At 36.0% G+C, this 115,343-nt stretch carries 120 protein-coding genes, 1 tRNA gene and 1 riboswitch (2 of these 122 cut by a window edge); of the genes, 92 read left to right on the top strand and 29 right to left on the bottom strand.

Features of this window, described 5'->3' with window-relative positions:
* The 3 genes in view from thiE to tenA are tightly spaced (each overlapping or abutting the next) and all read left to right on the top strand, a layout consistent with a single transcriptional unit that may run on beyond the window.
* Positions 1–253, top strand: partial view of a thiamine phosphate synthase gene (gene thiE / locus IW15_RS08170; protein WP_034710526.1) — the final stretch only. It extends 383 nt beyond the left edge of the window; the window shows 253 of its 636 coding nt (coding positions 384–636); its start codon lies beyond the left edge, outside the window; the stop codon is at positions 251–253.
* Entirely contained in the window at positions 250–1,083 is an 834-nt protein-coding gene (gene thiD / locus IW15_RS08165) for a bifunctional hydroxymethylpyrimidine kinase/phosphomethylpyrimidine kinase (protein WP_034710525.1), read from the top strand. Before thiE ends, thiD begins: the two co-directional genes overlap by 4 nt.
* A complete protein-coding gene (gene tenA, locus IW15_RS08160; RefSeq protein WP_034710524.1) occupies positions 1,070–1,720 on the top strand; it encodes a thiaminase II in 651 nt (216 codons plus the stop codon). The genes thiD and tenA overlap by 14 nt, the downstream gene beginning before the upstream one ends.
* 276 nt (positions 1,721–1,996) lie before the next feature.
* Here the strand turns inward: tenA and IW15_RS08155 are convergent, their stop codons facing one another.
* Positions 1,997–4,729 (bottom strand): TonB-dependent receptor plug domain-containing protein, encoded by a 2,733-nt coding sequence (locus IW15_RS08155; protein ID WP_034710523.1) that lies wholly within the window; start codon positions 4,727–4,729, stop codon positions 1,997–1,999.
* A 243-nt stretch (positions 4,730–4,972) separates the two neighbouring features.
* A complete protein-coding gene (locus tag IW15_RS08150; RefSeq protein WP_034710522.1) occupies positions 4,973–7,303 on the bottom strand; it encodes an ATP-dependent helicase in 2,331 nt (776 codons plus the stop codon).
* Positions 7,304–7,685: 382 nt separating this feature from the next.
* On the opposite strand from IW15_RS08150, the gene IW15_RS08145 reads away from it, so the two are divergent.
* The 3 genes from IW15_RS08145 (at position 7,686) to secG (ending at position 11,614) form a co-directional block, all read left to right on the top strand.
* A complete protein-coding gene (locus IW15_RS08145) occupies positions 7,686–8,999 on the top strand; it encodes a M16 family metallopeptidase (protein ID WP_034710521.1) in 1,314 nt (437 codons plus the stop codon).
* 106 nt (positions 9,000–9,105) lie between these two features.
* The gene (locus tag IW15_RS08140; protein ID WP_034710520.1) at positions 9,106–11,136 is read left to right on the top strand and encodes a M16 family metallopeptidase; all 2,031 of its coding nucleotides are present in this window, start codon (positions 9,106–9,108) and stop codon (positions 11,134–11,136) included.
* A 130-nt stretch (positions 11,137–11,266) separates the two neighbouring features.
* The gene (secG, locus tag IW15_RS08135; protein ID WP_034710519.1) at positions 11,267–11,614 is read left to right on the top strand and encodes a preprotein translocase subunit SecG; all 348 of its coding nucleotides are present in this window, start codon (positions 11,267–11,269) and stop codon (positions 11,612–11,614) included.
* Positions 11,615–11,673: 59 nt separating this feature from the next.
* Here the strand turns inward: secG and IW15_RS08130 are convergent, their stop codons facing one another.
* Positions 11,674–12,510, bottom strand: coding sequence for a glycosyltransferase family 2 protein (locus IW15_RS08130; RefSeq protein ID WP_117584553.1), 837 nt, complete (start codon positions 12,508–12,510; stop codon positions 11,674–11,676).
* An 11-nt stretch (positions 12,511–12,521) separates the two neighbouring features.
* On the bottom strand, positions 12,522–13,133 hold the full coding sequence (gene recR, locus IW15_RS08125; RefSeq protein WP_034710517.1) for a recombination mediator RecR: 612 nt from the start codon (positions 13,131–13,133) through the stop codon (positions 12,522–12,524).
* Positions 13,134–13,250: 117 nt separating this feature from the next.
* On the opposite strand from recR, the gene IW15_RS08120 reads away from it, so the two are divergent.
* The 9 genes from IW15_RS08120 (at position 13,251) to IW15_RS08080 (ending at position 20,625) form a co-directional block, all read left to right on the top strand.
* Positions 13,251–13,856 (top strand): LURP-one-related/scramblase family protein, encoded by a 606-nt coding sequence (locus tag IW15_RS08120; protein WP_034710516.1) that lies wholly within the window; start codon positions 13,251–13,253, stop codon positions 13,854–13,856.
* 13 nt (positions 13,857–13,869) lie between these two features.
* Positions 13,870–14,361 carry a hypothetical protein gene (locus IW15_RS08115; RefSeq protein ID WP_034710515.1) on the top strand — a complete coding sequence of 164 codons (492 nt, stop codon included), beginning with the start codon at positions 13,870–13,872 and terminating at the stop codon, positions 14,359–14,361.
* 111 nt (positions 14,362–14,472) lie between these two features.
* Complete coding sequence (locus IW15_RS08110) at positions 14,473–15,918, top strand: aminoacyl-histidine dipeptidase (protein WP_034710514.1); 1,446 nt, start codon at positions 14,473–14,475, stop codon at positions 15,916–15,918.
* A gap of 10 nt (positions 15,919–15,928) precedes the next feature.
* On the top strand, positions 15,929–16,351 hold the full coding sequence (locus tag IW15_RS08105; RefSeq protein ID WP_034710513.1) for a hypothetical protein: 423 nt from the start codon (positions 15,929–15,931) through the stop codon (positions 16,349–16,351).
* Between the two features lie 77 nt (positions 16,352–16,428).
* Positions 16,429–17,010 carry an LOG family protein gene (locus IW15_RS08100; protein WP_034710512.1) on the top strand — a complete coding sequence of 194 codons (582 nt, stop codon included), beginning with the start codon at positions 16,429–16,431 and terminating at the stop codon, positions 17,008–17,010.
* A gap of 459 nt (positions 17,011–17,469) precedes the next feature.
* Positions 17,470–18,822 (top strand): hypothetical protein, encoded by a 1,353-nt coding sequence (locus tag IW15_RS08095; RefSeq protein ID WP_131368525.1) that lies wholly within the window; start codon positions 17,470–17,472, stop codon positions 18,820–18,822.
* A 15-nt stretch (positions 18,823–18,837) separates the two neighbouring features.
* Positions 18,838–19,395 (top strand): DUF6705 family protein, encoded by a 558-nt coding sequence (locus IW15_RS08090; RefSeq protein WP_034710510.1) that lies wholly within the window; start codon positions 18,838–18,840, stop codon positions 19,393–19,395.
* Positions 19,396–19,494: 99 nt separating this feature from the next.
* Entirely contained in the window at positions 19,495–20,052 is a 558-nt protein-coding gene (locus IW15_RS08085) for a DUF6705 family protein (protein WP_131368524.1), read from the top strand.
* Between the two features lie 12 nt (positions 20,053–20,064).
* Positions 20,065–20,625: a DUF6705 family protein gene (locus tag IW15_RS08080; RefSeq protein ID WP_131368523.1), complete on the top strand. Its 561-nt coding sequence runs from the start codon at positions 20,065–20,067 to the stop codon at positions 20,623–20,625.
* A 71-nt stretch (positions 20,626–20,696) separates the two neighbouring features.
* Here the strand turns inward: IW15_RS08080 and IW15_RS08075 are convergent, their stop codons facing one another.
* Both IW15_RS08075 and IW15_RS08070 read right to left on the bottom strand, forming a co-directional pair.
* Positions 20,697–21,026: a 2Fe-2S iron-sulfur cluster-binding family protein gene (locus tag IW15_RS08075; protein WP_034710507.1), complete on the bottom strand. Its 330-nt coding sequence runs from the start codon at positions 21,024–21,026 to the stop codon at positions 20,697–20,699.
* 12 nt (positions 21,027–21,038) lie between these two features.
* Positions 21,039–22,094, bottom strand: coding sequence for an NAD(P)/FAD-dependent oxidoreductase (locus tag IW15_RS08070; RefSeq protein ID WP_034710506.1), 1,056 nt, complete (start codon positions 22,092–22,094; stop codon positions 21,039–21,041).
* A gap of 156 nt (positions 22,095–22,250) precedes the next feature.
* On the opposite strand from IW15_RS08070, the gene IW15_RS08065 reads away from it, so the two are divergent.
* On the top strand, positions 22,251–23,021 hold the full coding sequence (locus IW15_RS08065) for a DUF3108 domain-containing protein (RefSeq protein ID WP_034710505.1): 771 nt from the start codon (positions 22,251–22,253) through the stop codon (positions 23,019–23,021).
* A gap of 249 nt (positions 23,022–23,270) precedes the next feature.
* Here IW15_RS08065 and pheS read toward each other — a convergent pair whose 3' ends face one another.
* Entirely contained in the window at positions 23,271–24,281 is a 1,011-nt protein-coding gene (gene pheS, locus IW15_RS08060) for a phenylalanine--tRNA ligase subunit alpha (protein WP_034710504.1), read from the bottom strand.
* Positions 24,282–24,408: 127 nt separating this feature from the next.
* Positions 24,409–25,068, bottom strand: coding sequence for a YceI family protein (locus IW15_RS08055; protein WP_034710503.1), 660 nt, complete (start codon positions 25,066–25,068; stop codon positions 24,409–24,411).
* A gap of 75 nt (positions 25,069–25,143) precedes the next feature.
* Here IW15_RS08055 and IW15_RS08050 point away from each other — a divergent pair, with 75 nt between their 5' ends.
* Positions 25,144–26,079, top strand: a complete 936-nt coding sequence (locus tag IW15_RS08050) for a sulfate/molybdate ABC transporter ATP-binding protein (RefSeq protein WP_034710502.1) — start codon at positions 25,144–25,146, stop codon at positions 26,077–26,079.
* Positions 26,080–26,400: 321 nt separating this feature from the next.
* On the opposite strand, the gene IW15_RS08045 is transcribed toward IW15_RS08050, so the two are convergent.
* Positions 26,401–26,745, bottom strand: coding sequence for a zinc ribbon domain-containing protein YjdM (locus tag IW15_RS08045; RefSeq protein WP_034710501.1), 345 nt, complete (start codon positions 26,743–26,745; stop codon positions 26,401–26,403).
* A gap of 276 nt (positions 26,746–27,021) precedes the next feature.
* On the opposite strand from IW15_RS08045, the gene IW15_RS08040 reads away from it, so the two are divergent.
* The 19 genes from IW15_RS08040 to IW15_RS07950 all read left to right on the top strand — a co-directional run bounded on the left by IW15_RS08040 (position 27,022) and on the right by IW15_RS07950 (position 44,690).
* The gene (locus IW15_RS08040) at positions 27,022–28,227 is read left to right on the top strand and encodes an RsmB/NOP family class I SAM-dependent RNA methyltransferase (RefSeq protein ID WP_034710500.1); all 1,206 of its coding nucleotides are present in this window, start codon (positions 27,022–27,024) and stop codon (positions 28,225–28,227) included.
* 204 nt (positions 28,228–28,431) lie between these two features.
* Positions 28,432–30,099, top strand: a complete 1,668-nt coding sequence (locus IW15_RS08035; RefSeq protein ID WP_034710499.1) for a GLPGLI family protein — start codon at positions 28,432–28,434, stop codon at positions 30,097–30,099.
* A gap of 319 nt (positions 30,100–30,418) precedes the next feature.
* The gene (gene asnB / locus IW15_RS08030; RefSeq protein WP_034710498.1) at positions 30,419–32,089 is read left to right on the top strand and encodes an asparagine synthase B; all 1,671 of its coding nucleotides are present in this window, start codon (positions 30,419–30,421) and stop codon (positions 32,087–32,089) included.
* Between the two features lie 121 nt (positions 32,090–32,210).
* Positions 32,211–33,053 carry a hypothetical protein gene (locus IW15_RS08025; protein ID WP_034710497.1) on the top strand — a complete coding sequence of 281 codons (843 nt, stop codon included), beginning with the start codon at positions 32,211–32,213 and terminating at the stop codon, positions 33,051–33,053.
* 139 nt (positions 33,054–33,192) lie between these two features.
* Positions 33,193–34,599: an MFS transporter gene (locus IW15_RS08020; protein WP_034710496.1), complete on the top strand. Its 1,407-nt coding sequence runs from the start codon at positions 33,193–33,195 to the stop codon at positions 34,597–34,599.
* Between the two features lie 114 nt (positions 34,600–34,713).
* Entirely contained in the window at positions 34,714–35,589 is an 876-nt protein-coding gene (locus tag IW15_RS08015) for a pirin family protein (RefSeq protein WP_034710495.1), read from the top strand.
* Positions 35,590–35,745: 156 nt separating this feature from the next.
* Positions 35,746–36,060 carry a GNAT family N-acetyltransferase gene (locus IW15_RS08010; protein WP_034710494.1) on the top strand — a complete coding sequence of 105 codons (315 nt, stop codon included), beginning with the start codon at positions 35,746–35,748 and terminating at the stop codon, positions 36,058–36,060.
* A gap of 75 nt (positions 36,061–36,135) precedes the next feature.
* On the top strand, positions 36,136–37,035 hold the full coding sequence (locus IW15_RS08005; RefSeq protein ID WP_034710493.1) for a pirin family protein: 900 nt from the start codon (positions 36,136–36,138) through the stop codon (positions 37,033–37,035).
* Positions 37,036–37,064: 29 nt separating this feature from the next.
* The gene (locus IW15_RS08000) at positions 37,065–37,601 is read left to right on the top strand and encodes an NADPH-dependent FMN reductase (RefSeq protein ID WP_034710492.1); all 537 of its coding nucleotides are present in this window, start codon (positions 37,065–37,067) and stop codon (positions 37,599–37,601) included.
* Positions 37,598–38,176 (top strand): TMEM175 family protein, encoded by a 579-nt coding sequence (locus IW15_RS07995; RefSeq protein ID WP_034710491.1) that lies wholly within the window; start codon positions 37,598–37,600, stop codon positions 38,174–38,176. The genes IW15_RS08000 and IW15_RS07995 overlap by 4 nt, the downstream gene beginning before the upstream one ends.
* Position 38,177: 1 nt before the next feature.
* Positions 38,178–38,396 (top strand): (4Fe-4S)-binding protein, encoded by a 219-nt coding sequence (locus tag IW15_RS07990; protein WP_034710490.1) that lies wholly within the window; start codon positions 38,178–38,180, stop codon positions 38,394–38,396.
* Positions 38,396–38,791, top strand: coding sequence for an OsmC family protein (locus IW15_RS07985; RefSeq protein ID WP_034710489.1), 396 nt, complete (start codon positions 38,396–38,398; stop codon positions 38,789–38,791). The genes IW15_RS07990 and IW15_RS07985 overlap by 1 nt, the downstream gene beginning before the upstream one ends.
* A 2-nt stretch (positions 38,792–38,793) precedes the next feature.
* Entirely contained in the window at positions 38,794–39,081 is a 288-nt protein-coding gene (locus tag IW15_RS07980) for a GNAT family N-acetyltransferase (RefSeq protein ID WP_228384325.1), read from the top strand.
* Positions 39,082–39,256: 175 nt separating this feature from the next.
* Positions 39,257–39,619 carry a hypothetical protein gene (locus IW15_RS07975; protein ID WP_034710488.1) on the top strand — a complete coding sequence of 121 codons (363 nt, stop codon included), beginning with the start codon at positions 39,257–39,259 and terminating at the stop codon, positions 39,617–39,619.
* A gap of 99 nt (positions 39,620–39,718) precedes the next feature.
* A complete protein-coding gene (locus tag IW15_RS07970) occupies positions 39,719–41,215 on the top strand; it encodes a sodium:solute symporter (protein ID WP_034710487.1) in 1,497 nt (498 codons plus the stop codon).
* A 50-nt stretch (positions 41,216–41,265) separates the two neighbouring features.
* Entirely contained in the window at positions 41,266–41,790 is a 525-nt protein-coding gene (locus IW15_RS07965) for a hypothetical protein (protein ID WP_034710486.1), read from the top strand.
* Positions 41,791–41,880: 90 nt separating this feature from the next.
* Complete coding sequence (locus tag IW15_RS07960) at positions 41,881–42,735, top strand: transketolase (protein ID WP_394331242.1); 855 nt, start codon at positions 41,881–41,883, stop codon at positions 42,733–42,735.
* A gap of 47 nt (positions 42,736–42,782) precedes the next feature.
* Complete coding sequence (locus IW15_RS07955) at positions 42,783–43,730, top strand: transketolase family protein (protein WP_034710484.1); 948 nt, start codon at positions 42,783–42,785, stop codon at positions 43,728–43,730.
* A 111-nt stretch (positions 43,731–43,841) separates the two neighbouring features.
* Positions 43,842–44,690: a GLPGLI family protein gene (locus tag IW15_RS07950; protein ID WP_034710482.1), complete on the top strand. Its 849-nt coding sequence runs from the start codon at positions 43,842–43,844 to the stop codon at positions 44,688–44,690.
* A 59-nt stretch (positions 44,691–44,749) separates the two neighbouring features.
* Here IW15_RS07950 and IW15_RS07945 read toward each other — a convergent pair whose 3' ends face one another.
* The 4 genes from IW15_RS07945 to IW15_RS07930 form a co-directional block, all read right to left on the bottom strand.
* Entirely contained in the window at positions 44,750–46,948 is a 2,199-nt protein-coding gene (locus tag IW15_RS07945) for a prolyl oligopeptidase family serine peptidase (RefSeq protein WP_034710480.1), read from the bottom strand.
* 146 nt (positions 46,949–47,094) lie between these two features.
* Complete coding sequence (locus IW15_RS07940) at positions 47,095–47,472, bottom strand: hypothetical protein (protein WP_034710479.1); 378 nt, start codon at positions 47,470–47,472, stop codon at positions 47,095–47,097.
* Positions 47,473–47,540: 68 nt separating this feature from the next.
* Positions 47,541–48,011: an Lrp/AsnC family transcriptional regulator gene (locus IW15_RS07935; RefSeq protein ID WP_034710477.1), complete on the bottom strand. Its 471-nt coding sequence runs from the start codon at positions 48,009–48,011 to the stop codon at positions 47,541–47,543.
* 134 nt (positions 48,012–48,145) lie between these two features.
* Positions 48,146–52,936, bottom strand: coding sequence for a translocation/assembly module TamB domain-containing protein (locus tag IW15_RS07930; protein ID WP_034710475.1), 4,791 nt, complete (start codon positions 52,934–52,936; stop codon positions 48,146–48,148).
* Positions 52,937–52,940: 4 nt separating this feature from the next.
* Here IW15_RS07930 and tsaD point away from each other — a divergent pair, with 4 nt between their 5' ends.
* The 3 genes from tsaD to IW15_RS07915 are packed head-to-tail and all read left to right on the top strand — an operon-like array spanning position 52,941 to position 55,105.
* Positions 52,941–53,957 (top strand): tRNA (adenosine(37)-N6)-threonylcarbamoyltransferase complex transferase subunit TsaD, encoded by a 1,017-nt coding sequence (tsaD, locus tag IW15_RS07925; protein WP_034710473.1) that lies wholly within the window; start codon positions 52,941–52,943, stop codon positions 53,955–53,957.
* On the top strand, positions 53,954–54,364 hold the full coding sequence (locus IW15_RS07920) for a hypothetical protein (protein ID WP_034710471.1): 411 nt from the start codon (positions 53,954–53,956) through the stop codon (positions 54,362–54,364). The genes tsaD and IW15_RS07920 overlap by 4 nt, the downstream gene beginning before the upstream one ends.
* A gap of 45 nt (positions 54,365–54,409) precedes the next feature.
* The gene (locus IW15_RS07915) at positions 54,410–55,105 is read left to right on the top strand and encodes an RsmE family RNA methyltransferase (protein WP_034710468.1); all 696 of its coding nucleotides are present in this window, start codon (positions 54,410–54,412) and stop codon (positions 55,103–55,105) included.
* A 91-nt stretch (positions 55,106–55,196) separates the two neighbouring features.
* Here the strand turns inward: IW15_RS07915 and IW15_RS07910 are convergent, their stop codons facing one another.
* Positions 55,197–55,868, bottom strand: a complete 672-nt coding sequence (locus IW15_RS07910; protein ID WP_034710466.1) for a TrmH family RNA methyltransferase — start codon at positions 55,866–55,868, stop codon at positions 55,197–55,199.
* 80 nt (positions 55,869–55,948) lie between these two features.
* On the opposite strand from IW15_RS07910, the gene IW15_RS07905 reads away from it, so the two are divergent.
* The 9 genes from IW15_RS07905 to IW15_RS07865 all read left to right on the top strand — a co-directional run bounded on the left by IW15_RS07905 (position 55,949) and on the right by IW15_RS07865 (position 62,519).
* Positions 55,949–56,965, top strand: coding sequence for an asparaginase (locus tag IW15_RS07905; RefSeq protein WP_034710464.1), 1,017 nt, complete (start codon positions 55,949–55,951; stop codon positions 56,963–56,965).
* A gap of 54 nt (positions 56,966–57,019) precedes the next feature.
* Positions 57,020–57,106: transfer RNA gene (locus tag IW15_RS07900), tRNA-Ser, on the top strand.
* Between the two features lie 212 nt (positions 57,107–57,318).
* Entirely contained in the window at positions 57,319–57,681 is a 363-nt protein-coding gene (locus IW15_RS07895; RefSeq protein WP_034710462.1) for a hypothetical protein, read from the top strand.
* Between the two features lie 103 nt (positions 57,682–57,784).
* Positions 57,785–58,231, top strand: coding sequence for a thioredoxin family protein (locus IW15_RS07890; protein ID WP_034710460.1), 447 nt, complete (start codon positions 57,785–57,787; stop codon positions 58,229–58,231).
* 3 nt (positions 58,232–58,234) lie between these two features.
* Positions 58,235–59,161, top strand: coding sequence for an FAD:protein FMN transferase (locus IW15_RS07885; protein ID WP_034710458.1), 927 nt, complete (start codon positions 58,235–58,237; stop codon positions 59,159–59,161).
* Positions 59,158–59,385, top strand: coding sequence for a DUF4266 domain-containing protein (locus IW15_RS07880; protein ID WP_034710456.1), 228 nt, complete (start codon positions 59,158–59,160; stop codon positions 59,383–59,385). The genes IW15_RS07885 and IW15_RS07880 overlap by 4 nt, the downstream gene beginning before the upstream one ends.
* Positions 59,386–59,420: 35 nt before the next feature.
* Positions 59,421–60,611, top strand: a complete 1,191-nt coding sequence (locus IW15_RS07875) for a DUF3570 domain-containing protein (protein WP_034710454.1) — start codon at positions 59,421–59,423, stop codon at positions 60,609–60,611.
* 62 nt (positions 60,612–60,673) lie between these two features.
* Complete coding sequence (locus tag IW15_RS07870; RefSeq protein WP_034710453.1) at positions 60,674–61,375, top strand: VIT1/CCC1 transporter family protein; 702 nt, start codon at positions 60,674–60,676, stop codon at positions 61,373–61,375.
* A 370-nt stretch (positions 61,376–61,745) separates the two neighbouring features.
* Positions 61,746–62,519: a DUF2490 domain-containing protein gene (locus IW15_RS07865; RefSeq protein WP_051881853.1), complete on the top strand. Its 774-nt coding sequence runs from the start codon at positions 61,746–61,748 to the stop codon at positions 62,517–62,519.
* A gap of 108 nt (positions 62,520–62,627) precedes the next feature.
* On the opposite strand, the gene IW15_RS07860 is transcribed toward IW15_RS07865, so the two are convergent.
* From IW15_RS07860 to IW15_RS22735, 7 genes are all read right to left on the bottom strand, one after another.
* The gene (locus IW15_RS07860; RefSeq protein ID WP_034710451.1) at positions 62,628–63,326 is read right to left on the bottom strand and encodes a hypothetical protein; all 699 of its coding nucleotides are present in this window, start codon (positions 63,324–63,326) and stop codon (positions 62,628–62,630) included.
* Between the two features lie 264 nt (positions 63,327–63,590).
* Positions 63,591–65,123 carry a M20/M25/M40 family metallo-hydrolase gene (locus IW15_RS07855; protein ID WP_034710449.1) on the bottom strand — a complete coding sequence of 511 codons (1,533 nt, stop codon included), beginning with the start codon at positions 65,121–65,123 and terminating at the stop codon, positions 63,591–63,593.
* Positions 65,124–65,603: 480 nt separating this feature from the next.
* The gene (locus IW15_RS07850; protein WP_034710447.1) at positions 65,604–66,113 is read right to left on the bottom strand and encodes a hypothetical protein; all 510 of its coding nucleotides are present in this window, start codon (positions 66,111–66,113) and stop codon (positions 65,604–65,606) included.
* A 342-nt stretch (positions 66,114–66,455) separates the two neighbouring features.
* The gene (locus IW15_RS07845) at positions 66,456–66,746 is read right to left on the bottom strand and encodes a hypothetical protein (protein WP_034710445.1); all 291 of its coding nucleotides are present in this window, start codon (positions 66,744–66,746) and stop codon (positions 66,456–66,458) included.
* Positions 66,747–66,757: 11 nt separating this feature from the next.
* The gene (locus IW15_RS07840; RefSeq protein ID WP_034710443.1) at positions 66,758–67,033 is read right to left on the bottom strand and encodes a hypothetical protein; all 276 of its coding nucleotides are present in this window, start codon (positions 67,031–67,033) and stop codon (positions 66,758–66,760) included.
* The gene (locus tag IW15_RS07835) at positions 67,030–67,272 is read right to left on the bottom strand and encodes a hypothetical protein (protein ID WP_034710441.1); all 243 of its coding nucleotides are present in this window, start codon (positions 67,270–67,272) and stop codon (positions 67,030–67,032) included. The genes IW15_RS07840 and IW15_RS07835 overlap by 4 nt, the downstream gene beginning before the upstream one ends.
* Before the next feature lie 156 nt (positions 67,273–67,428).
* On the bottom strand, positions 67,429–67,596 hold the full coding sequence (locus IW15_RS22735; RefSeq protein WP_165585170.1) for a hypothetical protein: 168 nt from the start codon (positions 67,594–67,596) through the stop codon (positions 67,429–67,431).
* 455 nt (positions 67,597–68,051) lie between these two features.
* Between IW15_RS22735 and IW15_RS07830 the strand changes: the two genes are divergently transcribed.
* The 4 genes from IW15_RS07830 (at position 68,052) to IW15_RS07815 (ending at position 71,677) form a co-directional block, all read left to right on the top strand.
* Positions 68,052–69,056: an IS110 family RNA-guided transposase gene (locus tag IW15_RS07830; protein ID WP_051881851.1), complete on the top strand. Its 1,005-nt coding sequence runs from the start codon at positions 68,052–68,054 to the stop codon at positions 69,054–69,056.
* A 234-nt stretch (positions 69,057–69,290) separates the two neighbouring features.
* Positions 69,291–70,190, top strand: coding sequence for a DUF4747 family protein (locus tag IW15_RS07825; protein WP_034710439.1), 900 nt, complete (start codon positions 69,291–69,293; stop codon positions 70,188–70,190).
* Positions 70,178–70,828: a hypothetical protein gene (locus tag IW15_RS07820; RefSeq protein WP_034710437.1), complete on the top strand. Its 651-nt coding sequence runs from the start codon at positions 70,178–70,180 to the stop codon at positions 70,826–70,828. Before IW15_RS07825 ends, IW15_RS07820 begins: the two co-directional genes overlap by 13 nt.
* A gap of 450 nt (positions 70,829–71,278) precedes the next feature.
* Complete coding sequence (locus tag IW15_RS07815) at positions 71,279–71,677, top strand: hypothetical protein (protein WP_034710434.1); 399 nt, start codon at positions 71,279–71,281, stop codon at positions 71,675–71,677.
* A 125-nt stretch (positions 71,678–71,802) separates the two neighbouring features.
* On the opposite strand, the gene IW15_RS07810 is transcribed toward IW15_RS07815, so the two are convergent.
* Both IW15_RS07810 and IW15_RS22730 read right to left on the bottom strand, forming a co-directional pair.
* Positions 71,803–72,033 (bottom strand): helix-turn-helix domain-containing protein, encoded by a 231-nt coding sequence (locus tag IW15_RS07810; RefSeq protein ID WP_228384324.1) that lies wholly within the window; start codon positions 72,031–72,033, stop codon positions 71,803–71,805.
* 548 nt (positions 72,034–72,581) lie between these two features.
* Positions 72,582–72,719: a hypothetical protein gene (locus IW15_RS22730; RefSeq protein WP_165585169.1), complete on the bottom strand. Its 138-nt coding sequence runs from the start codon at positions 72,717–72,719 to the stop codon at positions 72,582–72,584.
* 199 nt (positions 72,720–72,918) lie between these two features.
* On the opposite strand from IW15_RS22730, the gene IW15_RS07805 reads away from it, so the two are divergent.
* The 29 genes from IW15_RS07805 (at position 72,919) to IW15_RS07660 (ending at position 97,898) form a co-directional block, all read left to right on the top strand.
* Entirely contained in the window at positions 72,919–73,443 is a 525-nt protein-coding gene (locus tag IW15_RS07805) for a hypothetical protein (RefSeq protein WP_034710432.1), read from the top strand.
* A gap of 249 nt (positions 73,444–73,692) precedes the next feature.
* A complete protein-coding gene (locus IW15_RS07800; RefSeq protein ID WP_084681384.1) occupies positions 73,693–74,868 on the top strand; it encodes a T9SS C-terminal target domain-containing protein in 1,176 nt (391 codons plus the stop codon).
* A 535-nt stretch (positions 74,869–75,403) separates the two neighbouring features.
* Positions 75,404–75,637 carry a hypothetical protein gene (locus IW15_RS07795; protein WP_034710428.1) on the top strand — a complete coding sequence of 78 codons (234 nt, stop codon included), beginning with the start codon at positions 75,404–75,406 and terminating at the stop codon, positions 75,635–75,637.
* A gap of 205 nt (positions 75,638–75,842) precedes the next feature.
* Positions 75,843–76,937, top strand: a complete 1,095-nt coding sequence (locus IW15_RS07790; protein ID WP_034710427.1) for a hypothetical protein — start codon at positions 75,843–75,845, stop codon at positions 76,935–76,937.
* A gap of 77 nt (positions 76,938–77,014) precedes the next feature.
* Positions 77,015–77,872, top strand: a complete 858-nt coding sequence (locus tag IW15_RS07785; protein WP_051881849.1) for a GLPGLI family protein — start codon at positions 77,015–77,017, stop codon at positions 77,870–77,872.
* Between the two features lie 285 nt (positions 77,873–78,157).
* The gene (locus tag IW15_RS07780; protein ID WP_131368522.1) at positions 78,158–78,682 is read left to right on the top strand and encodes a hypothetical protein; all 525 of its coding nucleotides are present in this window, start codon (positions 78,158–78,160) and stop codon (positions 78,680–78,682) included.
* A gap of 141 nt (positions 78,683–78,823) precedes the next feature.
* The gene (locus IW15_RS22940) at positions 78,824–79,456 is read left to right on the top strand and encodes a hypothetical protein (protein WP_185097417.1); all 633 of its coding nucleotides are present in this window, start codon (positions 78,824–78,826) and stop codon (positions 79,454–79,456) included.
* Between the two features lie 116 nt (positions 79,457–79,572).
* Complete coding sequence (locus IW15_RS07770; RefSeq protein ID WP_034710426.1) at positions 79,573–80,166, top strand: hypothetical protein; 594 nt, start codon at positions 79,573–79,575, stop codon at positions 80,164–80,166.
* 94 nt (positions 80,167–80,260) lie between these two features.
* A complete protein-coding gene (locus IW15_RS07765) occupies positions 80,261–81,133 on the top strand; it encodes an aldo/keto reductase (protein WP_034710425.1) in 873 nt (290 codons plus the stop codon).
* A 123-nt stretch (positions 81,134–81,256) separates the two neighbouring features.
* Positions 81,257–81,784: a hypothetical protein gene (locus tag IW15_RS07760; protein ID WP_034710424.1), complete on the top strand. Its 528-nt coding sequence runs from the start codon at positions 81,257–81,259 to the stop codon at positions 81,782–81,784.
* A 119-nt stretch (positions 81,785–81,903) separates the two neighbouring features.
* Complete coding sequence (locus IW15_RS07755) at positions 81,904–82,590, top strand: DKNYY domain-containing protein (RefSeq protein WP_034710423.1); 687 nt, start codon at positions 81,904–81,906, stop codon at positions 82,588–82,590.
* 96 nt (positions 82,591–82,686) lie between these two features.
* On the top strand, positions 82,687–84,699 hold the full coding sequence (locus tag IW15_RS23000; RefSeq protein WP_228384323.1) for a DUF4401 domain-containing protein: 2,013 nt from the start codon (positions 82,687–82,689) through the stop codon (positions 84,697–84,699).
* Positions 84,686–85,174 (top strand): GDYXXLXY domain-containing protein, encoded by a 489-nt coding sequence (locus IW15_RS07740; RefSeq protein WP_034710421.1) that lies wholly within the window; start codon positions 84,686–84,688, stop codon positions 85,172–85,174. Before IW15_RS23000 ends, IW15_RS07740 begins: the two co-directional genes overlap by 14 nt.
* Positions 85,175–85,266: 92 nt before the next feature.
* A complete protein-coding gene (locus IW15_RS07735) occupies positions 85,267–85,926 on the top strand; it encodes a DUF2461 domain-containing protein (protein WP_034710420.1) in 660 nt (219 codons plus the stop codon).
* Between the two features lie 51 nt (positions 85,927–85,977).
* A complete protein-coding gene (locus tag IW15_RS07730) occupies positions 85,978–86,361 on the top strand; it encodes a VOC family protein (protein WP_034710419.1) in 384 nt (127 codons plus the stop codon).
* 56 nt (positions 86,362–86,417) lie between these two features.
* Positions 86,418–87,185, top strand: coding sequence for a hypothetical protein (locus IW15_RS07725; RefSeq protein WP_034710417.1), 768 nt, complete (start codon positions 86,418–86,420; stop codon positions 87,183–87,185).
* 230 nt (positions 87,186–87,415) lie between these two features.
* Positions 87,416–88,027: a TetR/AcrR family transcriptional regulator gene (locus tag IW15_RS07720; RefSeq protein WP_034710416.1), complete on the top strand. Its 612-nt coding sequence runs from the start codon at positions 87,416–87,418 to the stop codon at positions 88,025–88,027.
* A gap of 25 nt (positions 88,028–88,052) precedes the next feature.
* Complete coding sequence (locus tag IW15_RS07715) at positions 88,053–88,898, top strand: sialate O-acetylesterase (RefSeq protein ID WP_034710415.1); 846 nt, start codon at positions 88,053–88,055, stop codon at positions 88,896–88,898.
* A gap of 88 nt (positions 88,899–88,986) precedes the next feature.
* On the top strand, positions 88,987–89,370 hold the full coding sequence (locus IW15_RS07710; protein ID WP_034710414.1) for a 5-carboxymethyl-2-hydroxymuconate Delta-isomerase: 384 nt from the start codon (positions 88,987–88,989) through the stop codon (positions 89,368–89,370).
* Positions 89,371–89,430: 60 nt separating this feature from the next.
* Entirely contained in the window at positions 89,431–89,844 is a 414-nt protein-coding gene (gene arr / locus IW15_RS07705) for an NAD(+)--rifampin ADP-ribosyltransferase (protein ID WP_034710413.1), read from the top strand.
* 134 nt (positions 89,845–89,978) lie between these two features.
* The gene (locus tag IW15_RS07700; protein WP_131368521.1) at positions 89,979–90,764 is read left to right on the top strand and encodes a hypothetical protein; all 786 of its coding nucleotides are present in this window, start codon (positions 89,979–89,981) and stop codon (positions 90,762–90,764) included.
* A gap of 22 nt (positions 90,765–90,786) precedes the next feature.
* Entirely contained in the window at positions 90,787–91,395 is a 609-nt protein-coding gene (locus tag IW15_RS07695) for a hypothetical protein (protein ID WP_131368520.1), read from the top strand.
* A gap of 101 nt (positions 91,396–91,496) precedes the next feature.
* Positions 91,497–92,255, top strand: a complete 759-nt coding sequence (locus tag IW15_RS07690; protein WP_034710410.1) for a hypothetical protein — start codon at positions 91,497–91,499, stop codon at positions 92,253–92,255.
* A 129-nt stretch (positions 92,256–92,384) separates the two neighbouring features.
* Positions 92,385–93,134, top strand: a complete 750-nt coding sequence (locus IW15_RS07685) for a hypothetical protein (protein ID WP_034710409.1) — start codon at positions 92,385–92,387, stop codon at positions 93,132–93,134.
* A 64-nt stretch (positions 93,135–93,198) separates the two neighbouring features.
* Positions 93,199–94,233, top strand: a complete 1,035-nt coding sequence (locus IW15_RS07680; protein ID WP_034710408.1) for a sensor histidine kinase — start codon at positions 93,199–93,201, stop codon at positions 94,231–94,233.
* Complete coding sequence (locus tag IW15_RS07675; protein ID WP_034710407.1) at positions 94,226–94,993, top strand: LytR/AlgR family response regulator transcription factor; 768 nt, start codon at positions 94,226–94,228, stop codon at positions 94,991–94,993. The genes IW15_RS07680 and IW15_RS07675 overlap by 8 nt, the downstream gene beginning before the upstream one ends.
* A 66-nt stretch (positions 94,994–95,059) precedes the next feature.
* On the top strand, positions 95,060–95,728 hold the full coding sequence (locus IW15_RS07670; protein ID WP_051881845.1) for a DUF4272 domain-containing protein: 669 nt from the start codon (positions 95,060–95,062) through the stop codon (positions 95,726–95,728).
* Positions 95,729–95,901: 173 nt separating this feature from the next.
* Positions 95,902–96,027: riboswitch (FMN riboswitch) on the top strand.
* A 91-nt stretch (positions 96,028–96,118) separates the two neighbouring features.
* Positions 96,119–96,766 carry a 3,4-dihydroxy-2-butanone-4-phosphate synthase gene (gene ribB / locus IW15_RS07665; RefSeq protein WP_034710406.1) on the top strand — a complete coding sequence of 216 codons (648 nt, stop codon included), beginning with the start codon at positions 96,119–96,121 and terminating at the stop codon, positions 96,764–96,766.
* Between the two features lie 133 nt (positions 96,767–96,899).
* Complete coding sequence (locus tag IW15_RS07660; protein WP_034710404.1) at positions 96,900–97,898, top strand: T9SS type A sorting domain-containing protein; 999 nt, start codon at positions 96,900–96,902, stop codon at positions 97,896–97,898.
* A 125-nt stretch (positions 97,899–98,023) separates the two neighbouring features.
* Here the strand turns inward: IW15_RS07660 and IW15_RS07655 are convergent, their stop codons facing one another.
* Positions 98,024–100,111 (bottom strand): TonB-dependent receptor domain-containing protein, encoded by a 2,088-nt coding sequence (locus tag IW15_RS07655; RefSeq protein ID WP_034710403.1) that lies wholly within the window; start codon positions 100,109–100,111, stop codon positions 98,024–98,026.
* 189 nt (positions 100,112–100,300) lie between these two features.
* On the opposite strand from IW15_RS07655, the gene IW15_RS07650 reads away from it, so the two are divergent.
* The 3 genes from IW15_RS07650 (at position 100,301) to IW15_RS07640 (ending at position 103,417) form a co-directional block, all read left to right on the top strand.
* Positions 100,301–101,053, top strand: a complete 753-nt coding sequence (locus tag IW15_RS07650; protein WP_034710401.1) for a DUF3575 domain-containing protein — start codon at positions 100,301–100,303, stop codon at positions 101,051–101,053.
* 87 nt (positions 101,054–101,140) lie between these two features.
* A complete protein-coding gene (locus IW15_RS07645; protein ID WP_034710400.1) occupies positions 101,141–102,103 on the top strand; it encodes a hypothetical protein in 963 nt (320 codons plus the stop codon).
* A 21-nt stretch (positions 102,104–102,124) separates the two neighbouring features.
* Positions 102,125–103,417, top strand: a complete 1,293-nt coding sequence (locus IW15_RS07640) for an MFS transporter (protein WP_034710398.1) — start codon at positions 102,125–102,127, stop codon at positions 103,415–103,417.
* A gap of 51 nt (positions 103,418–103,468) precedes the next feature.
* Here the strand turns inward: IW15_RS07640 and IW15_RS07635 are convergent, their stop codons facing one another.
* Positions 103,469–103,681 carry a hypothetical protein gene (locus tag IW15_RS07635; protein WP_034710397.1) on the bottom strand — a complete coding sequence of 71 codons (213 nt, stop codon included), beginning with the start codon at positions 103,679–103,681 and terminating at the stop codon, positions 103,469–103,471.
* Positions 103,682–104,060: 379 nt separating this feature from the next.
* On the opposite strand from IW15_RS07635, the gene IW15_RS07630 reads away from it, so the two are divergent.
* Both IW15_RS07630 and IW15_RS21945 read left to right on the top strand, forming a co-directional pair.
* Entirely contained in the window at positions 104,061–104,771 is a 711-nt protein-coding gene (locus tag IW15_RS07630) for an aspartate/glutamate racemase family protein (protein WP_034711043.1), read from the top strand.
* A gap of 48 nt (positions 104,772–104,819) precedes the next feature.
* A complete protein-coding gene (locus IW15_RS21945; protein WP_051881843.1) occupies positions 104,820–105,170 on the top strand; it encodes an FEKKY domain-containing protein in 351 nt (116 codons plus the stop codon).
* Positions 105,171–105,257: 87 nt separating this feature from the next.
* Here the strand turns inward: IW15_RS21945 and IW15_RS07620 are convergent, their stop codons facing one another.
* The 3 genes from IW15_RS07620 to truA all read right to left on the bottom strand — a co-directional run bounded on the left by IW15_RS07620 (position 105,258) and on the right by truA (position 108,344).
* A complete protein-coding gene (locus IW15_RS07620; protein ID WP_034710395.1) occupies positions 105,258–107,012 on the bottom strand; it encodes an ABC transporter ATP-binding protein in 1,755 nt (584 codons plus the stop codon).
* A 231-nt stretch (positions 107,013–107,243) separates the two neighbouring features.
* Entirely contained in the window at positions 107,244–107,588 is a 345-nt protein-coding gene (locus IW15_RS07615) for a hypothetical protein (protein ID WP_034710393.1), read from the bottom strand.
* A gap of 24 nt (positions 107,589–107,612) precedes the next feature.
* Complete coding sequence (truA, locus tag IW15_RS07610; protein ID WP_034710392.1) at positions 107,613–108,344, bottom strand: tRNA pseudouridine(38-40) synthase TruA; 732 nt, start codon at positions 108,342–108,344, stop codon at positions 107,613–107,615.
* A gap of 108 nt (positions 108,345–108,452) precedes the next feature.
* Here truA and lpxK point away from each other — a divergent pair, with 108 nt between their 5' ends.
* The 6 genes from lpxK (at position 108,453) to IW15_RS07580 (ending at position 114,018) form a co-directional block, all read left to right on the top strand.
* Positions 108,453–109,478: a tetraacyldisaccharide 4'-kinase gene (gene lpxK, locus IW15_RS07605; protein WP_034710391.1), complete on the top strand. Its 1,026-nt coding sequence runs from the start codon at positions 108,453–108,455 to the stop codon at positions 109,476–109,478.
* Positions 109,462–110,277, top strand: coding sequence for a purine-nucleoside phosphorylase (locus IW15_RS07600; protein ID WP_034710390.1), 816 nt, complete (start codon positions 109,462–109,464; stop codon positions 110,275–110,277). Before lpxK ends, IW15_RS07600 begins: the two co-directional genes overlap by 17 nt.
* A gap of 103 nt (positions 110,278–110,380) precedes the next feature.
* Positions 110,381–110,896, top strand: a complete 516-nt coding sequence (locus IW15_RS07595; protein ID WP_034710389.1) for a TlpA family protein disulfide reductase — start codon at positions 110,381–110,383, stop codon at positions 110,894–110,896.
* 9 nt (positions 110,897–110,905) lie between these two features.
* Positions 110,906–111,358, top strand: coding sequence for a GNAT family N-acetyltransferase (locus IW15_RS07590; RefSeq protein ID WP_034710387.1), 453 nt, complete (start codon positions 110,906–110,908; stop codon positions 111,356–111,358).
* A 45-nt stretch (positions 111,359–111,403) separates the two neighbouring features.
* Positions 111,404–112,498 carry a DNA polymerase IV gene (dinB, locus tag IW15_RS07585; RefSeq protein ID WP_034710386.1) on the top strand — a complete coding sequence of 365 codons (1,095 nt, stop codon included), beginning with the start codon at positions 111,404–111,406 and terminating at the stop codon, positions 112,496–112,498.
* A 47-nt stretch (positions 112,499–112,545) separates the two neighbouring features.
* Complete coding sequence (locus tag IW15_RS07580; protein ID WP_034710385.1) at positions 112,546–114,018, top strand: alpha-amylase; 1,473 nt, start codon at positions 112,546–112,548, stop codon at positions 114,016–114,018.
* Between the two features lie 61 nt (positions 114,019–114,079).
* Here IW15_RS07580 and IW15_RS07575 read toward each other — a convergent pair whose 3' ends face one another.
* Positions 114,080–115,343, bottom strand: partial view of a carboxylesterase family protein gene (locus IW15_RS07575; RefSeq protein ID WP_034710384.1) — the 3' portion only. Its footprint extends 80 nt past the window's final position; 1,264 of the gene's 1,344 nt are visible here — the last part of the coding sequence; its start codon lies off the right edge, out of view — the gene reads right to left on this strand; the stop codon is at positions 114,080–114,082.

Genomic DNA, 115,343 nt, shown 5'->3' with positions numbered 1-115,343 from the left:
CTATCTGGGAATAAGTCCTGTTTTTAAAACCGACACAAAGAAAGATACGGTCACAGAATGGGGTCTTGAAGGCATCAGAACCATCAAAAAACTTACAGATAAACCATTGGTGGCCATCGGTAATATTCATTTGAAAAATGCCAGGGAGATCATCAAAGCCGGAGCTAACTGTATCGCAGTCGTATCTGCGATTTGTGGGGCTAAAGATCCTCAAAAAGCAGCCTATGAACTAAAAAATGAAATAGTACAATGAAACAATACAAATATCCATCGGTATTAACTATTGCGGGATTCGACGGAAGCGGAGGCGCAGGAATTCAGGCAGATATTAAAACAGCTTCCGCTTTAGGATGCTTTTCTACATCGGTATTAACTACTTTACCGGTACAAAATACACAGGGAGTACGGAAAATATATCCTATCCCGGTAGAAGCAGTTGCAGATCAGATTGAAGCGATTCTGGATGACATTGTTCCTGATGCCATCAAAATCGGAATGGTCCATACTCCGCAACTTGTTGAAACGATTGTTGAGACATTAGGTAAATATAAAAAGATCCCTCTGGTATTTGATCCCGTGATGGTAGCAACCAGCGGACATCGCCTGATCGAAGAGGAAACCATTGCCGCTATTACAGAAAAACTCTTTCCTATTGCAGATATTATTACTCCCAATATGGATGAAGCGGCTATTTTATCCAATATGCCCGTAAAAACCCTGGAAGATATGTACACGGCCGGAAAGCATATTAAAAAACTCGGCTGCAAAAGTATTCTTCTCAAGGGCGGACATCAGGAAACTTCAACCATCACTTCATTATTTTATGATGAAGAGGGCAATTACCATTCTTTTGAAACCGTGAAATTCAGCACCAACAATACCCACGGTTCAGGATGTACTTTATCCTCCGCAATCGCCTCCTATCTCGCTCAGGGAAAAACGTTATATGAATCCGTATCTCTTGGACAGCAGTATGTTTTTCAAGCAATAGAAAGCGGAAAAGATGTACAAACCGGACTTGGAAACGGTCCGTTAAATCACTTTTTTAATCCTCAAAAACTTATTAAAAATGAAATGGTCTGAATACACATGGCAAGTTATAGAAGAACGGTATCAGTCGATCCTGGAAATGCCGTTTATCAAAGAATTATCAGCAGGAACTCTTCCTCAGGAAAAATTCCGTTTTTACATGATGCAGGATTCCTTATATCTGGAACATTTTGGAAGAACGCTTTCCGTGATTGCAGCAAAAATTCATGATATCAGGGATGTCCTTGCTTTTATGAGGTTTGCCGAAAATGCTATTGTAGTAGAAAACGCCCTGCATGAATTTTATTTCCAGGATTTCGGAGTTACGGATAAAGGAGTATTAGAGCCGGCATGCCATCATTATATTCATTTCTTAAGAAGCACAGCAGCCCTAGAATCTGTTGAAATTGCAGCCGCTGCAGTCCTACCCTGCTTTTGGATTTATAAAAAAGTCGGTGATTACATTTACAGCCATCAAAATACGGTTAATAATCCTTATCAAAAATGGATTGACACGTATGGCGGTGATGAATTTGCCGTTGCCGTTGAACAGGCCATTGCCATCTGTGATACTCTCGCTGAAAACAGTACTCCGGAAACACAAAAAAGAATGACGGAAGCATTTGTTATGGCTTCACGAATGGAATATGATTTCTGGGAAGCAGCGTATGAGTTGAAAACATGGAAATAGTTGCTGCCCCACAAAAAGCCGGCATTTTTGATAGGAATGGAATTCTTGTTGACAGTGCAAAATTCTGGAAACAGGCCAAACATGAGGCTTTAAGCTCATTAGAAACTTAATAACCACTTCTGAAGTACCCTGCTTCTGGCATAAAAAATACCCCTGGGAAAACACTGTGTTGCAGAACAGCAGGTTATCTCAAGGGTTATTGAATCGATACAGACAGAAGACTGTGCTGTAGAAGGTATAAAGTTAGCTACATTTAGACCTGACTTTATTTAACCTTTAAAAATTGAAATTAAGTCTTGAAAACACATATCTTCCGTTCTGCCCGAACTGAGACGTTGAACGGGAATAGATGAACTGGTCATTATTCGTAGATGCCGTAAGGTTTTTGGTAGGATAAATATCAAAAAGGTTATTTACTCCAACCGTCAAGCCTACATTTTTGGTAAACTGATACGCAAAAGATACATCTGTAATGATCTTAGCTGCAATTTGCTGATGTTCGTTAAAGCCAATAATACCGTCGCCATTGGCATCAATGACATCTGCACCGGTTACTTTTCCGAAGTATGTATTTCTAAGATAGAAGCTTGCACTCTTCCAGGAAAGCGTATGGGATAAACTTGCTTTTACTCTTGGCACGGCCTCTTCCAGATATACTCTTGATTTTTCAGAAAAATAAATTTTCTCCAGATTCGGAGACTGCAGCAGCCCTGAAGAATGGATATTTCCTACTTTTCTGGTCTCGTTAAGATTAACAGCAAAATTATTATCCAGTTTAAAGCCGGAGAATCTTGTATTGTGCGAAATAACGATATCCAATCCTTTGGTTTCCGTATCGATGGCATTGGTGAAGAATTGAGCTGCATTCACTTGTGCTTTATCATAAGCTATCTGTGCAGCAACAGGGACATCTGCTCTCAAAAACTGGTCGGTAAGGATGATTCTGTTTTTAATTTTAGTAAAATATCCATCTGCTGTAAAGGTTAGATTGACAGAAGGAATTTTATAGGTAAATCCTACACTTGCCGATTGCGAAGTTTCCTGTTTTAATTTTGGCATTTGCAAAAGTCCTGCGATCTCGGAATCATTACTGAAAGTTCCCACGTCCAACAGCTGACCATTGGTAAATAAAGTGGACGTCACATTATAGTAAATCTGATGGATGGAAGGCGCTCTAAACCCTGTAGAACCTGCCAGTCTGAAATTCAGATTCTTATCAACTTTAATTCTTGAAGCCAGCTTATAATTAAATGTAGACCCGAAATCTGAATAATTTTCATATCTCGCTGCCGCATCCACCAACAACCAATCGGTAAAATTAAATTCAAAATCTGCATATCCCGCTACTGACTGTCTGTTTCTATCCACTGCATTTGCCGGTGTAAATCCACTGAATACCTGCGAGCCACCCGGAAGTGCATTTCCAAAGAAATCTGTTGGACGCTGAGAATTTCCTGTCCATACATTTCCTGAAACATCGTAGGTTGCATACGAAGCTTCATCTCCTGCTGTTATTTTAAAATTTTCATAGCGGTGCTCTGCCCCGAAAGCGATATTAATCCCGCTCCATACATCATATTTTTTAGCCAGATCCAAATTGATGGTATTCTGAGAGAACCTCAATCCTCCGGCATTAAATTCACTCGGTGAAGCAAATCTTAAAGAAGTATTTCCGGTATTCTGAATAGTATAGGTAAAAGAATTCTGTCCGAACGTATTACTTAAATCCACATTCCAGCCATTCCAATTTCCTTTAATTCCCGCTGAAAGCGAAAGATCCTGGATATCCGTTCCGATCTGTGGCAGATAACCATCGGCATACAATCCTGTAAATGTTCGGCTTTGGTTAGGCCTTCTGTAAAAACCTCCCGAAGTTCCGTGTCTGAAGCTATAGCCACCAAAAGTATAAACCTTCCAGTCGTCATTCAGAGGAACTTCAATATTGGCAAAAAGCTGGTGATTATTCAGTTTAGACTGTCCCACCTGCATGTTAAAATCTTTTCTGTTCAAACCTCTGTATGCCAGTTCCTGGTCCGTTACATTTGCTCCTAAAATTCCCTGAAGCGCGCTAATGGTGTTCGCTCCCTGAATCTGACCTTGTAACGTAGGAGAAAAATAATTTACATTTTGGGCATACTGATGAATATAGTTAACGATCTGCTGGGAATTGGGTGTATTTCCGATATTGTTAAACAGTGATGAAAGATTCACTCCATCATTTAACGCTCTCTTCTCAATCGCGTTATAGGCATTGTAAATGGCTCCGCTTTCTGTTCCTGCTCTGTAAGTAGGATTTCTGAATTGTGAAGACCAGGTGATATTATAAAAACCGCCTTTCTTTCCTATTTTATTTCCGTAATTAAGGTCAACCTGAATATTTTGTCCATCAAAATCTCCGGTATGGTCATTGGCTGTAGGCGTTAGATTTCCACCGTAGCTCAACTGTCCGGTCAGTTTTCCGGTATCTCTTTTTAATTCAAGGTTAATCACTCCGGCAATGGCGTCTGAACCGTACTGGGCCGAAGCACCATCACGAAGTACTTCAATCCGGGTTAAAGCAAAAGAAGGAATCGAGTTAAGATCTGTTCCTACCGTTCCTCTTCCGGGTGTTCCGTTTACATTCACTAATGCTGAGGTATGTCTTCTTTTTCCATTCACCAACACCAATACCTGATCCGGACCAAGACCTCTTAACTGAGCAGGATCCAGGTGGTCTGTTCCATCCGAATTAGTCTGAATGGTAGAAGTAAAAGACGGCGCAATGGCATTCAGAATCTGCCCGATCGTAGATTGCGGCAAAACAACGGAAGATTCTTTGATATTGAACACATCTACAGGAACCGGACTGTCTACTTTTGATCTCGCTCCGCTTCTTGATCCTAAAATCACCACTTCCTCCACATTAGTAGATTTCACCGTATCCTTTTTCTCTTGTTTCTCTTGTCCGTAGGCATAAGATCCCAGAAAAAATAAAACAGATGCGGAAAAAAAAGTCTTTCTATTTATCATAGCTTTCTAATAATTTATTATAATTTATGTTTTTTTTGAAGGAGCAAATGTAAAACATATTTATAAGTCTACAAAACAGATAGACTAATATGTGATAGAAAATCCCTATCATCTATTTCATATCTTTTATAATAGATCCTAAAACGGACCCTGATCTGTTAATATACATCACAAAAAAAAACGGATTCGTGTGAATCCGTTTCTAATTATTTGATCTGTATTAAAGTTAAAATTTCACTTTAATTAAATTTTTGTCAGCTTAGCATATTTCAGGATGAGATTCTTTTCGCCTTCATGCATGAATATCACTTTTGCTTTTATATTCTGTGGATCCGTACCGTCTAAGAAAGTAACCTGTCCAACCCCGAAACGATCGTGTCTTACTTTATCTCCCACTTCAATATCCTGAGAAGAAGATCCGCTTGGGTTAATAATTTTCGCAGTACTTACCGGTTTCAGTTTTCTCGGTTCGGCAATAGGTTTTGAGCTTTCGGTCTTTTCAATGGTTTTCTTTTCCACTTTTCTGAAACTTCTGGCCTCGGTAGGATATTCATCAAAAATATTGGATTTAACGCCTGAATTATTGATAAATCTTTTTTCCATCACCGGATTAACGAATTCTATATATTGCTCATCAACTTCACTAAGGAATCTTGAAGGTTCGGCATCGGTAATTTTACCCCATTGAAAACGGGAAACAGCATAGGAAAAGAACGCTTGTTTTTCAGCTCTTGTTAAAGCAACATAAAACAGACGTCTTTCTTCTTCAAGATCTTCTCTGGTGGCAGAACTCATAAAGCTCGGGAACAGATTTTCCTCAAGACCTACCAGGTGAACCACCGGGAACTCCAGTCCTTTGGAAAGGTGAATGGTCATCAGAGAAACCATATCTTCTTCATCATCTTTATTCTGGGTATCTGCAGAAAGGGCTATATTTTCAAGGAAATTGGATAGACTTGGATCTCCATCTTCCTGCTGAATCTGTTCTTCAATGAATCCCTGCATCGAGTTCATTAATTCCTGAATGTTTTCCACACGGGAAATCCCTTCGGGAGTCTGATCATCTTTCAGAAACTTAATCAAACCGCTTCGTTTAGCCACTTCCATAGCCACATCATAAGCGGTTTCAGTTTTTAATAAGACCTGAAATGCTTTGATCATGGACCAGAAATCATTCAGTTTATTAAGAACTCCATTATTGAACCCTAACTGAGGGGCATACATCGGAAGATTATCCAAAACTTTGGAAACAGAAACGTTTTGGGCATCTGCAAAAACAATCAGTTTATTCTGGGTAGTCTCCCCAATTCCTCTTGTAGGATAATTGATGATTCTCATCAGCGCTTCCGAGTCATTTTCATTGATCAGAAGACGCAGATAGCCGACAAGATCTTTTACTTCTTTCCTTTGGTAGAAAGAAAGTCCGCCGTATACTTTGTAAGGAATATTTTTACGTCTTAAAGCCTCTTCAAAGGCACGCGTTTGAGAGTTGGTTCTGTATAAAATAGCGAAATCGCTGTATTTTCTCTGGTCGCGGTTTCTGAGTTCCCAGATATTTCCGGCAACGAAGTTGGCTTCATCAGCATCGGAAAGTGATCGGTATACTTTAATTTTATCGCCTTCTTCATTATCACTGAATACATTTTTCTTGAACTGCTGTAAGTTTTTAGCAATCACAACATTCGCAGCATTCACTATATTCTGGGTAGAACGGTAATTCTGCTCCAGAGAAACCGTAACGGCATCAGGATAATCTTTTTTGAAGTTAAGGATATTGTAAATATTCGCTCCACGGAAGGAATAAATCGACTGTGCATCGTCTCCCACCACGCAGATATTTTCAAATTTTGAAGACAGCGCTTTTACAATCAGGTACTGAGAATGGTTGGTATCCTGGTACTCATCCACCATGATATATCTGAAACGGTCCTGATATTTTGCTAACACTTCAGGAAAACGGGTCAGTAATTCATTGGTTTTTAACAACAGATCATCAAAATCCATGGCTCCGTTTCTGTAGCAGGCATCTACATATTTCTGATAGATCTGCCCGATGAATTTCATGTTGGCTTTTTCATCTGCTTCAATCAATTCCGGGTTGTTGAAATACGCTTTTACCGTAATCAGGTTGTTTTTATAGGTGGAAATTCTTGACTGAACTTTTTTAGGTTTATAAAGATCAGCATCGATATTCATGTCTTTCAATACTTTTCTGATGACATTCAGGGCATCCTGCTGGTCATAGATCGTAAAATTGGAAGGATATCCCAGAAGATGGGCTTCACTTCTCAGAATTCTTGCAAAAACAGAGTGAAAGGTTCCCATCCAAAGGCTTCTTGCATTGCTCATCCCTACCACTTTTGCGATACGGTCTTTCATTTCACGGGCCGCTTTATTGGTAAAGGTAAGCGCCAGAATGTTGAATGGGTCTATTCCATTATGGATCAGGTGAGCGATACGCATGGTAAGCACACGCGTTTTTCCGGAACCGGCACCGGCAAGTACCATCAAAGGGCCTTGTATCGTAGTAACAGCTTCATGTTGTGGTTCATTGAGTCCTTTCAGATAATCCATACGGCAAAAAAAATTTGGGAATACAAAATTAATGTATTAAAAGGAGAATTCAAATTATGAATTCATTTATAAAAATTAATGCATCTGTTACTGACCGTTTTTGTGTTTCGATAATAATTAATGGATCTCTCCTTTTAAATTTTTCTCGCCAGATAATTACCTACAATCTTTCTTTACTGACAGCTTTTGAACAATGATTGTTCACTTTAATTTCATGGATGATTATTCTTAATAACCGCAAGAACAAAAAGGTGGTACACAAGCATTTGCTATTAGGTTTTAAGAATTATTTTCCGCGGACAAAAATCATTAAAAAAATATTCACATTATTGTAACAATTAGAATATTTTGAGGACTTATTTCTAAAACAATTTCTACTTTTATGAAAAAACGACTTCTTTCTGTTGCTGCTGTGGCTTTCTTCGGAATGATGCTGAACGCGCAACAAATTAAATTCGAAGAGTACGACCTTCCAAACGGTCTTCACGTAATTCTTCATCAAGACAATTCTGCACCGGTAGTTACAACGGGTGTAATGTACCACGTAGGTGCTAAAGATGAAGTAAAAGGGAGAACGGGTTTTGCACACTTTTTCGAGCACCTTTTATTCGAGGGTACCCCAAATATCAAAAGAGGCGACTGGTTTAAAATTGTTTCTTCAAACGGAGGACAAAACAATGCCAATACAACAAATGACAGAACGTATTACTATGAAACTTTCCCGTCTAACAACGAACAGTTAGGTCTTTGGATGGAAGCTGAAAGAATGCGTCATGCCGTGATTAACCAGATTGGAGTAGATACCCAGAGAGAGGTAGTGAAAGAAGAGAAAAGATTAAGAATGGACAATCAGCCTTACGGAAATCTTTTCCCAACCATTCAGAAAAACCTGTTTACCAACCACCCATACAACTGGCCGACAATTGGTTCTATGGATGATTTAAATTCTGCTAAATTAGAAGAATTCCAGGCATTCTATAAAAAATACTATGTTCCAAACAACGCTACGCTGGTAGTGGCTGGAGATATTAAAATTGGAGAAACTAAAAAATGGATCGAAGACTATTACGGAGGAATCCCTAAAGGAACTCTTTACCCTAAAGACTATCCTAAAGACGCTCCTATCACTCAGGAAAAAGAAGTAACAGCAACTGACCCGAACATCCAGCTTCCGGCTTATGTTTTCGCGTACAGAACCCCTGCAAACAAAGAGAAAGATGCCTACATCCTTGATATGCTTTCTTCGTATTTAAGCAGCGGTAAATCTTCAGTTTTATACAAAAAATTAGTAGATCAGGAGAAAAAAGCGCTTCAGGTAGCTGCTTTCAACCAAGGTCTTGAAGATTACAGTATTTTCGCATTCTTTGCAATCCCAATGGGGCAGACTACCAAGCAAACGCTGCAGGCTGACATCGATGCTGAAATCAAAAAGCTTCAGACGACTTTAATTTCTGAGGAAGATTATCAGAAACTTCAGAACCAGTTTGAAAACCAGTTTGTAAATCAAAATTCAAGCATTCAGGGAATTGCCGCTTCATTGGCAACCAACCACGTATTGATGGGAAATACCAACCTTATCAATAAAGAAATTGACATTTACAGATCTATCACCAGACAAGATCTGCAGAATGCGGCTAAGAAGTATTTGAATTCTAACCAAAGAATAATCATTAATTACGTTCCTGAAAAGAAATAATCCCCAAATAGATACAGATATAATATTCAAGATATAAGACGTACAGTCGGTCAATCTTACATATTATCAATGATTTAAAACAGGATTAAAAAACAATTTTTTACAAATGAAAAAGCAATTAACATATATGGCGGTAGCATTTTTATTCGCAGGAATGCTTTCAGCACAAAAAATAGACCTTAATGCAATGCCTAAGCCGGGGCCTACTCCAGCGATCAACATTGCGAAACCAAAGACTTTCCAACTGAGCAACGGTCTTACAGTAATGGTTGTGGAAAACAACAAACTTCCAAGAGTAAGCGCAAGCCTTTCTATGGACAGACCTCCTTACTATGAAGGAAATATCACAGGGGTAAGCGAAATCATGGCAGAACAGCTTGAAAACGGAACTACCAATATGAGCAAGGATGAGTTCAATAAAAAGGTAGACTTTTTAGGAGCTAACTTAAATTTCTCTTCCGGAGGTGCTTCTGCAAGCTCACTATCTAAATATTTCCCTGAAGTATTAGGATTAATGGCTGATGCTATCGTGAATCCAAAATTCTCTGCTGAAGAAATTCAAAATTCTAAAGAAAGAACGATTGAAGGTTTAAAATCTGATGAGAAGAATGCTTCATCTATTGCAGCAAGAGTTTCCAATGCTTTGATGTATGGGAAAAATACTTCAAGAGGAGAATTCGAAACCGTTGAATCTATCGGTAAAATTCAATTGGCAGACGTACAGAACGTGTACAAAAAATATTACGCTCCGGACAATGCGTATTTAGTAATTGTGGGAGATGTGAAATTCGATCAGGTAAAACCTATGGTTGAAAAAGCATTCAGCAGCTGGAAAAAAGCCAATACCACTTTTGCTCCTCTGGAACCTGCTTCTAATGTAGCAAAAACAGAGATTAATGTAGTTGACGTTCCTTCCGCTGTACAGTCTGTGGTTTCAGTAAGCAACCTGAACAACCTGAAAATGAAAGATCCGAACTACTTCGCTGCAACAATGGCCAACTACATTCTAGGTGGCGGTGGTGAAGCAAGACTTTTCATGAACCTTCGTGAAAAGAACGGATTTACGTATGGTGCTTACTCAAGTATGACAGCAAGCAAGTATTCTCCGGAATTCTCTGCTGAATCAAGTGTAAGAAACGAAGTAACAGATAAAGCAGTTAAAGAATTCATGAATGAACTTAACGCTATCTCTACGGTAAAACCTGAAGAACTGGAAAATGCTAAAGCTAAATTGAAAGGATCTTTCATTATGTCTTTAGAAAAACCAGAAACAATTGCAAGATTTGCTTTAAATCAAAAAGTTCAGGACCTTCCTTCTGATTTCTATACGAATTACCTGAAATCTATCGATAAAGTAACGACTGTAGATATTACCAATGCTGTAAAAGCTACGATCCTTCCTAACCAAAGCAGAATTTTCATTGCCGGTAAAGCATCTGATATTTCTGAAGGTCTGGAAAAATTAGGCTACCCAGTAAAGTATTTTGATAAAGATGCCAATCCTGTAGCTAAAGCTGCTGCCCAAAAAGTGGACGCCAGTGTTACTTTAGGATCTGTTGCAGATAAATACATCAACGCAATCGGAGGATTGGCCGCGGTACAGAAAGTAACTTCTATTGCTACCGATGCTACTACGAAAGTACAGGGAATGGATATGACCATGAAGTTAATCCAGGCTAAAGGTGGAAAAATGGCTATGGAAATGAAAATGATGGGTAACACCGTTCAAAAAATCATCTTCGACGGTAAAAGCGGATATGTAGAAGCACAAGGACAGAAAGTTCCTCTTAATGACAAGCAGAAAGCTGAAATGTCTGATCCTGAACTTTTCCCGGAATTAACTTTTGCTAAATCAGCGGAATACAAATTAGCCGGAATCGAAAAATATAACAATGAAGATTCTTACGTGGTAAAAGGAGCAAAAGACACCTACTACTATAGTGTAAAAACAGGCTTAAAAACCGGTGAAGTAAAAGGCGGTGAGCAAGGTTCAGTTCCTACAAGCTATGCCGATTACAAAGAGGTATCAGGGGTAAAATTACCATTCACGATCATCCAGAATATGGGTGGAATGGATATCAACCTTGCAGTAAAATCTTATGTGGTAAACCAGGCTAAAGATTCTGATTTCAAATAAGAGCACCTTAATAGATAGAAAAACGGTAGCAAATGCTGCCGTTTTTTATTTTTAGTAATATTTACGGGCTTTTTTTTGTCATTCGATAAAAAAAGATTAAATTTGCCCATTCAAAAAGATATCAAAATTAATGGATACTATATTTATACTATTGATGGTTCTTATTATGATTGCTAGTGTTTTACTGGTAATTGTTGTTATGGCTCAAAACCCGAAAGGAGGTGGCCTATCAAGTACTTTCGGAGGTGCTTCACCTGCACAGTTTGGAGTACAGAGAACAAATGATTTCATGGAAAAATCTACATGGACTCTAGGCGGAACAATCATTGTTCTTATCCTTTTAAGCGTTGTGATTACAGGTAAGCCTTCACAAGTAGCTGCTGCAAAACAACCCGTTAAGAAAGAAGCTCCGGCACAGCAATCTGCTCCTGCTTCTTCTACACCAGCTCAGGCACCGGCAACGGCTCCCGCTAAATAAGCAAATAGCTCATTACATACAAAATAAAAGCAGTTCAAATTGAACTGCTTTTTTATTTTCTATTTAAGTTTAATCTTCTCGATTTTATGCCTTAAGTTTAGCCCTGCTTTCAAAAACGAATACTGCACCGGTTTAGCATCCCTGTAATATTTATTAATGAAGACCTGCATGGCACCGTAGAACCGCTCCAGATACACCTCATCCTTTATTGTACTCTCCCCTTTATGATGCAGAATGGAAGCTTTTCCGTAATAATAGTTTTTATATCCTTTTTTCAGCAAAGTATAACAGATGTCGATATCTTCACCATACATAAAGTAGGTTTCATCCAGGCCGCCTGTTTTTTCGTAAACCTCTTTCTTTATCAATAAAAATGCTCCGGTAACCACATCAATTGATGTTGTTTCGTATTCCCCAATATCATTTCTATAATAGGATTTTGAATTATTCTTTTTAAAGTTCGTAAATAGCTTTTCAAAAGAATTGAACATATCAGGAACCGAACGCTTGCTTTCCGGCAGGAAATTTCCCTTTGCATCATGCATCCTTACGCCCAGACATCCGAAACTTTCTTTTGCATCCGTAAAGTCCAATATATCTTTCATATAATCCCCTTCCAACTCTGTATCAGGATTTAACAACAAAAGATACTCTCCTTTTGCTGTTGTAATGGCTTTATTATTGGCTTTTGCAAAACCCTCATTCGCTGGAGATGCTATAAAATGAAATTCAGGAAACTTGGTGATAAGATTTTTCCACGAACTGTCTGGCGAGGCATTATCAATAATAATGACCTCATGGTCTACTTCTACATATTTCTGAATAGAAAGTAGACAATTGTTAAGCAATTGCGTGACGTTATAATTAACGATAATGATGGACAGCTTCATGGTTATTCTTGTTCAATTTAATCCTTTTCGTTATACGGAAGCCTGTTGATGATTGATCTTCCTAAAGAAATTTCATCCGCATATTCAAGTTCGTCTCCCACTGAGATTCCTCTTGCAATGCTTGAAAAACTCACATCGAGATTTTTAAATTTCTTATAAATATAATAGGCTGTCGTATCTCCTTCCATCGTGGCACTCAGCGCAAAAATAAATTCTTTCACTTTTCCTTCATTCAGCTTTTTTTCTATACTCGGAATATTAAGCTGATTGGGACCTATGCCTTCCATCGGAGAGATTTTTCCACCTAAGATCAGATATTTTCCTGTATACTTCCCTGTATTTTCTACGGCAATTACATCGCGTACATCTTCTACAATACAGATCAGCTCGTCATTTCTTTTATGATTACTGCAGATTTCGCAGACCTCAAAATCGGAAAAATTGTGGCATTCTTTACAGTACTTAATTTCTGTAACAAGGTTAATCAGTGAGTTTCCAAGACTCAATGCTCTGGAATTCGGCTGTTTCAATAAATGTAATGCTAAACGCAAGGCAGTTTTCCTGCCGATCCCCGGTAATCCGGAAATTTCATCTACCGCTTTTGCCAGAACTTTACTAGGATAATCCATACTACAAAAATAAGACAAAAAGATGATTATCCGTGATTTTACGGTGGTTAAATAATGATATAATTCCAATAAATAAATTATCTTTGGAATATATTAATTTGAGAAAATAATAAACTAATGGTACTTAAAAACCTTAATTATCCCCTTGATTTTAAATTTAAAATCTCCACCTTAGCCAGCGACTTCAATATTACCGATAAAAACGGTAATTATGTAGCCTATGTTCGCCAGAAAATGTTTAAGCTAAAAGAAGATGTCATTGTTTTTAATGATGAAAGCAAATCCAAAGAGCTTTTCAGAATTAAAGCCAATCAGTGGATCGATTTTAATGCTTCTTATTCTTTAAATGATCTTATCGACAATAAAAATTACGGAAGACTGGCCAGAAAAGGAATGCGTTCTATCTGGAAAGCATCATATGACATCCTAGACTCTAATGATCAACCTAAATTCACAATTAAAGAAGACAGTGCATGGGTAAGATTTTTTGACGGAATGGTTGGAGAAATTCCCATCATAGGAATGTTCACCGGATATTTCCTGAACCCTTCTTACACGGTAACCGGAGCTGACGGAAAAGAATATTTCAAATTAAAAAAAATGCCTTCATTCTTTGGAAGAAGATTCCAGCTTGACAGAATAATTGACATTCCGGATGAAGACGAGAGTTTAGTAGTACTTTCTTTATTGATGATGGTGCTTTTAGAAAGAGCCAGAGGATAAAACAATACAGACAATGAGATACTTAATTATTTTCTTTTCAGCATTTCTGCTGACTGCATGTAAAAAAGATAAAGAAACCGTTTCAGGCGCTGTATCTAAAGATTCAATGGCTACTGTTCACGACTCCACGAAAGTGAATGCTTCTGCAGGTAAAATCTTAATCGAACCCTTTCCTTTCCCTAAAGAAATTAAAGAATGTTCATGCTATTTCGCCAAAAACAAAGCAGATTTTGAAGCGGAAAAATACATTTACGCTGATGATGCGGGAAAAACAGCTTATATGAAGCTGGATGGTAAAAGACTGGCTATGAATCTTATCTCTTCAAGCGATATGGAAGCGGATGAAGAACTGAGCAAAGAAATAGAAAGCGGCGATTATAAAATCTCCGTAAAAGGTAAAAAAATAAAAAAGGAAGAAGCTTTATTGTTTGAAGGTACCATGACGATTGAAAAACCTGATGGCAGTATTGAAACCACTCCTATTTACGGCGAATGCGGATGTTAATAAAATAGTAACCGCTGTTATGTACCAACATATAGCCTGCCTATAAAAAAGAATGCTTCTGAATTTACAGAAGCATTTTTTATTTCGTAATTTTGATAAAAATAAAATTTCATGGAATTATCTAACATAGAACCACAGATAATCTGGAAAAATTTCTCCAAATTAAATGCGGTTCCAAGACCATCAAAGAAAGAAGAAAAAGTAATTGCATTCATCAAAGAATTTGGTGAAAGTTTAGGATTGGAAACTATCGTAGACGGTGTAGGAAATGTGATCATTAAAAAACCTGCCACTGCAGGAATGGAAGACCGCAAATCAATCGTTCTGCAGTCTCACCTGGATATGGTTTGCCAAAAAAACAATGACGTTACTTTTGATTTTGAAACGGAAGGTATCAAAATGGAGATCGATGGCGATTGGGTAAAGGCAAAAGGAACAACACTGGGAGCCGACAACGGTTTGGGAGTTGCTACCATCATGTCTATTCTTGAAAGTTCAGACATTCCACATCCTGATTTGGAAGCATTATTTACGATTGATGAAGAAACGGGTATGACCGGAGCCATAGGTTTGCAGCCAGGACAGTTAACTGGTGAGATTTTATTAAATCTTGATACGGAAGAAGATGATGAAATCGACATCGGTTGTGCAGGAGGAATTGACGTAACCGTTACACAGGACTATCAAACAGAAGCTTCAAAAGGACAGATTGTAAGAATTGAAGTAAAAGGTTTGCAGGGCGGTCACTCCGGAATGGATATCCATAAAGGGTTTGGAAATGCCAACATAATCATAGGAAGACTTTTATACAAAGGATTGGCAAAAGAAAATATCCAGCTGATTTCTATCGATGGCGGTGGCTTGAGAAATGCCATTCCAAGAGAAGGTGTTGCCCTTGTTTCGGTAAGAAACGCACAGGAATTTATTGAAGAGGTTACATCAGGACTGAAAAAAGAAATTTTAGAAGAATTTGCAACAATAGAGCCTCATCTTCAAATCAATATTGAACACTCAACAACTTCTGAAAAAGCAGTTTCTGAAGCAGATTCCAGAAAAATCATTCTGGTTCTAAAATCTCTTCATAACGGTGTTTACAGAATGAGTCCGGATGTAAAAGACCTGGTAGAATCTTCAAACAATGTAGCAAGGGTGGAACTGAAAGGAGGAAACTTAAAAATCCTTAACCTTTCAAGATCATCCGTAGATTCTTCAAAAGATTCAGTATCAGAGCAATTAAAATCTGTTTCTGAATTAGCAGGAATGAATGTAGAATTCAGCGGTTCTTATCCGGGATGGAAACCAAAACCGGGTTCTGAAATCGTTCAGTTGATGGAGAAGCTCTATATTGATAAATTTAAAGAAAAACCTCAGGTAGTAGCCTGTCATGCAGGGCTGGAATGTGGAATCATCGGTGCCAATTATCCTGCCATGGAAATGGTAAGTTTTGGTCCTACCATTCGCGGAGCTCACTCTCCTGAAGAAAAAGCAAATATTCCATCTGCACAAAAATTCTGGAGTTTCCTGAAAGATATTTTAGCGAATATTCCGAAGAAATAAAATTTAAGCCATGATAGGAACTTGGAAAGGAAAATATAAATATAACATGAATCAAAATTCTGAATTCAACAATAAAGAAGTTGAATTTATATTAGAAATTAAAGAATTTGATGGTGAAAAATTTATTGGAACAGTACAAGATATTGATGAAAATTATGGCACCAAAGGTTTAGGAACAATTGAAGGAAAGCTAAGTGGTAATCATATTGAGTTTGTCAAACAAATGCCAATCAAAACCATGCTACTTAAAAATAACAGAAAAAAAATAGAAGATGAAAAGAAAAAACATAATCCTATTTTATATTCCGGTGTTTTAAATTCTTCAAACTCTTGTCTCGGAAACTGGAAAATCAAAGGAGGAATTAGTTTTATACAGAAATTATTATATATTTCCTTCGGAACTAAGGGAACTTGGGAAATGATTAAAACATAATAATTAAGCATAAATTTTTTATATTGAATATCCAAAGTCAGATGATTTTGGATATTCTTTTTCTAAAAAAATGAACAATGAAAAGTATCACTGTATTTTGCGGTTCAAGCTTCGGCTCGGACGAAATATTTAAAAATCAGGCCGTATTGCTTGGACAAACATTGGCTCAACAAAATATTCAATTGGTATATGGAGGTGCTGATGTAGGGCTTATGGGAGCTGTTGCAGATGGCGCATTACAGGAAGGCGGAAAAGTAATAGGTGTACTGCCGCGTTTTTTACAGTCTAAAGAAATTGCCCACACCCGGCTTACCGAGCTTATTGTAGTAGAAACGATGCACGAAAGAAAGACAAAAATGAATGAGCTCTGTGACGGAGTCATCGTTCTTCCCGGTGGTTACGGAACATTGGAAGAGTTCTTCGAAATGATCACCTGGGCACAGCTTGGACTTCATCAAAAACCTATTGGAATCCTCAATATCGATGGTTTTTATAACGACCTCATCAAGTTGGTTCAAAACATGGTAGAAAAAGGATTTTTAAAACAGGTGAATCAGAAAATCCTGTTGATCAGTGATTCTGTTAATGAACTGCTGGAAAAAATGAGAAACTATAAAGCGCCAGCTGTTGGTAAATGGATTTCTAAAGATGAGATATAGCCAATCTAGAAACTCCAAAAAAACAATCTAATATAATTCATAAAAAAAACTCCTGAAAAATTATTTTTCAGGAGTTTATATTTTGTATGAGGTTAACCGTAAGGTTCTCATTTAAGAGAGTAATAATTTTATCACATGAACACAATAGAATAATTAAGAACCTGCAGCAAGGATTAAATCAAGTTGAAATTGCAAATAAGTTGAAAAAAATGACATCAGACCTAATAGTCTAAGTTCAATTAAAAAGAAAAGAAAAGAAACCAAATCAAAGAAAAATATGAAGCAAAAACATTATTTCACCTCACCTGTATCCTATACAATGACAAAGTTTTAGAAATTATGGAATCCCGCAATGGTGAGTAAAATATTTGTTGTAAAATTGTCTTGTTTCACATTCATTAAATTATTCATTTGGTTGTGAAAAATACATTATATTTAAAAAACAAAAAACAAATGCTTATGAAAAGAAAAATACATCTTACCAGAATGCTTCTGGTGATTGTAACAATACTCAGTATGAGTTCTTGTGTCCGTGATGATCTGGCTGCTGAAAGCCAATCACAGAAAAATTCAAAAAATATGTCTGCCAAATTTGCTTCACGGAGTTTCTGGAAAGAAGATAATGTGTATATCAATAAAGTACAGCAGGTTTTCCTGAAAGTTGCCAATCTGGAACATGTAAGGACTCGATATGGGGAACTGAACTGGGATTATGCCATGACTTTTGGTAATTTTAATGAAACATATGCTCTAGTACCTATCATTAAAGATAATAAAGTAGTACTTTTAATGGAGGCGGTTAGAACAGGAAATAAAGTGTTTTTTTATGAAAAAGATAATAAGGACCTTGTTGAATTTTTTAATCTTGCCATGTATTCCAATGTTACTAAATATGATGAAGTAATTGAAGCAAAAGCTGGCGTATTATCTAAAACTCCCGCTTTCGTATGTACAACAAGATGGCTGACAATAGGATGTTTTGAAAATGAAACAGATTGTGTACCTTATACAACATCTGTTACCAATTGTGAATATCAGGGTGGTACCGGCATCCCGCCAAAGACATTTGATCCTATTGGAATGGATGGCGGTGGAGATGGAAACAATGGATATGAATATCCTGAAATACCTGAAGAAATAGATCCTTGTAGAAAAATAAAATCACAAAGAAGTAATGTAGATTTTTATAGTAAAATTAACGTATTGGAAAGCGATACAGGTTTAAAAAAAGAAACAGGCTTTACACAGAGAGTAAATGGTCAGTATGTTTATCATGATAATGCTTCAGCAACAAATACAAATAATTCATTGAGTTTGCCAGATCCTAATTTACCAGAAAATAAAAATATAAAAGGCTTTCTTCATACACATGTAGATAGTTATACTTATTATGATGATTTTCAGCAAGTAGATGTTACAAGAACAGGAATTAAAATATTATCTCCTGCAGATATCACGTATTTTATGGATTTAGTTAAAAATGCTCATGATGAGGGTAGACCTTTAAATGATGTTTACGCAGGAATGATTGCTACTATACAGAATTATCAAATACGATTTACAGGAAATCAGTATCAAATCAAGACTTTCACCGATGAGGAAGCGGCAGCATTTAGGGCTCCATATACTATTTTTATGCAGAAAAGCATTGATAATCAAAGTAAATTAGAACTTGGATTTCTTCAGTTTTTAAGTGAAAAAATGAATCTCAAAGGCATTACTTTATATCGGATGAATGCAGACGGAACAAATACTGAAATAAGTTTAAATGATGATAAAAAAAGTACAAATGAAACAAATTGTCCAAATTAATTAAAAAGTAAAAGTATGAAATATTTAATTGTTATTATTACATTTTTTATAAGTGCGTGCAATGCTCAAACTATTTCTTTGGAATCAGCAGCACAGTGTTTGAATAATCCCAATTGTGCAGATTACAACTATGCAAAAGATATAAATAATTCTTTACATCAATATATCGGTGTTTGGAAAGGAAACCATAATGGTAAATCTTATGAAATTAAATTGAATAAAATCTTATATGAAGATCTGGGTCAAAAGACAGATATATTGGTAGGAAGGCTTCAATTAAAAGATAGTAATGGGAATACTTTGTATACTTCATTTAACGTGACTGATGATACTAAAACTAATTTTATAGGCTTAAACTTTCAAGCAGATCTTAAAGCATATAGAATGTATTTTGTAGGAAATAGTCAATGTGGTGAATATGGAACAGTATATTTAAGGATAAAGCAGGAAACACCGAATCAAATGAGCCTATTTATGTTGGCAGATCAAGAAATTATCAAAGAAGGTCTTTGTCCATCTAATTTTTCGCCTACAATACCTTATAAAACTACAATATTTTTAACGAGACAGTAAATGAAATTTTGTAAGAGAGTATTTATAATAACTTCTATATTCAATATTTTTAGTTGTGCACAGATATATCCACTGGTAATACAATTAAAATGGAGCTTAATGAAAAAAATATTTTTATTTATATTATTTAGTGTAGCTATTTACACTAAAGCACAACAGGTTTATTCACTAAGACCTACAGAAATAGATCTTCCTGAAAATTCATATCAAAAAGACATCAATAATGAACTGCCTGCATATGAAGGAACCTGGAAAGGGACTTGGAATAATAAAATTATCTATGTAAACTTTAAAAAAATCTTAAATACCTACAATGCCGTAACTAAATATTATAGAGATTATTTAGTGGCAAGATTTAAAGTGACAGACTTAAATGGTAATATTATTTTTGATAATACAAATTTAGAAGACAATAAGACTAAAATTGTAGGTGTAAATTTTAGAAGATATGGAGACAAGTATTCTCTCATCTACATAGATAAAGATCTTTGTGATACATCAGGGAATATTGTTATAAATTTTACAGATCCTTCTAAAACACAGCTTAATTGGAAATACAATGAGGGCAGTAACATGATTACGACAGATTGTCAATATTATAGTACAACTCCTTTTCCTACAGCACTTCCAAAAGAAATTGTTCTAATAAAACAATAATGTAAAGATTTTATGAAAAAAATATTCATTTTGATAACTTTGCATTTGATACTTTTTAGTTGTGCACAAGTCTATCCATTGAGTACGAATACAGATGTTCCTACTAATGCATATATTCAAGACTTAAATAATGAGCTTATTCCTTATGAAGGAACCTGGAAAGGGAATTGGGATAATAAAACTTTCTTTATCACATTTAAGAGGATAAAAAAATATTTAGATCATAAGGAAAGTAATCCGTATTATAAAGATGTTTTAGTAGGTAAATTTAAAGTAGTAAACCCTTCAGGAACTATACTTTACGATAATACAAACTTATTAGATAATAATACTAAAATTGAAGGAACACGATTCTTTACTATTCCAAATAAAAGGTATTCATTATTTTATATAGACCCTGATATTTGTGACATTTCAGGTGATATATTTATAAGTTTTACATATAGTTCTAACTCTACCTTAGATTGGAAATTTATGAATACAACGGATATCATTACTTCATCCTGTCAATATTATAATACAAATCCATTTCCTCAGCCATTACCTGACAATATTACTTTGACAAAACAATAGCTGATAATTCGATAGATATCAAAAAAACTCCTGCTATTTGCAGGAGTTTTTTATTTTAAGAGTAAGGCATTCTAAGGATAAGGAGCAATCTCCACTTCCAGTCCTTCCATTTCTTCTACGATATGCAGCTGGCATCCCAATCGGCTGTTTTCTTTAACATGGAATGCCTCAGCAAGCATGGCATCTTCTTCATCACCCATTTCTACAAGTCCCGGATCATTGATCACATACACCTGACATGAGGCACACATCGCCATCCCGCCGCAAACTCCGATAGTTCCCTCTTCTGCTAATTCATAAGAACGGATGATCTCCATTAAGTTCATGGACATATCCGTTGGTGCTACAATATCGTGAGCTACACCGTCTCTATCGGTGATTTTAATATTAATATCTGACATAATTTTGCAAAATTAGTCAATTTTTTTCACAACAGCCTTCTCTGCTTCTTTTCGGCTTCCGTCGAAACCATCTACTCCACTTACGGTGGTATATTTTAAGACGTATTTTTTTCCCGGATTTAATCGGTTGTAGACACTCTGACACATTAAAGTAGCTTCATGGAAACCACATAAGATCAGCTTTAATTTTCCTGGATACGTGTTGATATCTCCGATCGCATAGATTCCTTCGATATTCGTCTGGTAATCCAAAGCGTTATTCACAACGATAGCGTTTTTTTCAATATTCAATCCCCAGTTGGCAATTTCTCCTAATTTTGGAGTCAGTCCGAAAAGCGGAATGAAATAATCAGTTTCAATATCCTGGGCTTCTTCACCATCTTTCACCACAGTAATCGCCTCCACTTTACCATCACCTTTAATCGCAGTAACTTCAGCTGGAGTGATCAGTTTGATTTTACCCTGATTTTTAAGGTCCTGTACTTTTTCAACAGAATCCAAAGCCCCTCTGAATTCATTTCTTCTGTGGATCAAAGTTACTTCACTCGCTACATTGGATAAGAAAATACTCCAGTCCAATGCAGAATCACCACCTCCGGCAATGATTACTTTTTTATTTCTGAAATGTTCAGGTTCTTTGATGAAATATTCCAGTCCTTTTTCTTCATAATCAGCCACATTTTCTATAGCCGGTTTTCTAGGTTCGAAAGTTCCCAGCCCTCCTGCGATGGCAATTGCCTTTGCTCTGTGCACTGTTCCCTTATTCGTAACCACTTCAAACCATTCATCATCTACTTTCGTGTAAGAAACAGCCGTTTCTCCCAACGTAAATCCTGGCTGAAACTGTTTGATCTGCTCCATTAAATTATCTACCAGATCTCCGGCATTTACTGAAGGATAACCCGGAATATCGAAAATAGGTTTTTTAGGATAAAGCTCAGCCAATTGACCTCCCGGTTGAGGAAGTGCATCAATAATGTGACACTTCATTTTTAATAGACCTGCTTCAAAAACTGCAAAAAGTCCCGTAGGTCCTGCCCCTATGATTAATATATCAGTAGTTATCATAATAGAAAGATAATTTAATTATACATGTAGCCGCAAATTTAGTAATTTTAATGCGAAGCATATTTAATTGAGTCTAAATAAAAACCTGAGATTTATCAAATCTCAGCAAATAATTGAAGATATTAAATTTGGCAGTCTTTTTGTAGCCCTTTTATTATGAAAAAAGTTTTAAATTTTATTGCAGTATTTTTATTTTTTCTAGGTTCTGCTCAGATTGATAATATCGCTGACGGCGAATCAATTACCTTAAGAATCCATTATGGTATACTGAATGCCGGGACCGCCAATCTCACCACAAAAAAAACCAATTACAAAGGAGTTCCTCATCTGTATGTAAAAGGTACCGGACAAACTACCGGCGCCGTAAAAGCATTCTTTAAAGTGGAAGACCTGTATGAAAGCTTTATTAACATAGAAACAGGTTTACCGAGCTTCTATGTGAGAAATGTGCGTGAAGGAAGTTACCGCCAGCATTTTGAAACGGTTTTCAACCATGACAATAATACTTTGATATTAACCGATAAAAAAACACCGGCCAACGGATCTAAGGTCATCAAATCGGTAAGAGGAATTCAGGATATGCTTTCTTGCTTTTATTTTTTAAGAAGTAAAAGTTCAGCCGAACTTAGAGTAGGAACCGTCATCAATATGAATGTATGGATCGATGATGAAATGTTTCCTTTTCAGCTGAAAGTGATCGGTACGGAAGATTTAAAAACAAAATTCGGTACCATCAACTGTCTGAAAATTATTCCATCTGTAAAAAGTGGAAGGGTTTTCAAAGAAAAAGAAGGGGTAACCATGTGGGTTTCCAATGATGCCAATCATGTTCCGATGCTGTTGAAAGCAGAGTTGGCAGTGGGTTCTCTAAAAGCAAGTATTGATGATGTTAAAAACATAAAATACCCTTTAAAGTTTACCAATTAAGCACATAATAGTTAGTTTTTATATAAAAGAAATGTCTGCAAGCGTATTGCAGACATTTTTTCGTGTTATGTAATAGATTGTACTATTGAACTGTCCTATAAGTACGATAACCTACAGACGAAAACTAAATTCTTCAATGACAGAATCTCAAAAAATAACCATAAGAACAATCAGCTTTTAGGTACGTTTTGTTTCTAAGGTCAGTACCTGAAAGTAAAAAACCTCCGAAATTTCGGAGGTTTGATTGTATTATAAAGTTTTAAACTGTTCTAACGTTCGGATATCATTTTCAAAGAACATTCTGATATCACTCATTTGATAAAGAAGCATTACAATTCTTTCAATACCCATTCCGAAGGCATATCCTGAATATTTCTCAGCGTCGATATTCACATTTTTCAGAACGGCAGGGTCTACCATTCCACAACCCATGATTTCCAGCCATCCTGTTCCTTTCGTGATTCTGTAATCTGTTTCAGAGTTTAATCCCCAATATACATCGATCTCAGCACTTGGCTCAGTGAACGGGAAGTAAGAAGGTCTCATTCTGATTTTAGATTTTCCGAAAAGTTCAGTAGTAAAGAACTGGATCGTTTGTTTCAAATCGGCAAAACTTACATTCTCATCAATATATAATCCTTCAATCTGATGGAAAATACAGTGTGAACGTGAAGATACCGCTTCATTTCTGAATACTCTTCCCGGAGATAAAATTCTTATCGGCGGCTGATTTTCTTCCATATAACGGATTTGTACCGAAGAAGTATGCGTTCTTAAAAGAATATCAGGGTTTTGCTCAATGAAGAAAGTATCCTGCATATCTCTTGCCGGATGGTACTCAGGTAGATTAAGGGCCGTAAAGTTGTGCCAGTCGTCTTCTATTTCCGGTCCATCGGCTACAGCAAATCCGATAGATTTAAAAATTTCTATAATTCTGTTTTTCACCAGATTGATCGGATGCCTTGATCCCAGATCCAGTGGAAACGCAGGTCTTGTAAGATCCTCTTTTTCGGTAACAAGAGAAGATTCGGAAGTATTTTTAAAATCTTCCAATTTTATAGCAACAGCCTGCTTCAAAGAATTAATCTTCTGTCCGAATTCTTTTTTCTGATCATTAGGAACGTCTTTTAATGTTTCGTAAAAATCATTCAGTACTCCTTTTTTACCGTTGTACTTAATTCGGAAGCTCTCTATCTCCTCTTTAGATGTAGCATTGAAGCCGTTTACTTCAACCAGTAGCTCTTCTATCTTTTCTATCATTATTTTTACCCTTTCAAAAATGTTTTGCAAAAATACGGTTTTTAAGTTTAATAATTAATTTGTCATAAAAAAATCTGCCTCTTTTCGGGGGCAGACTTCAATCACTTATTTCACTTAAATAAAAAAATTATTTCTTTTCTAAAGCTTTAACGTTGATTTGAAGAGTTACCTCATCTTTAAGAACACCGTTTTCCGCCGGAGCCTGGAATTTCACCCCAAACTCTTCCCTTTTAATATCTTTCGGTTCAGTAGCCACACTCACCACACCATCTTTTACAGAAACATTGGCTTTAAACTGAACAGGTTTTGTAATTCCTTTGATGGTTAAATTCCCATCTAAAAGAGTATTGTAATCCCCTCCTGCAGCAGGAGCAACTTTCGTAATCTCAAACGAAGCGGTAGGAAATTTCTCTACTTCAAAGAAATCACCACTTTTAAGGTGCCCGTTGAGTTTTGCTAACTGTTCTGCATCATCTTTAAGGTCAACAGAAGTTAAAGAATTCATATCCGCAACAAACTTTCCACTCTCCAGCTTTCCGTCTTTTACGGTAACGTCTCCACTTTCAAACTTGATCGTTCCAAAATGACTTGTACTTTCTGATTTGAATACTTTATATCCTTTCCATTCCACTTTACTGTTCAAAGTATCCAATGTATACTGGCTGCCATCTTTGGTCGTTGACACTTCATTGCTTTCGCTCGTCAGAGGTTTGTCTTTTTTACAAGAAACCACTACAGCCGCGGCAAAAAAAGCAGGAATAACTAATGAAAACAGTTTTTTTATCATTTTTGGTATATTTTTATTACAACTGCTAATATAATAAAAAAAAATATTTTTTCATAAAAACCTTACATTTGTATTATGCTTTTAGAATTAAACAACCTATATTTCTCACATACCCAGGACAAACCGCTCTTTCAGAACCTGAATCTCAGGCTTGAAGAAGGAAAAATCATCGCATTGGCGGGAGAAAGCGGCTGTGGAAAATCTACGTTATTAAATTTGATTTATGGACTTTTAGACTGGGAAAGCGGAGAAATTATCTTCGACGGTACAAAACTTTTAGGACCAAAGGGAAATCTTGTTCCAGGGGAAGCAGCCATGAAATTTGTAGCTCAAAATTTTGATCTGATGCCTTATGCTACCGTAGCTGAAAACGTAGGGAAATTTATTTCAAATATCAATTTAGCCCAAAAGAAAGAAACCGTAACAGAACTGCTTGAAATCGTAGGTCTTCAGGAATTTGCGGATGTTCTTCCTAAAAATTTAAGCGGCGGGCAGCAGCAGAGAGTGGCCATTGCAAGAGCCCTTTCCGTACTTCCCAAACTTCTTATCTTGGATGAACCGTTCAGTAATCTGGATTTTCCGCGAAAAATTGAGCTTCGTGAAAGACTCTTCAGATATGTAAAACAGCATCATATATCGTTGATTATCTCGACGCATGAACTTCATGATATCATGCCATGGCTGGATCAGGTGATCATTCTTAAAGACGGAAGACTGATTCAGAATGACAGCCCTGAAGAAACCTATAAAGCTCCTTACAATGCTTATGTAGCCAAACTTTTTGGAGAAGTTAATATTTTCAGTGAAAGTGAAATGACAGATTTTAAAATTAATAAATCCTGCTATTATCCTCATGAAATAAAAATGGCTTCCAACGGATTTGATGCAGAAGTTCTGGAAAGCAGATTTGCAGGAAATCATTTTTGGAATAAAATTAAAGCTCTGAACAAAGAAATTATTCTGTACAGCGACAAAAAATTACAGGATCCTGTTACCATTTCTTTTGAATAGACTTTAAAGAAAGAATTCCGTATTGCGACAGACACTGTAACCAACAGGCATTCTTATAGTTATTGTTAAATTTTTGATAAAATTTTCAATAGTAACGATATCAATTGTTATAGTTTTCTTACATTTGTGTATCCACAGCATAAGGAAATTTTTGGTTAATTCTCTTTCTGCCATTAGACGGACATTAGCAGCGCCCTGCAATTAAGTTTATGAAAGATTACACTGTCCAATTCTTTCCTTTTTTTATGCCTAATAATTTCATTTTTAAGCACAAAAAAATGCACCTTACGGACGCATTTTGTATAATTGTATATTGTGATGTTAAGCTTTCTTCACAAATTCGGATTTCAATGCCATTGAACCAAATCCATCAATTTTGCAGTCGATATTATGATCGCTGTCAGGTCTTAAGCGGATATTTTTCACTTTAGTTCCGGCTTTTACCGGTTTGGGAGCCCCTTTTACAGGTAAATCTTTAACCACTACTACAGAATCTCCATCCTGAAGTTCATTTCCATTGGAATCTAATATCTTTCCCGCATTGGCAGTTTCAGCAGATACTTCTTCAGGATTCCATTCATAGAAACACTGGGAACACACCATCATATTATCGCTCGGATACGTAAATTCTGAGCTGCATTTTGGACAAAGTACAGGATCACTCATATTTTTAATTTTTGCAAAGGTAAAGTTTTTTTAAGAAGGTAGAAATTGTGGACACCAGATATCAGATGCCATATATCAGGTATTTCTATGAAAATTGTAAACCAATGCCTATATTTGGATACCATGATCAACACCATCGAATCTGCCCCTGCAATTACAAAACTCACATTCTTTCCAACCCGAATCTGATGACACAGATACTGACAATGTATTTCACAACATCAACTCTCAACTATAATTCGTATTTTTGCAGATTCAAAACAGCATATAGCAATTATGGAACTTATTCACAGAAACTTGGCGATCGGAATTCACGATGCTTTACAAGAGACATTTTTCGAGAAAAACAAATACGCCGATAAAGTAATCGAAAGACTTTTAAAAGCTCACAGAAAGTGGGGAAGCCAAGACAGAGCCGTTGTTTCTGGGATTTTTTACGATATCATCCGTTGGAAAAGACGTCTGGAATATTATATGGGTGAAAGCGTAAAACCTGACAATATCTATAAACTGATCATCGCTTATCTGCTTTGGAGTAAAACCAATTATAAAAAATTTGAGGAATTCGACGGAATAAAAATTGCCGACATCCTTACCAAACTTAAAAAAGGTACTGTTCCTACCAAATCAATCGAGCATTCTATTCCTGAATGGCTTGCTGAAACATTGGAAAGAGAATTAGGTCCGGGCTGGGAAAAAGAAATGAGAGCTTTAAACGAGCAGGCTCCTACCGTATTAAGAGCAAACTCTTTACGTACCACCACAAGAGAGCTTATTTCTGATCTTGCAGAAGAAAACATCGTTGCTTTTACGGTAAAAAATTATCCTGATGCTGTACAGTTAGAAGAAAAAAAGAATGTTTTCCTTACTACTGCCTTTAAAGAAGGACTTTTTGAAGTTCAGGATGCTACTTCACAAAAAATAGGATATTTCCTTGATGTAAAAGAAGGCCAGAGAGTTGTTGATGCGTGCGCAGGTGCAGGTGGAAAAACACTTCACTTAGCAGCATTGATGCAAAATAAAGGTCAGATTATCGCTTTAGATATTTTCGAATGGAAACTGGCTGAACTTAAAAGACGTGCTAAAAGAGCCGGTGCCCACAATATTGAAACCCGTATGATTTCTGATAATAAAGTAATCAAACGTCTTCATGAAAAGGCAGACAGACTTTTAATTGACGCTCCATGTTCTGGATTGGGAGTTTTGAAAAGAAACCCGGACAGCAAATGGAAAATTGATCAGGACTTTATCGACAGAATCAAAAAAGAACAACAGCAGATTCTTCAGGATTATTCTAAAATCCTTAAAAAAGGAGGACAGATGGTTTATGCAACATGTTCTATCCTTCCATCCGAAAATAGCGGACAGGTTGATGAGTTCTTGAAAAACAATCCGGATTTCAAAATGATCAAGGATCAGAAAGTAATGCCAAGTGAAGGCTACGACGGATTCTATATGGCTTTGATTGAAAGGCTGGCATAATACAATCACTTATATCAATATACAAACTACTCTACTTTTTGGAGTAGTTTTTTTATGGCTATTTGAAAAAATAAAAAATACTCACAATTAAACAAATGAGTTATTTTTTTTCACTTTGATGTAACGTATAGAGCCATTATCTATACTTATAAGTATGAAACGCTCCTGCGATAAACGGGAGATCGTGGGAAATTCAATAACATCATGCCTGAAAAAATTTTAACCAGCCTCTTTGCTATCTTCTTATTTTGTCTGATGCCCGCTCAGACTTACGAAATCCAATATACAAGTTCTTATAACGGAAAAGTACTGACGGATCAGTCTCCAACGATTGTCTGGGTGAATGAAAAAGAGAATGTGATCCTCAGCCAAAAAATAAAAGATCAAAAAAGCGAATATCCATTTGAAATCACGAAGATTGAAAAACCTTCTCAAACGGTCATTTCATATGCATTTTTAAAACCGGGAGACATTATTTCCGCTTCCGATGCAGAATCTGTAAAAAAACAAACCTTTGAATTCACTCAAGAAACGAAGAAAATATTAGGTTACACCTGTAAAAAAGCAGTAACCAAAGTCAATTCCAATACCATCGAAATCTGGTATACTGCTGATGTAAAAATCAATGGTGGCCCTTCTGTTTTAGGGCAGAACTTAGGATTGGTTCTGGAAGTGGAACGTAATAAAAATTCATTAATAACTGCCAGTTCTATTAAAAAAATTCAGAAAACAGGTATTGAAAACATCCTGAAAGGTAATATCAATACTACAGATCAGTTAGGGTATAAAGATCTGCTTTGGAAAAGCCGGTTTACGACGCTTCCCGTTTTTGAAAATGAAACCATCAATTTTTCCGATGAATCAAAATCCAATGAGAAGATAAAAAAATTCGCTAACGGAACTATTATACTTAAAAAAATAAAGTTTCCAACAATTTCAGAAAGCGAAAATATTTTTGTAGAATTAAAACAGCAGTCCAATGGTGACGCCTATGACAGAACAGGAACCGTATTTTTTATTCCGCAGGATCAATCGCAATCCTTTTTTGACGGATTGGAAAAGGGGGTGAAAACCCTTCCTGTTTATGATAACGGAAACGGAAAACAATATTACGGAGTGATTTCTACTGAAAATTACGCTCCCGCTGTTGAGATGATGAGATTTTTCACTGCTTTTGGGATCCAAAAGTTTAATCATATCCAGCTGAAAGGAAAAGACTGGCAAACGGTCAGTCCATACCGCCAGGACATCACTGAACTAAAACCTTCCCTTTCAGAAAAAGAGCTTTGGGTTGGAGCTTTTATCGGCAATTATGATAAAGGCGGCCACAAAGTGAGCCTTGAAATCACCATCCATAAAAGTGATCAAACAATTTATAAAAACAATACGGCGATTCCTTTATTTAATACTTTAAATATTATGGAAATGGCCGGACAGGACTACTCCACTCTATTTAATCAGGAAAAAGGGCTTTCTGTAGAGTTTATTTTAAAGAAGGATCTGAATAATGCTCAGCTCAGGTATATTACTACCGGACATGGAGGCTGGGAAAATGGTGACGAATTTGTTCCTAAAACCAATTCTATTTTCCTTGATGGCAAAATGGCATTTTCTTTCGTTCCCTGGAGAACAGACTGTGGTTCTTACCGCCTTTATAATCCTGCTTCAGGTAATTTTCCTGACGGACTTTCATCATCAGACTTAAGCCGGTCAAACTGGTGCCCGGGAACGGTAACCAATCCCAACTTTATTCCTCTTGGAAATTTAAAAGCCGGAAAGCATATTATTCAGGTAAAAATCCCTCAGGGACCTACGGAAGGTACAAGTTTCAGCTCATGGAATGTATCCGGAATTCTCTTAGGATCAGAATAAAAAAAAACCTTCTCGCAAAGAGAATTGCAAGAAGGTAAAAACACAAATGATGAAAAAAAATTATTTCGAGCGACAAAGTAAGGACTAAAATTTCTATAATATCTTATCATAGATTAATAAATATGTTGTTTTTATTTTGTATGATAGGCAAGGTATTTTTTCACAGCGAAAAATATCAACTAAAAACATGTTTATGGTTGATTATAATTAATATTTTTCTTTAAAATAATTTATTAAGTTAAAAATATTCACTTTTAAACATTTTTTATTGTTATTTTTAAATATCAATTCTATTTTTGTTTCAAATAAATGATAAAAAATGTGTGGAATCGTATGTTTGTTTGATGCCAAACAAAAAACCGAAATATTAAGACCTCAAGTGTTGGAAATGTCAAAAAAAATACGTCACAGAGGCCCGGATTGGAGCGGCGTATTTCAGGATGAAAAAGTAGTCTTTTCGCATGAGCGCCTTGCCATTGTAGATCCGACTTCAGGGAAACAACCTTTGTTTACAAAAGACGGCAAAGTCGTACTCGCTGTGAACGGAGAAATCTACAACCATAGAGAACTCAAAGAAGAGTTTCCGGAATATGAATTCCAGACTCAGTCGGATTGTGAAGTGATTTTAGCATTATACAGAAAATATGGCGGGAGCTTTATTGAAAAACTGAATGGTATTTTCGCTTTTGCTTTATATGATATTGAAAACGGCATCTACCTGATCGCTCGTGACCATATGGGAATCTGCCCTCTTTATCAGGGTTGGGACAAAAACGGAAACTATTATGTAGCTTCTGAATTGAAAGCACTGGAAGGCATCTGTAAAACCATTGAAAATTTTCTACCGGGACATTTTATCTACAGCAAAGACGGAATGGAGCTTCAGCAGTGGTATAAAAGAGAATGGGAGAACTTCGACAGCGTAAAAGACAACGAAACAAGTATTGAAAAAATAAGAAAAGGACTTGAGGATGCCGTACACAGACAGCTGATGAGTGATGTTCCTTACGGGGTACTTCTTTCCGGCGGACTGGATTCTTCTGTTATTTCCGCGATTACAGCAAAATTTGCAAGACAAAGGGTCGAAAGTGGCGATACTCAGGAAGCCTGGTACCCGAGACTTCACAGTTTCGCTGTAGGACTGGTAGGTTCACCGGATCTTGCCGCCGCCAAAAAAGCAGCAGAGCATATCGGTTCGGTACATCACGAGGTAAACTTTACCGTACAGGAAGGTCTGGATGCCATCCGTGATGTGGTGTATCATCTGGAAACTTATGATGTGACTACAATCAGAGCGTCTACGCCTATGTATCTTCTGGCAAGAGTCATCAAATCGATGGGGATAAAAATGGTTCTTTCGGGAGAAGGTGCTGATGAATTATTCGGAGGATACCTTTATTTCCATAAGGCACCCAATGCAAAAGAGTTCCATGATGAGACGGTTAGAAAACTGGGGAAACTTCATTTATATGACTGTTTAAGAGCCAACAAATCTTTGATGAGCTGGGGAATTGAAGGCCGTGTTCCTTTTCTGGATAAGGAATTTATGGACATTGCCATGACGGTTAATCCTAAGGATAAAATGATCAACGTAGCTGAAGGGAAAATTGAAAAATGGGTATTGAGAAAAGCCTTCGAAGATCTTCTTCCGGAATCTATTGCGTGGAGACAAAAAGAACAGTTTTCTGATGGAGTTGGATATTCATGGATTGATACTTTGAAAAGTGTTGCAGAAAAAGAAGTGACGGACGAAATGATGACGAACGCAAAATTCAGATTTCCATTGAACACGCCTCAAAATAAGGAAGAATACCGATACAGAACTATATTTGAAGAGCATTTCCCAAGCGAAACCTCAGCAGCTACGGTTCCATCTGTACCTTCTGTCGCATGCTCCACTCCTATTGCCCTGGAATGGGACGAGGCATTCAAGCAAATGAATGATCCCAGCGGAAGAGCTGTAAAAGTACATGAGACGTCTTACGAATAAATCAAAATCTCATTAATATTATCAATCCCGTAGCAATACGGGATTTTTTTTTGAATAACCGACAACAATATTGATATAATTTGACTGACAATCAAAAATATTATCTAATAAATAATTATATTTGGAAAACGAAAATATCAATTATAAAAAAATGAGAAGAAACCTTACTATCTTATTTGCTTTATTATCTATAAGTTTTGCTTTTGGACAGGGAAAATACGGCAAATACCTTAACTCAAAAAAGCTTGCTTTAAGCTATAAAAGCGTAAAAGACGCTGATAAAGACGATTATTATCAACAATATTACTGGCTGGTAAAAGCTGAACAGCTGAAAACTTATCCTCACCTTAAGGACGTAAAGCCAATGGTTTTATATGAGTTTGTGAAAAAAATAAATCCTCAAAACTTCACCAAAAAACTGGATGAAAGAGGAAAAGAACTTAGAAAAACTGCAGAACTTTCCTTAAATCAATATTTCAAAAACAAAAATTTCGACAACAATCCTGTGTTGATGCTTAATCTGGAGACGTATGTAGATCCTTCAAAAGGTGAATACTACACAAAAGTAGATCCGGAAAAAATTAAGGAACTGGTACCGAAAGAATTATTTTCTTTCAATTCTCTCAACAGAAATACGGGTGAAGAAAAAACGTACTATTTGTGGATCGACAAGAAAAAAGATGATTTCAATATTGTAGATATCATTCCTAACGAAAAAGAAGACAAAGATTTTTATGTAAGACTGAAACAATATCTTCCAAGCTATAAATTCTCAAAATATGTTCCTAGTGTGAAAAAAGGAAACAAATCGGATAAAACAGATGTAGATTATTATTACATCATGCCTTTTGAACAAAACACCGATAACATAGAGTATAAAACAAAAGATTTTAAAACTTACATCTTAAGCCAGTACAGAAAAGCCGGTGACGAATGGAAAGGAGTAGAAAAGCCTAGAAAATAAATTAAAAAGTCCTGTGATATTTCACAGGACTTTTTTAATTTTATACTCATTTCTTCATCTAAGGTAAAAGCTCTGATCAAAAAGAGCCTCACTTTACAACCAATCAAAATCCCGGAATATAAAAATTCTGGCCTGTACTATGTCTGAAACCCATACGAACGAAACGTCAATAAAAAAGATACTTCCATTGATTCTCGGTACTGCAATTTTTATGCAGATGCTGGATTCAACCATTCTGAACACTTCTCTGCCATCCATCGCCAGAGATCTGAACGAATCTCCACTTAACATGCAGAACGCCATCATCAGTTATGTATTAACGCTGGCTGTTTTTATGCCTGCAAGCGGATTTTTGGCAGACCGGTTCGGAACAAAGAAAGTTTTTATTTTCTCACTGGCTCTTTTCAGCATTGGTTCCCTCCTTTGTGCGATGTCACAAAACCTTACCCATCTGGTTATTTCCCGGGTCATTCAGGGAGTTGGCGGAAGTTTAATGACTCCAGTCGGAAAATTAGCGTTAATTAAAACTTTTGATAAAAATGAATTACTAAAGGCTATGAATTTCGCCATTATCCCAGCCCTTATCGGTCCGGTTCTCGGTCCGTTAGTGGGTGGATATATGGTTGATTATCTTTCATGGCACTGGATTTTTCTTATCAATATTCCTATTGGTGTACTAGGGATTGTTTTAGGATTCAAGTTTATGCCCAATTATAAATCGGATGATGTAGATTTTGACCTCAAAGGTTTTATGATCTTCGCGGCGGCCTCTCTCCTGCTTTCTATCTCTCTGGAACTTTTCGGAGATCTGCAGAATACAACTCCGGTTCTGGTAGTCTTTATTTTAGGATTCCTGTTTCTGTACTATTATTACCGACATGCAAAAAGAAGCGGAACTCCTATTTTCCCACTGAATCTTTTTCAGGTGAGAACGTTCCGTGTGGGAGTGGTAGGAAATCTAGCCACCCGATTAGGAATCAGTTCTGTCCCATTACTTCTTCCGCTGATGATTCAGATTGCTTATAAACAGTCTGCAGTCACCTCCGGGTGGATTATTGCACCAATGGCCCTGACGGCAATGTTTGGGAAATCTTATGTCATTAAAATTCTGGACAGATATGGATACAGAAAAACACTGATGGTGAACACTTTCATTATCGGAACATTAATCTGCCTGCTTGCAATCCCGAATATCCATTCTTCCTTATATTGGTTTGTCCCTATTATTGCTATTCTTGGGTTCTTCAACTCTATCCAGTTCACTTCAATGAATACAATTTCTATTGCAGACCTGAGAAACTTTCAGACCAGCAGCGGCAACTCATTATTATCCGTGAATCAGCAGCTGGCCATTGGCTTCGGGATTGCGTTCGGATTGATTGTTTTAAAATTATTTGAAAATACAGATCTTATTGAGGGTGAGATCCACAATGCCTTCCGATACACTTTCCTAACCGTAGGAATCCTTACCATTTTATCAGGTTTCATTTTCAGAAGGCTTCATGTTTCAGATGGGAAAAACATGCAGTCGAAAGAAGATAAATAAATCAATGTGTGTATTGATCAAATACGATTCACGCTCACTTCATGAACTTACCACAGATCAATGTATCTGATCTTTATCTGCCCTATTTTTGTGTTAATATAAAAGCACATCGTTATGGCAACAAAGAAGATAGAAATCGTAGCATCTCCAAAACCTGCACATTTTGTAGGGGATGGTTTCAGAGTTCATAATTTTATTCCCGGTATACAAGGAATGGACATGAAAAGAATGGATCCGTTCATCATGCTGGATTACAATTCGAAATTTCATTTTAACGGATCCGACAATCCCAGAGGTGTCGGTGTGCATCCTCACAGAGGTTTTGAAACCGTTACCATAGCCTATCAGGGAAAAGTTGAACATCATGACAGCGCAGGCGGTGGAGGAATCATCGGTGAAGGAGATGTTCAATGGATGACTGCCGCAAAAGGAGTTCTTCACAAAGAATACCACGAAACCGAATGGTCAAAAACCGGGGGTACCTTCCAGATGGTCCAGCTTTGGGTAAACCTTCCTTCCGTATATAAAATGAGCTGTCCAAAATACCAGGCGATTAAAAATGCAGACATGGAAAAAGTGGACTTGAGAAACCATGGATATGTTGAAATTATTGCCGGAGAATATAACGGTCATAAAGGTCCTGCCACTACTTTCAGCCCTGTCAATATGATGAATGCAAAGCTAAAATCAGGAGGAAAAGCGGAATTTGATTTTCCTGCTTCTTTTAACACCGGGGCTTTGGTTATCGAAGGAAGCATTATAGTCAATGGTGAACAAAAGGTTGCCACGGATCATTTTGTATTATTTCAAAATGAAGGCGAAACATTTATTATAGAAGCTGCTGAAGATGCTGTGGTATTAATTATCAGCGGACAGCCTTTAAACGAGCCTATTTATCCGCACGGCCCTTTTGTGATGAATACAAGAGAGGAAATTATGCAGGCATTTGAAGATTACAATACCGGAAAATTCGGATATCTTGAGGACTAAACCGGCATCATAATTAAACTAATCTTAACTTTTATTAGGAGATTATTGATCATGATTTTCTTATATTTATCTAACCTAATGTATTTTATAAGCATCATGGGTATGATGTTGTACACTGACGTCAAACCCATGAATTACTCAAAATAATCCACTATCATGAAACCAGAATTTGAAAATATAGACTTAATAAAGACCGGGAAAAGATTTGAAATAGAGGTCAACGGCTATGCTGCGTTCATCGATTACCGCGAAATGGGACATCAGATCGCATTGGTCCACACAGAAGCTGATCCTGAATTAGCAGGAACCGGAGCCGCCGCAGCCGCTGTTGTTGAAAAAACACTGCATTATATAGAAGACAACGGTAAAAAACTGTTACCATTCTGCCCGTATGTCTTTGCCTACATCAAAAAAAATCCGGATTGGAAACGTATTGTAGATGAAAGATTTGACGGCTATGACAAACTTTAGTTTCCACGAAGCATACGGAACATTACGAATATTAATTACATTAGCGTAAACAAAAAATTAAAAACCACTTTAATCATGTCAAACATCGGACTTATCATTGAAGAAAAAGCAGCAGATATAGGAAACTTTTTAGTGGGAAGGCTTTTACCTTTTCGTGAGAAAAGAGCAGTCGGACCTTTTGTTTTCATTGATCATATGGGACCTTCTGAATTGAAAGACTATCAAAACCTTGATGTTCCGCCACATCCGCATATCGGATTATCTACGCTGACTTACCTGCTTGAAGGATCCATTTTTCACCGTGACAGCATTGGAAGTGCCCTTGAAATAAAACCGGGAGCCGTCAACTGGATGACCGCCGGAAAAGGTGTCGTACACTCTGAAAGAACTCCCGAATATCTGAGACACACTGATAAAAGGCTGCATGGTTTTCAGATCTGGGTGGGACTTCCAAAGTATCTGGAACAGGCTGAGCCTACTTTCCATCACATCGAAGCAGAAGATATTCCGGTTTGGGAAGAAGGCGGTATTCAGTATAAATTAATCGCAGGCGAAGCATTTGGCAGAACATCTCCGGTTCCTGTTCACAGTAAATTATTTTTCATTGAAATAAAAACTGAGACTGCACAAAAAATAAGTATTGGAAAAGACCTGTATGGGGAAGCAGCTATGTATGTTCTGGATGGCACCGTGGATATTGAAGGAAACAAATACGGATCAAAACAGCTTTTAATAGCCAAAGACACCAAACTGTGTGAGTTTGACATGAGTGAAAACGGGACCGTTTATCTATTCGGTGGTGAACCTTTTGACGAAGAACGTTTTATCTACTGGAATTTTGTCAATTCAGATAAAGAATTACTGGAACAGGCTAAAGTGGACTGGAATGATCAAAACCATGAGGCATTTCCATTGGTTCCAGGCGATGAAACAGAATATGTTCCCCTACCAAAATCCATTTTAAACAGAAAATAATTTTGAGGTCAGACTCTAAAAAAACAGCCATGAATATATTAGTATTTGCAGGAAGCACCTCTTCCACCTCCATCAACAGAGAACTTGTAAAATTTGTTTTAAAAGATTTTCAGGATGAGGACGTCAATTTTATCGACCTTAATGATTTCAATATGCCGGTTTTCTCGGTAGATCTTGAAAAAAAGGGATTTCCGGATGAAGCACACCGTTTTTTAAAAGCTATTGAAGAATGCGATGCAATTATCTGTTCTCTTGCCGAGCACAACAGATCTTACAGTGCCGCTTTCAAAAACGTTTTCGACTGGGCTTCAAGAATTAACGTAAAAGTTTTTCAAAATAAACCCATGCTGCTAATGAGTACTTCTCCCGGAGGGTATGGCGGTGGCAACGTGATGAATACAGCCAAAACATTTTTTCCGCAGTTTGCGGCTGATGTTAAAGATACTTTTTCCCTTCCGAAATTTTATGAAAATTTTGATCTGGAAAGCGGCGTAATCAATCCGGAGCTGTTAAAAGAATTACAGGAAAAAATTGAAAACTTTAAAATTCAGATTAAGAACTCATGACAAAAGGAAGATTAGAAGCTTTCAGCGACGGTGTTTTAGCCATTATTATTACCATTATGGTCCTTGAATTAAAGGTACCGGAAGGAACAAGCTGGGAAAGCCTCAAGCCTATTCTTCCCAAATTTCTAGCCTATATTTTCAGCTTTATTTATGTTGGAATCTACTGGAATAATCACCATCACCTGTTCCAGGCGGTAAAAAAAGTGAACGGAAGCATTCTTTGGGCTAATCTTCATTTATTATTCTGGCTTTCGTTAATGCCTGTCGCTACAGAATGGCTGGGCACTACCAATTTTGCAAAAAATCCAGCCGCGGCTTATGGCATCGGGTTGATTATGTGTGCTATTGCGTATACAATTCTTGAGAATTTAATTATAAAAAACGAGGGTGAAAATTCGAGTATAAAACAAGCAATACATTCTAAGTTTAAAGAATATATTTCAATTGTATTCTATATTGCAGGGATCGCAACTTCATTTTTTTATCCTTATCTTGCTATAGGTTTTTATTACATCGTAGCTCTCATATGGCTGATTCCGGACAAACGTATTGAAAAAACATTAAAAGAAAATTAATATGGAAACGCATGAATATATCAATGGAGACATCACAGTGATCTGGCAGCCTCAAAAGTGCATTCACTCAGCTGTTTGTGTAAAAACACTTCCAAAAGTTTATGATCCAAAAGAAAGACCCTGGATAAAAGTAGAAAATGCAACTCCAGAAGAACTTAAAAACCAAATAGACTTATGCCCTTCCGGAGCATTAAGTTATACATTCAAGACAAAAAAATAATGGGAGTAACGGTAAAAGCAAGCTTAGGAAAAGAAAAGTATTACACAGAAGTCATCGCCGGCGATAACAAAATCATCACGGATGAACCTATAGACAAAGGCGGACAAAATAAAGGATTTAATCCCTTTGAAATTCTGGCAACCTCTCTCGCAAGCTGTACAGCTGCCACTTTGAGGATGTACATCGACAGAAAAGAATGGAATGTGGAACAGATTCATGTAGAAGTAGATCTTGAAAACTTTCCATTGACCAAAAGAGCAGTTTTCACCAGAAACATCAGCTTTGAAGGGGATGTAGATGAAGAGCAGCTGAAAAGACTTCATGCTATTGCAGATGCATGTCCGGTGCATAAAATATTAACAAACGATATAGAAATACTAACCAAATTTTCATAAATATGATAGAAGTAAAACAAAACAACGACGAAAAACACGGAAGTTTTGAGGCTTTCATAGATGGTATCTCAGCAGGAAAAATGACATATACCTGGGCGGGTGAAGAACGATTCATCATCGATCATACCGAGGTAGCCGAAGAATACAACGGAAAAGGTGTTGGTAAAGAAATGCTTTTAGCTGCTGTAGACTTTGCAAGAAAAAATGAAAAGAAAATTATCCCGCTTTGTCCGTTTGCAAAAGCAAGCTTTCAAAAAAGTAAAGAACTTCAGGATATTTTAGTTAATTAATTTGAATTAAAACCAAAAGATAAAAAACCTCTCAGCCCTAAAGTCTGAGAGGTTTTTTTATGCTCATAATGTATTTAATCTGCAGTATAATTTATGAATTGCTCTTTTTAATAACTGGTACAGTTTTGGATTCGTATGATAACAAATAATTTATTCAAAATTAAAACCAAAAACGATGAAAAAGACCAACGCCATTTTTAAAAAAAATCCTGAAAAACATGATTTCCCTGCAGCCAAAGATTATTTGGAGCTTTTATATGACGAATCAAAAACGGTAACTCTTATCAAAGAACTCACTGAGGCCAAAACCATTTACAAAAAATGTAAAGATATTTTCCGTGCAAGCGAACTTCCACTGCTCCCGCGTGAAAACAAATATGTACGGGAAGATCTTCAAAAAATAAAGAAAGGGATCAAACTTTCACCCATTTTACTGGTTCGAGGAGCTAACAAACTTATTATTGCCGACGGCTATCACAGAATATGTGCAAGTTATTCCCTGAACGAAGATCTGGAAATCCCCTGCAGGCTGATTTAATTTCGGGGGATCATTCATCCTGAAAATAAATTGCTTTTTTAAACTTCAAAAGAATTTCTTTAAAAAAACTATATTTGTGAAATTTAAAAATTCATAAATATGTCGCCGTATCTATTACTGGTTATCATTATCGCCTATTTTGCACTGCTGCTCTGGGTAGCCTATAGAACAGGAAAAGGAAGCGACAATGAGAGTTTCTTCATTGGAAACCGTAAAAGTAATTGGATGCTGGTCGCATTCGGAATGATTGGAACCTCACTTTCCGGAGTGACGTTCGTAAGTGTCCCTGGAGCGGTTGGAAAAGACAGCTTCGCGTATTTACAAATTACGTTAGGATATCTAATTGGATATATTGTCGTCGCGTATGTTCTGCTTCCCCTCTATTACCGGTTAAAATTAACCTCTATCTATGGATATCTCCAGCAGAGAATGGGACAGCTTTCCTATAAATCAGGAGCATGGATTTTCATTGTTTCAAGATTGGTGGGCGCTACAGCAAGGTTGTACCTGGTTGTTAATATTCTTCAGGTAACGATACTCGACAGCTTGGGCGTTCCTTTTATTTTAACCACTCTGATTATCCTTGGAATGATTATTCTTTACACCTATGAAGGAGGGGTAAAAACCATTGTATGGACCGATACTTTACAGACATCCTGTATGCTTTTAGGACTTATCATCTGTACAGTTTATATGCTTAATCATTTAGATCTGAGCGTAGGACAGAGTTTAACGGCAATGAATACTAAAGGTTATACCAAAATATTTGAATTTGACTTTAATTCTCCGGGATTTTTCATCAAACAAATTCTTGCAGGAGCCTTTATTACCATTACCATGACGGGAATTGATCAGGAAATGATGCAGAAAAGTCTTTCAGTAACTAAATTGAAAGATTCCCAAAAGAATATGGTGACGCTTGGTTTTATTTTATTGGGAGTAATCTCTTTATTCCTATATATGGGAGGACTTTTATATCTTTTCGGAGAAAGCGAAGGGGCTCATTTTACACAGGCTATTGTTGACGGACTTCCTAAAAAAGAATTTTTACTGCACGGAAAAGATATTTTCGGGGATAAGATTTTCCCTGAAGTAGCCCTGAATCATATGCCGCCATTTATTTCCATTATATTTATCATTGCTTTAATTTCAGCATTATTCCCAAGTGCGGATGGTGCCATGACGGCTCTTACCTCTTCATTATGCATTGATATTGTGGGAATGAAAGATAAACCGTGGGATACCAAGAAGAAGGAAAGATTCAGAAAAAATGTACACTTACTCGTGGCAGTATCTTTCCTGGTGATGGTAATTATTTTTAAAGTGATTAATGATAATTCCATGATTGGATTAATCCTTAAGCTTGCCGGATTTACGTATGGACCTCTTTTAGGACTTTTTGCTTTTGGAATTTTCACCAAATATAAAGTTCACGATAAGCTTGTTCCGTATGTTTGTATTGCGGCTCCTATTATTTCTTATTTCATCGATAAATACCAGGTTTCCATCTTCGGAGATTTCAAGATCGGTCTGGAATTACTGATCATCAATGGTTTATTGACATTCTTTGGCTTATGGTTGATTAGAAAGAAATAGCTTCTCAAAATATTTAAAAAATATTCTGAAGATTTTAACTTTGAGTTAAAATGAAAAAATGTAACAACAGACTCTTTAATGCTGTATTACCATTATTCTTTTTCGAATGGTGGTATATTTTGATTGCATTTGTTGCTGTTATAATTGTTGAAACATTTATTTTATCAAAATTTTTTAGAATCAAATTCAAATTTATCTGGCATGAAGTTTTGATCATGAATATTTTTTCTACTCTTGGCGGTTTCCTCATTCAAGGTATTATAAGGCTCCTTTTAGGAATATCTATATTTAATAATTTTGAAAACTATTCTGAATTTCCGCTTCTAGATATTATTTTTGGAAATGTTGCGTACCCTGTAAATTCAAAAATAACAAACGAAATTATTTTTGACTTAATTATAAGTCTTCTAATTACTCTAGCTATTTCAATTTTTATGGAATATTATTCAATAAAAAGAAATAAAATTTTTAATGATCTAAAGAAGCATAAAATTTTAAAAGGTGTTGTCATTGTAAATGCAACGTCTTATATTTTATTAAGTATTTGGCTTTTTTATAAACTAAATCATTTCTAAATTAATTTAAGAATTTACATATCACACGATCCCATTTACATTTCCGTAAGCCGGTAAAAAATTGTAAATTCGCGTGTAAATAAATCAGATATAATGAGTAAAAGTATCGAAGAGTTAAAATCTCTTACTACACAAATCAGAAGAGACATTTTAAGAATGGTTCATGATGTGAATTCAGGACACCCGGGCGGAAGTTTAGGTTGTACAGAATTTTTCACAGCACTTTATGGAAAGGTAATGAACTATAGCCTTCCTTTCACAATGGAAGGGAAAAATCAAGATCATTTTTATCTTTCAAACGGACATATTTCACCGGTATTCTATTCTACTTTAGCGAGATTCGGCTTTTTCCCGGTTGAAGAACTGAAAACGTTCAGAAAATTAAATTCAAGATTGCAGGGTCACCCGACTACTCACGAGGGTCTTCCAGGAATACGTATCGCTTCTGGATCTCTAGGTCAGGGACTTTCTGTAGCTTTAGGTGTTGCTCAAGGTAAAAAACTAGACGGAGACAGCTCTTTGGTGTATACTTTACATGGAGACGGAGAATTGCAGGAAGGTCAAAATTGGGAAGCTTTGATGTATGCTTCTGCTAAAAAAGTAGATAACATTATTTCTACCATCGATTATAACGGACAACAAATTGACGGAAGTACAGATAACGTACTTTCATTAGGAAATCTTCATGCAAAACTGGAAGCTTTCGGATGGACTGTTCTGGAAGAGAAAAACGGTAATGATCTTGAATCAGTAATTGCCATCCTTGAGAGAGCAAAAACAGAAACAGGAAAAGGAAAACCAGTGGTAATTCTTCTTCATACGGAGATGGGTTCCGGTGTAGATTATATGATGGGATCTCATGCATGGCATGGTAAAGCTCCTAATGATGAGCAGCTGGCAACAGCCTTCAAACAATTGTATCTGGAAGCTCCTGCAGATTATTAATCATCGGCAGCACAAAAAAGGATTAGCAATAAACAATTAGTAAAAAAATGAAATATACATATACAGAAAAAAAAGATACACGTTCAGGATTTGGAGCCGGATTGGCAGAACTTGCTGACAAAAATCCTAATGTGGTAGCACTTTGTGCAGACCTTATCGGTTCTCTAAAAATGGAGAAATTCATTGAAAAAGCTCCTGAAAGATTCTTCCAGATAGGAATTGCAGAAGCCAATATGATGGGAATTGCTGCAGGATTAAGCATTACGGGAAAAATTCCTTTCACAGGAACTTTCGCGAACTTCTCTACTTCAAGAGTATATGACCAGATCCGCCAGTCTATCGCGTATTCCGGAAAGAACGTAAAAATATGTGCATCTCACGCAGGTCTTACTTTAGGGGAAGATGGGGCTACTCACCAGGTATTGGAAGATATCGGTATGATGAAAATGCTTCCGGGAATGACTGTGATTAACACTTGTGATTATAATCAAACTAAAGCGGCAACTTTAGCTATTGCTGACTTCGAAGGACCGGTTTACCTAAGATTTGGAAGACCTGTAGTTCCGGTTTTCATTCCGGAAGATATGCCTTTCGAAATCGGAAAAGGAATTCTTTTACAAGAAGGTACCGATGTAACAATTGTTGCAACAGGTCACTTAGTTTGGGAATCTCTTGTAGCTGCAGGCGAGCTTGAAAAAGAAGGTATTTCTTGTGAGGTAATCAATATCCATACAATTAAACCTTTAGACGAAGAAATCATCTTAAAATCAGTTGAAAAAACTGGAAAGATCGTTACCGCTGAAGAGCACAACTATCTTGGTGGTTTAGGTGAATCTGTTGCTGGAATGTTAGCAAGAAAAAGACCTACAAGACAGGAATTTGTTGCTGTAAATGATACTTTCGGAGAGTCTGCAACACCTGCTGAATTAATGAAAAAATATAAAATTGATTCTACGGCCGTGAAAGAAGCGGTGAAGAGAATTTTAGAGAAATAGTTTTCTAAGAAGAAAAAAAAGCATCCGGTTTTGGATGCTTTTTTTTGTTACATTCAACAAAAATAAAAAACAGATTATATAATTATTTATATTTTTAGAAAAACAAAATGTATGAAAAAAACAATTGCATTATTATTACTGTTGTACGCATGCCTATTGTATTCTCAGAATAACCGATTTGTATATGAAATACATTATAAAAGAGATTCTACTTCTCATGAGATTACAAAAGAGAATTACAATTTAGACATTACTCCGGAGGGTATAACTTATTATAACAGGTTGTATTACATCAATGATTCTTTATATGCTAAAACTAAAGCATTTGGTTTTGAAAAATTTAGATTAACATCGTTTTTATCTAAAAATACTAAAAACACTTTTTATGAAAATTATGAATATATAGGAGATGTAAATTTTTATAAAATAGAAGAATCAGTACATCTCAATTGGAAAACCACAGATAGTACAAAAATGATAAACGAATTAAAGGTACAGAAAGCAGAAGCTAATTTCGGTGGCAGAAAATGGATCGCCTGGTTTGCCGGAGAGATTCCCTTATTGTATGGTCCGTACAAGTTTAATGGCTTACCGGGACTCATTATACAGATTTATGATACAAAAAAAGAATATCTTTTTACATTAATAAAAAGTGAAAAAATCCCTCAAAATTATCAAAGTTATACACTACAAAACTATAAGACTAATGCCATAAAAACAAACTATAAAAAATTGAACACTCTAAAATCAGAGCTTTATGAAAGTCCTTTTAAATATGTTCTTAATGGCAGTGCAATGAGTCTTGCGCTTGAAAGAGGTAAAAAGCTCCAATTAGATGACGGTACAATTTTAAGTAAAGAACAGCTAAAACCGGCAGAGAAAAATGAAAGATTAAAATTAAAATCATTCAATAATCCAATAGAATTAGATAAGGCTGTTATATACCCAAATAAAGATTAGCGCAACAGAACCAATCTTTATCTGGCAATATTTTTAGATCCAAAAAATTATATGTTTCGTTATTTACCAGCAGACTCTTTGGGCTGATACCCCGGAAGGCCTACCTGCCAGGCTGCAAAAGCAAAAATTTCTCCCACGTTGCCATAAGCCTTTAAAAGATCAACTCCGCCTCCGTGGCCGCCTCCATAATCCACTTTGAAAAGGATCGGATGGACGGAAGTATCACTGTCCATTATTTTTGCTGCAAATTTCGCAGGCATCCATGAAATCACACGGCCGTCATTGATTCCAGCTGTAATTAAAAGGGCAGGATATTTTTCTCCTTTTTTAATATGATGAAAAGCATCCATTTCCAGTAAGGCTTTAAATTCATCAGGTTTGGTAACCGTGCCGAATTCCGGGACATTTCCAGGCCCATTAGGTGTGATTTCATTTCTTATGGCATTGGTTGCTCCCACATCAACGATCGCGGCTTTAAACAGGTCGGGTCTTTCCGTAATGGCTCTTCCTACTGTAATCCCACCTGCACTTGCTCCCCAGATTGCTATTTTTTCCTTTGAAGTATATCCTTCTTTGATTAAATACTCGGTACAATCAATCAAATCTCTCCAGGTATTAGGCTTTGTCTGCTTATATCCTGCTTTATGCCATTGCTCGCCTTTTTCACCTCCTCCTCTTACATGCGCAACCGCAAAAATCCCTCCTTTTTTAGCCCACATCATATAGCTTCTTGCAAAGAAAGGAGAATAAGGTTTTCCATAACTGCCGTATGATTCTATCAGAACGGGCGTATTTTTGTTTCGTTTAAGGTTTTTATCATAGATTAAGGTCAATGGAACTTCGACCCCATCCCTTGCCTTAAAGCTTGTTTCTTCAACAACAGCTCCTTCAAACTCTGGATAATCAATTAATGGAACCAGGTTTTCCTCTTTAAAAGCATTTGTTTTTATATCATATCTGAATCTCCTCGGCTCATTAGCCCAACCGGAACAGGTAATCCAAACCTCTGAATAATCTTTCCCTTTTGTCTGAATCGACACACTTCCTGAAACAAAAGGTAATGGGATCGAAATATCTTTTCCATTGCTGTACAGATAAAACCTTGCATCCACTCCATTTTTTGTTGTAGAATAGTACACACCGTCTTTGGTCAGCTCAAAGCTTCGGATCACTTCATCCTTCTTTTCAGGAACCAAAATTTCAGGATTTCTGAAATCAGGTTTTTCAAGGTTGGTTACGCAAAGTTTAAAATTAGGTGCGTTATATCCCGACATAAAGTATACCTGCTTTCCCGCAGGTTGCTTATCATATACTTTGTCAGCTTTATAGTAGAGCGGTTTCCAGCTTTTAATTCCTTTTTCAAAATCTTTTCTGTTGATGATAAAGGTATCCGTGTAATCGTCCACATCGCCCAAATTTCCAATAAAATAAGGATCGCCCTGATTAAACTGCACAATTCCGGGAAATCTGCTTTCATCAATATTCAGTTCTGGATTATGGATTCTGGAAAAAACATTGTTACGGTTTTTCGGGTCCTGGCCCAGCCGGTAAAAAGTGACCTCTGTATTTTTTGTGTATTCCGGTGAATCTGTATCAATCACAGGAAAATAGGTATAGAAAAAGCTATTGTTGTCTTCCAGCCACTTTACCTGACCCACACTGGTAGGTTCAAGGTTGGTAATGACCTGCGGATGGATATATTTTGTAGCAACATCCATGATAATGACTTCAGAAGCTTCCTTTCCGTTTTCAGAAAGAGAAATGGCAATCTTGCTGCCGTCCCAGCTTGGACTTAGAAAATTAATGCTGAAATGATGTTCCTGTTTTGAAGCAGGATCAAATGTAGAAACAAAAGTGGCCGGATCGTATAAGAGTTCTTCTTTTCCTTCGAAACCTTTTCTGTAATATAATTTCTGGCCTTTTTCGTCTGCTGCTTTTTTTAAATAAAAATACAGATCACCGCCTGTTATTTTTAAGTCTGAAGTAGAATATCCGCTTCTTTTATCAAACTTTAACCGCTCGTCTACAAAATATTTTTTATAAGGAAGCTGACCAAGTACGGAATCTGCATAATCGGCTTGTACCTTCATCCAATGTATGGTAGCAGGTTCTTTTAAGTCTTCAAGATTTCTGTATTCATCAACTACCTGAGTTCCAAAATAAGTATCTGTAACGGGTTTAGACGGTGCCGGAACGGTTTTCTGGGCGTATAAAGAAACTACAGGAAAAAAGGCAATGAGGGGTATGAAAATTTTCATAGTACAGGATTATAATCTTCCACTTAGGGGTTGGTTATTTCTCTATCGTCATTACCATATGGCAGCAGAACATTCTTCTCTTTTGTAGTCCGCCTTCCCTTAGTCGTTGATTTTTTTATTAAAAATGATTTAGTTAAAACTTTTTATTATTTAAAGAACTTCCACTTTGGAATAATTGCCAGCATCCCAAATCCTGTGAAAAGGAAAAGATTGGTAACATCGGTATATAAAAATGTGGATAAATAATAATTATGCATAAAGAAATGCAGGACCAACAGAACAGGAAACATAAAGATCCCCACTTTTCTGTAAAAAAACATTAATACAAGACTGATCATCATTAATGCATCGACTGAAAAGATCACATAGAAATACCATTTTGGAATGTTAAGGAATTCATGCTGTAAATATTCATCTCCATCGATCCCCAATCCCATGGCCGTAAACAACATCAAAGCGGCAAATGCTAAAACAAAGCCCCACCCTTTCTTCGGATCTTCGTCAAAATAACTGTATTCTTCCATAGGTACAAAAATAAAGAACTTATGAGAGATTTCATAAGTTCTTTTATAATTATTCGTTTAAAATTTGATTAGATAGAAATAGCGTTGATCAACCTATTTTTATCACTTAAGAATTCTTCCATAGAGATCATACTCTCAGTTCTCATTACGTCCTGAATGTCGTCTATTTGATAGATAATTCTTTTTGCATCTTCAGTATTCTTAGCTCTTACTTTACAGAAAATATTATATTTTCCGGAAATAACGCTCGCTTCGATTACATTTGGAATACTTGTTAATTCTTTTAAAACCTCCTGCGTACGGTTTGATTTTGTTAAAAGAATTCCAATAAATGCTGTAAAGTGATAGTCTAACTTACCATAATCGATATTAAGGGATGATCCCAAAATAATACCTGCATCCTCCATTTTTTTCACTCTTACGTGAATTGTTCCTGCAGAAACATCCATTTGTTTTGCAATTTCAGTAAAAGGCATTCTTGTGTTTTCTACTAAGAAATCAAGAATTTTCTTGTCTATTTCGTCCAGTTGATAGTTCATATTAGTTAAATTACAATTTCTTTAAAAAATCCATGTATTTTTTGCAAATTTATAAAAAATAATTTAAGTAAAAAAATTATCTTAAATATTAACAATAATTAACACATATGATAAAGATCATTAAAATATTCTAATTATTTACCTATGGATTTTGTAGAATCCGTTTTTATTTCTGTTTTAGGTACAGGCTCTTTTTTATCTTTTCTCTTCTTTTTAAATAGAGAATTGAAGCTTTTACTCCACACAACACCCCCACCATACGCTTGATTAGCAGATCCATTTGTACTTACCATACCAATATTGGTAGGTTTGGAATAGCCTCTTAAAAGCAAACTTCCGTCATTCTTTTTAGAGACATCATACTCAATAGATCCCTCTCCGGAGAGATAATTAGCCTGTGTACCCTCTGTTTTATTTAACGGAATTCCTAAACCGGTCTTAATATTGACCCTTGGCGAAACCGCAACACTTACTCCGGCATTGGCCCGATCTCCGGTATTGGAATACTGGTCTCCTTTTACATAATTTAAGTCGATCTGAAATTCATTACTCATGGTATTCAACACAGAACCCAGTTGTTTCAGCAACATATTATATCCGGAAGACTCAGCAACACCAGCTACATCAAAATCTACGCCACCCGTGTTGGAAACATTAAAAGTATTTAATAATAATATAGAACCGAACTGAAGAACCTTCTCTCCTTCCTGGCTCATTTTTGCCGCTAACGTCTCTTTTACCTGACTGGATACATCCAATGCCGTAACGTTAAGGTCTACTTTAGGATTGATCAGGGACTGGGTAATATTGGCCTGTAACAGAACGCTGATAGGCTGTAGTTTCCCCATACTCAGGTATTCTCCTGCATTGGAAACCATTCTCACGTAATTGGCTGTAATATCCAGTGCCGGCTTCATCGCATCTCCATCCCAACGGATACTGCTGTTCTTTTCTATCTGGAAGGTTTTATTAAGGATCGCTTTAGAAACAAATGTTCCGTTATCAACCTTGTAAGTACCATTCATGGCGATATTTCCCTGTCTGCTCATCTGGAACCTCAGGTTGTTGGCAATTCCTTTTACCGTAATATTTCCTACATCATCACCAACAAGCACATTTACGGTAGTTCCTTTGTCTACATCAAGATTGAAATCAATATGCATATTGGCCCCTGACTTTTTCTTTTCCTCCAGTGTAATTAATCCGTCTTTCCCTTCTTTCAGGAACCTCAGCATTTTAAATTCTTCCACATTGGAGGTAGAACTTGAGTTGAAAGTAAATGTACTTCCGGTAAGCGCCTTCATATTCGGCGTCGACAGACTCAGGCCGGAAACCGGTCCGGAGACATACAGATCTCCCTGTCCATACACTCTTCCCCAGAAAAGATCATAATCTTTCTGAGTGGTATTCAATACCAATAGGTTATCAGTTCTCATTATGAGTTCAACCCCCATGGAAGAAAGTGTTTCAAAACGAATCAAACCGGAAACCGTTCCTTTAGAGTTTGATCTTCCGTCATGCACTTCAATATCGTTAAGAATCGCAAGACCTTTTGAAAGCGGAATTACTGTATCATCAAATGAGTAATCTACTCCGGTAAACAGAAGTTTCAATCCAAAACCTTTTAAAGCAATATCTCCGCTATAGTCAAGATTATTAAGCTTACCATTAATTTTAAGATCACCGGTTGCTTTTCCTCTTAAATTCCCAAAAACAGACTGAACGAACTGTTGGGCAAAAGAGATGTCAAAATCACGCATTTCAGCGGTCAGATCAATCGTTGGAGAACTGGTGTTATTGTTTACTGTACCGGTTAAATTCAAATTGTTATTTCCCAGAACACCGGCAGAAGTCACTTTTACATCTACATCATATACATTGAGTGAAAAGCCGTTGGTAGCAGAGATAGTAAGATCACCCATATCATTTCCGTTCATCATGATGTCATCCACCGTAAGATCTACAAGCGGCTGAAGGGTATTTTTATCCATTTTGATCTTTACAGTTCCGTTGGCAAGCCCTTTTATGCTCATGGCATTTCCTCCGGACTGCATTTCAAGAAGTTTTTCAACGGCAAAATCAGTAATATCGGCATCTACATAAAATTCTTTAGCAGACTTAAACTGAGCTTCTTTGATAAACAGCGCACTTGAATCGGAATAAATTCTCAAATTCCTGATATCAAAATCGCTGGTATTTTTTCTGTAGGTGATGGAATGATTAAGCGTAGGACTGGTATCTATTGCCCAGGTAACGTTATTAAATTTAACTTCAGTAGGTTCAAATTTAAATACATAATCTCCAGCTGCATTCGTCGACTGATCGACATTGATGGCATATTCCTTAAGTTTTTCATTTTGCTCATCATCCGCATTACCATGTTTAAAAGTAGTGGCCAGATGTAAAGCAGTGCCGTTTTCATTGGTCCCTTTTAAGATAAAATCTTTGATAATATTTTTATTGTACTCAAGTCTGCTGATCTTTGCATATACCTGCTCATCAAGATTGGCGGTATTAATCCTTACCTTAACACTGTCGATCATAGCACTGTCTCTGCTGATGGTATTCCTGTCATTAATTTTATACTCAGGGTTGGATGCTGCGAGTGCCTTATCTGCATCCGTAATCTCTTCCTGTTTCGTCATGATATACTTCAGGGATGCCGCATCAAGGTTCAGGATCAGGTTATTGGTATTTCCGTCGTATGCCCCGTCCACTACAGCTCCTTCAGGAAGCTTCAGATCCGGCAAAAAGTAGTTAACCAACCCCTGCTGCACATCAAAATTCATAGTAAAATTCTGACCTCTGTATAATTTTCTTGGCGGCGGACCTACTAATATTTTTCCCACTCCGTTTTCTACCATTCCCATCAGGTCTGCAAGATTGTATCTTCCGGAAATCTTACCGTTCGCTGCGCCCGGTGCATCTACATCGATCACACGACCTCCAGATTCAATAAAGGTTTTAACTTTTGCATTAGGAATGATGTATTTTTGAGTTGCTGTTGCAAAATTCAGATTATTGGCTTCTACATCAAGGGTAAGGTCGTTAATAGAAGTCATGGACATTTTCCCGTTAACTGTTCCACTCACGATTTGATTTCCGGGCTTGCCGGTAAAATAATTCATGTTGAGATAGGTCACATCTGCATTTACATCCATTGCCACTCTTGGTGTACTGAAATCGATTAATCCTTTTATAGAAGCTTTCGCCTGGTCATCATTAATTGTAATGAGCCCATTGTATTTTTTATGATCCAGTAATCCATCCAAATATACATTACTGATATTCTTATCCATGATCTCAATACTTGAAATCTGAGATTTTGTGCTCAGCTTCATTGTATTGACATCAAAGCTTTGTCCATTGATATCGAATTTACCGGAAATAAGACCTACTGATTTATTTTTAGTAATTACCGAGGTATTCAGATCTTTTACTTCAAGATATCCTGAATATTTTGGCATTGGAGTACTGTAAGCGGTCAGAGAAAGCTTTGTAATTTTAGCCTGCCCAATTCCAGTCATTAAATTTCCGCTCGGAACATATACTTCTTCAGGGGTTACTCTGGCAGCGCCGTTATATTTTAATTTCCCAAAATCATCCGCAAAATTCTTCATCTTTTTAGAAATAAATGAAGGCATCATTGCTTTTAGATCTTTATAGGTAAAATCTGTTGACAGGTCTTTCGTTTCGATAAAAAAATGTCCTTTCAGAAGATTATTGACGGTCATTGTTTTGGTGGCAATATTCACATCAGGATTGCTGATCAGAAAATTCTCCAGATGAAACTTATTCAATGGTCCCGTCATCTTTCCTGCCAGGTTGAATGGTTTAAAATTGTCCCAGTTGGTCACAAAATAACTGATGTCATACCCGCTGAGCTGGCTTCCCTGCTGAATATCCATATCCCAACGAACCCGGTCTGCAAAACCTGCCCAGGATCCTTTATTCAGTTTGAATTTAATATTTCCCTGCAATAAAGAATGGTCTGTATTTAAGGTAAGATCTTTTAATGAAAGAAAATCCTGAGTTAGGGACAACTCTGTAGAAAAAGTATCTACAAAGTGAGATTTCCCCCATCGGGAAGTTACAAAAGACATATTATTGACCAATGCAAAAACATTGGGTCCGTTTACTTTAACTTTCGGAGCTTTCAGGTTAAATTTTGTTGCTGTCAGCCATTTTCCTGGTTCTCCGGGAGAGTTTTGGTTAATAATGGAAACTTTAGAATCGATGATCTGTACCCGTGAATTAAGCTGGAAAGGTGGTTTGCTGGGATCTCTTTTTTTACCACTGTCGAATAATTCCGTAAAACGTACAAAATTGGAAATGCTGTCGCCCTTATAAGTAATAACCTTCACATCAGCGTTTACCAGAGTAAGAGAATTAAAACTTAACGCATTACTGTTTCCGGAAATAGCATTGACCGCAAGCGACATCCAGTCTGAATTGGCACGAAACTCTCTTGCTTTAATAAATTCCAGGCCTTTATAATCTTTTATTCTTAGTCCTTTTATGGTAACGTCTCCAAAATAATCCACTTCTACACTTTCGGTAGACATTCCGGCTTTAAAATCTCTATTGACAAGCTGAAGTGCCTGATCGGCAGCCCATTGTTTGGTCACAGGAAGGTTTACGATGATGATAATCAGTGCTGCAAGGCCTACAACCAACCAAAAAAGAATCAAAAGAAGCCTTGCCCACCAAGTATAGCTGGTGACATCTTTTACGGCCTGTTTGCCAAACTCTTCAGCGGTTTCTACGGGATGATGAATGGCATCTGACGCTAGTTCAGACGCTTCTTTAACTGTTTCCTTTACTTTTCCTTCAACATTTTCAACAGTCTTCTGTACCTGATCTCCTAAGTTTTCAGCTACCGATTTTTTGTTCTCATTCTCGTTATTATTCTCTAACTTTGCCATTATTATGAGCGACTCTATAATTTTAGGTATTGAATCGTCTTGCGACGATACATCAGCAGCTATCATCAAGGGAAATTCTATTCTATCGAATATTGCTGCGAATCAAGCCATTCATAAAGAATATGGCGGTGTGGTTCCCGAACTGGCATCACGCGCGCATCAGCAAAACATCATTCCCGTTGTTGAAAAATCTCTAACTAAAGCAAATATACAACAAAATGCTATCTCTGCTATAGGATTTACACGCGGACCCGGACTTTTAGGTTCACTTCTTGTCGGAACTTCATTTGCTAAGTCTTTGGCAATGAGTCTTGATGTCCCACTGATAGAAGTTAATCATCTCCAGGCCCACATTTTAGCCCATTTCATTGACGATGCAAATCCTATGCCGCCTGCATTTCCTTTTTTATGCCTTACGGTAAGCGGCGGACACACCATGATTGTCCTAGTAAAGGACTATTTTGACATGGAAATCATAGGAAAAACTACGGATGATGCCGCCGGAGAAGCTTTTGATAAAATTGGAAAAATATTTGACCTCGATTATCCTGCAGGCCCTATCATCGACAGACTTGCGAAGGAAGGGAATCCTAATGCTTTTACGTTTAATAAGCCCAGGCTGGAGGAGTACAATTACTCTTTCAGTGGAATCAAAACTTCGGTTTTATATTTCATTCAAAAAGAAGTCAAAAAGAATCCTGATTTTATCAAAGAAAACCTGAATGACCTGTGTGCCTCTGTACAAAGGACTATTATCGAAATTCTTATGGCCAAGCTTGAAAAAGCAGCAAAAGATTTAGAGGTAAAAGAAGTCGCCATTGCAGGAGGAGTTTCTGCTAATTCTGCATTAAGACAGGCCATGCAGGATAACCACGAAAAATTAGGATGGAATATTTACATTCCAAAGTTTGAATATACTACCGATAATGCTGCGATGATCGCAATGGTAGCACAATTAAAATTTCAGAGAGGAGAATTTACCGATTTGAGAACTACTGCCACTTCAAAATACGATTTATGAAAATATTACTGGAAGAAAAAATACTTGGAACGCAATCTAAAAAGAATTCAAAATATTATTGGGTTTTAGAAACTGTTATAGGAAAAAATGCAGTGACAGAAAAATCTGAAGAGGAAGATTATTTAATGATATGTTCAGAAATTGGATATGTTCAAAATATAAAGGAAGAGATCGTAGAGAAAATAAATTCAGAAAATGTATTTAGTTTTACTTACGAGCCCAAAGAAGGAGACTATTTATCCATCAAAAATAATTTAAGAAAAAACGAATATTTGAATTTGATTTTTATGAATAATAAGTGGATTGAAGAAATTTACGCATGTTCATATAGAGATTGTGAAGGTGATATTTATACTACGATAAAAACCGGCATGGCATTTTTAAGCGAGAATGAAATTAGCTTTTAATAATCATTTATCAATACAATTCAGGCAGCTTCTAAATATCAATATATGAAACTTTTTTTTGGCGAAATCAATAACGGAGAAGTAATAATTAATGACGAGGAACAACAGCACATTGTAAAAGTTCTCCGTATGAAAAATGGAGAGGAAATTCATGTAACGGACGGAAAGGGAAACCTTGCTTCCGGTACATTGATGATCGGTGGTAAGAAGGCAGAAATAGAGGTTTCGGAAATTAAAACGGCACTGCCGGATTTTGATCCGAAGCTGCATATCGCTATTGCTCCGACAAAAAACATCGACCGTATCGAATTTTTCGTTGAAAAAGCTGTTGAAATGGGGATTTCTGAAATCACTATTTTACAGACTGAAAAAACAGAACGTAAAAATATTAATATTGAAAAGATCAGAAAACAGGCTGTTGCCGCCTCTAAACAAAGTTTGCGGTTTCATTTCCCTGTCATTCATGATACGATAAAACTTGCTGACTTCTTAAAGAATATTGACCCTGAACATACTTTCGTGGCCCATTGTCATGAAAATCTGGAAAGAACAGAACTTAAAGATATCCCTTCATTGGAACAGATTACTTTTTTAATTGGTCCTGAAGGAGATTTTTCTGGAAAAGAAATTCAATTTCTATCCGACAGTAACGTAAAAGCTGTTTCGCTGGGCAATCAAAGGTTGAGAACGGAAACCGCAGGCGTATTTGTGGCTGCGTGGAATTATTTTAATATGATGTGAGAAGTTAGACCTTTCTTCCTAATTAATTTTTTTCAGCCAATGACTTTTGCTGCAATGGCTGAAAAGTATTAAAATCAGACTTATATTCTTTTTATATCTGAATATTGTGATCTCTCATATATTTTTCAAAAATCTGTGGTCCGCTCCGCATTGAATTCACGGCCCAGCGAATCTGCATTTTCAGACGTTTTTCTTCACTTAATTTATAATCAATTCCTGAATTGATCAGTTTCTGTTTCAATTCGTACATGCATATTCCTGCAGCCACGGAAACATTAAAACTTTTCGTCAGCCCATACATCGGAATGGCCAGCGTTTCATCAGCAAAATCAATGACTTCTTCTGAAACCCCTTCCAGTTCGGTTCCAAATACTAAGGCTATAGGTTCAGTGATTGTATAATCCGGAATCATCACTGCATTTTTTTCGGGAGAAACGGCAAGAATTTTATACCCTCTTTCTTTAATACTCTTTAAAGAAGCCATATTTTTCGGCATTCTTTCTACCTCAACCCATGTTTCAGCTCCTTTTGTTACGGTAAGATTGGGATTAAAGATATTCTCTTCCTCCAGCGCAACTACTTTGTGGAAACCGCAGGCTTCCACCGACCTTACAATGGCCGCAGCATTTCTGAACTGAAAGATATCTTCCATCACCGGAAGTACGAAATCTGAACTTTCCAAAGAGAAATGTTCTATTTTCGTTACCCTTTCGTCTGTTAAAAACTGCTTTAAATACTCAAAAGTTTGTGCTAAATCTTTCATTCATTTTCAAATCTTTGCAAATTAACGTAATTTTGAGGTATGAACCTGAAACGGGTTCAAATTCTTAATAAAAAGTATACATGAAACGAAAAGTCCTGCTTATCTACACCGGAGGAACCATCGGGATGGAGAAAGATTATGAAACCGGAAGCCTGCGTGCATTTGATTTTGGAAATATTTTTGAGAAGATGCCCGAGATGAAACTGATGGAATGTGAAGTCTTTGTGCATCCTTTCGCCAAACCGCTAGACTCTTCGGATATGGGACCTGAAGAATGGAAAATTATCGCCAATTATATTCTTAAAAATTATGAGACGTATGACGGTTTTCTAATCCTTCACGGGACGGATACGATGTCTTATACTGCTTCAGCATTAAGTTTCATGTTAAAAGGATTGAGAAAACCAGTGATCTTAACAGGTTCGCAGCTTCCCATCGGAGACTTAAGAACGGATGCTAAAGAAAATCTTCTTACCAGTCTGTATTATGCCAGTCTGTACGAAAATGATGAAGCCATTATTCAGGAAGTAGCCATCTATTTTGAATATAAATTATTAAGAGGAAACAGAACATTAAAGTATTCAGCGGAGTATTTTGATGCCTATTCAAGTCCAAACTACCCTATCCTGGGGCAATCCGGTGTTCATTTAAATATCATCAAAGATAATCTTTACCGATGTGACCCGAATGTAGACTTTCATGTAGATGAACATATTTCTGAAGATATTCTTTTCTGGAGGATTTTTCCGGGAATGCATCTGAATCACTTTAAAGAAATTCCTAAAATGAAGGTCTTGATTCTTCAGGTTTTTGGTTCCGGAACTATTTTCAGCAGTGAAAAAGCTCAGGAAGCCCTTCAGGAAATCCGTGATAATGGAACTGAAATTGTAGTGGTAAGTCAATGCATATCAGGCGGTATTTCATTTGGAAAATACGAAAACAGCAATATATTTTCAAGGATAGGTGCGATCAGCGGAAGGGATATTACCGCAGAAAGTGCTATCACTAAAGCAATGCACTTGATAGACAATCCCAGCTACCCGGGAACTTTTGCAGATAATTTTGCAAAAAGTCTTTGTGGAGAAATTACCGACTAATTGCATTAATAATTTGCAGGTTCCAGAAAATACTGTATTTTTGCAATCTCAAATAGAGAGGTGTCCGAGTGGTTGAAGGAGCTACCCTGGAAAGGTAGTATACGGGTAACTGTATCGAGGGTTCGAATCCCTTCCTCTCTGCAAGCATTCATTATGACCTGTTGATCATCAACAGGTTTTTTTATTTATAGATTTTTCCCCAGAGCTTACAGTCTTCATTCAAAGGTGAACTTTATCCATATTTTCTAATAATATACACAGTGGAAATTACCAATTTTATATTTTAATAATATTTTAATTTTATAGCACTTATTTAAAATCATTCTTAATGAAACATTTCATAGTTTTGATTAGTGAAAAAGTTTGTTTCCATATTTTTATTGATGCTATATTTGGTTTCTACAACCGAACTGTATCAGCTTCTAAAAATTCCGGAACTGATTGAGCATTACATAGAACATAAGAAATTAAATCCGGAAATGACACTTACCGCATTTCTGAAAACCCATTATGATCATCCGATTAAAGATGGAGATTACGGAAAGGATCAGAAACTACCGTTTATCATTCATTCTGCTCTTTTAACTTTGATTTTTACGATTAATCAGGGATTTAGTTTTGAACTTGTGACATCGAATTTCAATTCATTAACTTTCCATAAAATCCCCTCAAAAGATGAGGATCTTTACTATAAAGGATTTCTAAGTTCTGTATAGGAACCTCCTAGGTTTACTTTTGTATAACTTATTCGACAATTATTGATTACAGCCTGTAATTCAATATCATTAATAATTTTTATTTATCATTAATTTCAAAATAATGAAAACAATATTTTCAGCCATATTAATGGTTGTATTCGCTGTTGCCATTCAGGCTCAAAACCGTTTCGAGAATGCAAAAAAACAATCATCCGAAAACAAAGAACTTATTTTACTCAACTTTTCAGGTTCAGATTGGTGCATTCCGTGTATTAAACTTCATAAAAATATCATTGAAACAGATGAATTTAAAAAGCTGGAAACAGAAAATGTCATCGTTTATATTAACGCAGATTTTCCAAGAAATAAAAAGAACCAGCTTTCTCCTGAACTGAAAAAAGAAAATGCTTCTCTTGCCGATAAGTACAACCAAAAGGGATTATTTCCCTACACGCTTTTACTGAATTCGGAAGGCAAAATACTGAAAAGCTGGGAAGGTTTGCCATCTGAAAATGCTTTGGCTTTCAGTAAGGAAATCAGAGAAATCAAAGACAATCAAAAACCGTAAAGTATGTTAAGAGAATTCAAAAGACCTCAAAGGTTAATGGGGAATGCTTTTGAAATTACCGTTGTAAGTGATGATGAAAAGATAGCCAACAGCCACATCAATGCTGCTATTGAAGAGATCCGAAGAATCGAAAAACTTCTGACTACGTTCAATGATGAAAGCCAGACCAATCTCATCAACAAAAATTCAGGGATACAGCCTGTAAAAGTTGATTGGGAAATATTTGAACTGATTGAAAGAAGTTTGAAAATCAGTAAGATTACAGACGGATATTTTGACATTTCCTATGGCGGAATTGATAAAAGTTTCTGGAACTTCGATCACAATATGGAACAGCTCCCTGATCCTCAATCAATTAAAGAACATCTGAAATTAGTTAACTATCAAAACATTCTTCTTGACCGGGAAAATCAAACTGTTTTCTTAAAGGAAAAAGGGATGCGTATCGGTTTTGGAGGAATTGGAAAAGGTTACGCTGCGGAAATGGCAAAACATCTACTTCAGAATCATGGAGTGGTTTCAGGAATTGTAAATGCTTCAGGAGATTTAACGACCTGGGGAAACCAGGCAAACGGAAAATCATGGACTGTCGGAATAGCTGATCCAGATAATTCCAAACAGCCATTTTCTTACATGAACATTACGGATATGGCCGTGGCAACTTCAGGAAATTATGAAAAATATGTAGTCATTAACGGTAAAAAATATTCTCATACCATCAACCCGAAAACCGGAATGCCTGTTTCGGGTGTAAAAAGTGTTACAGTTTTTTGTCCGAACGCAGAAATTGCAGATGCAATGGCAACGCCTATAAGTATTATGGGAATTGATGCTGCCCTGCATATGGTGAATCAGATCAATCATCTGGATTGCATCATCATCGATGATCAGGACAAAATTTATTCATCTCAAAACATTAATTTAAAATGAAAAATTTCATAAAAATAAAAACAATAATTTGTTTTTTCCTAATAATTGCTTCAATACAATCCTGTACAACAGTAAAAGAATACGAAAAAAATAAATTAAATGATGCAGAAATGGTTCTCGGAAACCGAACGATTGAAAAGACAGAATTAAATTTTCAATCTTATAGAGAAGGTGCTTCAGGAGCCAATGCCGGTAAAGTTGGAGGCGGCTGTGGGTGTAATTAAAAAAGAGTAATCGTACAATTTAATAGTGATTTAAAATGAAAAAAATTATAATAAGTATCATTGCTCTTTTCGGAATTTTCAATGCACAAGCGCAAGAAAACACAAGCAGCGAACAGCCGAAAAAACTTACTTTGGATGAAGCTAATTTAGTTTCGAGCTACTATAAACAGGATGGAAATAATTCTGCGGTAACCGGAGGAATAGGAACTGAGAAACTTACAGATATTTCCAATACTATTGATGTGACAATGGTAAAATATGACAAGAAAGAGAGAAAAAATAAATTCGGATTCAGTGTAGGTATTGATCATTATACATCTGCTTCTTCTGATATGATTGACTTGAAAGCCAATTCATCAGCTTCTCACGCTGATACCAGAATTTATCCTGCATTAAGCTGGAGCAGAGAAAATGAAAGTAAGGGGACAACATTAATGGCCGGTGTTTCTTATTCTACAGAATTTGATTACCAATCGATTGGGGCTAATATTGGTTTTTCACAAAAAACAGCCAACAAAATGGGTGAATTTACGGCAAAGTTCCAAGCTTACCTCGATCAGGTAAAACTCATCACTCCTATCGAACTGAGACCAAATGGAAGTACTGGTGGCGAACACGACAATTACGGAACAAGTGGTAGAAATACATATGCTCTGTCTTTGTCTTATTCGCAGATTATCAATCAAAATTTTCAAGTTGAACTTTTGGCAGACGGCGTTCAGCAAACAGGGTATTTAAGTTTACCATTCCATAGAGTTTATTTTAACGATAACTCGGTTCACCAGGAAACTTTGCCGGATAAACGATTTAAAATTCCTTTGGGATTAAGGGCTAATTACTTTCTTGGAGACAAAGTGATTCTAAGAGCCTATTATCGTTATTATACCGATGATTGGGGCTTACGATCAAACACATTCAGTCTGGAAACTCCTGTGAAAATTTCACCTTTTGTTTCTGTAAGTCCGTTTTATAGATATTATTCTCAGACTTCTGCGAAATATTTCGCACCTTACCAGGAGCATACAGCTTTTGATGATTTCTATACCAGTAACTATGACTTATCGAAATTTAACAGTCATTTTTACGGAGCCGGAATCCGAATCAATCCAAAGAATGGCCTATTCGGAATACAGTGTCTTAATATGATCGAAATTCGATATGGTCATTACACGAAGTCCGTCGGAATGAAGTCTGATATTATTTCCTTGAATCTAAGATTCAAATAAAATCAATGTAATTTTTACTTGTCAATATAATGGGCAAGTCAAAATTTTAAAAACTAAAAATTATGCATCATCAGTTAGAGAAACATTATGTAAACAGGGTCGGATGGCTCCGTGCAGCAGTTTTAGGAGCAAATGACGGTTTATTGTCTACTACAAGTATTGTAATTGGTGTAGCGGCAGCAAGTCCCGATAGAAATACCATCATTCTCGCAGCACTTGCCGGAATGATCGCAGGAGCAATGTCTATGGCAGCGGGCGAGTATGTTTCGGTAAGTTCACAGGAAGATACGGAAAAAGCTGATCTTTTGAGAGAAAAGCGTGAACTTGAAGAAATGCCGGAAGTAGAATTAAGAGAACTTGCAAAGATCTATGAAAAACGTGGTGTTAGCAAAGAAACCGCTTTACAAGTTGCAACCGAATTAACAAATCACGATGCTTTGGCGGCTCACGCTCACGACGAATTGGGAATCAACGAAATCACTCAGGCAAAACCTTTACAGGCTGCAATAGCATCATTCGGTTCATTTGCTTTGGGTGCATTATTGCCTTTTACGGTCTCACTTTTAGCTCCGATTAACCAAATGGTTTATTTCCAATATGGATTTTCAATTATTTTTCTGATGATTTTAGGAGCAATCTCAGCAAGGACAGGTGGATCAAAAATGAGTATTGCTGTTTTGAGAATTTGTTTCTGGGGAACGGTTGCAATGGGTGTTACGGCCTTAATTGGACATTTGTTTGGGGTGTCTATGTCTTCATTATGAGAGTGTGGAGACATAGCGTATTCAAAATAGTATTAGTCAGATCAGTAGGAAAATGTTAAAATAATAGATGCTTTATTTAACCCTTCCTCTTTGTACATATGAATTTATTACAGCCTGCTGAAAAATCAGCAGGCTTTTTCGTTCCTAAAATATTCCTAAATCTCCCGGTTAATTTGTCATGTTTTTCAATAGTATTGAAAACATTTAAACAATCATTTACTCAATAAAGTATCTACATTTCGCTATGACAAATTATCAATTCCATCCATCACGTATTGTTAGGACGAATCTTATACTTCTGCAAATATTAAAGAGCCTGCTCAAGAGGTTCTGTAAGATATTCAGGATAGAAAAAGCTGTTGTTGGGATATTGTTATTATGCTTAACGGGAAATTCTGTACAAGCACAGATCAGCCCGCCAGGTTTAGGAGAAGCTAACGCCGCTTTTTGGACGGCATTCGGAATAAAAAGGCAGCTCGATTCTTTAGGAAAAAAACAGTCTTTAAGCTATATCGCTCTGGGACGGAAAAGCAGTCCTGACAATGATAATTTATTTTCTAAACAGGCAATTTTTGTACTTAATCATGAAGTCTATCATTCCTTTGCACCTCATCAGCAGTACAGCTATGCCATCAGCTACCGCCGCCAACCGGTGTATGAAGATGCAGCGCCCTATGAAAAAGAAGGCCTGGAGCAGGAGATCAGATTGTACGGAAGATATGCTTATACTGTTACACTCGGAAAAAAGTGGAAACTGAAGAATACCATCAGGCAGGAATTCAGGAAGTTTTTTGATCCTGATTTCCATCCTGTTGAAGAAAATTTTCAGTTAAGGACCCGTCTTAAAACTCAGCTTACCTATAATCTATCAGCCAAAAACAATCAGAAATTGGCTGTAAGTGCAGAAGGATTGTTTTCCATCAGTTATCTTCACGAGCCGGAACCTCAATGGACTACTTTTGGATACAGGGAGTTGCGTCTTGGTGTTTATTATATGGTCAATATTCCCAATTCCCCTTTTACTGTGGATATCGGTTATGTAAATGATCTGATCAGAAACAGCAACAGTATTACCAAGGGAGGCGTCCATTATCTGGCGGCAGACCTGGTTTGGAACCTGCCCTATAAAAAGAAACAGTACTGATTCTAATTCAAGGTAAAAAATCCTGACCGCTTTGATCAGGATTTTTCTTTGGAAAACTTTTAACGATTTTCCGACAATATAATTAAAAATGAATGTTTGGTGTATAATTTAATTGCAGATGGTCAGAAACTGATGGCTCATCTGTACTTTGAATTTCGCTTCTGATCTTAACTTTGCATGAATGGAATGTTCAAAATTCTGAACTTCTTTTAATTTGTGATCGATAAGAGCTGCAATCTGTACCACAGAGAAGATAAAATCCCGGTATACTGCAATATCTATGGTCTGTCCATAGCATGGGAGATAGGCTTTCAAAAATGGAACTACGGCCTGATGCTGTGTGTAATTAATACAGTACCCCGCTCCTTCTCTCGGGCTGATTACCGCATCATTATTAATGTAGTCCAGAATATTTTCATTTTCTTTCGCCATCCCGTATTTTGAAAAAAATCTATTAACCTTATCCAAAATATGCTGGGCATACTCCATCATCGTCACGGTCTTCCATTCGAACATATGGTTCATGTTTTTTATATTCCTGGATTGTTTTCCGTTTCCACAGCTTGTACAGAAAGAGATGCCCATCCTGTCGTAATATGGGAAAAAGCAATCCTTGATCTCTATGGAAGCGTCCGCCTGAAGTCCATCTTTTGCAAAATTATAATACAGATAGGGACTGTATAAGTCTGCAAGCGCTTTCAGATAATCTATCTCGCTGGTATTATGATATTCCTCAAACCATTGTTCAAGATTATCGTAATAATGGCTTTCAAATTCTTTATAACTTAAGTAAAACGGCAATTCCATAGCTCTGTATTTTGATTGAAGCAAAGCTATTGCTGTAATGCGACAAAACTTGACGTGTTATATTTAGATTTAAAAATTAAAAAATTAAAGCATTAAAAGATTTTTGTTTTTAGCGCAAAGACGCAAGAGTTTATAATGCGGATGTTTTTAAGGTGCAAAAATTTATCTCTGATATAATTGATGATTGATCATTTTACTCCATCTTCTATCTTACTTACAGACTAAAATCCCACTCTAAAAACCATCAACCATCAACTAAAAATGCTACTTATCATAATTCTTCATAATGTACCCAAAGTAATGAATCATTTTCAGATAATTTTCGATGCTGATGTATTCGTTGGTGCTGTGGATGCTTTGCTGTTCGGCGCTGTTGATTTTGATAGGCATGAATCGGTAAATATTTTTACTCACAATCTGGTATTTATAAGCATCTGTTCCGGCCATTGTCAGATATGGGGTTACAATAGTCCCGGGATTAATCTGTTTAACCCCTGCTTCTATCAGCTGATAGGCTTTGGTATTGGTGGGTGATACTGCAGACGCTTCTCTTGTATTGTCGATTTCTTCTACCTCAACGTCAAATCCTTTGGTTGCCTTGGCAATATGTTCTCTGACATCTTTAACGGAATTTCCGGGAAGAAGCCTGAAATTAACCACAAATTCAACTTCGGGAGAAAGGACGTTGGTTCCGTCGCTGCCTTTCATCATGGTTAACGCTGTGGTAGTGCGCACCAATGCATTGGTGGTGTTATTTTTGGTCAGCTGGGAAATCAGGAGGGGCTTCAGCAGCCATTGGTTTGAAATGGCAAGCCTGCTGGTGAACGGCATTGATCCACCGATATTGTTAAAGAAATCCTTGATCAATGGAGTAATAACAGGCTTCATCTGATGATCTTCCAGCCGCTGCATGATAACCGCTGCTTTTCCTATGGCACTTTCCATCGGAGGCATTGAAGAATGTCCGCCCAGCCCTTTAACTTTGATCTTCGCAGAGAGGAATCCTTTTTCGGCACAGCCTACTGCTGCAACATCGGAATCGATTCCTGCTATATTTCCTTTTCGCAAGATGAGTCCGCCTTCATCATATACTGCGTCGAACGTAAGTCCTTTCTTTTTAAAATCTTCTGCAATCATTTTGGCTCCGTTTTTACCTCCTACTTCTTCATCAAACCCGAAAGCAAGATAAATATCACGTTGTGGCATATGCTGATTCCTGATAAGATCTTTCATTGATTCCATCAGCGAGAACAGCATTCCTTTCATATCGATTGCTCCCCTACCGTAAATCCTTCCGTTGGCAACCGTCCCTGAAAAAGGGGCAAAATCCCAGTCTTCCGACACTTTTGTTACCGGTGGCAGCGGCTTATCATCGGGTCTGAAAATATTTTCCGTGGTATCTTTGACATCTGCTTCTCCGGGAGGTACTACATCGATATGGGACAGAAATAAGATAGGTTCGAGGTCTGTTCTTTTTCCTTTTAACCTAAACACGAGACCGTATTTATTAACTTCATAATTTTCGGTATTCTGGTATACCTCGGGATAAGAAGCTTTTAAATATTCTTTAAACTGATCAAAAGGACTGTAATTAAATTCTCCCAGGCTTCCTGTAGAAACCGTAGGAATTTTGATTCCATTTGACAGTCTCATGACCGCGGAATCATTTTTTACCGGTTTCCAAGCTTCAGAATTTGCAACCTTATTTTTTTTGAAAGGGTAAGTAAAGGTTTTGATCAGCAAGGCAGCTATCAGAATAATAAGAATACCCAGAACGGCTAAAAAGAACTTTTTCATGGTGATAGGATTTTGTGTGGTGATTGTCTAACAAATATAACAAACAAAATATCTATAACCGAGCTAAAAGCTAAGTATTTCCCTGATAACGGATTAATTTGTTGTGATAATAATGTAGAAAATATTCTATTCCTCGCAGTAGGTTTTCGTACATTTACTTTATTGAAATGAACTAAATATGAAAAATCCATCGAAAAAACAGATGATCTTACTTTCTATAGGACTCTCTTTAAGTTCGTGTGCTTTTCTCCTATCTCAACGGATCGGAATATCAGATTCTGTTAAGGGGATTTTATTTGGGATTCCTATTGGGATAATGCTGTTAGCACTGATTAAAAATCGGGTTAAACGAAATCATTCTTAGGATACTTTTTTTGAGGGATACTAGAAAAAATCTTTGCTTCAGAAAATAAGAAACCAGGAATAGATATTTTCATGGTTTTAACTTTACTTATATTGATACGAGCAAACAAACTATATTTACTGAATTATATTTCCTTTTACATCAAAAGCAAATGATTTTATTTTCAATTTTTTATTCTTCACAAAATCATAAATATAATATGGATAACTACTTTCTGCTCCACTAAATGAATCTTCTAAAGACAATAAATAATCCTCTTTTCCTTGCAAATAATTATCTAATATATAATTTAATTCTCTAAAATTTACATTTGACAAATCATCCGATGTTATTATCTGCTTAGGCTTTTTTTCAGTAGTCATTATTGCTCTCTTAGCCTTATTCAAGGGGTTATATATTAATGCTGAATAATAAAGAGCTCCATCTTTTACTAAAATGTTTTTTTTCCATGAAATAATTAAAATAATCGGATTTTTTTCCTTGGAAAGAATAGCTTTTGTAGCTCTCAATTGCTCATCATATAAATTATTTTTTAAACTTTCTTTATTAATTTTTTGATACTCCTTACAGAAAGGATTACAGCTAAAGCATAAAATCAGCGATAATAAATAAATACATTTTTTCATCTTTATATTTTATCTCTCATTTGTATCATTTGTGGTATAAACAATAATAATCTGTGATCTCGAGGGTACCTGCACTGTTTCTTCCGAAGCTTAATCTGACATTGCCCAAGTGATCTTTATAGTTGTAAATATAATTATTGTTTCAAAATAAATATATAGCTTTTAAATACAAAACCACTGCTATTGAGCGGTGGTTTTGATGTTATCACTTCACCACACGATGCAATCGTACAACGAGGAGATTGAAATTAGGATATCCAAACCTTGCAGTTGCAAGGTTTTTTCTTATCTGTTACACTATATATAATCATCTAGTAACAGGCAAGCAATTATTTACTAATGTTATGATTCAATAATTTCTTGAACATACTCATCTGATTTATAAAAATCACTCAATTTTTGACCACAAAAAGGACAATTATTTATAAATAAGCTCATTGTTTTTTCATCATTAATAGTATTAACATAGCCTGATGTCAAAACATATCCTTTATCAAATATTAAGGGATCGATTACTTTCAATTGATTAAATAATTTTTCAGAAAATTTAAGTACTCTAAAATTAAGACCAAATCCATTTCCAACACTATATGCTCCTGATAATCGTTCGCAACAAAATTTTTTATTATTCATTTATTTAAAGTTTAAGGGTGGGGGGTCGCTAGTTTATTCACAGCGTTTACAATATCTTTCCCCATAAATTTATATTCAGTAGAAATTATATTTGAACCTTGATTAATTCCTTTATAAATATCTAATTTCCCAGTATATTTAAGTTGATATAATCCTGAGTTACTAATATCATATTTCATCAATTGTCCACCATTTTTTATATAGCTTGAAGCTACAACTGCATCATCAGTTAAAAATAATAAAGAACTTCCACTTTCAGATCCAGTTGTACCTCTAAATAATGTCACTGTAGGGTCAAATTCACTCGTTGAAGAAAGTAACTTAGATATATACTACTACCAGATTCTTCTATTGCCCCTAAAGCTTTTATTGCTCTACCAAAACCTCCATACATTAATCCACCACCACTTCCTTCATCATGCATTATTTCTATATGACCGCTGTTCATTAACCTAAAAGACCTGTCTAATCTAGATTCTCCTTCATTCTCAAAAGGATTGTCTCGTTTAGCTCTATACTCTTCCATTGGATTATAATGAGCTCCCGTTATTAATCCAAATAATCTAACCCCATCTTCATCATAGTCAGGAGCAGCAATGCTTTCAACAGGACCAACTTGAAAATTACCTGAACTTTTTTTACCACCTCCAAAAAGACTTTTAAAGAAACTCTTAATACTACTTCATGTGCTATTTTTACCTGGTGTTCCTTTGGTATTAGAGCCATCTCCACCACCGCTTCCGGCAAGCATCGTTGCTCCGGCAAAACCTGAACGTGGTGCATACTCAGAATTTTTAAACCAACTGGATCCTTCAATAGTGGTAGCCGGATCAAAATCCCAATGCATCACATCCCCAGCATCATTGTATATCTGCGGCTTTCTTCCATCCCCACGCTACTGCACGAATCCTTTCGTGTGGTTAAAAAACTATAAATTAAACATTCTGAAAATTACAATCTCATCCAAAGTCCTTTTTCATCAGAATAATCAACCTCTTTGCTCTATCTATAATTTGTTTTACGTAAAGATATAAAATGAGGTAGTTTACTAAAAGTAATTATTAATAAAAATGCCACACGAAAGGATTCGTGCCTTTACTTTGTATTGATAAAAACAATCTAAATTTATTAAAAGGAAAACAGAGGTGAACTAAGAATCGTGCTAAGTTTGAGACTTTTCTGCCGCATTAGTCCTCTGCTTTCTCCTTGAATCTCGTTGAATGGCTTTAGATAGAATGATAGACTTGGAGGTCTAATAAAGGCTTTAAAGAAATTCAACATTTTTGTTTAATGCAATACTAAGTTATGAAAAATTACAAAAATTACATTGGAATTGATGTTTCCAAAGAAACATTGGATTTTTACGTTACCAATTTTTCTGCACAATTTGTTATCAATGGACAGATCACTAATGATGTGAAAGGAATAAAAGAACTTTTCAGAAAACTAAAAAAACATAAAATTTCCAATAGTGAAAGTTTATTCTGTTTTGAAAATACTGGTGTTTATTCAATGAACGTAAGTATCATTCTATCAGAATATGAAGTAGATTTCTCACACTGTTCAGCTCTTGAAATAAAACAATCAAAAGGTATATGCCGTGGTAAGTCAGATAAATCAGATGCCAAAGATATTGCCATGTATGCGCTTAGGAATATTGATAAAATTGTACTCAGTGAAGTTCCTGATTCTGATATAATGAGTTTGAAATTATTGTATGCAGAGCGTGAAAAATTGGTTGATGCGATTAAGGATTTTAGCTCTACCATAGAAAATAAAGATTTTTTGCCTAAAAAAGTCTATGGCCATACCGAGACGATCAACAAGAAAACTTTATTGTTTTTAAAGAAAACACTTTCGGAAATTGAGAAAACCATCAGAGAAATAATATGTAATAATGAGGAGCTGAAGCAAAAGAAAAAATTACTTATATCAGTACCTGGAATCGGAGAAGTCACCTCACTTTATCTTTTGCTTGCAACCAAAGGTTTTAAAAGTTTTGCAAACTGGAGGAAATTTGCCTGTTATTGTGGAATTGTACCTTTTGAATATTCTTCAGGAACATCCATCAAAGGAAAAAGTAAGGTAAGCCACTTTGCAGATAAAAAAATGAAATCTATTCTACATTTGGCTGCCCTTTCAGCAATTCGACACGATGCAGAAATGAAAACTTACTATGAGAGAAAAAAACAGGAAGGAAAACATTCCCTTCTGGTTATAAACAATGTAAAGTGTAAAATTATAAGTCGTGCATTTGCCGTTATAGGAAGAAACGAAGCTTTTGTAAATACTTATAAATTTGCAACATAATTTTAACAAATTTTTATTGGTTTTTATCATAGAATGCGGTAGCAGGGCAGTTTTTTGTTTGAAATACGGTTTCCCGTAAGGAAATAATATATTTATATTTTATATTTGATGATTAACAAATAGATAGCTAAAACCAAAACAACATTAGCTCAATGTATAAATCTTGTTGTTATAAACAATTTTCCAAAAACATCAATATCATAAAATTTTATTATTTTGCAATAAATTAATACCATGTCACTAATTAAGAAAAATTACACTGAAGAACAATTCAACATTATTAATATTAAAATTCACTCAAAAGAGGAAAATAAACAGGCTTTATATTCTCAAATGATTAATCAAATTTTTAATTTTACAGATTTTTATGCTAAAATTGGAAATAAGAATGGGTTAGTTTTAAAGAAAATTTTTAAAAACCCAATTAGTAAATCATTACTAGGTAGTGAATTTGATGAACTTAAGCATAAGAGTTATGAAATTTATGAATGTGAATTTATTAAGTATAAAATTGAAGATGAAAAAGACAAACATTATGATACTAAACTTAAAGAAATAAAACCAGGTAACCCCAATGCTGTTGTAAAACCAAATGCATACGAAATATCTTTTTATTTCATACCAGCAATCCATAGAATATTACTTCCAATAAATTCAAAAGCGACTCCGAAACAAGTTGAATTATTTTTTAATGAAGCTTTACTTAAAATTTATGAAAGTGAACGTTACTTCAATATAGATATCGCAAAAAGTGTAGACGAAATTGAAAAAATATTCTCTTTCAAAACGTTAGACAAACTTCAATTAGAAATTAGTTATACTAATGATGATTTAGGAGATGATGAAAAATTATTTATGGATGCTTTATTAAAAGAATCAAATGTAAATAAATACAAAGCTGAATTTGATTCTGAAAAAAAGGAATCTTTAAATTTAGATTCTAAGTTAATAAAAGGAGGAATTGAATTAAGTAAAGAAAATGGCACTCTAAAAGCAACTGGAACAAATTCTTTTGATAACAAGGTGGTTATAAATACAAAAAATGAATTTGAGAATTTTAAAATTAAAGTTAAAAAAGAAATTAATCCACTAATTTCCATTTTACAAGATTCATTAAAAAAATGGAGACTATAAATAAAAAAGAAGAATTTGAAAATTCTTTTAAAGGTTTATTCAGTATAATTTGGGATAGAAAATTATACAAAAAACCTGTATATATAGTTTCTGGATTGTTAATTATTTGTATTAATGTTTTATTCTTTTTTGTAAAGGATTCTACAACAGACAGAGAGTACTTTGATCTATTAAAAATTTATGTTACTACATTTTCACCTGCATTTATAACATTTTGTGGATTTACAATGACCGCATATTCTTTAGTTGTTGGTTTTTTAAATTATGGAGTCTTCAAATCTACAATTGAAAAATTTTATAGTCTAAAAATTCGTACTGAACAAATTGGAAATGATAATAAACTTCCCAAATTTTCAGTTTATCAACAAGCAATAGCATTATTTGCTTTGGCAATCTTAGTATTGTTATTTACTGTTTGTTATTTTCTAATTGTAAAGCTTACTACTGAAATTCAATTTGAAATCGAATGCAAATTAGTAGAAATATTTAATGCTATAAATTTACTAATCCTTATGCTTTTAACTAATTATAGCTTTATATTAATTGTTTATAACATTGTAAATATTTTTACACTAAGCCAATCTCTGAATAAGCTGATATATAAAGAAGAACTGGAAAAATTAACAAAAGACAAATAAAAACTGCGTATACATCGTATTGGCTAAATGCAAGAAGAAGCACCAAAGTGAAAAGCAGATACTTTATTCCTCTCATGTTTTCAATTCTGCATTTTTTTTGTAAGTTAGGAGTACTCAAAAGCAGTTACAACATACAGTTCTTTTTGAACTAAAATTCTTTGTATTCCCACACTTCTCCAATTCTCTTCCGTTATACATAATATTTTCCAAACCTACCGCTAATGAACTATAACTATACTACAGAATCAAGAAAAGAAGTTAAAGAAAATGTGAAAATAGAAAAGTCAAATTTAAAAACAATTATTATTACTTCTATTGCAACCGCTATACTGACAGCTTCTACACAATATTTATTACAAAAAAAATCAATTATCCAATGAACAAGACTATTGGACAATAAGACATAACATAGAGAATATTCAAAGCACAAATAATGTAAGGCTAAAACTAATGGAAGATATTAGTGACGGTATACTACAGCTTGAAGTTCAAGCAAAGGAAATTAAAATATTAAACAATTCTGTTAAATATTCAAATAATTCAGATGATATAGAAAAACTAATTAATCTTATGATTCAGTATCATAAAGATTTATATAAGGTATCCTCAAAAATGGAAATCGCATCTATTTATTTTGATAAAAATGTTGATAATAAATTGTTGAAATTAGGTGATGCTCTTACTGAAAACTATCAAAATAATCTTGTCAAAATTCCAGTTAATTTACCAAATATACCTGAACTAAATTTAGACTTTGAGACAATTGAGAAACTCCCTAAAGCGAAAAAAGAAGTTTTTGAAGAAATGTTAAAAAATATGAACAATGATTTTGAAAAAGTTGATAAATAATATAGATAACAGTGTATTAACAAATAACGGGATAAAATCTGAATTGAAAACCCTCTCCTTTTTCACCGATACATTCTCCATTACGGGATAGATTAATAAAGATAAAACCCAACTTTCGTCGGGATTTATTCATCAATTTTATATTTTTCTATATCGAATTCAAAATCAAATAGTTCCTTAGGAGGGATTTTGAATGCTGAAGCCATTTTAAGGATAGTTTCAATAGTCGGATTTCCTTTACCATTTTCATATTTGTTATAGTTACTGGAATCGAAAACCGAATTTTGTGCAACGGCATCCATAGAAGTATATTTTTCCTTTCTTATCTCCTTGAGATGTTCAGAAAAACTTTGCATATACAATTTTAAAACGTCTTTGCTATCCATTAATTTATAATTAATAGCAATTTTAGAATTTCAATCAAATATTTCATGGTAATATATTACCATATATCAGAAAATTTATTATATTTGTCAATAGATTACATCTGAAGATGTAATTTTGCGATACTTCAAAGAAATATAGAAGCTATTGCTTAGAATCTTGTAATAGAAAACTGGTAATTTTTAATGCAACAAGATGATAAGTATGAAGCTCACGACCTAGGCGTGGGCTCTCTTATCTGTTGCACGGTATACCAGTACCTCTATTACAGATATTGTAGAGTCCCATGCCGTTTTTATTTTCATGCTGTTCTGCTTTTCTACAATCATCTTTTTCTAAGCCAGCTTTACCACATACAGTATCATGATATGTTACAATGGCGTGTACAATCCATTGCGGCTTTCGGGCTTTTATAAAACACAAATTCTATCATATTTTTTTGGTAAGAATATACAATGTTGCACCAGACTGTATGGTCTGCTTACTGTCATTCAGAATGTAACGAAGTGAAATGAAGAATCTAATCTATCAATGAGATTCCTCCTTCGTCGGAATGACAGGAGGGTGTAAAATTGTATACAATACCCTTTATTTTTTGTCTTGTATGGGCAGGAAGTTCAGCATTGCCCAGACTTCCTCCTTTACAGGCAGTAAACATTTAGTAGAAAAGTATAAACCATTAAGGAAATGAAGAGATTGACGAGTTAAGCTCCAACAAAGATGAAACAAGCAGCTCGCTTCATCCATAGCTTCAGCTATGATCTTAATGATTCTTAAACCCTTAAAAGCTCTTAATGGTTAAGAAAAAAGCATTGTAAATCACATATATTCTCTCACCTATAAAAACATACACACACATGAAAAAAATTAAAACAGACTTTGAAACCCATCTTTGGGCAGACAGCAGAAAGCGCTCCGGGCTTCAGCTGATGGAAACCTTTTTTCAGTTCAACGATCTGGACGCCTCTAAAAGAACATTACACAGCATTATGAACCACGCGGTAAAAAGCAATAGCTGGATCAAGGAAGATCCGTCCGTTCTCTTTCACTTTCGGCAGTCGATGCAGTCGTTTGTCCGTGCAGGCTATCTCATCACGCTGAAGGAAAAGAAATGGGGCGTCAATACTCAGTTGGAACATGTTTCTCCTTTGGTTCTTGGCTTACTTTCGGAAAAAGAATACCAAAACCCTCTGCTGGTCTTTAAAAAAGCATTCAAAGAATACAGCATCAAGGAATTTGATTATTTTATGTCCGGAATGGTCTATTTCTCACTGGGAATTTATGACCATCTTCCGGAAAGGAATATCATGAATCCCTACATTTATCTGATTAAAATGCTGGATGCAGCGCACCTTATTCTTGAAAGGAGAGGAAAGAAATAAAGATAACACAGCTCTGCAACGTCTCCCAACTTTACGCCAGTCAAATGAATCCGAAATCTGAAGACGTTGGAGAGCAAAGTTTTTTACAAAAAACATCTTATGTTTGGAGCTTTAAAAAAGTCAACAAAAAAATTCGCTTACACTTTTTTCCTATATTTGAACTTCAATGTTCTATTGATATTCGGTGCTAAAAGAATTCCAAATTTTTAACAGAAAATCAAGGAAACCAAACACTAAATCTTAATACCAATGAAAACAAAATTATTACTCCTTTCATTGTTGAGTTCATGGTTAGCTCATGCACAAACACTTCAATTTAAAAATCTCGCCAATATGTCTGTAGGCAGAGGTGCCATAACCAGTGTAATCGTGAATGATAATATATACGTGAGCAATGGCTACCAGGAAAAAGCAAGTGATGCAAAATATGTTGAGAAATATAGTATTACAGACAACCGTTGGAGTATCCTCAATTCTACCCTGCTTCCCAAAAGATTTGCTAATTCCGAAACTTACAATAATAAAATTTATATTTTTAACGGTTGGGGAAACAGCCATCTTGAAATTGTAGACCTTGCAACCAATACCATAACGAAGGGGGTTGTTAATCGTTCCTATACAGGAAATTCAGGTTCAGCAATCTATAATGGCAAAATATATGTGTTTGGCGGCAGCGGACTCAATGGAGCTGCAACCACAGTATTTTCTAATAAATTCCAGTATTATGATATTGCTTCCAATACATGGAATCCATTACCCAATATGCCCACAGCCAGAGAAACAAAGGGTAAAATTGTTAATGATAAGCTGTATGTAATTGGTGGCTTTAATGGTACCCCATCTCGTTTGATCAATGTTTATGATCTCAAAACTAATCTTTGGATTGATCAATATACGATGCCTGCTGGTATATCCGGACACGCATTAGCGGTATCCGATAATAAGATTTTTATTGTAGGCGGTTTTAACAATCAATCTTTTCTGGCCTATTTTGATACGACAACTAATAAATTACATCAGTTATCATCCAATATGATTCCCAGAAGACATGCTGCAGCGGAAGTATATAACAATAAATTATACATCATCGGTGGAAGTACAACATCTCTCACCAGCTCAGCTGTTAAAAGCATACAAGTGGCAGATATTAACGAAAGTGTACTCTCTGCAAATGCAGCCAATGAAGATCAAGTGATTAAAACAAAGGTTTATACCAACGCATCCAGAGACGGTTTTGTCATCAGTAATAAAAATAACAGTAATCAGTTTGAATACACTATCTTATCAATGGATGGAAAACTAATTAGCAGGGGTTTTGCCTATTACAATAAAAATATAGATTTATCAAACGTACAAAAAGGAACTTATATTTTTAGTTTTAAAAATGAGAAAGGAATTTTACAACAGGTTAAAATTATAAGATAATTATAAGCTTTCAAACATGAATATCAAGATTAGTTCTCTCGTTTTAATAATTGCAAATAAATTCATTTATAGAAAAAAACACTATTGGTTGTAACTACCAGAGTCCTCCGGTGGTCTCCAACTTGCACGAGACTTCCGTACTGCATATTTTATTCCAACCACTAGTGTTTGTAACTACCGGAGCCCTCCGGTGGTCTCCACCAACTTGCGCGAGACTTCCGTACAGCGTATTTTATTCCAACCAATAGTGTTTGTAACTACAGGAGCATTTTATGACAACCACATATATTTTTAACTTCCGTCGGTTGTGATTGATAAGAAACAGGGGTGGTAATGTAACTCGAAATAGAAATATGCAGCATTACTACCTTTTATATATATTTAATAGGTACTCAATCCGTAAATTTGGATGTTGGTGGCAAAATCTAAACAAACCTTGCGTAAATTGACACACGAACATAAAATAGACAATTCAAGACTGTATGTAGACTTTAACGAATGTATCGAAATAAATTAACTACCCAAATATCAATAAATGCAAAATTCAGAAAAAGAAAACAGCGCATGGACCTTAAAAAAAACCATTGTCCGAGTTTTTGCTTATTTATTTTGTGTATTCCTCATTTGGCTTGGATTTTATACACTGACCAATTCTCCAACGACTCCGAAAGATAAATTGCGTGGAATTGGAGAAATTGTGGCTGCTTGTGTTTACTTATATGTAGATATTAGAATTTTAATCTCAAAAAATAAACGCCCGAACCAATAACAGCAGTTTCACGCATTTGCGAAGTGAAATGAAGAATCTAATCTATGAACGAGATTCGTTCTTCGTCGGAAGCATACAACCACCTTAACTTATTATCAGAAAAATAACATCTTTCTTAAGTTTGTTGGTGAGGAAAATGAAACAACTATTTTATTACATTTGCAAACAAAAAAATCACCCTAATAATCGGACCTCAACACTAGCAATGGAAGAAAGTTTTAAAAATTTCGAAAGAACAATCAAGAAAAAACACAGCATCAATTTCACCCCAAAATATAAAGAAGAATTCAAAACATCTGTCAATAAAACACTTTTTATAGGTATTGCAGAGAAAACATTTGAGAAGTTGGATTGGGACCTGATTTATAAAGATGATCATCATATAGAAGCAAAGCGTAAAGAAGCAGGCTGGATAAGTCCACGCTGGACAGAAATCATTACAGCCACATATAAAAATGGGACTGTTTTGGTAAAAAGTGAATCCTTAGGTAACGAAACCTGGGATGCCGGGAAAAACTCTAAAAGAGTAAAGCTATTCATTTATGCCTATCAGGAAGTCTTAAAAACTTTTGACAAACAATCTCTTCAAGAGCTTGAAAATGAAATAGAAAGAAGAAACAATTGGGATTATTATATCATTCCTGAAACGTTGCCAAAGCCAACACCTACAAAAGTTCCCGATATTACACTACCTATTATTGGAGGCTTATGCCTCTCGCTAATTCTCGGTTTTATCTTAGCATTCCTTTCTCTAAAAGGAATATACATTATTATGCTGTTTGAGTTTTTGGTGGCAACGGCTATTACTTTTGTGATGAAATATTTAATTAAGTTTTCAAATTATACAGATGTTAACAAATTGCAATATCTGTTGGGAGCAATGATTATATTGATTTATGTATTAAACCAATACTTTCAATATGAACTCATTCTGAATACAAATAATCTGGAAAGAATTGGATTTTTGAATTTTTTACAGATAAGATTTTCGCATGGTTTTATTGTCAACAAAATTAATTTAGGCTGGATTGGGTGGATAATTAGTTGGCTTTTACAGCTTGGGCTAACGGGCTTTTTTGTTTATTTAAGAATAATTGCTGTACTCACCAAATATATCATTGAAAGAGTTCCCATTGAAGTCGTTGACTTCGCCTATTATCATGTAGTAAAAGAAAAATCAGAACAAGAGGTTAGAAGTGAGCTTTCTAAAAAAGGTTGGTCCGACAAACAGAATCAAGACGAAGTTTTAGAAGCCATTGGAGGCTTGCACGCTGCGAAAGAACTTAATAGAATCAAATAATTAGCATTTAAATATGATTAAATTTGAACGTTAGCTGTCATTTCAACACAAAGTACATTAAAAAAACTAATCAAAAAATGAGAAAATTGAGTATCCTTTTAATTTTCATTTTCGCTTCTTCTTTAGTGTTTGCTCAAAATCAAAGATTTATCTATGAATATTCTTTTAAAATGGATTCTTTACACAAAGAAAACGTTGAAAAAGAAATCATGAATCTTGACATTACAAAAGAAGGTTCCAACTTCTACAGTGCTTTACTGATCACCCGAGATTCCCTTTTTAAAGCAGAAATTGAAAAAGGAAAAGCTTCTCAGTCTGTTGTCTTTGATATGAGAAAAATTAAAAGAGCCAAAGTTAATTTTCGGATTTCTAAATCCTATCCTAATTTAGAAAACATTTACCATACTTCTCTCAACGCCAGCAACGTCGCTTTAAAAGAAAATCATAAAATAAACTGGACTATTTTTCCTGAAACCAAAATCATTGAAGGTTTTAAAGTTCAAAAAGCAACCACCACTTTTGGTGGAAGAAATTGGATTGCCTGGTTCACCAATGATATTCAAATACAGGACGGGCCTTATAAATTCTGTGGTCTACCGGGTTTAATTTTGAATATCGGAGACGAAAAAGGAGATCATGTTTTCAACCTGATTGGAAGTAAAAAACTCAATGATGAACCTTTATTGATGGATTCGAAAATGAAAGAAATTTTTCTGACCAATGAAAAATTTAATCAACTCTGGAATGAATATAAAAAAGACCCTGCAAAGAACATAAAAATCATTCACAGTTCTTCAGAAATGTCAGAAACCATATTTTCTGATGCCAATGGAAGCCCATTAACAAAACAAGATTTAATTAGACGAAAAGAACAAATAGCAGCAGAAACTTTAAAAAAGAGTAATAATTTTATTGAAAGAGAATTATATAAATAAAAAAGTTGACGAAAACAGAACTGAAAAATATAATTGAGCAACTAAACGACAATAAATACAAAACGGAATACTTACATTGGATCAAAAATTGGGGAAATAAACCGAATGCACAACATGAGCTTTGCATCAAGCGGGCTGAAGTACAAAATTAGCATTTGTGCATTTAGGAAACTTTTGTAAATTTATCAATTGTCCTGCTATTTAATCGCGATCTTCGGCAATACCAAAAATCGTTGTATGCAATGTCAAACCATATCATACATCGAACAAATGAAATAAAATACTATGAAAAAATCAATCTTTTTACTGTTATTTTTGATGACAATAACTTTTTGTAACGCACAGAAAAATAAGTCTCAAACACCTAACAAAATATTGGAAGCTAAAAATTGGCTCATTAAAAATATAGAAAATCAATTAAACAGTAATAACGGATTAGCTGAAAACACTAACGAGGAAGCTGATGGGGAAGGCAAAAGCATTTATACAAAAGATTATGAATTGTACAAAAGTGATGCCTTACAAATAGACTTAGACGGTGGAATGACATCAGCGCAATTCAAGAAAAAATGGGAGAAAAAATTTCAGACAAAATTCGCAGGAGAAAGTGTTGGTTTCCTTATCTCTGCTCAAGATTGGGGTTTGATAAAAGTTATTAAGTGTGCCCCTTTGATTAGCACAAATGAAAAAGTTTTTTGGTTTAAAACAACAATTTATGATACAGAAAACAAACTAAAATATAACCGAGATATCAAAGTTATTCCATCAGGAAAATCGTTTTTAATTGCCGATGTTTTAGAATATAACTAAAATTTATTTTAGGAATAATCAACAAAATCCAACAGCAGTTTCAATTAAACTTTAGCAATAAATTCAGCTTTTGCACTTCGATTTCCCGCTCAAATGCAAAGCCCCGAAACATTAGTGGCACTCGTAACCAACAGACCTACCATGGACAAAGAAACAGCGAATTATATCAGAAATTATTTCAGCAATTTAATGACAGACGATGAAAAGCTGGCATTAAAATATCAGATGTATACTTATAAAACTGAGGGCAACCCAAAAATGAGAAAAATGATGGTTGACAGAGGTTGGATTAGTGAACAACCTGACATAAAAGAGTACCTCAAAGACGGATATGAAGAATTTGAATTAAATGTTGCCCAGCGAATAATGCAGGAAACACCTGAAAAAGTTTTTCTGAACAATTGTCCAAAATGTAACAAGCTGGCAAGAACACCATACGCAAGACAATGCAGACATTGCGGAAATAATTGGCACGACTTAACTGTTGCACAGTTTAAACTTGAAACCTCTTTTCAAATAACAGGCAGATATTTTTTTCTACTTGGACAAATAACAAAAGGAGAAATTAAACAAGGACAATTGATGGACTTAACTATGTTAGGATTGAACAAAAAACCAAAAATTGAAGCCATTGAATTTGCTCTAAAACGGCAAGACGGAAAAGTATGGGAAGACATTGGACTTGGAACCAATGAATTAACGGAAGAAGACAAAAAATATTTGAAAAATATGGGTTCTTTCACAACACCATTTGACATAATTAACGAACGCTAAAACGACTGCTGCTATCAGTCATAAAGAAATGACAGACTATAAAAGAATACATGGAACCGTTCTACTTTTTCAGAATGGTTTTCTTTATTTTTACCCCCACAAAAAGTGAATAGAACATGAAGAAAATAGAACAAAAAATTGATGAAGCTTTTACAGACACTTTTCTACTTCCCAGAGAAAAAGCAGTTACGGATTTCCTGGTGGATGTTCTGAGCTCAAAATACAAATTCAGGGAGGATGATAAAAAAATTGAAGTGATCAGTTTGTATTATTATGCTTCAAGCCCTTTAAGTGCTTTATTTGCGTTGCCTAATTATGAATACTACTCTACCGATAAAACCGTTCAGATCGCAGAACTTCATTTGAAAGAGCATTCACTGGAAGATTACTCTCCTATGGATGTTCAGGAATTATGCAAAAAAGTATTGGATGAAAATGCGATCGATTATTCTGCCTATCTGGATGAAGACGGTCAATTGGATTATGCCAATTATTGGGAAAACCAATTTGGTTTGGAAAGTGATTTCCTAATGAGCAGCTGGAAAAATGTCAAAGAAAAAACACAATCTAAAATGCTCGGATTTTTAGAATCTTCAGACGGGGAAAGCGGCATGTTTGATCTTGATAATAATTATGTGATTCCTTTTGATGTAGATCTTGATGAATACCTGCAGTCTCATGGTTTTATCATTGAAAAGGAGGGGTGGTAAAATCAGATATAACCAAATGCAAATATCCATGATACCAAAAATTCTCCTATCTTGATACGCTAAAAGAAATGTTCAGATAAAGAGGATAAAAAAGATGAATACAACACCATTTTCGAAAATTATTGCCGGTACCATGACCTGGGGAGTTTGGGGTAAAAACTGCAACACGCAGCAGATGATTGAACTGATGCACTGCTGCCTGGAAAACAGCATCACAACGTTTGACCATGCAGATATTTACGGAGACTATACTACGGAAGCCGCTTTTGGAAAAGCTTTTAACGAAAGCAAAATAGACCGCAGTACAATACAGCTTATCTCCAAGTGTGGCATTCAGATGGAATCCGACAAAAGAAATAATTTTGTAAAACATTACGATTATTCTACTTCATATATCATTGAGTCCGTGGAACAGTCATTGAGAAACCTGCAAACGGATTATTTAGATTTACTGTTACTGCATCGTCCCAGCCCGTTAATGAGAGCTGATGAAATTGCAGAAGCCATCGGAAAGCTCAAACAGGATGGAAAAATCCTGGATTTTGGTGTTTCTAATTTTACTCCATTACAAACGGATCTGATTGAGACAAAAATCAAAATCAATTATAATCAAATCAGTTTTTCTATTACCGATTTTGAAGCGATGACCAAGGGAAGTTTAGATCATATGCAGGCTCGAAATATTACACCGATGTGCTGGTCACCATTGGGAACCGTCTTTAAACAGGATGACGATCAAACGCAGCGTTTGAAAAAGATGCTGACCGATTTCTCAGTAAAATATGAAGTTCCTGCTGATATTATCCTTCTGGCATGGATTCTAAAACATCCTTCTGGAATTTTACCGGTTTGCGGTACCGCTGATCCGTCCAGACTGGCCAACCTGATGAAGGCCACAACAGTCAATATGGAATTGCAGGATTGGTTTGCGCTTTGGTCAGAAAGTGCAGGGGTTCCGGTTCCATGATCTTTTACTAGGTCTATAAGTTATTGCTAGGGATGCCTACGCTAATATTGGGTTGAGACTAATGTAATATTTGCAGTCTCACGATTTTACTATTGAAAATAGTATTATAAACATAGATTTTGAATGAAAAAAATAATTGTAATAAGCTGTATAATTGTAGTGCTTATTTTTTTTAATTACCCTGTTTTTGAAAGTAAAGGTATATCTTATCTTATTATTTTTGCATGTTTCGTTGCTATTTGTTTTTCAGGTGCAAAAATATATTTCCCCAGCGATAAAGAGGATTATGATTCTGTTGAAAAAGAAGCCGATCAATTAGAGAAATATGATGGGGACTTCCAATATACAAATGCAGGATTTTATAATAAACAGAAAACCCCGTTGGAACTTATAAAATGGGATGAAATCATTTCAGTATATTCATTTAGTATTCCAATTTCAAAACATAGAAGAGAAACAGGTTTGGAAATAATTACTGAAAAAGGTTGTTATGAACTCGGGGGAGACACACCGGGAATCGAAAAGCTATCCAATGAGCTGTATAATCATCTTCCAGATTGGCAATTAAACACTCCTACCATTAGAATTAATAACTACGGACTTCAAAAAACAAAATTATATGAACGAAATGATGAGAGAATAAAAATTTGAGGCTTTCTGTTCAGAAAAAACTACTGTTTCAGTATATCTTATTTTTTGTAGCTTAGTTGTATTGAAGCTTAATAAAATCCCTTTTTCATTTATACGGATTAAAAAACACAGTACTACACATGAAAATTATTTTTCTTTTTATTGCCGCATTAATGGTTTTAACTTCCTGTTCAAAAACAGGATATCTGAAAAAAGACGGAAAATGGATTTACCAGTTTTATGCTGGCGGGGATTTACAGTTGTCGACAAAACCCGTATATGATGCAGATGATGCTACATTCGAGCCTATTGATAAGCATTATGGCAAAGACAAAAATTCTGTTTTTATCTATGGTATGAAAATTAAAGGCGCGAATCCTTCCAGTTTCAAACTCTTATCGGAGACTATGGGTAAAGATAAAGACCATGTGTATGAAGATTCAGTGATTGTTAAAGGAGCCGATCCTAACACTTTTGTACATATTGAAGAAGAATTCTATAAAGATAAAAATTCCGTTTTTTTGAAAGGACAACCCATTGCTTTCGCAGATCCCAAAACTTTTGAAATTATAAAATACCCGTACGTAAAAGATAAAAATAACATTTTTTGCGGTACAGTTCCTCTACAAGTAAAGGATAAAGCATCTTTTAAAGTTACCAGCAGCGGCGGGATGCGGTTATATGAAGATACGGAAGGATTTACATTAATGTCTCCTGAATACGAATGGATGAATACGACTAAAGACTATTACCCGGTATTTTATATAGAAGACGCAACAGCTAAAACCAATACGCAAAATTTTAGAAACTTTAAATTGGTAAAATAGATCATTACCTTTTCTTCATAAAGTCATTTTTGATAATTATTCAAAGCTAAATTTAATGACTGAACATTCATTCTTTCATTAGTAAAAAACACCACCATGAAAATCCAACGAGAAGACCTATACCTCATCAGCCGCCACAGCAATATGACGGAACAGGGCATAGAAAAGACCCTGAAAGAAAACATTTACCATGATAAAGAGATGTGGCAGAAATTCCTGCGCCTGTTTTTCATCGCTCTGGGGATCGGGTTTACCACGGCAGGAATTATTTTCTTTTTTGCCTATAATTGGGCAGATCTTAATAAATTTGCTAAACTGGGACTGACAGAAATCCTCATCATTGCAACGACTATTATTGTTTTACTTCCTAAAATAAACAGCACGACCAAAAATATCATTCTGACAGGCTCTGCATGTTTGGTTGGAGTCCTATTTGCAGTTTTCGGACAGATTTATCAGACTGGCGCCAATGCTTATGACTTCTTTTTAGCCTGGACTCTTTTTATAACATTATGGGTCGTAGTTTCCAACTTTGCACCGTTGTGGCTGCTGTATATTGTGTTACTCAACACCACGTTTTTTCTATATACAGAGCAGGTCGCCAAAGATTGGTCCGCACCATTGGTCATTACACTGCTTTTTCTTTTCAATACAGCCATACTTCTTACTTTTATTTTTCTGGATAAGGATAAAAAAATTAAAAATGTCCCTAAATGGTTTATCTATATTCTGGCTTTAGGTTCTGTGACCTTCGCGACTCTGGGCATTATTTTCGGGATTCTTGACGGATATGATCCTGTTTTTCCGGTCTTATTTCCAATCGTTGCACTGGTTTTTGCACTCGGAATCCGGCACGGCATCCAATCGAAAAATGGATTTTATCTTTCGGTAATTCCATTAAGTATCATCATTATTATTTCAGCTGTACTTCTTAAAATATCAGAAGGCGGAAGCATGCTTTTACTCGTCAGCCTGTTTATCATCGTAAGTGTTACGTTGGTGATTATGAATCTGATTAACCTTCAAAAAAATGGAACCATGAGAAATAAAGAAGAAATAAAAGAACTGCTGAATTATTTCCGGACTACAGAAAATAAAGATCTAAAGTTTGATGAAGATGCCATCTTCGCTGCCTATGAAAAAAATGATGACCATCAGTCTTTAGCAGTAAAAATTCTTTCCATTTTTGGAGGTATTTTAGCCAGTCTTGCTTTTTTGGGCTTTCTGTTCATCACAGGATTGTATGATTCAACTGGAGGGTTACTGATATTGGGAATCCTTTTAATCGCAGGAGGAATATTCATCAATACCATCTACAATACCACCATCTTTGATACCTTAAGTGTTTCTTCTTATATTATTGGATTTGTCCTTCTGACACTGGGTTTATTTAAAATGGAAATGACTGAAAATACAGTGAGCCTTATTTGCATTCTCATTGCATCGGTTTCATTAGTGATTGTCCGGAGCTATATCATTGCCTTCATCGCTGTATTAATGATCAGTGGATGTATTCTAACGCTAATTATATCGAATCATAATTCTGAGCTGATTCATCTTTATACTTCTTTTCTGGCTATTATGGTTACAGCCTTTTTCCTGAAAGAAGCCAAAATCATTACGCTGCATCCCGCCTTTTCAAAACTGTACAATCCGGTTCGTATCGGACTGATTTTTTCATTCCTTGCAGGACTGGTTTTTCTTGGTAATGATTTTATTGAGGTATCCGGGAATTATATTTGGATATCCTCCGTCGTGATTATCCTAACCATTATGTATGTTCTTTCCCATCTTTTTGAAGTATTGAATATTTCCCAAACCTCACAAAAGGCAGGGATTTATATCGTGACGATGGCCCTGTTACTACCTACTCTCCTGTCTCCTGCCATATCCGGAGCTATTTTAATTATTCTGTTGAGCTTTTTAGTGAATTACAAAACAAGTCTGGCCATTGGTATTATGGCATTTATTTATTTTGTTTCACGATATTATTACGATCTTCATTTTACCCTGCTGACCAAATCCATACTTTTATTTTCGTCTGGAATTTTATTTCTGGGGCTTTATTTATTAACCCGTAAAAAACTGACAACCAATGAAAAAGTATAAATGGATTATCATGCTGCTGAACCTTGTTATTTTGCTGGTGTATTTCAATTATTCCGTTGCTAAAAAGGAAGAACTCTTAAAAAGCGGACAATTGGTTCTTTTACAGCTGGCTCCAGTTGATCCCCGTTCTTTGATGCAGGGCGATTATATGAATTTACGGTACAGCATATCAGAAAACATCTATTCAAAATACCTTCCTAAACGAGGATATTGTGTTGTACGTCTTGATGATAAAGGCATTGCGGAAAGAATAAGATTCCAACAAGAAAAAACACCTTTGAATAAGGGTGAATATGTCATTAAATACACTGCTCCCAACGAATGGAATATCAATATAGGAGCAGAATCTTTCTTCTTTCAGGAAGGACAAGCTAAAAAATATGAAAAGGCTAAATACGGCGGCGTAAAAATCGATGAAAACGGAAACAGCTTGCTGATAGGTCTTTACGATGAACAGCTGAACAATATCAAATAAAAGCATTATTCCACCTGCATTCAGACTTTTAATTTCATTTTAAAAATAAACCCTAAAGTTTATATGACTTCTTTTAAAACTCATACAACAACATGAAGAAAGCACTTGAATTTCTTAAACACCTGGAAAAAAATAACAATCGGGAATGGTTTGCCCAGCACAAATCAGAATATGATTTGATAGTGAAAGAAAACAAAGCTTTTTTTGATCAGATCTATACTGAACTTCAGGAATATGATAATCTGAAAGGCATTCACATATATAGAATTTATAGAGATGTTCGTTTTTCCAAAGATCAAACGCCCTATAAAAATAATTTCGGTGTTGGCTATTCCCGCTCAAAACCGATGTTAAGAGGTGGATATTATATTCAGCTGGAACCCAACAACAGTTTTGTGGGAGGTGGATTCTGGGGTCCTGATACCAAAGATTTACTCCGTATCCGTAAAGAATTCGAACTTAATACAACAGCAATAGATAAGATTACATCTGATACAACTTTCAAAAAATATTTTGGAAATATTGAAGGTGAAGCAGTAAAAACGGCTCCGCGAGGTTTCGATAAAAATCATCCCGCCATTGATCTCATCAGAAAAAAGCAATATGTCGTGATGCGGAAATTTACGGATAAAGAAGTTTTATCGGATAATTTTCAGAAAGAAGCCCTTCTTACCTTATTGGCCATGCGTCCTTTTTTCGATTATATGAGTGAAGTGCTGACAACGGATCTCAATGGAGAACCTTTATTTTAAAAATACTAATAGAGCGACTTTTCTTATCTTTACTTTTATTAAAACCCATTCATGAAGGCAACTTTTGACACCATCATTTTATACGTTAAAAATGTTGAATTGCTTAAAAATTTCTATGTCGAAAACTTTCGTTTAGAGGTAATGGAAGAAGATACGGTTTGGGTTCTTCTGAATGCAGGAGCGATACAGATTGGATTGCATACAATAAGTGATTCGTACCTTGAAAAAATAGAAGAAGGACACCTATTTGATAACAATACAAAGCTTGTTTTTGAAATTGATGTGGATATAGAATCTGCAAGAAATGAATTTGTATCCAGAAACATCCAGATGAGAGCAATAAAAACATTTGACAATTATGATTTTTGGCTGTGTGACGGAACAGATCCGGAAGGAAACGTCTTTCAGTTAAAAAGTAAAAAAGGTAATTCATAATGATTCATCAAGCTCTATTTAAGCGAAATAAAATACAATCACTCAACATCACATCAATGAAAAAAATACTTGTAATCGTACTGTTTTTGCTAACCACCCATTATACGTTCGCGCAAAAATTACCTGAAATTGAAAAAAAATTAAATGCTGTTTTTCAGAAAATAAATCCTGAAAATCAAAGCAATCCAGATTATTATGATACTCTTGAGACAGCTAATACCCAATTTGAAAAGCTGCTGCTGCAATATACCGCCTCAAATCGTGAGACCTTACATTATGATTTTAATGCACTCAAAAAAAACGGATTAATCATTACGACTTCTGAGGATGGGAAATTCAGGATTTATTCATGGGATAGCTGGACGGGCGGAACCATGCATGATTTTAAAAATGTTTTCCAGTATGAAGGGGATAAGAAAGTCTATTCTGAAGCTACAGAAACCGAAAATGAAGGTGATGGCCAGTCTTTTTATCATCAGATCAATGATATACTGTCTCAAAACAAAAAATATTATCTCGCTCAAAACACGGCTATTTTGAGTTCAGGACTCAGCTATCACAGCATCAAAGTTTTTTCCATTGATGAAGCAAAACTCAATCATAATGCGAAATTAATTAAAACCCAAAGCGGAATTAAAAATCAGCTCGGCTATGAAGTTGATCTTACCGCATCTTCTAACAGGGATAATGAAATCACCAATTATGATATTGAATACGATCCAAAAAATAAGATCATCAGCATTCCTTTAATCCTTGATAATTCAAAAATCACGGAAAAGAAGATCCATTACCAGTTCAAGGGTAAATATTTTGAAAAAATGTAATTTGCCCTTTATCTTAACGCTAGCAAAAAACAGAGGATTACAAAACGGAGTTAAAAAAATATATTGAAGACCCAGAAGACAACAAAAAACCGGAACTGTCCAAAGAAAATTCATTTATTTTATAAAAATTTTTAACGCCAACCTGCTTTGTATTGATTAAAATATATACATTTGCATTTATAATTAAATGAACATTCATTTAATTATATTAATCTGATAATAAGATAAATATGAGAAACAGAGATCTTAATAAAGAAAACAGTATTAAACAGAAAGCTATTGAAATTATTGTAAAAGAAGGGCTGAATGGTTTTACAATCAATAAATTGGCAAAAGCATGCAATATCTCTGTAGGAACTCCTTATGTATATTATAAAGATAAGGATGATCTCATTGTAAAGCTTGTCATTGAGGAAGGCAACAAAATGGAAACTGAAATCAATAAAGGATTCGATCCTGATTCTTCTTTGGAAGAAGGACTGCGTGTACAATGGAAAAACCGATATAATTATGCCCTCAAAAATCCTCTGCTGCTTCCTTTCTTTGAACAGATCAACAATTCTCATTACAGTCATCAATTTGCTGAAATGTTTAACGAAAAGCCGGGAATGTTTATGAGTGAGTTCAAAAACAATCTTTTACGTTTTATTTCCAATACAGTGCAGAGAGGAGAAATCGCTGAAGTTCCGTTTGAAATTTACTGGTCAATTGCTTTCTCTCCGTTATATACCTTATTACGTTTTCATCAACAGGGAAAAAGTATCAGTGGATTACCTTTTGTTTTAACCGATGAAATGGTATGGACTACTTTCTCAAAGGTTTGCAAAGCACTAAAAGAATAAAGAAAATAATACATACACAAGTACAATGATACACTCATTTTTAATGATTGGCCAGTCTAATATGGCAGGTCGTGGTTTTTTAAAGGAAGTCCCTCCTATTTATGACGAAAAAATTAAAATGCTGAGAAACGGAAGATGGCAAATGATGGCAGAACCTGTTAATCCTGACCGTTCTACTTCCGGAATCAGTCTGGCAGCTACCTTTGCTTCTTCATGGCGTTTATTTCATAATCAGCAAGATGATATTGCACTAATTCCATGTGCGGATGGCGGTACAAGTCTGGAAGACTGGTCGGTAGAAGGCGCATTATTTCAGAATGCAGTTCTTCAGGCAAAAGCTGCACAAAAAATCAGCACGCTGCGCGGAATTCTATGGCATCAGGGAGAAAATGACAGCAACGGGGAAAAATACAGGCTGTATGGAGAAAAACTGGCCCTTATTATAAAAACCCTGAGAGAAGAACTTAATGTACCGGACATTCCGCTCATCATTGGGGGACTGGGTGATTTTCTACAAGATGGTATGTATGGTCAATATTTTAGCGAGTATCATGAAGTCAATAAAGCACTCATCAAATTTGCAGAAGATCATGATCACTGTTACTTTGTGTCTGCTAAAGGTTTAACAGCTAATCCTGACAATATTCATTTTAATGCCATTTCGCAAAGGAAATTTGGGATCAGATACTTTAAAGCATTCCAACAAAAAACGCATATACTGGAATCATTACCCGACGAGGATCAGATGATAGAAACTATTTATAACAGACCGCTGACGAAAAACGAAAAAATTGAACAACTTCAATATCAGTTTGTTATGGGAGTTGTCACTGCAAATGAATTTCAGGATCAAATCGTGCTAATTCACTGATCGATATGATCTTGTTAATCCTGAGAAATAACAAAATCAAATGATTATTTTATTTATTTTTATAAACTAAAAATCATAAAAAATTGTTATGCCTCATTTCATCATAGAATGTTCAAAGAATATTCTTCAGCAGAGAACGCCGGAAGAAATAATGAACGTGGTGTATGAAACCGCCGATTCATCAGGATTATTTGCCCTCAATGATATTAAAGTAAGGCTTCATCCCTATGAATATTACAGGCTTGGGGATAAGAAGGATAGCTTCCTGCATATTTTCGGCTATATCATGGAAGGACGCAGTACGGAACAGAAGGCAATACTTTCAAAACAAATCTGCACGAATGTTACTGCTTTGTTTCCGGATATTTCTTTCTTCGCGGTCAGCATCCATGAAATCGAAGCAGCCACCTATTGCAACAAAGCACTCATTAATCCCGAAAATTCAGATCATAACAGACATTTCGGGCTATAATTGATCCAGATTACGATTCATTCCGTTTTTATCTTTATACAACATCACAAAAAAACCTCTATGAACACCACATCCAAAGAAAATGCTATCTACTACCACGGTACAAAAGCAGATCTCAAAACCGGAGACCTCATCGAAATTGGCTTCAGCTCCAACTATGGCACCAAGAGAAAAGCAAAATACATCTATCTTTCTGCTACTTTGGAAGCAGCAACATGGGGCGCCGAACTGGCCTTCGGAGAGGGAAAAGAACGAATTTATATGGTAGAACCTACAGGTCCGATTGAAGATGATCCCAATTTAACAGACAAAAAATTTCCGGGTAATCCCACAAAATCTTATCGTTCCCAGCATCCTTTTAAGGTGATCGGAGAAGTTACCGAATGGACAGGACATTCCGAGGAACAGCTCAAAACAATGAAAGAGCACCTTGAAAAATTGAAACAACAAGGTATCGAAGCTATTGAAGACTGATCTGTTCTGTCCATAGTGATATCAAAAACAGTTTGAAATCTTAACGGGTGTTTCGTACAGGAAATGCTTTCATTTTCCTTACTTATATTTTCACTAATTTAACCTTCACCAAAACCAGGCACCCAATATAAAAAATGAATAAACTACTTCTTCTCTTTTTGATCTCTATATCCGCTCTGTGTTTCTCCCAGGACAACATAAAGCTTTCCTATGCTTCTCAATATGATTATTTTATTGAAATCGATATAGAGATGAATAAGCCGACCAGTAAGTTCGATCTGATAGATTTTGATACCTTAACGGTTACCGATAATAAGAAAAACGTATGGAAAGAGAATAAGGAATATCCTCTTAATTACAACTACAATAACGGAGAAAACAAGGTAAAACGGTATTATATCCCGGACCACACATTCAAAACGGCAGATATAAAAGGGGTTATGAAATATTTCACCCCATCAAAAGCCAACGGATCATATTTTGATCTGGGCACCCTAGGAAATATCCCGCGAAATACCAATCTGATTGATAAAAAAATAACGGACAAAAATCCTGAGCTTTATTTCAGTATTGTAGATTCAACCGTAATCAACAAAATTTTCCCTGATTTCAGTTATAAAATACATGAAGATGAAGACTATAAAAAAATTGATTTCAAGTCGTATGATTTTATCTATGCTTACCGGTATAACAAGAAACAAAAAATAATGTATTTCATCAATGATGACGGAGATCCCGGATATGATAATCTGTCCATTCGCAATAAAAAGACAGGGATCACTTATAAATTCGTTAAACTGAAAAAAGGGATGTCTCCGTCTGAGGTCAATCAGGTACGGGTTGAGCTGATGATAGAAAACGAAAAATCCATCAGGAAAATACCTTTTGAACTGAAAGACGTCACTGTTGAAAAGAAATAACAACCTACTCACAGCCCAAATTATGACAGAAGAAATACAATTATTAATGAAATTTGTTGAAGGAAGCCTTGCCCCGAAAGAATTTGAACAGCAGCTTTACACCAGTCCTTCTCTTCAAAAATTTCTTTCTGAAACGGAGATCAACTGGCACGGAACTTACCTTGAGGGGACCAATACATTTTTGTATCTGGCTGAACAGGATTATAACAGTACAGCTGGTGTTTTGAATGCGCAAGGTACAGCAGCACTTTTTTTAGAGAGATCAGGAATTGAAACAGCTCCCACAGAAAAATATGCCAATGAATACAATCTTGCATCTGTGCTGAGTCCAAAATACATCGATGCAGATTCAGCATTTATTGAAAAACATATTTTGCCTTCAGATAAAACACTTTCAAAATCAGCTGTAAACCAATTCATAAAAGCCAGATATGCTCAGCTTTTCACCTACCAGTCGAAGCCACCAAAATGGATACAAAATCCACAATGGCCGATAAAGAATGACAAACCTTTATTTTTTCTCGCTCAGGTGGATATTAAAGATTGTGCGTTTTTTCATGATACCAGCAGCATTTATCTTTTTCTGGATACGGAAACCGGAGCTATTGAAACCATACAGCAGTTTTACTGATCATTACTTTAGGCACTATTTCATACTGGCAGTTCAAAATTTCCCGGATACTTCTAATCCTATTTTTTGTAATTTAACACTCTCACCCAAAATATAATGATATGAAAATCAACAGCTATGTACAGATAAGGCTTTATATGCTGCTATGCGGCCTCTATTTTCTCTTCAGCTCCTGTTCAGAACCTATTCCGGCATCAAAGGTTACAGATATTTCTGATATCAAAGCAGTGATTGATATCTACCAAACCTTAACTGATGAAAATGACAACAGCATTTCCGTCAGTTTATATGACAGAAAAGGTAAAATGTTTGACAACGATTCAGTGAATATTACTGTGAATGGGAAAAAAATAGAGTACAAAATTGTACAGGGACTATATTATACCAAAACGTATCTATACCACACAGAGAAGATAGCACCGGAAAATAATCAATATGAGTTTCAGATTCAATTAGCCAACGGTAAAAAGTTTTTTCTGGGCAGTGTTCCTTCCCTTAAATTAAGCAGTGCAAGAAATATTATCTATAAAGAAGAGGTACCATTAAGTCAAGATTTTTCTATCCATTGGTCCGGCCTTCAGGATGTAAACGTCTTATATCTGTCTAAAACCGTTAAAGTAAACACCAAAGAAAAAAGCAATGTGGAAACCTTTATGGAACAGCCCGCAGATACCCTAAAAATTGGACCGGCAGGAACTTACACGTTAAAAAAAGAAAAATTTTCCAAACCTGGCGAAACGCTAGATATTCTGGCATTTCAATTCACAGCAGAGAAAACCGGAACCGTCAATCCTAAGCTGTTAAAAGGAAGCACTGCTAACATCAACGGATACCATGATGAACATGCGACCTTCAAATAGTAAGATAACCAGGATTATTGATTAATCTTAAAAATTCCTTCATTCACAATATATATTCCTTTGTTCATTCTTTTTTTATTGATGGGAAATACCTATTCATATAGTTTTGTCCTATAAAATATAGCACCCATGAATAGAGAATTGATTTTTTTAAGAGCATTTGCCTTTGCCACAGTCATCGGAATGATGTTCCTTGTCTCCGCAGCTTTTAAAGATAGTGGCAATCAAAAATTCACTGAAATTGATGTCGAAAGAATTAATATTGTTGAAAAAGACGGAACGGTAAAAATGATTATTACCAATGTGGATAAATTCCCTAATGGAAAAGATAAAATCAATACCCGCCCTACAAATGAGGCCCGGAAAAAACGCTCCGGAATGTTATTCTTCAACGAAGACGGTATTGAATGTGGTGGTTTTATCTATGATGGACAAAAAAAAGAAAACGGACACAATTCCGGTTTATCATTAACCTACGATCAGTACGACGGAGATCAGGTGATGCAGCTTTTAACACAGGATTATACTAAAGGCGGCAAACGGTTCGTCACCAGCAGTCTTGCTTTTAACGACCGGCCTGTAGGAGAATTACAGCTGAAAACAGCAGAAATTATGAAAGAGCTGGAAGAACTCCGTAAAAAAGATCCCAAAGCTATGCAGCAGAAATACGATGAATATCTAAAACAGGGGTTGATAGGCGGCGCTCCGAGAATTATGCTCGGAAAATCCAGAAGTGAAAATAACGGATTGTTTCTGTTCGACGATAAAGGAATGCCTAAAGCTATGTTTTACATTGATAAAGCAAATAATGCCAAGCTGGATTTCTATAATGATCAGGGAGAAGTTACTGCATCATTCCCTGAACAAAAAACAAAATAATTGAACTTCTCAATAGCCCTTTATCACAGATAGGGCTATTTTTGTACTCACCGAACAATTTTCTATGAAAAATATTCTGAATGAAATCAAACAAAGCAGCTCATTTTTACTGTTCATATTTCTGTTTGGGTATGCACAATCTATACAGGTCAGGCTGCTGGTCAGGAAAAAACTGGATGGGTATGTTTTCACACCGGAGGCTGCAGTTGCTTCTTTTTTAAGTGCTGTCATTCTGTTTTTTGTGATGCATATCTTTATTAAGCATTGGCAGAAATCCGAGACTTTCAGTACAAAGGAGGCTTTAAAAATATTCAGTACTTCAATGCTGGTCTATGTATTGATCATGAAAATAACAGGATTGTTCCTGGCTCTTGCATTTGATACTTTCGAAAGAAACTTCAATCAAAAAACGCTTGCTCTTTCCACTCTGTCAGAAATAATGGACACTTTTATCTATGGAAGTTTCTTCCTGTCATGGTATTACTATCAAAAAAACAAGAAAAAACAAAAGCAGATTGATCTGTATAACCATGCATTTTCTGAAACTAAAATTAACCAGCTTAAAGCACAGCTCAATCCTCACTTTTTATTCAATAACCTCAATGTGCTTGACCAGTTAATTGAAGAAGATAAGAACAAAGCCTCTGATTTCCTTAACGAATTTGCAGACATGTACCGATATGTACTTCAGGTTTCTGATAAAAAATTGATCCCGATTGACGAAGAACTTTCTTTTGCTGTAAAATATTTTGGATTGATGCAGTACAAATACGAGAATGCCTATCGGTTACAAATTCAAAATAAAGGTATAAAAGGAAATATCGTTCCGCTCACGTTGCAGCTCCTGTTGGAAAATGCAATTCAGCATAACCTGGGAACAGAAAAAAAACCTGTTGTCATACAGATGGAAATCGGTAACGAAATCATCATTTCAAATAATACCATTGAAAAAAGAACAACAAAAAGCACTTCCGGCAGAGCACTGAATAATTTGAAAGAGCAATATGCTCTTCTGGCTAACCGGCAGCTGAAAATAGTTCATTCAGAAAATGAGTTTTCCGTAATTTTACCTATAATTCCACTCCAAGAAAATGATTAAAATTCTTATCATCGAAGATGAAATCCCGGCAAAGAAAAAACTCAAAAGATTCCTGGAAGAAGTAAAAGAAACCGTCTCTGTAGAAGCAGAAACAGATACTGTACAGGCAGCTGTTGATTTTTTAAGAACAGCAGATGATATTGATTTAATTTTCTCAGACATTGAGCTTCTGGATGGAAATGCCTTCGATATTTACAAAGAAGTTCAGATTTCCTGTCCCATTATTTTCACCACCGCCTATGACCAGTTTTGGATGAATGCTTTTGAGACCAACGGCATTGAATACCTTTTAAAACCTTTTTCACTGGAAAGATTCCGGAAAGCGTGGGATAAATTTATACTGTTGAGAAAAAACGGTCCTGCAGATCATGATTTTCTTTTAAAACTGCATGAGGTAATCGGAAATACCAGAGAAAAAAAATATAAAACCAGGTTTTCAGTCAATACCCATCAAGGTATTTATTTTTTTGAGACAAAAGATATTCTGTTTTTTGAAGCCAGTGAAGGGGTTGTTTTTGCCATAGAAAAAACAGGCAAGAAATATTTGCTGACTGGTTTTACTCTAAAAGAAATAGAAGTGGAGCTCGATCCTATGGAATTTTTCAGGATCAACCGAAGCGAGCTCGTAAGCAAAAAATGGATAGAAAAGATCGAACGTTATTCTAAAAATTCATTGGCAATCAAAATAGCCGGGTATGAAAAACATTTGATAACAAGTCAAAGCAATACCAGCGAATTTCGGGAATGGGTAGAAAAATAACAGATACCCCCGTTGTGGTATTATAACTAATATTTTTGTAAGTTAGTTATCAATTTACACCATACTATGCAGGATATTTTGAAAAACAAAGAAGAATTTTCCAGAAAAGAAAAGACGGAGGAAATTCTAAAAAAAGAAGGGATAAAAATTAATGTTAACCTTCCCCACATAGAAACAGAACAAGAAACAACTCTTAGAACATCCGAAGAGATCGCCACCAGAGTTACCATTCTCGCTATTACCAACTTAGTCGCTTTTGACAGCATAGACGCAGAAGAAGCCATAGGCTATCTGGAAGACTGTAATCTGTGGCAATATACAACCCCAAATGAAAAGGACTTCCTACAGCATCCTACAGAAGATAAAAAATTTCAGGAAACCTGGAAATGCGAATGCATCTGGGTTTTATTGTGGGCATTACAGATTGTTGATACACTTCCTTTTCCCAATGAATTATGTGATTTAAATGATGTTCCTGCAGAAAATTATCCTGTAGGCGGCGATAAAGATCCCAATGAATTCATCAATACATCTTATAAAATCCGTTCTAAATCGGAAATACTGGATGCTAATGATCTGTACTACAGATATCATTGGGCCTGCGTTGATGCCCGCATCAACCACCTGGAAATGACAACGGTAGATTCCGGAATTGTTTACGAAAGACATTATGCATTAAACTGGCTGATTACTTATATGAATCAGGAATGGGATGATGTATCGTGTGATACGTAATCAATTCTTTACAATATACGGCCGCTCTCTATACACAGGCGGCTTTTTTGTTTTCAGATTCTACAGAATTCTTTTTTCAATTCAAAAAACTTTCGGAGATTTGCAGTCTGTGCGTTATATATACATTAATGAAATAAAAAACAATTCAACAAACATACAGTAAAACTTAGATAAGTTTTCTTCGGGGCAGGGTGCAATTCCTTACCGGCGGTTACAGTCCGCGACTCCTTTTTAACGAAAGGACTGATTTGGTGAAATTCCAAAACCGACAGTTATAGTCTGGATGGGAGAAGAAAATGAAACAATCAATAAGGCTATCTTATGGACTTATTGGTCTGTATTTCATTTCCATGGACCGAAGTGTATTTTAACTTTTAACAGTAAAATAACATGGAAAAATTACTAGAAAAATTCGGACTTACGTCCAGAGAACGTGTAGAAAATGCACTTCTTACATTACAACAAGGCAAAGGAATTCTATTGGTAGATGATGAAAACCGCGAAAACGAAGGCGATATCATCTTTCCAGCCTCCACCATTACAGAGCAGGACATGGCCCTTTTGATCCGCGAATGCAGCGGGATTGTCTGCCTGTGCATTTCTGAAGAGAAAAGTAAGCGCTTGAATCTTCGTCCCATGGTGGAAACCAATAACTCTAAAAATCAAACTGCATTCACTATTTCTATTGAAGCTAAAGAAGGAGTTTCTTCCGGGGTTTCAGCCAAAGACCGTGTTACGACGATCAGAACCGCCATTGCAGAGAATGCTATCGCCGAACAGATCGCAAGTCCCGGCCATGTTTTTCCTTTAATCGCCAGAAAAGATGGTGTTTTTGAAAGACGCGGCCATACGGAAGGCAGTGTAGATCTTGTAAAATTAGCCAATCTGGGAGACGATGCCGTATTGTGCGAATTAACCAATGAAGACGGTTCTATGGCAAGGCTCCCGGAAATTGTAGATTTTGCCACCAGAAAAGGAATGAGTGTAGTAACTATTGAAGACATTCATGCCTACCGCACGATGATCATCAGCAACTAATACTATTAGAAATATAACGCACAGGATAACCACTCAATTTTAATGGGTGGTTATTTTATGTAAATATTTCATTAAAAATAAGTTACACACAATTACATGCCTATTTTTATCTATATTTGATAAAAAATAAACCATGAAAACAAGTCTACTCATTCTGCTGGGATCTTTCGGCCTTTGCACTGCACAAACGGTCATTACTAAAGCTTTTAATGATCCTGTTGTTGGTGATGTTGTCAATTATTACAATGTCAATGGAACCGTTGATAACACGATTTCACCAGGAAGCCCAACTTTTGCTAACGGCGGCCTGACTCAGGGAGCTGCCTCTCCTACTACCTATACGGCTCCTTCTTCATCAGAAATAACTACATTTCCGGGTTCAACCCTTAAAATGACGGCTTCCGGAAATACGGTTTTATATAAATCTTCCCCTACAAAACTTGAAATAACAGGATTGATAACACCAGATGCAACGATTAACCTGTCTGTTAATAATGGAACTTTCATCAGCTATCCTGCGGCACTCAACTATACTGAGACAGATCAGGCGCAAGGTACCTTCACCTCATCTGCTGCCAGCGGACTATGCAAAGGAACGATTACCGTTACCGCAGATGCTTCCGGAACCCTGCTCTTAGGTTCTACAACGTTTACAAATGTCCTTAGAATTAAAAGTGTTCAATCTTTCAACCTTTATCTTCCCAATGATACAAGCTTTTTCTTACCTATAGGAAGCGTTACCAATACATCGTACTCTTATTATGATAGCACGCACAAATTTCCTCTGTTAAGCTCAACACAGGCTATTATCGTTGTTCAGCTTGCCGGAATCAATCAAACTACAAACGGTGCACAGATGATAGGTCAAAGCTCTTTAGCAATTGGAAATACAGCAAAAAAAGAAACTTTCACCGTTTATCCTAACCCTGCACAGGATTTTATCGGATTTAAAGGTGATACAGAAAACTATTCAACAGCCAACATTTATAGTCTTGATGGAAAACTGATTAAAACATCTGCTATAAAATCCGGGCAAATTCAGATTTCAGACCTTCCTTCTGCTTCTTACTTTATAGAAGTCACCGGAAAAAATGCTGAACCCAGGAAAAATACAAAATTTATCAAAAAGTAATTTTTTGATTATATAAAAAATAAATCCGTCTTGTTTCAGGGCGGATTTATTGTTGTGATTATTCTTTAGATTTATATTCTCGCTGATAATACAGATTGTGCAGATTTTTTTAAAATTAAACTCTATTAAAAAGTTGCTGCAGGTGCCGTATCATTATTCAGCTTTCTCTGAAGCTCCGTTTTCTTTCCTTTGGAGAAATCATAACTCAGTCCTAACACAAACATCGATTTGTTATTCATGATCTTTGTATCCACATTATAGTTGACTAAACTTTCCGGAAGACTTTTGGTTTTATATTGAGAAGGCATTCCCATCCAGTACATCCCGGTCGTAAAAGACCAGCTTTTCAGTTTATACCTTGCGAAAATATGGTTTTGATTTTCATTGGTATTCAAAAAAGCTCCACTCAGCGTATAGACAGGAATATTAAGCTGATACTGAATGCTGAAAGATTTATATTCTGAGGACACCACAAAATTATTGGCGAGATAATCATTTTTAATCAATGCTCCCGTACTGGTTTTTACGGTTTCAGATGCCGGTGTAAGAACAGCTTTTATGACCAGGAGACTGCTTCCGAAAGGTTTATAGGATCCCGAAAGCTGTAATCCATACCGCTGGGCATTTTTCTCGTTCTCATACGTAAGAGCATATCCTCCGAATGTATCGTCTACCACATAATATTGGTTGATAATTCTATTGGTATATCGGTAAAATAAATTCGCATTAAAGTCGAAATGTTTATTATTAAAAGAATAAATAAGATTATTTGCGAAAGTTTGCTGTGACTTCAGGAAAGGATTTCCTTTTTGTACAATATTAGGAGCCATCTGCACCACATTGCTGCTCAATGCGCTGCTCCACGGACTCGTAGGACTAAAACTGCTGGTTAAACGAAGGCTCTGGTTATTTTTCAGCTGGTACCCTAAAATAAGTTTCGGAGTGAAAGACCATTCGTCAAAAGTATTGGCTGCACTTTTATTATGAATATTGGTAACCCCTGCCCCGACACGATAGCTGAATGTATTGACCTTTCCCGAATATTCCATATAAAAATATTGCTCCAGGTAGTTAACGCTGTATTCAGAGTAGCCTGCAAGGTTATTCAGGTCATTGGAAATAGAAGTATTTGAAATACGATACCCGGAAGATAATTTCCCATCTTTAAAATCATGGGTATGAGCTAACTCCCCTACAAAATCGGTCTGTTTCGTATTAAGGATCATATCATTATCATATACCGAAATTCCTGAAGGAACAATCCATTCTTTTGCAAATTCAGTAGTATTGGTGGTATAATGGGAACCTACAACATTAAGGCTTACTTCATCTTTTTTACCTATCTTTTTTGAGTAATACAAATCTAATTTCGGGATAACGTAGTCTGAAGCATTGTTTTTAAACATCGCGTGTTCTTCACTGACATCATCTTTTTCAAAAATACTCTGCCCTGTTCCCTTAGAAAACCTGCTGAAAATATCCATATTCAGTTTTGCCTGAAAAGCATAATTATCGGGTACTAATCGAGTATAACGCAGCGCAACATTCTGAAACGTATACCCAAAATGATCGGTACGGTTTTCATCCGAACGGTAATGTTCACCATTCAGATTATAGTCATAAATACTTTGAGCTTTTCTATTGTCGTAATCTCTGAGGTTAAGGGAATATTCCAATCCAAAATTATTCTTTCCTTTCGTAAAATTTGCATAGGCAGAAGCATTAACAAAACCCGTAGTTAAAGCAGAGCTTACATCAGCTCCAAAAACATATCCCGTCTCTGTTGATCTGGTAATAATATTGACTACTGTATCGGCTCTTGAAGCCCATCTTGCCGGCGGAATATCATAATACTCCACTTTCACCACTTCACTGGGCGCTACACTCCGAATCTGCAGATCGGTAGCTTCAATTCCGTTGATCAGAAATAAAGAAGTTCCTCCTTTTGTACTGGTAATGCTATTTGAAATCGGATCCAATTGCAACTCCGGCAAGGTTTCAAGTAAATCTTTTGCATATCTTGCTTTCTCAAGCGCTTCTTTATCAAAAGTATATACTGATTTATCAGCAAACTGTTTTTTACGTTGTGATTTTAAGATTACCTCCTGAATCTCCTTCGTTTTCAATGGGTTAATGGTGTCTTTTTTTACATTTTCCTGAGCGTATACAAAAACGCAGCAAACAAAAAGTACAGCACCTATAGTTTTTTTCATATAAAAAAGGAATATCATCTATAAGACCGCTAATATGCGGTATTTATTACATGTATTCCAAACGGAGCATATTCTAAATTTCAATAATTGATAAGTAATAGTTAATTTTTCACCGATTAGTGTGTTTTAATTAATTTTTGCCCGTTTTTTGCTTATTTTTTGAAACACCAACCACTAAAATATACGATCATGAAAAAATACCTCATTTTAATTCCCTGTTTTCTGTTTTCAGCAGTAGAAGCACAGGAAACAGCTGCTGTTCCTTCGGAAAGAATGAATATCATTAAAACGAATGTTACAGCCTATGCCTTCAGAAATATCAATCTGTCGTATGAAAGAGCCATTAATCAATGGTTTTCAGTGAATGTAGGATTTGGAACCATGACGGAAGGAAAAGTACCCTTCATCAATGCATTTTTGAATGATGAAGATGAAAAAAAGTTCCAGAACCTTAGGATAAAAGCCACCAACTTCACCATAGAACCCCGCTTCTACATTGGAAAAGGGTACGGAAAAGGATTTTATTTTGCTCCTTATTACCGGTATTCCAAAGTGTCTTCCAATACTTTTGATTTCTATTATGATTATACAGCAGTAAATGCTGCTACTTACCAGATTCCGCTTAAAGGAACAGGAAGCACGAATGGAAACAGTGGCGGACTTATGGTAGGAGTCCAGTTTTTCCTTACCAGAAGCCAAAACTTAGTCTTGGATTTTTGGATTGCAGGTGCCCATTATGGCAGCGGAAAGGGTGATTTTACCATGACCAGCGATTATGTCCTGACTCCTGAAATGCAGGCACAGCTTAAGCAGGAAATTGAAAAAATGGATATTCCATTTGTCGATTATACCGTAGAAACCAATGCAAACGGTGCCAGAATAAAGATTGACGGACCATGGGCAGGTTTCAGAAGCGGATTGTCTTTGGGGTACAGATTTTAAAACATAATTATTTTTTCCCGTCTCGTCTCGGAGCATTTTTATCTATTGATGAAATTTGTATCTTCGAAGCACTTTACATCAAAAAAAATGATAGAACTCATCCGTGAAAACAAATTTGAAGAATTAAAAGAAGTTTTGAAAAACTCTGAACACCCGAGGGTTCATTACTTTCTTGCTGAAATTTTAAATGGTAAAGAGGTCGAGATTAAGGACGAAAGCTTCTTACCTCCTCAATATCAGACTGAATTTCTGGAAGGATTAAAGCTGTATAAAGCATTAGAACAGTCTTCAATTGACACAGATTCATTAAGAAAATTTTCAAATCTTCTTGTGCATTTATCATTTATCATGAGCAGCTACATCCATGTTCTTTCTGATGAGGCAATGAGCCAGGGTATCTACCTTACGGATCTGGGACATATTAAGGAATACAAACTTAATCCGGAAATAAGAGGACGTATCCAGGAATTTATAGATCTGCTGAAGACTAAAAGCGGAGAAGAAAAAGCCATTGCCAATCTTGCTTCGGCCAAAGCTAAAATCAGCAGTTCTATCGGTAATATCCTTGAGAAGTATGAAATCGGAGACGACATGCTTCAATTCGCCCAACATTTTGAAAATGTGGGTGAAATTGAGATTGCCATAAGAATTCACCAGGGAATTATGAATGACTTTGAATGTGATTCTGTAAAATTAAGCAGCGGACTTATCCCGGAAATGTCTCATGTAGACGACAGACCAGAAGAAGAAATTGAGGTTTTCAATAAAGCTAAAATGCATTATGAAAGGCTGACGGGACATGAAATAGAAGAACCCAACAGGGTTCATATCAAAGATAGCCCAGCAGCTCAACATCTGGCGGAAACAGATCCTTCCCAAAACGAAAATATCACCAATCCGGAAGAACAGAAAAAAAACTCTGACAACGACATCAGACCCACTGAAAAACCAGAAGCAATGGCTTCTCCATATCCTGCCGGGACAAGACAAAATACTGAATCTAAAGCCGGTTTTTTAGAAAAATTAAAAAGAATTTTCAGAAAGAATTAATATTGCTCCTTCATTAATGATATGAATACATCTTCAATCACCACCGCCCAACGGATCAAAGCAATCGTCGGCGGATCGATAGGAAATCTTGTAGAATGGTATGACTGGTATGCCTACGCTGCCTTTGCGATCTATTTTTCCAATTCTTTTTTCCCGGATTCGGATCTTAATGCACAGCTTATGAACACGGCCGGAATATTTGCTGTTGGCTTTCTTATGCGTCCTATCGGCGGATGGCTATTCGGGAGTATTGCAGATAAAATTGGAAGAAAAAGAGCCATGACGCTTTCCGTTCTCCTGATGTCATTCGGTTCTTTGCTTATTGCGCTTACTCCAACCTATCAAAGTATAGGCATTTTAGCACCTTTATTACTTTTACTGGCCAGATTGCTGCAGGGATTGAGTGTAGGTGGAGAATATGGGGTTTCTGCAACTTATCTCAGCGAGATGGCCACTGAAAACAGAAGGGGATTTTATTCAAGTTTTCAATATGTAACTCTGATTGGCGGCCAGCTGATCGCTTTAGGGATCCAGCTTATTTTACAAAAGTTATTACTTACAGAAGCCCAGCTTGAAGATTGGGGCTGGAGAATTCCTTTTGTAATCGGAGCATTGCTTTCGGTTATCGCTTTATATTTAAGAGCCAACCTTCATGAAACTGAAGCGTTCGAGAATAAAAAAAATGTCAGCGAAAAGAAAAAAGGAAGCATCAAAGAACTTCTGAAACATCCTCAGGCATTGCTTACTGTAGTAGGACTTACTTTAGGAGGAACATTAGCTTTCTACACCTATACGACTTATATGCAGAAATTCCTGGTGAATACTGTTCATCTTACCAAGGAAGAATCTACTCTGATTTCATTTATTTCGCTGTTTATATTTGCGTGCCTACAGCCTGTATTTGGGGCATTGTCTGATAAAATAGGAAGAAGACCTTTATTGTTAGGTTTCGGAATTTTAGGCACATTATGTACGGTTCCGCTTCTTACTGCGTTAAGTACAACGACTTCAATGTGGGGCGCATTCTTTCTGATTATGGCAGCTTTGCTTATTGTAAGCGGATATACATCAATCAACGCGGTTGTAAAAGCAGAACTTTTCCCTTCTGAGGTAAGAGCTCTTGGTGTAGGATTACCCTATGCATTAACCGTCGCTATTTTTGGAGGAACAGCCGAATATATTGCCCTTTGGCTTAAACAAGCGAATATGGAAAACTATTTTTACTGGTATATCACGGCCTGTATTTTCCTTTCACTGGTGGTGTACGCCAGAATGAAGGACACGAAAAAAACCTCAACCTTAGATCAAGATTAATGTCCTCATACCAACAACAACCGCCACAGAATCTGCAGCGGTTGTTTATTTTTAATGGTAGGCCTGTTTGAATTTTTCAATCATATTGTCCAGATTATGACGCTGAACATATACACTCTTTACATCATCGTACCTCGGAGATTTATAGAAAACCTCATGGAAGTCCATGCTTCCATTTCCAACTTTCACTACTTTCTGTACTTCGATATTCAACTTTTTTAATTCCTCTTTAAAGGTTTGGAATTCATCTTGGATATTATTCATTTATATTTTTGGATTTAATTTAAAAATTTCAACTTTACTCTACACACCCTTCAATACATAAGGGCTAGTTTTAAATATTTAATAAAATTAATGATTTTTCCAATATAAAAACTGGGTAACGATCATTTTTTTTAATTAATTTCAGTATAGTGCAAAAACTATACCTATTTCTGTAGTGATTATTGTATAAACAATTTCTAGAGTTTTGAAAAACAGCAATTTGAAGAAGTAAACACTCCATACTATTTTATCATTTACAGGAGAAAAAATTCATTAGCTCTGATGTTTTTTATCTAATTTTGAAGAAGTGGGTTTTCCCTTTAAAATGGGGATATCAGTCCATTCTATGAGTAATAATGGATGCAAAAAATTTAATGATATGAAATTAAAAAAAATCGGACTTGTAGGCGGAATAAGCTGGGTTTCAACAATGGATTATTATCAATTCATCAATGAAGGGATCAACCGTAGATTAGGAGGATTACAGTATGCCGAATGCATCATCTACTCCCTGAATTTTGCAGACATCCAGGAAAAAACATGGGAAAACTCTTATGAACTGCTTCTCAACGCCTGCAAAAGTTTACAGAGAAGCGGTGCAGAAGCCATTGTATTATGCGCAAATACTGCCCATTTATTTGCCGACCGACTGGAAAAAGAAATTCAACTTCCTTTTATTCATATCGTAACAGAGACGGCCAAAAAGATCAACAACAGCGGACTTACTACCGTGGGACTTTTAGGAACCATATTTACTATGGAAATGGATTTTTACCGAAAGAAATTAGAAAGTTTCGGAATCCAGGTCCTGACGCCGGAACTTAAAGAAACGCGGGAATATGTGCAGCAGACAGTGAAAGAAGAATTGGGAAGAGGTATCGTCCTTCAGGAAACCAAAGACAGATATATTGATATTGTTGATAACTTACTACAACGGGGTGCACAAGGACTTATTTTAGGCTGTACAGAAATCCCGTTGCTGCTGAACCAAGCAGACTTTTCAATTCCTGTATTTGATACTACAAAAATCCATTCTGAAGCGATTGTAGAGTATGCATTATCTTCTCACGATCAGAAACAACTGTTATAAAAGATTTAACTTAATCTTGATTTTCCTATCTATTATAAAAACAAACCTATGAAAAACCCACAATTATTTCTTGTATTGATCGCCCTGTCTTTTTCAGGATTATCTGCTGCCCAGCAAAAAAATGACATTAAAATAACCGTTAAAGACAAGAAGGGGAAACATGATGTTCCGGCTCAGAAAGAAAAACTGCCTCATTTTATACAGTTTGGAATCATGTCTAAAAACCATGAAAACTTCAGATCCAAATACAAAACAGATGTGGTCTACGAAAACTGTGTGATAAGTCCTACCCTATCCCAGCAGGCTAAAGAAAACAACCGTGCCCTTGCAAAAAATTTAACAGCTCAGTATGGTGATGGATGGAAAAAAGATCTTGGAATTATTCCTTATGGTTTATAATGCAATTTCCATATAATAACATAAAAAAGATACTCTTCAAACGATGAGTATCTTTTTTTATGTTTACACGTAAAGTGATAAATGCTGTTACTTTGATATGGAACTTACTTCCACTTCATGCCTTAGCTGGGCTTTATAAAGGGTTGCATAATATCCGTTTCTATCCAGAAGTTCAAGATGCTTACCTTCTTCAACAATCTTTCCTCGTTCCATAACGATAATCTTATCTGCTTTTTCAATGGTGGAAAGTCTGTGGGCAATAATAATTGAGGTTCTGTTTTTAGTGATTTTTTCTGTTGCTCTCTGGATCAGTTTTTCACTTTCATGGTCTATAGAAGAAGTGGCTTCATCCAGGATAAGGATTTTAGGATCTGATAAATATGCTCTTAGGAATGACAATAACTGTCTTTGTCCAAGAGAGATTGACGAACCTCTTTCACTTACGACATATTCATATCCTCCGGGAAGGCTTTCGATAAAATCATCGACTTCAATTTCCCTGGCACCAGCTTTTATCTTATCTAAAGTAATGCTGTCATCTCCAAAAGCCAAATTCTCAAAAATACTTCCATGGAACAGGAAAACGTCTTGCAGTACCACTCCTATATGTTTTCTTAAATTATATAATTCGTATTGTTTAAGTTCCACATCATCAATGAAAATATGCCCTGAATTAATATCATACAATCTGGTAATTAAACTGATAATAGTAGATTTTCCGGCTCCTGTAGCTCCTACAATAGCAACTGTTTCTCCGGGATTCACTTTAAAATCGATTCCCTTCAATACTTCCTGCTTGCTGTCGTAGGCAAAATGAACATCCTTGAATTCTATCTTTCCGTCAAAGTGATCTTTCTCTACCGTTCCGGTATTCGGCATCGCATAATCTTCATCCATTACCCCCAGCACTCTTTCTGCTCCTACAATTCCTCTCTGGATATTGTTAAAACGGTCTGCAATCTGTCTCAAAGGACGAATCAACATAGAAATATACTGAATAAAAGCAATGACAACCCCGGCACTAATGGTAATATATCCTCCATAAAACAGGATAAAACCTATAAAAAGGGAAGAAATAAGCTCTACCACAGGAAAGAATAGTGAGAAAATGAAAACGGTTTTCAACAACGCGTCTTTCAGGGTGATATTAATATCATCAAACTTTTTAAACTCAGCTTCCTGCCTGTTAAACACCTGAATAATAGGCATTCCCGCCAGTCTTTCCTGAACGAATGAGTTTTGATTGGCAGTCCATGTTCTTTCATCTCCAAAAGCTTTTTTCAGCCTTTTCTGGAAAAACCTTGTAATAAGAACCATTAACGGAAGAATAGCAAGCGTGATGTAACTCAGATGAACGTCTGTATTGAACATCATCACCAATACGAATACAATTCTCAGAATGTCTCCGAAAACCATCAGGAATCCATCCGTATACACCGTGGCAATGGTTTCCACATCTCCTACCGCACGCGTGACAAGCTGTCCGATCGGTGTTTTATCAAAAAATGAGGTTCTGAAATAAATCAGTTTAGCATATAACCGCTCTCTTATATCCCTGATCACATTCTGGGAAATATAATTTGAAAAATATACTAAAAAAAAGTTTAAAACAGTTTCTGCAAATACCAGTCCTACCAGGATATAGATATGCTTCATCATTAAAGCTTTATCATGAAGCTTGGTGATGTCGTTATCCACTACCTCCATGGTAAGATAAGGTCTGTAAGTAGAAACTATAGACAGTATGATGGAGATAATTAAAGTAAGGATGAACCATGCACGAAACTTCATTCCAATAAAGAACAGCCTCTTTATTATTTCCCAGGTATCTTGTTTTTTCATTGTACGAATTGAAGAAAAAGAATTAAAATAAAATTCTCTGCAAAAATAAGACTTTATAATTTGACAGCCAGAACAACTTGATCAAATAGTGATAGAAAGTTTCAGATAGCTGTTATTTACAGTATGAATGAACACACTGCAATAAGAAGCAATTAAAAACTCAGCATCAGTATTTTACCGGATACAAATAAATCAAACAAAACTACCCGACCTGAATTTCGTTAAAAGATTTTAAAATTTCTGTGGAGTGCCTATCTCTTCGATTTCTATAGAAGGTTTTTTGGAATATTCTTTTTCAAATTTTTTCTCAAGTAATTTATAAATTCCCCAAACTGCGAGGAGGGAAATAATCCATCCAATGATGTTCACTAAAGAAAAGCCTGTGTAATTAACTCCTTCTAAAGATCCCGGATCAGTAGCTTCTTTATAAATTCCATAGCTAAGCCCTAAAAACACCTGAAATCCAATATAGATTGCAATCGCCAAAAGCCCATACTGCCATTTTGTTTTACCAAAACGTTCTGCTAACCCTGCATAATAGCGGTAAGCTCCTATCAAAATAAAAATTGACATCATAATTATTAGTTTTTTTAATAAATGTTAAAATTCGTAACCCACGTCTACCAGAAATAATCCGTGACCGGGCGCCGAAGTTCCCGCTGCATTGCGGTTTTTATCTTCTATAACCCTTCGAAGTTCTTCAGGTTGTATTTTTCCGGCTCCTATTTCCACCATGGTTCCTACAATAGCCCGAACCATGTTTCTAAGAAAACGGTTTGCAGAAACGGTAAATTTAAGTTCACTTCCATTCTGCTCCCACTCTGCCTTATACATTTTGCAGATGTTGGTTTTATTATCCGTTTTTAATTTTGCAAAACTTGTAAAATCTTCATATTCAAATAAAATCTTACAGGCTTCATTCATTTTACTGACATCCAGAGATCTTCTCCAGAGCTGCCATGCCGATTCCTGGGTAAAAGGATTCTTTTCCAATGAAATATAATACTCGTAGGTTCTGTATGTCGCATCAAAACGGGCATGGAAATCATCCCGTACCGGAAAAATCCTCTTAATGGAAATATCCGGCGGAAGAAAGCTGTTCAACCGATGGGTAAGTTGATCGCTTACAGGATTTTCAGTATCAAAATGAGCAAATATTTTTTTGGCGTGAACGCCTGTATCTGTTCTTCCGGCACCGGTGGTTTTAATATCTTCTCTTAAAATAGTGGAAAGCGCTTTTTCCAGTTCCTCCTGTACAGAAATGGCATCCGGCTGGATTTGATAGCCGAAATAATTTTTGCCGTTGTAGGAAAATTCAATAAAATACCTCAATGTAATAATATAACTCCACAAAATTAATTTAAATTAATGAAATAATTGTTGAAAACTCCTGCAGAATATTGAATCAAATCCTTCTGAAATTCTTATTTTTGCATTCGTATGAAAAGATGGTACCTCTATCCTTTTTCCCTTGGTTATCATTTGGTAACGGGTATCCGGAACACATTGTATGATCTGGGAATTTTTAAATCTACGAAATTCAAGACACCGATAATTAATGTCGGTAATCTGTCTGTGGGCGGAAGCGGAAAATCGCCCATGGTGATGTATCTGGCTCAATACCTATCCAAACATTACCGAACGGGCGTCCTTTCAAGGGGTTACGGAAGGCTTTCCAAAGGCTATGAAGTTACCAACTATGAAAGCAACTACAAAATAGTTGGCGACGAAGCCATGCAGCTTTTTGAGCGCTTTAAAAACCGTTTTGTCATTGCTGTTTCAGAAGAGAGGGTTCCCGGAGCTAAGAAAGTTATTTCCGATATGGATCTTGACGTTCTGGTATTGGATGATGCATTCCAGCACAGAGCGATCAAAGCAGGATTTAATATTTTAATGACTGATTTCAATGATCCTTTTTTCAGGGACCACCTTCTTCCTGCGGGAGATTTACGGGAATCCAGAAACGGTTATAAAAGAGCTGACATCATCATGGTGAGTAAATGTCCTGATGAACTGACGGAAGAGACCAAACGGTACTATATTTCAAGGATAAGACCTGAGCGTAATCAAAAAGTATTCTTTTCGTCAATCGGTTACGACGAAAATGTGTACGGAAAAGAAAAAATGCTTCCGGATAACAACCTGAACTATTATGATATCCTGCTCATCACCGGAATTGCCAATCCCAAACCTCTGCTTGAGCACCTTGCGAAATTTTCACAAAGGGTTAAGCACCTAAAATTCAGGGATCATCATAATTTCACAGACGATGATATTAAAAAAATCATTGCCGAATACAAAAAATTAGGTGAATATAAATTGATACTGACGACGGAGAAAGATTATGTCCGTTTAAAAACCTTTGACTATCTTAGAGATATTGTTTACTACTGGCCCATTAATGTAGTGATCGATAAAAAGGAAGAATTCAACCAAATCATCATCGATTATGTTAGAAAAAATTAAGGAAACAGCTCAGTTTATTAAAAATATTATTCAGGATAGTCCCGATTTTGCGATTGTGCTGGGATCAGGATTGGGAAAACTTCAATACGAAGTAGAACCTATTCATGTGATGGAATATCACAATATTCCCAATTTCCCGCAAACTACGGTAGTAGGACACGGTGGAAAATTGATTTACGGAATACTGGAAGGCAGAAAAGTCTTAATGATGAGTGGCCGTTTTCATTACTATGAAGGACATTCCATGGAAACCGTTACATTTCCTATAAGAGTTTTTCATCTGTTAGGTATTAAAAATGTAATTCTTTCGAATGCTTCCGGAGGGGTAAACCCTGCTTATAAGGTAGCAGATATGGTTATCTTAAAAGACCACATCAATATGATGCCTGAACATCCGCTTCGGGGAAAGAATATTGAAGAATTCGGGCCCCGTTTCGTAGACATGAGCGAACCTTATAACAAAAAAATGATTGCTGCTGCTGAAAAAGTGGCCGCTGAAAATACTATCACCATTCACCAGGGAGTGTATGTCGGATTGCAAGGTCCTACTTTTGAAACCCCTGCCGAATATGGAATGATCAAAGCCATTGGTGGCGATATGGTAGGTATGAGTACCGTTCCAGAAGTCATTGTTGCCAGACATATGGGAATGGATGTTTTCTGTATTTCCATTATTACAGATCTTGGCGGACCGGACATTGCATTTGCCGTTTCCCATGAAGAAGTGCTGAATGCTGCCAATAAAGCTATGCCCAACGTTATTACCGTAGTAAAAGGTTTGGTGAAAACTTACCACTAAGCATTTATAGAAAATTTCAATCTCTTAAATTTTTCCTAATTCATAAGAAATCAGGTTCTAATTGCGTTTCATTATTTAGCTTTGTATAAATGAAATTGAAAAAATGAGAAAGTCATTATTATTATTTATGATCGGTATTTTTGGATTAAGTTTTTCCCAAAAAGTTCCCACCGTCCTTAAAACCAGCTTTTCTAAAGAAGCCTTACATCAGAAACTGGAAGGTGAAGATGGAAAAAGCATTACCATACAGGATATTCTGAATCAACATAAAGGAAAAGTAGTTGTCCTTGATTTCTGGGCCGGATGGTGCAGAGACTGTCTGCAAGCCCTTCCCAAAGCTCAGGAGCTGGAAAAAAACAACCCGAATATCGACTTTGTATTCCTTTCACTGGAACGGACAAAAGAAAGCTTTGATAAAAGCCTTGATCGGTTCAACATGAAAGATAAAGACAATTACTGGTTTGCTTCCGGCTGGAAAAATGATTTCAATAATTACATTGATCTGAACTGGATCCCAAGATATATGGTCATCGATCAAAAATCTTCTATTGCAAAATACTATGCGATTTCGCCTGAAGATCCGGAAATACAAACTACCATCAATAAGCTTTTACAGTAAAAATATTCTATGATTTTAAGAGAAGCCACGAGGGAGGATTTAGATATTCTCTTAGCCTTTGAACAGTGTGTTGTTGAGGCAGAAAGACCTTACAACGTAACGTTAAGAAAAGAAAAAATTCATTATTATGATCTGGAATCCCTTATGAATTCTAGGGACGCAACACTTATTGTTGCTGAAAAAGATCATGAAGTCATTGCCTCAGGCTATGCTTTGATCAAACAACCGGAAAAAGACTACTCTACTTTTAAAGACTACGCATATCTCGGTTTTATGTTTGTAAAGCCGGAGCACAGAGGAAAAGGCGTTAATCAGTTAATTGTAGATGAATTGATCCGATGGTCCAGAAATAAAGGCATTTCTGAAATCAGGCTTGACGTCTATGATCAAAATGAATCTGCTGTAAAAGCGTATGAAAAAGCTGGTTTTGAGCCCTTATTTCTTACGATGCGGTTGAAATAACAAGTATTCAATTCCCGGAAATAAATGAATCCATATCTTTGTGATATGGATTTTCCTTTTCCTATCCGCAAAATTATTCATGTTGATATGGATGCATTCTATGCTTCCGTGGAGCAGCATGACAATCCGGCACTGAAAGGCAAGCCTGTAGCTGTAGGAGGTGAACACCGCGGAGTGGTTTCTGCGGCCAGCTATGAAGCGAGAAAGTTTGGCGTGCGCTCTGCTATGCCCAGCAAGACAGCAAAAGAAAAATGCCCCCACCTTATTTTTGTTCCGCCGCGTTTCCCGAGGTATAAAGAAATTTCAAAAATGATCCGGGATATTTTTTATGAATATACGGACCTGGTTGAGCCGCTTTCTTTAGATGAAGCTTACCTGGATATTACAGAAAACAAAAAAGGAATAGAATCTGCCAATCAGATTGCTAAAGAAATCCGACAGAAAATTTTCGAGCAGACCGGATTAACGGCTTCAGCAGGCATTTCTGTTAATAAATTTTTAGCAAAAGTAGCTTCCGATATTAATAAACCGAACGGACAAAAAACCATTCATCCTGATAAAATTGAAAGTTTTCTGGAGGAACTTCCTGTTGAGAAATTTTATGGGGTCGGAAAAGTGACGGCCAATAAAATGTTTACCCTGGGAATTTTTAAAGGAAAAGACCTCAAGAAAAAATCTTTACAGGAACTGATCACTCTGTTTGGAAAATCAGGCGGCTATTATTACAATGTCGTTCGGGGCATTCATACTTCCGAAGTAAAACCTCATCGGATTCAGAAAAGTGTCGCTGTAGAAAGAACATTTTTTGAAGACCTTTTTGATGAGCAGCAGATCAATGAAAAGCTGGAAAGCCTGAGTGCTGAACTTCATCAAAGATTGCAGAAAAACAACATCTTAGGCAGATCTTTAACCTTAAAAATTAAATATAAAGATTTTTCACTGTTCACTAGGAGCAGTACCAAAGAAGAATATTTCATCTCACCTGAAGAATATTATACCACTTCAAAAAAGCTCTGGGAGCTTCGCCCATTTGATAAGCCGGTCCGTTTATTGGGATTATCACTTTCCCATCTGAATACGGAAGAAAAAAAACAGGTTTCTATTCAACTAAAAATACCGTTTGAAGAATTTGAGAATTAATTGTTGGTAAATTATCACTAACTTGTAGTAACCAAATTTTATACTATATGAATCAAACGATAATTCAATTCTTTCACTGGTACTCGGAAGGAGACGGAAAATTATGGCATGAAGCCGAACAACAAGCGAAATATTTATCAGAATTAGGAATTACATCAGTTTGGTTCCCTCCCGCCTACAAAGGAACGAATGGAGGTTATTCTACCGGATATGATGCCTACGATCTATTTGATCTGGGCGAATTTGATCAGAAAGGAACGATCCCAACAAAATACGGCACCAAAGATCAATACCTGCAAGCAATTTCTGCGTTAAAAAAACATAATATACAGATTATTGTAGACGTTGTCCTGGGACATAAAGCCGGCGGCGATGAACTGGAAAAATTCAAAGCAGTAAAAGTAGACGAAGAGAATAGGGATAAAATAATTTCTGATGTTATCGAAATAGAATCCTATACCAAATTTACCTTTCCGGGAAGAGGAAAAAAATACTCTGATTTTGAATGGAATTTCACCTGCTTCAGCGGAGTGGATTATGCGGAAGGCATGGATTCCCATATCTTCAAAATACAGTCTGAATATGGAAACGGCTGGGAAGAAATGATCGATGATGAAAAAGGAAATTACGATTACCTGATGTACAACGATATTGAGCACCGGAATCCGTTTGTACGGGAAGAACTCAATACCTGGGCAAAATGGTATTTTGATCAGACCGATTTTGATGGAGTACGTCTGGATGCTTTAAAACATATCTCTTTTGATTTTTATAAGGAATGGCTTACCATGCTCCGTTCCAATTCTGAAAAAAACATTTTTGCGGTAGGAGAATACTGGGCTCCCGGATACTTAGCTTTACTTCAGAAATACATTGAAGTTACGGAAGGCTGTATGAGTTTATTCGACAGTTCTCTGCAAAATAATTTCCATACAGCGTCCAAAGAAGGAAGTTCCTATGATCTGAGAAAAATTCTTGACGAAACCCTTACTCAGGCTGATCCGATGCATTCCGTAAGCTTAGTTGATAATCATGATACACAGCCATTGCAAGACCTGGAAGCTCCGGTTGAAGAATGGTTTAAACCAATAGCTTATGCGCTGATTTTATTGCGTGAAGACGGTTACCCATGTATTTTCTATCCGGATTTATATGGTGCCCACTACACGGATAAAGATAAGGAAGGAAATGATCAGGAAATATTCCTTAATAAAATTGATGGTCTTGAAGGATTGTTAAAAGCCAGAAAAGACTATGCTTACGGCATTCAGAAAGATTATTTTGAAGATGCAAACTGCCTTGGCTGGGTTCGTGAGGGTGATGATGAGCATCAGGGTTGTGCCGTAGTGGTAAGCAATAAAGATGCTTACAGCAAACCTATGGAAATGGGTGAAAAATATATTGGCAAAACCTTTTACGATTTTCTCGGAAGATCAGATGAAAAAGTGCTCATTGATGAAAAAGGCTGGGGCAATTTCCCTGTTCCTGCCGGCAATGTAAGCGTTTGGATTCCTGAATAAATATTTTTAAGCACTAACAACACCAGTCCTTCTTAGGATTTGTGTTGTTAGTGTTTTACGATTAAATAACCTTATGAAGTTCCAGTATTTCCGGTCTTTCTGAATGATCAGCAATGGAACCGTTTCGGGCAAATTCCGCCCAAAGCGATCGCATTTTTCTGCCATTTTCAGCGATATATTTCCAGGGGATATCTTTTAGCAATTCTGCATATTTCCAGACCTCTTCTTTTCCAAAAATCAACGGAAGATCTATACAGTGAGCGGCTCCCAAACTATGATTTTTTATAATGGAGTGAATTCTGAACTGATACACATTTCCTCCTGCCTCAGCATAGTTCTCAGCAAATATTTTTGCAGGTTTTCCGTAAATAACTTCTGTCGTTAACCGGACAAGTTTGTTGATGAGGGTAAGTCCAAATCCTTTTCCAGCATATTTTTTCAGGGTTAGGGATGTTTTGAGATAAAAAGCCGTTTCATCATTATTCAGGCCGATCAGCACATCATACGCTGCAGCGTTCTTTTTCCATTGTTCAATCACTTCATCTTCTCTGCATAGAGGCGGAAAGCCATACTGAACCCCAAAAGGCATCGCAGCTTTCAGTCCGTATTGTACTACAGACGGAACATATTTTCTATATTCATCCATCATTTTTAGCACGTCGTCATTATCTTTCAGAAATTCCGTTTTCCGTAACAATTCTGCGGTCATCTTTTGACGCTTTTCCCGCAGCCCCAAGGGAGCACTTTGAATAATCACTCTTTGAAACAATCCCTCCACTCCTTCTGAAATCATCAGATGGGCAATTGCATCTCCTCCTGAAGACTGGCCCATCAGGGTAACATTTTCAGGATCTCCACCCAACGAACTGATATTTTTTTTAATCCAGCGCAAAGCTTCTATGATATCGAAAAGTCCTAAGTTGGGAATTCTCTTTCCGTTTCCGCCTAAAAATCCGAACAATCCCAGCCGGTAAGAAACAGTAACCACCATAATATGCTGTTCTTTTACCCATTCGCCCGGATCAGCGGTGGGCAAGTCTCCGCATCCGATCTCATACGATCCGCCATGAATCCATACCACTACAGGAAATTTTTCATTTTCATTTTCATTTTCAGGACGAACTACGGATAAAAATTGAGTAGATTCGTCTACTTCAAAACGTTCAATATGAGTAGGACCGATCATATTTTCCACCAATGGACTGATCGTTTGCGAGGCAACTGGAGTTTTATGGGGGAAAATGATTTCTGAGGATGAAGACTCTACCGGAACAGGTTTTTGAAATCTTTCGGAATGGGCATAACGGATACTTTTCGCCATAATA

Source organism: Chryseobacterium soli (genome assembly GCF_000737705.1).
GTDB classification, from domain to species: domain Bacteria; phylum Bacteroidota; class Bacteroidia; order Flavobacteriales; family Weeksellaceae; genus Chryseobacterium; species Chryseobacterium soli.
Note: the sequence above shows the minus strand (reverse complement) of the source record. Positions and strands in the feature narration are given on the sequence as shown.

Bases quoted from the DNA above. Each gene is read 5' to 3' on its own strand.
- thiD (WP_034710525.1), top strand. From the start codon at position 250: ATGAAACAATACAAATATCCATCGGTATTAACTATTGCGGGATTCGAC.
- tenA (WP_034710524.1), top strand. From the start codon at position 1,070: ATGAAATGGTCTGAATACACATGGCAAGTTATAGAAGAACGGTATCAG.
- IW15_RS08155 (WP_034710523.1), bottom strand. From the start codon at position 4,729: ATGATAAATAGAAAGACTTTTTTTTCCGCATCTGTTTTATTTTTTCTG.
- IW15_RS08150 (WP_034710522.1), bottom strand. From the start codon at position 7,303: ATGGATTATCTGAAAGGACTCAATGAACCACAACATGAAGCTGTTACT.
- IW15_RS08145 (WP_034710521.1), top strand. From the start codon at position 7,686: ATGAAAAAACGACTTCTTTCTGTTGCTGCTGTGGCTTTCTTCGGAATG.
- IW15_RS08140 (WP_034710520.1), top strand. From the start codon at position 9,106: ATGAAAAAGCAATTAACATATATGGCGGTAGCATTTTTATTCGCAGGA.
- secG (WP_034710519.1), top strand. From the start codon at position 11,267: ATGGATACTATATTTATACTATTGATGGTTCTTATTATGATTGCTAGT.
- recR (WP_034710517.1), bottom strand. From the start codon at position 13,133: ATGGATTATCCTAGTAAAGTTCTGGCAAAAGCGGTAGATGAAATTTCC.
- IW15_RS08120 (WP_034710516.1), top strand. From the start codon at position 13,251: ATGGTACTTAAAAACCTTAATTATCCCCTTGATTTTAAATTTAAAATC.
- IW15_RS08115 (WP_034710515.1), top strand. From the start codon at position 13,870: ATGAGATACTTAATTATTTTCTTTTCAGCATTTCTGCTGACTGCATGT.
- IW15_RS08110 (WP_034710514.1), top strand. From the start codon at position 14,473: ATGGAATTATCTAACATAGAACCACAGATAATCTGGAAAAATTTCTCC.
- IW15_RS08105 (WP_034710513.1), top strand. From the start codon at position 15,929: ATGATAGGAACTTGGAAAGGAAAATATAAATATAACATGAATCAAAAT.
- IW15_RS08100 (WP_034710512.1), top strand. From the start codon at position 16,429: ATGAAAAGTATCACTGTATTTTGCGGTTCAAGCTTCGGCTCGGACGAA.
- IW15_RS08095 (WP_131368525.1), top strand. From the start codon at position 17,470: ATGAAAAGAAAAATACATCTTACCAGAATGCTTCTGGTGATTGTAACA.
- IW15_RS08090 (WP_034710510.1), top strand. From the start codon at position 18,838: ATGAAATATTTAATTGTTATTATTACATTTTTTATAAGTGCGTGCAAT.
- IW15_RS08085 (WP_131368524.1), top strand. From the start codon at position 19,495: ATGAAAAAAATATTTTTATTTATATTATTTAGTGTAGCTATTTACACT.
- IW15_RS08080 (WP_131368523.1), top strand. From the start codon at position 20,065: ATGAAAAAAATATTCATTTTGATAACTTTGCATTTGATACTTTTTAGT.
- IW15_RS08075 (WP_034710507.1), bottom strand. From the start codon at position 21,026: ATGTCAGATATTAATATTAAAATCACCGATAGAGACGGTGTAGCTCAC.
- IW15_RS08070 (WP_034710506.1), bottom strand. From the start codon at position 22,094: ATGATAACTACTGATATATTAATCATAGGGGCAGGACCTACGGGACTT.
- IW15_RS08065 (WP_034710505.1), top strand. From the start codon at position 22,251: ATGAAAAAAGTTTTAAATTTTATTGCAGTATTTTTATTTTTTCTAGGT.
- pheS (WP_034710504.1), bottom strand. From the start codon at position 24,281: ATGATAGAAAAGATAGAAGAGCTACTGGTTGAAGTAAACGGCTTCAAT.
- IW15_RS08055 (WP_034710503.1), bottom strand. From the start codon at position 25,068: ATGATAAAAAAACTGTTTTCATTAGTTATTCCTGCTTTTTTTGCCGCG.
- IW15_RS08050 (WP_034710502.1), top strand. From the start codon at position 25,144: ATGCTTTTAGAATTAAACAACCTATATTTCTCACATACCCAGGACAAA.
- IW15_RS08045 (WP_034710501.1), bottom strand. From the start codon at position 26,745: ATGAGTGATCCTGTACTTTGTCCAAAATGCAGCTCAGAATTTACGTAT.
- IW15_RS08040 (WP_034710500.1), top strand. From the start codon at position 27,022: ATGGAACTTATTCACAGAAACTTGGCGATCGGAATTCACGATGCTTTA.
- IW15_RS08035 (WP_034710499.1), top strand. From the start codon at position 28,432: ATGCCTGAAAAAATTTTAACCAGCCTCTTTGCTATCTTCTTATTTTGT.
- asnB (WP_034710498.1), top strand. From the start codon at position 30,419: ATGTGTGGAATCGTATGTTTGTTTGATGCCAAACAAAAAACCGAAATA.
- IW15_RS08020 (WP_034710496.1), top strand. From the start codon at position 33,193: ATGTCTGAAACCCATACGAACGAAACGTCAATAAAAAAGATACTTCCA.
- IW15_RS08015 (WP_034710495.1), top strand. From the start codon at position 34,714: ATGGCAACAAAGAAGATAGAAATCGTAGCATCTCCAAAACCTGCACAT.
- IW15_RS08010 (WP_034710494.1), top strand. From the start codon at position 35,746: ATGAAACCAGAATTTGAAAATATAGACTTAATAAAGACCGGGAAAAGA.
- IW15_RS08005 (WP_034710493.1), top strand. From the start codon at position 36,136: ATGTCAAACATCGGACTTATCATTGAAGAAAAAGCAGCAGATATAGGA.
- IW15_RS08000 (WP_034710492.1), top strand. From the start codon at position 37,065: ATGAATATATTAGTATTTGCAGGAAGCACCTCTTCCACCTCCATCAAC.
- IW15_RS07995 (WP_034710491.1), top strand. From the start codon at position 37,598: ATGACAAAAGGAAGATTAGAAGCTTTCAGCGACGGTGTTTTAGCCATT.
- IW15_RS07990 (WP_034710490.1), top strand. From the start codon at position 38,178: ATGGAAACGCATGAATATATCAATGGAGACATCACAGTGATCTGGCAG.
- IW15_RS07985 (WP_034710489.1), top strand. From the start codon at position 38,396: ATGGGAGTAACGGTAAAAGCAAGCTTAGGAAAAGAAAAGTATTACACA.
- IW15_RS07980 (WP_228384325.1), top strand. From the start codon at position 38,794: ATGATAGAAGTAAAACAAAACAACGACGAAAAACACGGAAGTTTTGAG.
- IW15_RS07975 (WP_034710488.1), top strand. From the start codon at position 39,257: ATGAAAAAGACCAACGCCATTTTTAAAAAAAATCCTGAAAAACATGAT.
- IW15_RS07970 (WP_034710487.1), top strand. From the start codon at position 39,719: ATGTCGCCGTATCTATTACTGGTTATCATTATCGCCTATTTTGCACTG.
- IW15_RS07965 (WP_034710486.1), top strand. From the start codon at position 41,266: ATGAAAAAATGTAACAACAGACTCTTTAATGCTGTATTACCATTATTC.
- IW15_RS07955 (WP_034710484.1), top strand. From the start codon at position 42,783: ATGAAATATACATATACAGAAAAAAAAGATACACGTTCAGGATTTGGA.
- IW15_RS07950 (WP_034710482.1), top strand. From the start codon at position 43,842: ATGAAAAAAACAATTGCATTATTATTACTGTTGTACGCATGCCTATTG.
- IW15_RS07945 (WP_034710480.1), bottom strand. From the start codon at position 46,948: ATGAAAATTTTCATACCCCTCATTGCCTTTTTTCCTGTAGTTTCTTTA.
- IW15_RS07940 (WP_034710479.1), bottom strand. From the start codon at position 47,472: ATGGAAGAATACAGTTATTTTGACGAAGATCCGAAGAAAGGGTGGGGC.
- IW15_RS07935 (WP_034710477.1), bottom strand. From the start codon at position 48,011: ATGAACTATCAACTGGACGAAATAGACAAGAAAATTCTTGATTTCTTA.
- IW15_RS07930 (WP_034710475.1), bottom strand. From the start codon at position 52,936: ATGGCAAAGTTAGAGAATAATAACGAGAATGAGAACAAAAAATCGGTA.
- tsaD (WP_034710473.1), top strand. From the start codon at position 52,941: ATGAGCGACTCTATAATTTTAGGTATTGAATCGTCTTGCGACGATACA.
- IW15_RS07920 (WP_034710471.1), top strand. From the start codon at position 53,954: ATGAAAATATTACTGGAAGAAAAAATACTTGGAACGCAATCTAAAAAG.
- IW15_RS07915 (WP_034710468.1), top strand. From the start codon at position 54,410: ATGAAACTTTTTTTTGGCGAAATCAATAACGGAGAAGTAATAATTAAT.
- IW15_RS07910 (WP_034710466.1), bottom strand. From the start codon at position 55,868: ATGAAAGATTTAGCACAAACTTTTGAGTATTTAAAGCAGTTTTTAACA.
- IW15_RS07905 (WP_034710464.1), top strand. From the start codon at position 55,949: ATGAAACGAAAAGTCCTGCTTATCTACACCGGAGGAACCATCGGGATG.
- IW15_RS07890 (WP_034710460.1), top strand. From the start codon at position 57,785: ATGAAAACAATATTTTCAGCCATATTAATGGTTGTATTCGCTGTTGCC.
- IW15_RS07885 (WP_034710458.1), top strand. From the start codon at position 58,235: ATGTTAAGAGAATTCAAAAGACCTCAAAGGTTAATGGGGAATGCTTTT.
- IW15_RS07880 (WP_034710456.1), top strand. From the start codon at position 59,158: ATGAAAAATTTCATAAAAATAAAAACAATAATTTGTTTTTTCCTAATA.
- IW15_RS07875 (WP_034710454.1), top strand. From the start codon at position 59,421: ATGAAAAAAATTATAATAAGTATCATTGCTCTTTTCGGAATTTTCAAT.
- IW15_RS07870 (WP_034710453.1), top strand. From the start codon at position 60,674: ATGCATCATCAGTTAGAGAAACATTATGTAAACAGGGTCGGATGGCTC.
- IW15_RS07860 (WP_034710451.1), bottom strand. From the start codon at position 63,326: ATGGAATTGCCGTTTTACTTAAGTTATAAAGAATTTGAAAGCCATTAT.
- IW15_RS07855 (WP_034710449.1), bottom strand. From the start codon at position 65,123: ATGAAAAAGTTCTTTTTAGCCGTTCTGGGTATTCTTATTATTCTGATA.
- IW15_RS07850 (WP_034710447.1), bottom strand. From the start codon at position 66,113: ATGAAAAAATGTATTTATTTATTATCGCTGATTTTATGCTTTAGCTGT.
- IW15_RS07845 (WP_034710445.1), bottom strand. From the start codon at position 66,746: ATGAATAATAAAAAATTTTGTTGCGAACGATTATCAGGAGCATATAGT.
- IW15_RS07835 (WP_034710441.1), bottom strand. From the start codon at position 67,272: ATGGAAGAGTATAGAGCTAAACGAGACAATCCTTTTGAGAATGAAGGA.
- IW15_RS07830 (WP_051881851.1), top strand. From the start codon at position 68,052: ATGAAAAATTACAAAAATTACATTGGAATTGATGTTTCCAAAGAAACA.
- IW15_RS07825 (WP_034710439.1), top strand. From the start codon at position 69,291: ATGTCACTAATTAAGAAAAATTACACTGAAGAACAATTCAACATTATT.
- IW15_RS07820 (WP_034710437.1), top strand. From the start codon at position 70,178: ATGGAGACTATAAATAAAAAAGAAGAATTTGAAAATTCTTTTAAAGGT.
- IW15_RS07815 (WP_034710434.1), top strand. From the start codon at position 71,279: ATGGAAGATATTAGTGACGGTATACTACAGCTTGAAGTTCAAGCAAAG.
- IW15_RS07810 (WP_228384324.1), bottom strand. From the start codon at position 72,033: ATGCAAAGTTTTTCTGAACATCTCAAGGAGATAAGAAAGGAAAAATAT.
- IW15_RS22730 (WP_165585169.1), bottom strand. From the start codon at position 72,719: ATGTTTACTGCCTGTAAAGGAGGAAGTCTGGGCAATGCTGAACTTCCT.
- IW15_RS07805 (WP_034710432.1), top strand. From the start codon at position 72,919: ATGAAAAAAATTAAAACAGACTTTGAAACCCATCTTTGGGCAGACAGC.
- IW15_RS07800 (WP_084681384.1), top strand. From the start codon at position 73,693: ATGAAAACAAAATTATTACTCCTTTCATTGTTGAGTTCATGGTTAGCT.
- IW15_RS07795 (WP_034710428.1), top strand. From the start codon at position 75,404: ATGCAAAATTCAGAAAAAGAAAACAGCGCATGGACCTTAAAAAAAACC.
- IW15_RS07790 (WP_034710427.1), top strand. From the start codon at position 75,843: ATGGAAGAAAGTTTTAAAAATTTCGAAAGAACAATCAAGAAAAAACAC.
- IW15_RS07785 (WP_051881849.1), top strand. From the start codon at position 77,015: ATGAGAAAATTGAGTATCCTTTTAATTTTCATTTTCGCTTCTTCTTTA.
- IW15_RS07780 (WP_131368522.1), top strand. From the start codon at position 78,158: ATGAAAAAATCAATCTTTTTACTGTTATTTTTGATGACAATAACTTTT.
- IW15_RS22940 (WP_185097417.1), top strand. From the start codon at position 78,824: ATGGACAAAGAAACAGCGAATTATATCAGAAATTATTTCAGCAATTTA.
- IW15_RS07770 (WP_034710426.1), top strand. From the start codon at position 79,573: ATGAAGAAAATAGAACAAAAAATTGATGAAGCTTTTACAGACACTTTT.
- IW15_RS07765 (WP_034710425.1), top strand. From the start codon at position 80,261: ATGAATACAACACCATTTTCGAAAATTATTGCCGGTACCATGACCTGG.
- IW15_RS07760 (WP_034710424.1), top strand. From the start codon at position 81,257: ATGAAAAAAATAATTGTAATAAGCTGTATAATTGTAGTGCTTATTTTT.
- IW15_RS07755 (WP_034710423.1), top strand. From the start codon at position 81,904: ATGAAAATTATTTTTCTTTTTATTGCCGCATTAATGGTTTTAACTTCC.
- IW15_RS23000 (WP_228384323.1), top strand. From the start codon at position 82,687: ATGAAAATCCAACGAGAAGACCTATACCTCATCAGCCGCCACAGCAAT.
- IW15_RS07740 (WP_034710421.1), top strand. From the start codon at position 84,686: ATGAAAAAGTATAAATGGATTATCATGCTGCTGAACCTTGTTATTTTG.
- IW15_RS07735 (WP_034710420.1), top strand. From the start codon at position 85,267: ATGAAGAAAGCACTTGAATTTCTTAAACACCTGGAAAAAAATAACAAT.
- IW15_RS07730 (WP_034710419.1), top strand. From the start codon at position 85,978: ATGAAGGCAACTTTTGACACCATCATTTTATACGTTAAAAATGTTGAA.
- IW15_RS07725 (WP_034710417.1), top strand. From the start codon at position 86,418: ATGAAAAAAATACTTGTAATCGTACTGTTTTTGCTAACCACCCATTAT.
- IW15_RS07720 (WP_034710416.1), top strand. From the start codon at position 87,416: ATGAGAAACAGAGATCTTAATAAAGAAAACAGTATTAAACAGAAAGCT.
- IW15_RS07715 (WP_034710415.1), top strand. From the start codon at position 88,053: ATGATACACTCATTTTTAATGATTGGCCAGTCTAATATGGCAGGTCGT.
- IW15_RS07710 (WP_034710414.1), top strand. From the start codon at position 88,987: ATGCCTCATTTCATCATAGAATGTTCAAAGAATATTCTTCAGCAGAGA.
- arr (WP_034710413.1), top strand. From the start codon at position 89,431: ATGAACACCACATCCAAAGAAAATGCTATCTACTACCACGGTACAAAA.
- IW15_RS07700 (WP_131368521.1), top strand. From the start codon at position 89,979: ATGAATAAACTACTTCTTCTCTTTTTGATCTCTATATCCGCTCTGTGT.
- IW15_RS07695 (WP_131368520.1), top strand. From the start codon at position 90,787: ATGACAGAAGAAATACAATTATTAATGAAATTTGTTGAAGGAAGCCTT.
- IW15_RS07690 (WP_034710410.1), top strand. From the start codon at position 91,497: ATGAAAATCAACAGCTATGTACAGATAAGGCTTTATATGCTGCTATGC.
- IW15_RS07685 (WP_034710409.1), top strand. From the start codon at position 92,385: ATGAATAGAGAATTGATTTTTTTAAGAGCATTTGCCTTTGCCACAGTC.
- IW15_RS07680 (WP_034710408.1), top strand. From the start codon at position 93,199: ATGAAAAATATTCTGAATGAAATCAAACAAAGCAGCTCATTTTTACTG.
- IW15_RS07675 (WP_034710407.1), top strand. From the start codon at position 94,226: ATGATTAAAATTCTTATCATCGAAGATGAAATCCCGGCAAAGAAAAAA.
- IW15_RS07670 (WP_051881845.1), top strand. From the start codon at position 95,060: ATGCAGGATATTTTGAAAAACAAAGAAGAATTTTCCAGAAAAGAAAAG.
- ribB (WP_034710406.1), top strand. From the start codon at position 96,119: ATGGAAAAATTACTAGAAAAATTCGGACTTACGTCCAGAGAACGTGTA.
- IW15_RS07660 (WP_034710404.1), top strand. From the start codon at position 96,900: ATGAAAACAAGTCTACTCATTCTGCTGGGATCTTTCGGCCTTTGCACT.
- IW15_RS07655 (WP_034710403.1), bottom strand. From the start codon at position 100,111: ATGAAAAAAACTATAGGTGCTGTACTTTTTGTTTGCTGCGTTTTTGTA.
- IW15_RS07650 (WP_034710401.1), top strand. From the start codon at position 100,301: ATGAAAAAATACCTCATTTTAATTCCCTGTTTTCTGTTTTCAGCAGTA.
- IW15_RS07645 (WP_034710400.1), top strand. From the start codon at position 101,141: ATGATAGAACTCATCCGTGAAAACAAATTTGAAGAATTAAAAGAAGTT.
- IW15_RS07640 (WP_034710398.1), top strand. From the start codon at position 102,125: ATGAATACATCTTCAATCACCACCGCCCAACGGATCAAAGCAATCGTC.
- IW15_RS07635 (WP_034710397.1), bottom strand. From the start codon at position 103,681: ATGAATAATATCCAAGATGAATTCCAAACCTTTAAAGAGGAATTAAAA.
- IW15_RS07630 (WP_034711043.1), top strand. From the start codon at position 104,061: ATGAAATTAAAAAAAATCGGACTTGTAGGCGGAATAAGCTGGGTTTCA.
- IW15_RS21945 (WP_051881843.1), top strand. From the start codon at position 104,820: ATGAAAAACCCACAATTATTTCTTGTATTGATCGCCCTGTCTTTTTCA.
- IW15_RS07620 (WP_034710395.1), bottom strand. From the start codon at position 107,012: ATGAAAAAACAAGATACCTGGGAAATAATAAAGAGGCTGTTCTTTATT.
- IW15_RS07615 (WP_034710393.1), bottom strand. From the start codon at position 107,588: ATGATGTCAATTTTTATTTTGATAGGAGCTTACCGCTATTATGCAGGG.
- lpxK (WP_034710391.1), top strand. From the start codon at position 108,453: ATGAAAAGATGGTACCTCTATCCTTTTTCCCTTGGTTATCATTTGGTA.
- IW15_RS07600 (WP_034710390.1), top strand. From the start codon at position 109,462: ATGTTAGAAAAAATTAAGGAAACAGCTCAGTTTATTAAAAATATTATT.
- IW15_RS07595 (WP_034710389.1), top strand. From the start codon at position 110,381: ATGAGAAAGTCATTATTATTATTTATGATCGGTATTTTTGGATTAAGT.
- IW15_RS07590 (WP_034710387.1), top strand. From the start codon at position 110,906: ATGATTTTAAGAGAAGCCACGAGGGAGGATTTAGATATTCTCTTAGCC.
- dinB (WP_034710386.1), top strand. From the start codon at position 111,404: ATGGATTTTCCTTTTCCTATCCGCAAAATTATTCATGTTGATATGGAT.
- IW15_RS07580 (WP_034710385.1), top strand. From the start codon at position 112,546: ATGAATCAAACGATAATTCAATTCTTTCACTGGTACTCGGAAGGAGAC.